We start from the raw sequence: 115,343 nt of genomic DNA on the forward strand, positions 1-115,343 counted from the left end.
GCACGGCAAGCAGACGCACGGTGCGCAACCGTGGCGCGGCGTGGATCCGGTGGTCGTGTCGGCGCAGATCGTGACGGCGTTGCAGACCATCACGGCGCGTCAAACGGACGTGACGGCAGCGCCTGCCGTCGTCACGGTGGCCACGATTCATGGCGGCGTGCGCGGCAACATCATCCCCGACAGCGTCGTGATGACGGGCACGATTCGCACCTTTGATGCGCCGATGCGCAAAGACATTCACATGCGCATCACGCGCATTGCCGAGATGGTGGCGCAGGGCTCAGGGGCCACGGCCACGGTGAAGATCGACATGGGCACCGACGTGGTGTTCAACGATCCCGCGCTCACCCAGCGTATGGCCCCCACGATTCGGCGCGCCACCAGCGGTACGGTGCGTGATGGATCCGTGTGGATGCCCTCGGAAGATTTTGCGCTCTTCCAAAAGAAAGTGCCGGGGGTGTTCTACTTCCTTGGGGTGAACAAAGCGGGCGTCAAAATCGAAGATGCGGCCGCGAATCACTCGACGCGATTCTTTGTCAACGAGGACGCGCTCCCGACGGGCGTCAAAGCGTATGCCTCGCTCGCGCTGGATTACTTGAAGGGCGGCAAATGAACTGGATGGAAGCGACGGCCGTCGCTTTCGGCATTGTGAGCGTGTACCTGAGCGTGCGCCAGAACATTTGGAGCTGGCCGACGGCCATCGTGAATGTGTTGTTGTATGTGCTCGTCTTTCGCGATGCCAAACTCTACGCCGACATGGGGCTGCAGGTGGTGTACTTCCTGCTCTCCGTGTACGGCTGGTACGAGTGGCTGCACGGCGGCGAGAACCGCACGCAGCTCAAAGTGTCACGCGCCACCTCGCGGATGGCAGTGACGCTTACCGCCGTTGGCCTCGTGAGTCTCGCCGTGCTCGGCACCTTCCTCGCGCGCTCCACCGATGCGGCCCTGCCCTATGTGGATTCGGCCACGACGAGCACCAGCCTCGTGGCCCAATGGATGATGACGCGCAAGGTGATGGAAAACTGGGCGGTGTGGATGGCGGTGGATGTGGTGTACGTGGCGATGTTCATCTACAAGTCGCTGTATCTCACCGCAGGGCTCTACGCGGTGTTCTTTGTGCTCGCGGCGATGGGGCACCGCGAGTGGAAGGCGTCGTGGTCGGCCGACCGCGCGGCGGAGACGGCGGCGGCGTGACGCGACGCCTCGTGGTGACGGGCCCTGAGAGCACCGGCAAGACGACGCTCGCCGCGCAGTTGGCGCACCGACTCGGCGCGCCCTGGCTGCCGGAGACCTCGCGGGCGTATGCCGAAGCGCGCGCGCGCGAAGGCCGTGCGCTCCGGGCTGCGGACGCCGAGCCAATTGCGCGGGCCACGATGGCCGCGGAGGATGCGCTGTTCGCGTCTGCGCCTCCGGTCGCGGTGCTCGACACCGACTTGATCAGCACGGTGCTGTACGCGAGGCACTACTATGGCAGCGCGCCAGACTGGATGGAGCGAGAGGCACTCGCGCGGCGCGGCGACCTGTATTTGCTCTGCGACGTGGACCTGCCCTGGACGTCCGACGGCATTCGCGACCGGCCTACTGGGCGCGACGCGATGCACGCGCAGTTTGTGCAGACGCTTGCGGCGTTTGGGTGCACCGTGGAGTTGGTGGCCGGCATGGGAGACGCACGATTGGCCGCCGCCCTCGCTGCGGCGGCGGCACGGGCGTCGGTGTTCGCGGGGAAAGCGTCGTGATACAAACCGCACCCGCGTCGCTGGCGAGCGAATTTTCCGCTGCGCTCCTGCAGGCTACCATCACGGCGGCGCTGTCGCTGCAGTGCTTTGTGCTCTGGCGCCGCTACCAGCAGAAGTATTTTGCGTGGTGGGCGCTGGCCTTCGCGTTGTTCCTGGCGCGCATCTTGGTGATCGTGGTGTTTCTCGAGACCAACAATCGCGCGTGGCTCTTTTGGCACCAAGTGATCACCGGCGAAACGGCACTCGCACTGTTGTGGGCCGCGGTGGTGTTCGCGCATGCCACCACGTGGAAGCGACGGTACTACGCGGTGGTCGCCTTTCCGCTCGCGTGGAGCTACGTGGCCGTCATTCGGCTGGAGAGCTTCAACCTCGCTGCGATTCCGGCTGTGCTCTTTCTCTCGGCGGCAACGCTCTGGACCGGCGCGGTGCTGCTGCGCCACCGGCGCGCGGAAACGCGGGGCGCCAGCACACTGCTCGGCTGGACGTTTTTGCTGTGGGGGCTCCATCACCTGGATTATCCGGTGCTGCGCGCGCGCGGTGCGTGGAATCCGTGGGGCTATTACATCGACATTCTGTTTTTGCTCGGCGTCGGCGCGGGGATTCTCTTGCTCGTGAACGCAGATCTCGCCACGCGCCTGCACGGACGCACGGTGGAGTTAGCGCGGCTCTCGCGCCGCATGGTGCAGCAACACGAGGAGGAACGTCGCCGCCTGTCGCTGGAGTTGCACGACGAAACGGCGCAGATCTTTACCGCCGTGAAGATGCAGCTTGGTGTGGTGCGCGAACGCGTAGAGCCGGCGCTTGCCGCGCAGGTGGCGCGTGCCCTGGAGTTGGTGGATGAGGGAATGCGCGGCATTCGCGCGGTGACGAACGATCTGCGGCCATCGTTGCTCGACGACCTTGGGCTTGTGCCGGCGCTACGTTCGATGGTGGCAGACTTCAGCGAACGCCGCGGCGTCCGTGCCACGCTCGACACGCCCGAGCACATGCCACCGCTGAGCGAAGAAGCCGAGCTGGCGCTGTACCGCGCGCTGCAGGAAGCGCTGTCCAATGTGGCGCGCCACGCACCGGACGCCCCCGTCCATGCGGCACTCACCGTGCGCGACGGCCGTGTACAGTTGCAGATTGCAGATAGTGGCCCCGGCTTTGCAGGCGAGCGTGCGCTCGCCAAGGCCGAAGCAGACGGCCATCTCGGTTTGGCTGGAATGCGCGAACGCATCACCGCTTTGGGCGGCGATGTGCTGGTGGATTCCGCACCGGGCCGTGGCGTGACAATCACTATTCGTATTCCCGTGACCGAAGGAGTGGACGCGTGACCGCACAGGCTCCGATTCGCGTGTTGGTGGTGGATGACCACGCGATGTTGCGCGAGGGGATTCGCCATGTGCTGGCCGGCGCCGCCTTTGATGTGATCGGCGAGGCCGCGAGCGGCGTTGAGGCCGTGCAGCAGGCCGCACTGTTGAAGCCCGATGTAGTAGTGCTCGACATTTCGATGCCCGGCGGCTCCGGCCTGCATGCGGTGCCGGAGATTCTGGAACGGACGCCTGGCGTCCACATTCTGATGCTGTCGGTGCATGAAGACTTGGAATACGTCTTGGAGAGCGTCCGCGCTGGTGCGCACGGCTATTTGCGCAAAGACAGCAGCCCCGAGGAACTGCGCACGGCGGTGACGACGGTGCACGGCGGCGAGGCGTATTTCTCGCCGCAGGTGGCGACCCAGCTGGCTGACGCGGTTCGGACGGGCGCGTCCACGGAGACGGTGGCACGCGCACCGCGGGCGACCGATGTGCTGACGGGGCGCGAGCATGAGATTCTCGTGCACATCGCGCAGGGAAAGACCAATCGCGAGATTGGCGGCGAACTGGGCATCAGCACCCGCACCGTGGAGGCGCACCGCGACTCGCTCATGCGGAAGCTCGGCATTCGAACGGTGGCCGGGCTGACGCGACTCGCGCTCGAGCAGGGGCTGCTCTAGGGCGATTACCAGCGAGCGGCGGCTCGGCCGACGCTCGTCCGCCGAGTGGCGGGGTCAGGCAGCCGCGCAGGGCGACGACGGCGAGACCCCGACGAGCGGACACGTAGAAGTTCGTAGGGGTTTTGCTTGCGTAACTCTCCGAATTGTTAGGGTGGGAACCGAGCCGTAACCTGCTCGCACCACCTTTAGCCCCTAAACGGCAATGATTCGGAACTCCTTCACACGCGCCGCGACTGCGGCCGTGACGCTCGCCCTCCCGCTCGCACTGTTCGCGCAGCAGGGACCGGCGAATAAAGCCAACACCGATTCGACCACGTCGCGGGCGCGTGCCCTGCAGGCCGTGACCGTGACCGCCACGCGACAGAAAACAAATGTCCACGACGTGCCCACGCCGGTCAGCGTGATTGACAGCGCGAGCCTCCGTGAAAAACAGCCCAATACCGCGGCCGACTTGCTGCGCGAAATGCCGGGCACCGACGTGATCGGTGTCGGCACGAATCAGCAGCGACCGAGCATTCGCGGCCAGCGCGGTCAGCGCATTCTGCTTCTCGAAGATGGCCTTCGCCTGAACAACGCGCGTCGCCAGCAGGATTTCGGCGAACTGCCGGCGTTGGTCGACGTATCGACGGTGGATCGTGTGGAAGTCGTCCGCGGCCCGGCCTCGGTGTTGTACGGTTCCGACGCCATCGGCGGCGTGATCAACCTCATTACCCGCACCCCGTCGTTTGCCGGAGCCTCTGGGCTCTCGGGGCGCGCGGGCTACCGTTTCGGCAGCGCGGGCGATCAGAGCCGCACCGAAGCGATGTTGCTCGGCCACAACGATCACTGGGCCTTTGAACTCAACGGCGCGGCGCGCGTCGCCGGAAACTACGACGCGCCGGCCGGTTCCTTTGGCAAAGTGACGCTCAAGTCCAACACGACGATGCTCGACGGTGGCGTGCGCGACCACAACGTGCGTGGGCAACTGGGCTGGCGCGGCGAGAAGGGCGCTGGTGCGTTTCTGCGTGCTGAGCAGTACGCCGCTGATGACGCCGGTTTTGGCTACGTGCCGCCGAGCATTCTTGGCGGCGATCCAACGCAGATTCGCATTCGCTACCCCCATCAGAACTTCCAAAAGCTCACCACCGGTTGGCAGTCGGGCTCGGTGCAGAGCGCGCTGTTTGACCGCGTCGATGTGCTCGCGTACGGATCGCGCAACAAGCGTGACCTCGCTCAAGACATTCTGGTCCCGGCCGGTCCGAATGCCACCATCGGCATCTCAACCGCCAACTTCACCGACCTCGCCACAGTGGGCGGTCGCGTGGAGGCCACAAAAGTGCTGTCGCGTGCGGTGCTCACGTACGGCGTGGATTTCTTCAACGATCGGAGCGAAGGCACCGATTCGAGCCTGACGACCATCATTGGGTTCGGCCCGACGATGAAAATTGCGAGCAACAAGCCGCAGGTGCCGAACGCCTCGCTGACGAGCTACGGCGTGTTCGTTCAGGCGAATACGCAGCTGACCGACCGCCTCGCGATCATCGCTGGCGGGCGCTTTCAGGACGTGACGAGCAACCCGCGTGAAACGCCGGGGCGCACCGTGAGCGTCACCAATCACAACAACAGCACGACCGTGTACGCCGTGAATAGCATCTATCGCGCCACCGACGATGTGTCGCTGGTGGCGAGCGTGGGACGCGGCTTCCGTTGGCCGAACCTCGTGGAACGTTACTTCGATGGTCCGACGCCGGAAGGGTCGGCGTACCAGGTCGCCGCGCCGGATCTGCAGCCGGAAACGAGCGTCAACTTTGACCTCGGTGCCAAAGTGCGCATGGCGGGCATGAACCTCGAAGCGTTCATTTTCCAGAGCAAGATCACCGACGGCATTCAGACCGTACCAACCGGCGCCAAGCAGAGTGGGCTGCCCGTCTACCAGAACACGAACGTAGCCGCGCTCCGGACCGACGGCGCCGAGATCGCCGCGGACGTACCGTTGGGCAATGGTATGACGGCGGGCGTGAACTGGTCGACCGTCAAGACCAAGAACGTGCTCAACCCGACCGTGCCGGTGGGCGACACCTATTCGCAGAAGCTGAATCTGTCACTGGGCTGGCGCAGTGTGAGCGGCCGCTTCTGGGGAGAGTACGCCGTGCGTCACAACGGCGAACAGAAAGACATTCAGGTTGGTGCCAGTGCGATCGGGCCGGTGTTGCCGGCCTTCACGACGCAGCTCCTGCGCGCGGGCGTTCGCGGCTGGGCGGTGGGCAATGTCCGTCAGGACCTGTCGCTCACCGTGAACAACGTGACCAACGTGCTATACGCCGAGGCGGCGAACTCGACGTTCTTCCGTCCGGAGCCGGGTCGATCGGTGATGTTGTCGGTCGTCACGTCGTTCTAATCGAGCGGCAACGTGGCAGGGCGCTCACGCGCCAGTCAAACGACAAGCGCCGGGGGTCGTCGTTCACGACGCTCCCGGCGCTTGAGCATTTCAATACCGCTGAGACGAGTGGGGCTCGGTGTCTAGACCGCTGAGGATCGCTTAGGGCGCCTTTGCCGCGGCGCGCGCGGTGGCTACGCCATCAAGCCCCGCGTCGAGCCGCCGCACAAAGTCCGCCACGGTGCGCGCCGCCCGCACAAAAAATGCCGGCTCGATTCGGGAGAACTCATCACTCGGCTTGTGATAGTCCGGGTGATCCTCGACGCCAAAGTAAACCCACGGGATTTTCTTGTCGTTGAACGCGCCCTGGTCCGACTGATTCGTCCAGTTGTTCTGCCCAACACCGGAGTCGTGTCCGAGCAGGAGCTTCACCTCAGCGACCTTCGCCGTGGCCTCGACGAGCGGTCGCATCACAGGAAAGGGCGTCGCGCCAGCCGCATAGAGTTCGCCCTTCACGTTGCGCCCGACCATGTCGAGATTCACGTTGGCCATGATCTTCTCGAGCGGAACGGGGGGATGTTCCACAAACGCCCGCGCACCGCGTTCGCCGGATTCCTCGCCGTCAAACCAGGCGAAGATGATGCTGTTCTCGGGCGGGTGCGCCTTGACCCACGCTGCAATGGCGAGGAGCGCGGTGGTGCCGGAGGCGTTGTCGTCCGCGCCGTTGTAGATGGTATCGCCGTTCACGCCGGGCGAGCGCATGCCGACGTGATCATAGTGCGCCGACGCCACGATGTAGCGATCCGGATGAGCGGTGCCGCGCACGATCGCCACCATATTCACGCCGTTGGTCGCGGTGCCACCGCGGCCGGAGAAGGAAAACGGCTGGGCAAAGCTGTCCGCCGCGGGCACCAATCCGATGCGTATGATGGCACGCTGGAGCCAGGCGCGGGCGCGAGCCCCGCCGGGAGTGCCCACGCGACGCCCTTCCATGGAATCGGCAGAGAGCGCGGAGAGGTCGGCCACGAGGCGCGCAGAATCGAGCGCAGGAAGTGCTGGCGCGCGCTGCGCGTGGGCGGCGGCTGGGGAGCCGAGGAGGGCGAGGCTCAGGGCGACAGCACGCATGGCGCCCGGCGTGCGCACGGCTGAGCGCGGAACGATTCGAAGGGAGAGGGTCATGTGAGGGAAGCTATCACGGACCGGTGCGGAGTGCGATGTCGCCGAATCTGCGCTATGCTTCTGTCGCGGTGGACACGCCATGTGATGCCGCGCACCGCCGAGTTCCCACTCACACTGGAGTCTTCCTGTGTCCGTGTTCCGCGTCGCCCGACTCACTGTCATTCTCGCCACTATTGGCGCCGCTGGCGCCCCGGTGCGGCCGCTTGCTGCACAGCAACGCACGCCGGTAGCCGTGGGCTATGACTCGTCGCTCTTTCGCGCGCTCCAGTGGCGCAACGTCGGTCCGTTCCGCGGCGGTCGCGCGAATGCTGTTGCTGGCGTAGCCGCGCAGCCCTACGTGTACTACGCGGGTTACACGGGAGGTGGCGTTTGGAAGACCGATGACGCCGGCCACACGTGGCGCAACATTTCCGACGGATTCTTCCGCACGAGCTCGATTGGCGCGATTGCCGTGGCGGAGTCGGATGTGAACGTGCTGTATGTCGGCACGGGAGAGCACGCGATTCGCGGACAGTCGTCGAGCTTCGGCGACGGGGTATACAAGAGCACCGATGCGGGCAAAACGTGGAAGCACGTGGGCCTCGCGGCAACCAAGCAGATCTCGCAGGTACGCATTCATCCGCAAAACCCAGATGTGGTGTACGTGGCCGCGCAGGGGGACCGCTGGAAGGGGACGGCGGACCGCGGCATTTATCGCTCCACCGATGGCGGCAAGTCGTGGACGCTCGTGCTCAAGGGCGATAACGCCACGAGTGGCGCGAGTGATCTGTCGATGGACGCCACCAACCCGCGCATTCTCTACGCCGCCTTTTGGGATCACCAGCGTCTGCCGTGGCAGGTGCGCTCGGGCGGCCCAGGAAGCGGGCTCTGGAAGAGCACCGACGGCGGCGACACTTGGAAGCGGCTCACCGGCGGCGGGTTGCCCGCATTGATGGGCAAGATTGGCGTGGCGGTCTCGCCGGCGAATCCGGAACGTGTGTACGCGATTATCGAAGCCGAGAAGAGCGGCATGTACCGGTCCGACGATGCGGGCGCCACGTGGAAGTTGCTCTCGGAACAGCGCGATCTCGTCACGCGCAGCTGGTACTACATGAACGTGACGGCCGATCCGCAGAACGAAAACGTGGTCTACGCCATCAACGCGCCGATCATGAAGTCGATTGACGGCGGCGCAACCTTCACAACGCTCAACTCACTCCACGGCGACAACCACCAGTTGTGGGTGAACCCGCGCGACTCGCGCTACATGGTGAACGCCAACGACGGCGGCGCTGCCATCACGCTTGACGGCGCGAAAAGCTGGAGCACACAGGACAACCAACCGACGGCGCAGTTTTATCATGTGATCGTCGACGACGTCTACCCGTACCGGCTTTATAGCGGCCAGCAGGACAATACGTCCGTCATCATCAAGAGCCGCACCGACGGATTTGGCATCACGCCGGCCGATTGGACCGAAGGCCCCGGCTGCGAAAGCGCGAACATTGGCGTCGATCGCAAGACGCCGCGGTATGTATACGGCGGATGCTATCAGGGCATTCTCGACGAGTTGGATTCACAGACGGGGCTCCGCCGGCAGATCATGCCGTGGCCCGAGCTCAACCTCACTGAGCCGAGCGACCAGACGCGGTATCGGTTCAACTGGACGTCGCCGGCGGTGGTGTCGCGACACAGTGCGAACGTGGTGTATCACGGCGGCAACGTGCTGTTCCGTTCGCCGGACCGCGGTCGTACCTGGACACCCATCTCCCCCGACCTCACGCGCAACGACAAGAGCACCCAGGGTGTGGGCGGTGTGCCGTTCACCAACGAAGGCGCGGGCGGCGAAGTGTACGGCGCCATTGTGACCATCGCCGAATCGCCGCACGAGGCGAACACGATCTACGTGGGCACCGACGATGGACTCGTGCAGCTCACGCGCGACGGCGGCAAGACGTGGACCAATGTCACGCCCGCTGGGCTGGCTGTTGGTCTCTCGAACGAACTCGAGGTCTCGCCGCATGACCCAGCGACCGTCTACCTCGCGTACCGCTTAGATCGTCGCGGCGATTACGCGCCCTACGCCATGAAATCCACCGACTACGGCAAGACGTGGACGCGCATCAACACCGGACTGCGTGACGGCGAGCCCGTTCGTGTGATTCGCGAAGACCCCGAACGACGCGGCTTGCTCTACGCAGGCACGGAAACCGGCGCGTACCTCTCGTTTGATGCAGGGGCGCATTGGCAGTCGTTCTCGCAGAACCTGCCGGTGACGCCGGTGACGGGGCTGGAAGTGCGCCACGGCAACTTGTACGCCTCCACCGAAGGGCGCGCCTTCTGGGCGCTCGACGACCTGAGTCCCGTGCGTCAGCTCAGCGAAGAGATTGCCAAGCGCGACGTGCATCTCTTTACGCCGCGCCAGGCGTTGCTGGTGCCGGGCGGCGTGATGCCGATGCCTGGCATCGGCAAGAATCCCGCACCAGGGGCGACCGTCTATTTCTCGCTCGCCAAGGCGCCGGACTCATCCGCGACCACAACGCTTGAGTTCCTCGATGCGCGCGGCGTGGTACTGCGCAAATACGCCAAGGCCGCCGCCGCGCCGCCGGTGAAGGGACGCGGCCGCAGCGACAGCCCTGCGTTCAGTCCCAAGGCGGGACTCAACGCCTTCCAGTGGGATATTCGCAGCGAAGCACCCACGGCACTGCCCGGCAACATCACCGTGTGGGGCGGCGGCACGTCGGGCTATCAGTTGCCGCCGGGCCGTTATCAGGTTCGCCTGACCATCGGCACCTCGGTGCAGACGCAATCGTTCGACGTGCGCGCAGACCCGCGCTCGACCGCGACCGCCGCCGAGGTCGCGGCTCGTGACTCACTCTCCCGCGCCGTGCATGCGCGGTTGACCGACATTCACGACGCCCTTCTCCGAGTGCGGGACATCAAGGAGCAGGTCAATGCCTTCGTGGATCGCGCGAAGGACGCACCGACCGCCAAGGTCATCGCCGAAAAGGGCAATGCAATCGCTGGCACCTCTGACGCTCTCGACCCGCGCCTCTCCACCAAAGCGGCCAACGGGCAAGACGTGATCAACTACCGTAACGGCATGAACGCACAATACGCCTTCCTCCTCGGCAACATCGAAGGCAACGACGCGCTCACCCAGCCGATGCGCGAGCGCTTTGTGGAACTCGAAAAGAAGTGGGCGGCGTTACGGGCGGAAATTGATCGACTGGAAAACACCGACGTGGCCGCGTTCAACAAGCTGCTACAAGAGGCGCAGATCCAAGGCGTGATTGTGCCGAAGCCCAAGGTCGCGATGTAGTCGCCTGTGGTACGCACACAAAACGGGGAGCCCGCGTATCCGACGCGGGCTCCCCGTTTTGCTTGCCATACGATTCGCGCGACTTGAGCGCCGACGCTTTCACGGCGTCCAACAAGCGCCGTATTCCGGCTATGCCGTAAAGAAGTGCGGCACGAACCGCGAGGTGTTGCCCGTCACCCAGCCGTCCGATTCACGAATCCCCATTCCAGCGGCTTCTTGTCCAATTATCCAACTCCCTATCACCGGGCGCACGCCGTCGAACACTTGAATCGGAGCGAGCTGCTGGAACACAAAGCCCTCGGAGCCGTAGTTGCCGTGTCCTTCGAGGTGGTCCTGCATCGTATGCACGGTCACGTTCGCGCCTTCGCGCGAGAACAGTGGCTTCTTCACCCATTCGAACATGTCTCGTGGTTCGTCGAAGTACGCGGGGACGAGATACGGTGAGTCGGGAAAGAGTTCCCAGAGAATGGGAAGAATTCCCTTGTTGGAGAGAATCATTTTCCAGGGCGGCTCAATAAACATCGTGTCGCTCTGCGTCACAAATTCGCCGAACTGTTCCGAGAGCATCCACTCCCACGGGTAGAGTTTGAAGAGCGTCGCGATTTTTTCGTCGTTCCCACCGCGGAACTCGCGGTCCGTGGCGTTCCAACCAATGTCGGCGATGCTGACGAGCCGCGTGCCGAACCCCGCGTGCGAGGCCGTGTCGGCGAGATAGCCAACGGTCATGCCATCTTCGCGATCGTCCATGGCGGCAAAGTGTACGATGTGCCCCTCAGGTCCCGGCGTCGGCAGATAGGGGCCGAACGATCGCCACAGCTCCACGAGTCGTTCGTGAATCGAGTTGAACTGATCTTTGCCGGCGAACACGTCGTGCAGCCAGTCCCATTGAATAACGGCCGCCTCGAGCAGCGACGTCGGCGTATCGGCATTATACTCGAGCATCTTCGGCGGACTCACGCCATCGTAGGCCAGATCAAAGCGGCCGAAGACCGAGGGCGGCTCTTCTTTCCAACTCCGCTCAATCAGCGGCACCGCCGCCTCAGGAATGCGCAGCTCGGCGTAGCGTTTTTCGTCGATCACATGCTGCACCGCTTCGAGGCAGCGGGCGTGCAGGTCGTTGGTCGCGCGCTCGATGCGTTCGATTTCATCGGCATCGAACGTGTAGTACGTGCCCTCAGCCCAATAGGGAATCTCGTCCGGCGTGTGCCACGAGAGTCCGCGGGCCTCAACTTTTTTCTGCCAGTCGAGGCGCGGCGAGCAAGACAGTCGTTTCATTAGGAGCCCGCGCCGCTGGCGTGCGCGGCGCCTGAGCCGCCGAAGCCACCACGCACCGTACCGGCGCTGCCGCCAATCGCCCCGCCACCTCGATACGTGGGGCTATAGTGCTCGGCGCCAATCGCGGTCGGTCGCCCGCCACGCGAGAGATAGGTGCTGTATCCGCTGTTGTAGTAGAGCATCGGATACGGATAGACGTGCGGAAAGAACACGCCATCGTGATAGTAGCCGCGATGTTCGATGGCGTACTGACAGGCCTCCGCCGAATAGAACGACGGTTCGCAGGGATCCGGCGGCGGCGCGTGGCCGCAGGCCACAGCGACGAGTGACGGCACCAGCCCAAGCACCACATTGCGGGAACGCTTCAACGCTTGACCCTCGGGGGACGGGGACGAGTTTGCACGAGCAGGAGCGCATTACCGACTTCGCGCTCGCCGGTCGGATCGGTCGGCGAGTTCACCACGGTGCCCTGCACCCACATGGCGGTTGAGCCGCCGCCGTCAAAATTCAGCGCTTGCCACGCGCCAATATCCAGCAGGAGATCGGCGAGTTCGACGGTCGTCATGCCCACGCTCTTGGTGGAGCGCCCATCCACCGTCACAAGGTACAAGGTTGAGCTATCTCGGGAAAACCCAACCACCGTACGTGGATGACGGGCCATCGCGTTTCGCGCGATGGTGCCCTCTTCGGTGGCGGAGTTGGCGGCAATATTGACGCCGTCACGGAGGATGCGCGGCCAGCCGCCCGCGAGCTGCGCTAGCGGGGTTTGCGGGGGCAGTGGGGCCGCATGAAGCGACACGTAGACCGTCTCCCCTTCACCGACGCCGGCGATGTCCTTGGCGGTGGCACCGTAGCCCACCAATACCGCCCCCTGCACCGGAATCTCCCCGCCGGACACCGCGCGAACTGGGCCCTGACGCACGTAGACCGTGGTATCGCCACGGCGCGCCGCGAAGCGCAACGGCGCCTCGGTCACCGGTCGGATGGTGTCACGCGGCACGTTCGCGCCGGCACGGTAGGTGAAAAGTGCCGTCCCCTCGGGACCGGTCACCACGCCGTTGAGCGAAATGAGCGTGAACTTCGCGCGTGCGGTTCGGGCTGATCCTTCAAAAACAAATCGGTCGATCAAGGGGCGATTCGCGGAGTCGAGGCCGAACTGTGCGTGCACGTTATGAAAAGTGCCGAACGGAGACTCGGTGACCTTCACGCCTTTCCACCACTCACCGTCAATCACTTGATTGTTTTCGTTCTCGCCCGTTTTGAGGTCAAAGAAATCGGCGTTGACGGCAGCGAGCACCACATCACCGGGGTTTTGCGGGCGACGCGCCATGTCGGAGGTGCGCTCACGGGTGCGCAGTTGATCGTGCGCGCGCGCATGCCGCAGGGTGAGATCGGGGCGGCGCAGATCCACCGTCAGCACGTTGACAATCCACGGCCCGCCGAGGCGCACGAACCGGCTGTAGGTCACGCCGGGAGCCACCGTACGCCGAGAAATTGTGTCCGCCTGCTGCGCCTGTACGGGCCGAGCAACTCCCCAAAGGATTACGGAGGTAAGGGCTGCGGAAATTACTCTGCGCTGATAGCTCACGGCGGGCACGGTTAGGGTGGCATCACGGGCTCCTTTATTCTATTATGTATCTAATCCGTTACAAAGCGTCGAGCTTTTGGCGACGCGTGGCGGCCACCCACCCCGCAGTTGCAGCCCCCCACCTCCCTACCCCTATTCGGAGGCACCCGATGAAGTCCAGCTACAAAGCGTTGTTACTCGCGCTGTTGGCGATTGCCGGCAGTTCGAGGGCGCTCCTCGCTCAAAACACCATCACCCTCGAGGGTGTGGTAAAGTCTGAGGCCGGCCCACTCCAGGGCGCCCAGGTGACCGTGGTGAATGTCGCCACGCAGGAAACGGCCCGCGCCCTGTCGCGTGCCAGCGGTGAGTTCCGCGTGCTCGGCCTCTTTGCCGGTAACTACACCGTGACGGTGCGGATGATCGGCTACAAGCCGCTCTCCGAAACCGTCCAGCTCGTGATCGGCCAGCGCGCCCGTTTGGAGTTCCTGATGGAGAAGGGTGTTGCGGAGCTGTCCGCCACCACCGTCATGGGCGAGCGGGTGAAGCAGGTGGAAGTGCAGCGCCTGTCCGTATCAGCGCCGGTTCTCAAGGAAGAAATCGAGAACCTCCCGCTGAACTCGCGCGGCATCATGAACCTCGCCGGCATCGCCCCCGGCATCAAGACGTACGCGCCGCAGTCGGGCCGCACGTTGCCGACGTCGGGCGGCGCGCCGGATCTTCGCTTCTTCAACGTCTACATGGACGGCGTCGAAATGAAGAGCCTGTACAACGGCAACATCGTCGGCCTCGGCCAGACGGGTTCGCCGCTCCCGCAGGAAGCGCTGGAACAGTTCCGCGTGTTTGTGAACCCGTATGACGCCGAGTATTCGCGCGCGGGCTCGTATGTGATTAGCGCCGAAAGCCGCCGCGGCACCAACAAGTGGGAAGGCTCGGCGTTTGGCTTTTTCCAGAACAAGTCGCTCATCACCAAGAATGCGTTCCAGGCGGCACTGCCGAACTTCGGCCGTGAGCAGCTCGGCCTGAACATCCGTGGTCCGCTCATCAAGAACAAGCTCTTCCTTGCGGCCAGCTACGAGCTGGCGTCGACCGATTTCTACCTCGACGTGATTCCGACCAGCGGCGCCTGGACGACCTCGAAGTACAAGGGTTCGTTCCTCGCCCCCAACAAGAACCACACGCTGTTCACGCGCCTGACCTATGTGCAGGACGCGCAGACGACGTATGACGCGATGATCTCCGCCCGTTTCCTCAAGGGTGAAGGCAACTTCGGCGCCCGCGTATCGCAGGACGGCGGCATCTCGCAGGACTACAAGATCTACACGGCGCAGCTGCGCCAGCGGTATCTGGACAAGGGTGGCAACTTCGTGAATGAGGCCAGTCTTCAGCTCGTGAGCTGGGATCACAACGAAGCGCCGCTCAAGCCCGGCCCGCAGTTGACCTACCCGGGCATCGTCTTTGGGACGTCGGGCTTCCCGCTCATCCTGAACGAACTCCATTTGCGTGCGGTAGATCGCGCCACGTGGAACATCGACAATGCCTCCGGTTCGCACGTCATCAAGGCGGGCGTCGAAATCAGTCAGATCTCGGCCAGCCAGACGTTCCCGAACAACAAGGACGGTTCGTTCAACTTTCTGACGGACACGTCGACGCTCCCGAATACGGCGTCAATCGCGGTCGGCTTTACCGACCCGAACGGCATCAGCGATGCCAAGGCGAGCGCTACGGGCATCGTCACGGGGTTGTACATCAACGACGAATGGCGCCTGCAGGACAACCTGACGTTCAGCATTGGCATTCGCCACGATGCTGAGTTCAACACGATGAACAACAAGTACACGGTGCCGTGGGCCACCGATCCTGTGTTGCAGGCTATTCCGCAGTTCGCGGACTACCTGAACCTCGGCAACCGCAAGAACCAGCTCGGCAACTTCTCGCCGCGCTTTGCCTTCTCGTGGGATCCGCTGCGGAACAACAAGACGTTCGTTCGCGGTGGCTTCGGCATCATCTACGATCGCGTCACGAGCTTCATTGGGTTCCAGGAGCGCAAGAACTCGACGTGGCGGACGTACAACTTCACGTTCAACAACACGACCAATCTGCCGACGCTCGATCCGGCGGTGCTCAAGGCTCGCGTGTTGGCTGGCCAGTCGGGCTCGCCGGCGCCGATTTTGATCAAGCATGACATGAAGACGCCGCAGAACCAGCAGATGTCGCTGGGCGTCGGCCATCAGTTCACGAGCGAGTTCGGTGTGAACGTCGACTACGTGCGTCAGCATCTCACGAACCTCTACGTGCAGCGCAACCCGAACTACGTGAACAAGAACGCGTCCGGGCCGGTGCCGGTTGGAACGCGCATGCTGACGGCGAAGTACGGCGACATTATTCTGTGGGACGACATCGGCGTCGCCGACTACTCGGCGTTCCTCGTGTCGGCTACTTGGCAGCGCGGCAAGACCCGCGTGAACCTTGCCTACACCCTCGGCTGGTACGAAGGCAACTTCGACACGGCTGCTCTGCCGAACTTCGCCCTGCCGTTCCTGTTCAACTCGCAGCGCACGACCGGTGACGAGCGGCACCGCCTGGTGCTCTCGGAAGTCAGCCCGATTCCGTTCGGCTTTATGCTCTCCACGATCGCAACGATCGCGAGCCCGCGCCCGTACACGAGCATCGACGGCCGCGACATCAACGGCGACAACATCACCGGCGACGACTACACCGGTGGCACCACGTCGTCGACGGGTATCCGTACGGTTCGCCCGTCGGAGAAGTGGGACAACTGGTATCGCACGGTTGACGTCCGCCTCTCGCGTCCGCTCTGGACGATCGACGGAAAAAAGATCAGCTTCTCGGCTGAAATCTTCAATCTGTTCAACTGGAGCAGCAACCTCTCGTACGGCTCCACGCAGTTCACGGCTACGGGAACTGGCGTGGCATCGTACGGCGTGCCGACCGGTGCGTATGCGGCGCGGCAGGCGCAGGTGGGGATGCGGATCGATTGGTAAGGACTACCGCAGTGGGTTGACCGTTTGAGTAGAACAACAAGAACGGCGGGGCAGCGTTGAGCTGCTCCGCCGTTCTTGTTGTTTGGGTCTTATCGATCGCGACTGCGTTATCAGTCGTAGACGGTTGACCGTTTACCGTTGTCCGTTCATCGCGCGGCGGGCTTCAATTCCAGTACCACGCCTTCCAGCCCTGCCATCGGCACCTCAAGGCTCGTGATCCCAGCACCGAGCGTTCCGATGGTTCGTACACCGCTTGCATCGTGCCGCACGATCTTGGTGCCCACCCCCACGCCATACCGTGCACCATCGATGCGCACGCGCACTGCACCGGAATCATCGGTGATGCGCACCAGCGCTAGCGCGACGCGGCCGTCACGGGCCTTCCAAGCGGAAGAGAGCACCGCCGGAGAGGTCAGGTGCGCCTCCACCGGCCCGCCCCGCCGCGCGGCGTAAATCGAGATGCGCGAGAGGCGCACATCCACAGTCGGCACGTCGATGTCCGGCGCACGCAGAAAGGTCCCGTCGAGAAAGAAATCGCGCAGGCCATACCGGAGACGCGCGAGCTTCTCGAGATAATCCATCTCGGCGCGACGCTCCGTCAACTGTTCGGGCAAAAAGTTCGCGATAGTCGGCTGCATCCCCCACACGAACATCCGCGCCTGCTCCAAAAAGAACTGACCACGATAGGCACGGTCGAGCAGCGTGAGCGCATTCGCTGGACGAAGCTCCGCCGGCCACAGTTCGTCGTACGGAGGATAGGTCAGCGATCCGTATGTTCCGTACGTCACGGCGTACTGGTGATACACCGCCTGAAAGAGCGGCACCACTTCCCAACCGCTCGCGGGGTCGGCGTACCGCTCCTGACTCACTTGCAGCGTCAGAAAGGCATCGAGGTCAGGCAACCAACTTTCGCCACCGCCTTCGCCGGCAAAACCAAAGGGCAGCGTACCGCCGCGACGGCGCAGGTCCTTGGCGAGCAAACGGAAACCGTCCATCCAGTAGTGACCGCCACCCACGGGGTGCCCGTGGTCCGGATTCCAGCAGACCAAGCTGAGGACGGCTTGGTCCATATAGATGCCGTCGAGTCCGTACTGATGCATCACCGTGTCGGCGATGCCGGCGTACTTGTCGCGCCAGAACGAGGTGGAAATGTCCATAGTCGCGCACGGCTGCGGATCAAACACATTGTAGACCTCGGTGCGCACTTTCCCGTCGCGCTCACGCACCGCCCAGCGTTCGGCGTTCTCGCTTTTCCAACTCGGCGTGGGGAGACACCAGAGCCGCTGATTCATATAAACAATCGAATGCAAACCCTTCTGCTTAGCCGCGCGCACGGCCTTCGTGAATGGCTCCGCGCCTTCGCGCGGCGGCAGGTAGTCGGGGAAGCTCGTGTCGTAGGGGCCGTTGTGCCACCAATGCCAGAACACACTCACCGGCAGCTTGGCGTCGTTCTGTAGAAGGGCCGCGGGGGCGAGCACGGCGTCCGAGCGGCCGCGATTCCATTCCCAGATTCCGGTTTCACGCACCCACGCGGGGGTACGGCGTGTGGCGAGACGGCTCTCACGTGCCCAGTACTGTTTGGTGCCCCACGCGCGATATCGTTCTGCGGCGTTGAGCCAGTCGCCGTCGATGGCACCTACCAGCGCGTCATAGCTGGTGGCGTAGCTATCGTCGTGCCCAGGGTTCGACGGTAGATGTGTCATCTCAAAGCCCGCCGAACCACCGGGCTCTCCCCAGAGCGCGAACGACTTGCGGTACGCGAGCGTGTCGTTCGCCGCAAAGTACAGCCCACCGGTTGGCGGCGCGGTGAGCGAAATCTCCTGCAGTGAAAGCGCGCCTGGGTAGACCCACTCGATGCGACGTCCCGCAGGCCCAGAACCGGCCAACAACTTTCGCGGATCGCGCGCCATCTGCCCCATCCACTGCGGCACCACGAGTTGCTCGTGTTCGCCGAGTTTCGCGATGCCCGAGATCCGCGGAAAATGCACGACTTCCACGGGCAGTGCGCGCGTCCCCTCTACGCGAATGCGCCACGCGGATGTGCTGTCGGCGCGGAGTTGCACCGTGGCAATCACACGCAACGTTGCCGAGCGCGCGAACTGGTCCCAGGTCAGCTCAAGTCCGCGACTCCCGCTGAGGCGGCGCCACGAAAACCGTCCTGCCTGCGCGGCAGTGACCGGCGCGGCATCTGCAATGTCGAGCGACCAGAGCCCCGTCACGTCGCGGTCGCCACCGGCGAGCTGCCGCTGGTGCGAATCGGTAAGCGACTGCACATGCCCGTCGGTCGCCGAGAGCGCGAGTCGCAATCCTGGCGAGTCGAGCGCGGGGGCGCCCTGCTGCGCCGCCGCAGTGGACAGCGCGCCGACCATCAGCGCAACGATGGCGCGCGTGAGTACCCCCGCGCGCGCCCTCACTTGTAGATCAGGTATGGTTTGATTTTCTGTGCGAACAGTTTTTCATCAGCCGCCCAGCGTACGAGCAATGCGTCCACCGTGCCTTGATCGACGGCCATGCGGAGCTGGTCGGTGCCGCCGAGGCGATCAATGGACTTCTCGCGCCAGGTAAAATCCGCCTTGTGTCGTGCCTGAATCGCCGCGAGCATGCGGATGCCGAGTTCCACGGGGCGCACGACGTTACGGTCGGTGACGCGCACCTTGATCATCGGAATGGTTTGCCCGCCAAACTTGTAGCCCGCTTCGATGGCACGTGACGTGGAATCGAAGTGGACGCCTGGCAGTTTGCGCGCATTGAGTTCCGCGGCAATCGCACCGGCATCCGTGAGCCAACTCGCGCCGATCAGCGTAAACGGGTCGTCGGTGCCACGCCCTTCAGTGGCACTCGTGCCCTCAAAGAGCACCGTGCCTGGGTAGAGCAACGAGGCGTCGAGCGTGCGCAAGTTCGGCGACGGGTTCACCCACGGGATTCCCGTTTCGTCAAACCACTGCGAGCGCCGATAGTTCTGCATCGGCACCACCATCACCTTGGCGTCGATGAGTTTTTCGCCCACGAGGTACTTGAGCAGTTCGCCCGGCGTGAGGCCGTAACGCAACGCCACGGGGTGCTGCCCAACGAGCGAGGCAAACTTGGGATCGAGAATATTCCCTTCCACGCGGTCCGCGCGAATGGGGTCTGGGCGGTCGAGAATAATGATCGGCTTTTTTGCCGCCGCCGCCATGTTGGCGAGCGTCCACTGGAAGGTGTAGACGCGGGCGCCGACATCCTGAATGTCGTAGAGCAGCACATCGACATCCTTCAGCATCTCTGGGGTCGGCACCGACACATCGCCGAAGAGCGAATAAATGGGAACACCAGTCGCCGAATCCACCGTGGACGCGACCTTCTCCCCCGCCTTGGCCACACCACGCAGCCCGTGCTCCGGACCAAACAGCGCCGTGAGTTTCACGCCGGGAGCGCGGAAGAGCAGGTCGATGGTGCTTGTCCCCTTCCGATCACGTCCAGAATGATTGGTCAGGAGCCCAACCCGCTTGCCGCGGATGAGGTGCAGCGAGTCCTTGAGCAAAACCTCAATCCCCGGCACCACATTGCCCGTGGGCTGGCGGGCCCCCTGTGCGGGAGCGGCGCTGGGGAGGGTGGCAAGGAGCAGAATGAGAGCGGGGATGGTGCGTCGCATGATCGGCGTCCGTTGAGTCCGTGGGTACGGTGAGGGATCTTCAAAAACCGCTCTCGTATTGTATCACCCCCGTCCTCGCTGGGCTATCTTATTATCAATTCCCCCTGAGCCCGAGACCGGCATGCCCATTACGCGAGCCAACCTCCATCTCTCCACCGGCGACAGTGAGCGCCGAGTCGGCGCGCGTCACCAGCCGCCGGGTGACCACGTCGAGAGAAATCCAGGGATGCCGCTCGACCTCGACCTCGTGCTGGCGCAGCACGTCAATAAGAGCGCCGCCGAACGCCGGGCCTCCACCATTCCCACGCGCCGCACCGTAAAAAAACAGTGGCAGGCCGCGTGGCAGCTGCGCGCGATCACCCTCATTGACCTCACGACACTTTCCGGCGACGACACACCCGGCAATGTCCGTCGGCTCTGCGCGAAAGCCATGCATCCGCTGCGCCCCGATCTCCTTAAAGCGCTCGGCGCCGAATCACTGAACGTGACAACCGGCGCCGTGTGCGTCTATCACGCGCTCGTGCCAACGGCGGTAGACGCACTCAAGGGGAGCAACATTCCGGTCGCCGCTGTGAGTACGGGCTTTCCTGCCGGTCTCTCACCGTTCTCCACGCGCCTCGCCGAAGTGCGCGAAAGCGTCGCGGCGGGCGCAAAGGAAATCGACATTGTCATCACCCGCGCGCATGTGCTCACCGGTGACTGGAACGCGCTCTACGACGAAGTGCAACGATTCCGTGAAGCCTGCGGGCCCGCCCATATGAAAGCCATTCTCGCGACCGGCGATTTGGCCACGCTCACAAACGTGGCTCGCGCCTCGATGGTCGCCATGATGGCCGGAGCAGATTTCATTAAGACCAGCACCGGGAAAGAAGGAGTCAACGCGACCCTTCCCGTTTCGCTAGTGATGGTGCGCATGATTCGCGACTACTTCGAGCGCACGGGCTACGCGGTTGGCTACAAACCGGCGGGCGGCATTCGTACAGCGAAAAACGCACTGGAATATTTGTATCTCATCAAAGAAGAACTCGGCGACCGCTGGCTCCGCCCCGACTTGTTTCGCTTTGGTGCGAGTGGGCTCCTCACCGACATCGAGCGCCAGCTCGAGCACTTTACCACCGGGCGCTATGCTGCGGCCCACCGCCAGCCGATGGTATGAACACACCTCCTTCCGTTTCCGACATTTTCGCGTCCATGGACTACGGCCCATCGCCGGAGAGCGACAAGCCGGCACTCGCCTGGATTGCGGCGCACAACGCGACCTTCGGCCACTTCATCAACGGCGCGTGGACCAAACCCAAGGCCACGTTCAACGTGCACAACCCTGCCACGGCAACGGTCATAGCCAAAGTGTCGCAGGGCTCTGCCGCTGACGTAGACGCCGCGGTGGCCGCCGCCCGCAAAGCGCTCCCCGGCTGGCGTGCGCTGAGCGGCCACGCGCGTGCACGGCACCTGTATGCGCTCGCTCGCGCCATGCAGCGCAACGCACGCCTCTTCGCCGTGTTAGAGACGCTCGACAACGGCAAGAGTATTCGCGAAACGCGCGACATTGATATTCCGCTCGTTGCGAGGCATTTCTACCACCACGCAGGTTGGGCACAACTGCTCGAGACCGAATTCCCCGGACACACGGGCGCTGGCGTGGTGGGGCAGATCATTCCGTGGAATTTTCCGTTGCTGATGCTAGCGTGGAAAGTTGCCCCAGCTCTCGCGGCAGGATGCACCATCGTATTGAAGCCGGCAGAGTTCACACCGCTCACGGCGCTCGCATTTGCGGAGATCGCCGCCGAGGCGGGGCTGCCCGCTGGTGTACTCAACATCCTCACCGGCGACGGTGCCACCGGCGCAGCGCTTGTGGACCACAAAGGAGTGGACAAACTCGCCTTCACCGGCAGCACCGACGTCGGTCGCATCATTCGGAAGGCCACCGCGGGGAGCGGCAAAAAACTTTCGCTCGAACTCGGCGGCAAAAGTCCGTTCATTGTTTTTGAGGATGCCGATCTCGACAGCGTGGTCGAAGGCGTGGTGGACGCCATCTGGTTCAATCAAGGCCAGGTCTGCTGCGCGGGTTCGCGCTTGTTGATGCAAGAAGGGATCGCCGAGCGCCTCGTGGAAAAGCTGCGTGCGCGCATGGAGAAACTCCGCGTCGGTTCTCCGCTCGACAAAGCCGTGGATATGGGTGCGATTGTCGCACCGGTGCAGCTCGAACGCATTGCCGCGCTCGTTGAGCAGGGGAAGCAAGAAGGCTCCGAGTGCTGGCAGCCGAGCTGGGCGGTGCCGGAAAAAGGCTCGTTCTTTCCGCCAACGCTGTTCACGAACGTCGCTCCAAGCGCGACGATTGCGCAGGTGGAGATCTTCGGCCCCGTACTCGTGTCAATGACCTTCCGCACGCCCGACGAAGCGGTCGCACTGGCCAACAATACGCCCTTCGGACTCGCGGCGAGTGTGTGGAGCGACAATATCAATCTCGCACTCGATATCGCCCCAAAAATCAAAGCGGGCGTGGTGTGGGTGAACTGCACCAATCTCTTTGATGCGGCCGCTGGCTTTGGTGGCTATCGCGAATCAGGGTACGGACGCGAAGGTGGGCGCGAGGGGATGTGGGAGTATCTCAAGCCGTCAGCACCGCTGCGCGCTCCGGCAAAGGCTGCCGCAGCGAAAACCAAAGGCAAGGCAGTCGTCGCGGCCAAGAGCCGAGTTGTAACAGACGTCTCCGTGGGAGTCGACCGCACTTCCAAGCTGTTCATCGGCGGCAAACAAGCGCGCCCTGATTCCGGCTATTCGCTACCCGTCAAAGGATTCAACGGCGCAGTGATCGGCGAAGTGGGCGAAGGGAGCCGAAAGGATATTCGGAACGCTGTTGAAGCGGCGCGTGGCGCAGCTGGCTCGTGGGCACGCGCCTCAGGGCACAACCGCGCACAGATTCTCTACTACATCGCCGAAAATCTCTCGGCGCGCGCCGCCGAGTTTGGCACGCGTATTCGCGCGATGACGGGTGGCGACGGCGCCGCTGAGGTGGAGGCGAGCATTCGTCGCCTCTTCACCTACGCTGCGTGGGCCGACAAGTGGGACGGCCAGGTGCACCAAACGCCAATCCGCGGCGTCACGCTGGCCATGAACGAACCGCTCGGCGTCGTTGGCATTGCCGCGCCGGCCGTGTCACCGTTGCTCGGTTGGCTCTCGTACGTCGCACCGGCGATTGCCTGCGGCAACACGGTGGTCACCGTGCCGAGCGAGTCGCATCCGTTGGCCGTCACCGATTTCTATCAGGTGCTCGAGACGAGCGATGTCCCGGCTGGCGTGGTGAACATCGTCACCGGGCGCACCGACGAACTCGCCAAGACGCTCGCCGAACACGACGATGTGGACGCCATCTGGTTCAGCGGCAGTCGCGCTGGCGTCACCGCCTGCGAACTCGCCAGCATCGGCAACATGAAGCAGACGTGGTGCGAGTGGACGCCTCGCGACTGGGCCGACGTGGCCCAGGGCGAGGGTCGGGCATTCCTGCGTCACGCGACGCAGGTGAAGAACATATGGATTCCCTACGGGGAGTAGCTACGGTTTCCAAATTCTCGAACGAAGCCCCGACACGGGAATACGGAACGGATACTGCGCGCTTCCGGTCGTGGAAATCGCGCTGAACGGGTGATCTTTATCGATTTTCACTTCGACGGTTTCTGAAAATACCAGGAAGCCGTCAGCAATCACCGGCCCGTAATTCCAAATAATTCGGGCCGCAGCGTCCGGATAGCCCTGCTTGTGGTAGTACTCCTCGTTCCACTTCGCATGCGCCTGCTCCCCCGCCACCCAATCGGCGAGCAGGGCTTTGTCGGCGTCGCTCATTGGCACCTGCCGCACTTCCTGCCCGAAACGCTCAATCTGCATGGCCTTTTTCTGGCGCGCCCACGCGTCGGTAATCAGCGAGTCTTTGTGGTCAGCAATCCACTCGCGCTGCCAGCGCGCTTCGAGCCGCTGGGCCCAGTACGCGTCGATGCTCTTGTACAACGCATCGCCGGTGGACGTGCCGTCCACGATCTCTTTGGTGATGCCGCGTTTCCGTAGCATCTCCTCGAACATGCGCTGGCGCACGGCGAAGGTTGACCCCGCCCCCTGCGTTGCCCGCTGAAACGCCAACCCCGCCTCCCCTTTATCGAAGGCGTTGGTGCCGCGCGTCTTTTTGTAGAGGCGATAGGTATTCTCGTCCATCGCCGGCAGCACCACGTAATCGCGGGTGATTTCGAGCGTACTCTTGTACAGCGACACAGCGCCGAGCGCCGTGCCCGCGACCGTTTTGTCGAGGAGCTTGTCGGCCACCTTTCCGAGCGCCCAATCCACAGCAGCCTGATAGGCTTCGTCATCGCGCGCTTCGGCGGCGAGGGTGTAGAGCTTCACCACCGTGAGTGCATCAGCGGCAGTCTTGAGAGCGGCCGGAGAATCACCCAGCGCGAGTCCCACGGCGTCCTTGGTCATGCCGGTGCCAGTGGCGATCAAGCGCATCACGGAATCGCGCGAAAGTTTTGATGGGTCCTGCGCGTAGAGTGGCGCGGCTAAGAGGTACAGCGCCAGTACGGCGAGCAGCCGGAAACGAGCAGTCATAAACAGCCTCGCGTGAGGAGCGTTCAGGGGGGAGACTCTGGCTCCCTCCATACTGGCCCACCGTCGGCCACCGCGCAGTCAGAGGCTTCCTGACACAGCACCCCTCACGCGGTTACGACGCGCACAGTTCCTCACGCGCGGATGTCGCGTTATACCGCGAGGACGCTCTCCGCCACCGGCGCAAACTTGGCCGTAAAGTGCCGCAGTGCCGACGGCTGCTGCACGATCTTCACGCCGCGAATGTTGTGCTTCACCGAGTGCAGATAGATCAGCACCTCGCACACATAGTCCATATGGCTCTGCGTGTACACACGCCGCGGGAATGCCAATCGCACAAGCTCGAGCTCCGAGAACTTCTCCGTGGCATCCGGCTGCTTGCCGAACATCACCGATCCAATCTCACAGGCGCGGATGCCACCCACCGTGTAGAGCGCCACGCTCAGCGCCCAACCCGGATACTCACTTTGCGGAATGTGACTGAGCCAGCTCTTGGCGTCGAGGTAGAGCGCATGCCCACCAGCGGGTCGCACCGTGGGAATGCCAGCCGCCGTCATCCGCTCCGACAAATACTCAACCGTACGAATGCGATACCGGAGATAGTCTTCGCTCAGCGCCTCACGGAGCCCCACGGCAATCGCCTCGAGGTCGTACCCCGCCAGTCCGCCGTACGTGGGGAATCCTTCTGTGAGAATCAACGAGTTGCGGCACCGCTCGGCGAGCGCATCATCGTTCACGGCCAAAAAACCACCGATGTTCGCCATGCCGTCCTTCTTGGCGCTCATCGTGCAACCATCGGCCAAACGAAACATCTCCTGCGCAATCTGCATGGGCGTTTTGTCTTCGTAGCCGGGCTCACGCATCTTGATGAACATGGCGTTCTCGGCAAAACGGCAGGCGTCAATGATAAACGGCACGCCGAACTGTTTGCACAGCTCGCTCACGCCGCGCACGTTCGCCATGCTCACCGGCTGTCCGCCTTCGGAGTTGTTGGTGACGGTGCACATCACCATCGGAATCTGTCCGCGCTTTTCGCGGAGCGTCCGCTCCAGTGCGGCGAGATCCATGTTTCCCTTGAACGGATGCAACGTGGCCGGCTGGTGCCCCTCAGCAATCGGCAGATTCAGCGCCACGCCGCGGCGGGCTTCGATGTTCGCTCGCGTAGTGTCGAAGTGCGTGTTGTTGGGCACAATCACGCCCTCATCCACCATCGCCTGACTCAAAATGTGTTCAGCGGCGCGTCCTTGGTGCGTGGGGATCACATGCTTGAATCCTGTGATCTCGTGCACCGTCTGCTCAAAGGCAAAGAACGATCGCGCGCCGGCGTACGACTCATCGCCGCGCATCATCCCCGCCCACTGGTAGATGCTCATCGCACCCGTGCCACTGTCGGTGAGCAAGTCGATCAGCACATCCTCTGCGCGGATCTGAAAGGGATTGTAGTGCGCCACGCGAATCGCGTGCTCGCGTTCCGCCCGGCTCGTCTGCCGAATGGGCTCGACCGTCTTTATCCGGAACGGTTCGATGATTGTTTTGAATTCCATATGGCGAATATACCGCCACCCCCCAAACAATACAGTCGGCTAAATCCGCCTTCTGCGTCAGCTTACGCCGGAGGCTGAAATGGCGGATATTCGGGACATAGCTGGCGACCCACGTGGGTGCGCTGCGAAGGCGCCACTACCGGCCTGAGGCGACAAGAACCGATGAATAACCGAACGTACGTTCGTCCCATCCCCGCCGCGCCACCAGGCGTCAGCCGCCGCGACTTCCTTGCGGCCTCCGGTGCGGCCCTTGGCGCCGCGCTCCCGTTTGGGTCGTCGCTGCCGGCGTTCGGACGCGGACCCTCGGGTGCGTGGAGCCCAAACCCGCTGTCACGTGTAGCGCCCGACCGCATGGCCTGGTGGCGCGACGCCCGCTTTGGGATGTTCGTCCATTTCGGTCTCTACTCCATGCTCGGCGGCGAATGGGGTGGACGCACTGACTACGGCGAGTGGATTCGCAACAATGCTAAGATTCCCATTGATGAATACGAAAAACTGAAAGGCCGCTTCAACCCCGTGCAGTTCGACGCCGATCGCATCGCGCGTCTCGCCGCCGAAGCGGGGATGAAATACCTAGTGATGACCACCAAGCACCACGACGGCTTCAGTTTGTTCGACACCAAGCTCACCGACTGGAGCATCACGCACACGCCCTACAAAAAGGACATGATGCGCGTGGTGGCCGACGCCTGTCGCCGGCACGGCGTAAAACCGTGTTGGTATCACTCCATCATGGACTGGCATCACCCCGACTATCTGCCGCGCCGCGAGTGGGAAGCCGCCGGTCGCCCAGCCAGTGGCGCCGAGTTTAACCGTTTCGTGAAATACCTCCACGGCCAGGTGGAAGAGCTGCTCACCCACTACGGCGACATCGGCGTCATGTGGTTCGACGGCGAATGGGAAAGCACCTGGTCGCAGGACCTGGGCGGCGCACTCGCCGAACATGTTCGCAAACTCGCGCCGAACACGCTCATCAATAGTCGGGTGGCGCCGAGTAAGGCGAATGGTCTCGAGGCACAACTCTCCCGCCCCGCGCTCGGTGACTTTGGCACCCCCGAGCAGAAAGTACCGGACCGCGGACTCCCCGGCGTCGACTGGGAAAGCTGCATCACCATGAACCAGAACTGGGGCTACAACCGCGCCGACCACGACTTCAAGAGCGTACCCAAGCTCGTCGGGCTACTTGTGGAAACAGCGTCGAAGGGCGGTAATCTGCTGCTCAACATCGGCCCCACTGGCGAGGGCGCTGTGCCCGCGGAGAGCATCGAACGCCTCGGCGGGATTGGCCGATGGATGCGGGCGCACAGCGAATCCATCTACGGCACGCAGGCCTCGCCCTTTGACGGGGTGCCGTTCAAGGCCACGCGGCGGGATCGTCGGCTCTACGCGTTTCTTCCCGAGTGGCCGACGGAGCGCGAGCTGTTACTCCCCGGCGTTCGGTGGTCCGCGGAGCATGTGTGGATGCTCGGCGATAGCGGCCGGCGGCCGTTGAATGCGAAACTCGAGGACCGCGGTCTTGTGGTCACGCTGCCCGAGAAGCCAAGCGATGCGGTGTGCTCAGTACTCGCCGTGGAGCTGCCGATGGCCGTACCAGCGACTATCGAGAGCTGAGGGGCGCGCGTTACGCTCGTTCGTGCCGGTGCACGGACAACCGTGAAAGCCGTACCGGCCCTATCGACGAGCGGAGCGTCACCGAAAGCCCATGTGCCGTCACGGGTTCCATTCGGTGCAAACGCCGATGCCCAATTGTCGTACCGCTCGCAATCGGCCGCACGGTGTCGTTGATAATCGCCGACACGGTATGCGACTCTACGGTCTGCCCGTGCGCGATCGCCTCTTGCAAGCTCACCACATCGAACGTGACCGGCCGGCCGAACGTGACGATGAACTCAACGGAGTCATTCGGCCCGCGTGCCATGAAGTAGCTGTCGGGGTCACGATCCAGTGCCAGCGCAGGCCGGTAGGCGCGATCAGTCGGCGCACTCGCAGACGCGGTGGCACCAGCGGCGAGATCGTTCTCGAATAGCGCGCGCATTCGCTCGCCAAACTCGGAGAGCGCCCGCACATCGCGATCGTGCAACGTCCCACTGGTGCTCGGCGGCACATTGAGGAGCAGATTGGCGTTACGACCTACTGAGGAGAAATACAATTCCTCGAGGTTGTCCGCGCTACGGACCTTTTCGTTTTCGCTCTCGCGCCAAAACCAGCCCGGCCGAATAGACACATCGGCCTCCCCCGGTCGCCACACGGTACCGCTGGGAATGCCGTGCTGGAGCGCGCTGATAATCTGCGGACCATCGGCGCCTGGGTACGGCACCGCCTCAGGGTCCATAGCGCACCAGTTAGGATCGCCGGCCACGCCGCGCTCGTTGCCCATCCAGCGGATATCCGGCCCAGCGTCGCTGAACATCAGCGCATGTGGTTGCAAGCGGCGCACGGTGGCGTGCACGCGCGGCCAATCATATTGCTGCCGCTTGCCGTTGGGGCCCTCACCGTTGGCGCCATCGAACCAGACTTCGGTGAGCGGGCCGTAGCGGGTGAGGATTTCGGTGAGTTGCTGCTCGTAGAAATCGTTGTAGCGCGGCGAATCGCCGTAGCGTGGCTCGTGACGATCCCACGGAGAGAGATAGAGGCCCGCGCCGAGTCCGTCGGCGCGGCAGGCGTCGGTGAACTCGCGAACGACGTCGCCATCTCCGTTTCTCCATCCACTCGACTTCACCGAATGCGCGGTAGTTTCGGAGGGCCAGAGGCAGAAACCGTCGTGGTGCTTGGCGGTGAGCACCACGGCCTTGAAGCCCGCCGCCTTTGCCGCTCGCGTCCACTGCCGAGCGTCGAGATTCGTTGGCGCAAAGGAGCGGGGGTCTTCCTTGCCGTCTCCCCACTCGCGCCCGCTGAAGGTGTTGACGCCGAAGTGGAGGAAGAGCGCGCGTTCCTGGCGCTGCCAGCGGAGCTGATCTGGGGTAGGGACGGCGTTAACGACGCGACGCGACACGTCCTGGTCCGCACGCAACGCGCGCCCGACAACGACTGCGCCGATCGACGTCGCTGTGCGCAGGAAGGTTCGACGGTTTAGGGGCATGCCGAGCGGAGCCCTATTTCCCCGCTTTCGCGCCCACCGCAACGGGAGTCGGCGGCGCCGACCGCAGGGTATCCAGCATCTCGCGCACCGATTGGATCACAAGCTCCGGCCGGTCGCGCTGGATATAGTGGCCGCTGTGCTCGGCGAGGATCCAGCGTCCGCGCGTCGAGCGCGCGACGATCTCTTGGTGCATCGCGACCCACTCGCCGTGCATCGAGTCGGCGACGGCTTGCGTGATACCCGGGGCGCGCGGCACCACGTCGGCGGTGAGCGCGATGAGCGGGAGCGCACCGAACGGCTTCACGTCCCGCTTCACCTCGGCGTTGAAAGCCGAAAGACTGTTGATCAGTTCCGAGGTGTTCGCCATCGCGGCGTCAGTCGTGGTTCGCGCCGCGATGATCGCCGAGAGCGTGTCGGTGATCCGGGCCTTCGCGACGAGGCGGTCGATCCCGACGAAGTGCAGCGCGGGAAGGCTCCGTAAGACGAGGAACGCCCACGGAGGCACACCCGCTTTCATCCGGTCCATCTGATCTTCGTGCGATCCATCGACGAGGATCAATCCCGCGACTTCCGTTGGATAGTGTACCGCGTAATGGCGGATGATCGGCCCGCCGAGCGAGTGCCCGACGAAGAGGTACGGTCCAGGCTCGCCGGAGCGGGCTAGCAGGGTGTGCAGGTCAGTGATCGCCGCCGTCGGCGTTGGCCGACCGGGAACCGGATCGCTCCACCCCGTGCTGGCGCGGTCGTAAGAACAGGTGCGGCTGAGCGCCGAGAACTGTGGCTGCACAGAGTGCCACGATGAGAGGCCGAAGTCGCCCGCTCCAGCCTCGAGTATCACCGTCGGCGTGCCGCTACCCGTGCAGTAGAGGTGCATCGATCGCCCGGGCGCCACCTCGACCATGCGGCCGGGGGCTTTCCACCGCGCGTCGTCGCGCCGGTGGAGGATGCGGGCGTAGACCGCGGTACCGGTCAGCGCCAGAACGACACAGGCGGCGCCCCACTTGAAGAGCGTGAACATCACACGAACTAGCGATTTCATGCGCGAGCTCCCAAGAGGAACGAGTGTCGTGCTTCGATGTCTGCAGCGTGTTTTCCGTGACGCGCTGAAGCCTTGCAACGTCTATCGAGCTTATCTGCACAAACGTATAACTCGCTCCTACTGCACCGCGTTGATCATATCGAAGATCGGCAGATACATCGCGACCACCATGCCGCCCACCACCACGCCGAGGAACACGATCATCACCGGCTCGAGCAGCGAGAGCAACCCGCTCACCGCCGCGTCCACTTCTTCGTCATAGAAGTCGGCAATCTTCGAGAGCATTTCGTCCAAGCCGCCCGTCTGCTCACCCACGGCGATCATCGAGATCACCATGGGCGGAAAGACGTTGCTCTTGGCGAGCGGCGCCGAGATCGTATCGCCGCCAGCAATCGAACTGCGGCTCGCCATGATGGCGTCAGAAATCACGCGGTTGCCGGCCGTCTTCGAGGTAATCTCGAGCCCGTCGAGGATGCTGACGCCGGAGCTAATGAGTGTACCGAGCGTGCGCGTGAAACGGCTCACGGCGCTCTTGCGGAGCACGTCGCCGAGGACGGGGGCGTGTAGCATCAGGCGATCGATCATCAGCTGGCCATTGCTCGTGGTGTAATATTTTCGCACAGCCCACTGCGCGGCAAAGCCGCCAAGACCGAACGCCCACCAGTAGCCCTGCAGCAAGTTCGAGAGCCCGATCACCACGCGCGTCGGGAGCGGCAACGAGAGGCCCACGCTCGCGAACATGCTCTGGAACACCGGAATCACGAAAATGAGCAACACGACGATGGCAATCGCCGCCACGCTCATGATGACGCCAGGATAAATCATGGCGCCCTTCACTTTGCGCACGAGGGCATCGTTCTTTTCCATGAACGTCGCCAAGCGCATAAGAATCGTATCGAGAATACCGCCCGCCTCGCCGGCGGCCACCATGTTCACGTAGAGGTCGGTAAAGGCGTTCGGGTGCTTCGCGAGTGCGTCGGCCACCGTGTGGCCAGACTCCACGTCAAACACCACCTGCCGCGTGACCGCCGACAGCACCTTGTTCTCGGTTTGTTTACTCAGGATGTCCAACGCCTGCACCAGCGGCAAACCGGAGTTGATCATCGTCGAGAACTGACGCGTGAAAATCACGATGTCGCGCATGGAGATGGCGCCGGTGGTCTTCACCTTCGACTTCGACTGCTCCTCCACCTTCACCACCGTCAAGCGCAGCCGGCGGAGCTGTTGCACGACATCCTCACGATTCGCCGCATCAATCGTGGCGGTCTTGAGGTCACCCTTGGCGTCACGCGCCGTATAGGAATAGGTCGGCATTGCTTTCTCCGCTGTCCTCGGAATCTTCAGGCGCTCGGCTGGTGCCGCTCGCCCACACATTTTCGTTTTTAACTGATCACGGTCAACTGAAAACGGTCAACGGTCAACAAACCGCAGTACATCGTTGACCGTTTTCCGTCTTCGGTCCACTACCCCCCTACCGCCTCGGCGGCCCACCTTGCACCGGCATCTTCGGCCCCGTCGCATCCCGCGGTGACGTATCGCCTTCCATTGGCGCTCGGCCAATCATCCGCAAAAACTCGTTTGGATCGCCCGACACGCGCAGACACTCTTCCTCTGCCACCTCGCGCGCCATGTACAACTGATACAGCGAGTCGTTGAGCGTCTGCATGCCGTGCTTCTTGCCGCTCTGCATCGACGAATAAATCTGGTGAATCTTGTCGTCGCGAATCAACGCGCGAATGGCCTGCGTCACCACCAAAATTTCCGCCGCCATCGCGCGGCCCTTGCCGGCGCGCTTCGGGAGGAGCGTCTGCGTCACGATGCCTTCGAGCACGAACGCTAACTGCGAGCGCACTTGCGACTGCTGATGGCTGGGGAATACGTCAATAATGCGGTTGATCGCCTCGGCCGCCGAGTTCGTATGCAGCGTGGCAAAGGCCAAGTGGCCCGTCTCGGCGATGGTCAGCGCGGCCTGAATGGTCTCGAGGTCGCGCAATTCGCCAATGAGAATCACATCCGGATCTTCGCGCAACGCATACTTGAGCGCGCTCGAGAACGACTTGGTATCGCTCCCCACTTCGCGTTGGTTGATGATGCAGTTCTGATGCTTGTGAATGAACTCGATGGGGTCTTCGACCGTGATGATGTGACCGCGCCGCTCTTTGTTCACTTTGTCGATCAGCGCCGCCAGCGTAGTACTCTTGCCCGAGCCCGTGGGCCCCGTCACCAACACAAGCCCGCGCGGCTTTTCGGCCATCCGCACGATGGCGTTCGGCAACTGCAGGTCTTCGGCCGTCTTAATGTTGATCGGAATCTGGCGCATCACCATCGACACGCAGCCGCGCTGCTTGAAGCAGTTGCCGCGAAAGCGGGCAAGCCCCTGGATGCCGAACGAGAAATCGAGCTCATCCTCCATCTCGAAGCGCTTCTTCTGCTGCTCGGTGAGCACCGAGTACGCCACCTGGAGCGTGTCCTTGGGCGTCAGCACGAACTCGTTCGCCGAGCTGACGATCTCGCCGTCCACGCGCAGCTTGGCGCGTTCACCAGCGGTAATGTGCAGGTCAGACGCATTGCGCTCGATCATTTCTTCGAGCAACACACGCAGATTGACCTGGGACTGGGGGGCTGCCGGTACCGTCATGATTCGAGTCTATGGGGATAGAGGAACTTAGGCACTCGTCTCTCGGATGACTTGTTCGAGCGTCGTCACACCCTTCAGAACTTTCAGCCAGCCGTCCATGCGCAACGTCAGCATGCCGCCGTCCACCGCGCACTCACGAATTTCGGCGGCGCCCACATTCTGCAACACGAGCTTTCGCAGCGCCGGCGTCATGGTCATCACTTCGTACAAACCCTGACGCCCCTTGGTGCCGCTGCCACTGCACTGTTCGCACCCACGACCGCGGTAGAATGGCAGTTCGCCGATCGTCGTATCGAGCGACAAGTTCACCAAGAAGGGCGCCGCGTCCTTGGTGGCGTTCTTCTTGGCGCCATCGAGTGCGACCTCATTGAACCGCAGCTCGCGCAACGTCGTCGTACGCGTCACCTTGGCGGCATCGAGCTCGAGATCGTCCGGAGTGTACTTCTCTTTGCAATTGCCACACACGCGGCGCACAAGACGCTGCGCCAGCACCAGATTGAGCGCGGAGCTGACATTGAACGGCTCGAGCCCCATGTCCATCAAACGCGTTACCGTTTCCGGCGCCGAGTTGGTATGGAGCGTGGAGAGCACCATGTGCCCCGTGAGCGCGGCCTTGATGGCAATGCCGCCGGTCTCAAGATCGCGAATCTCACCCACCATGATGATGTTCGGGTCCTGCCGCAGAAACGCTTTGAGCGCTGCCGCGAACGTCATCCCGATTTCATTGCGCACGAGCACCTGATTGATGCCGTAGATGTTGTACTCCACGGGATCTTCGGCGGTCATGATGTTCGTGTCGATCGAGTTGACCTTCGACAGACACGAATACAGGGTGGTGGTTTTGCCCGAACCCGTGGGGCCAGTGACGAGCACCATCCCGTAGGGGTTCGACACCGCCTCCATGATTTCTTTTTCGGCGTGCGGCTCAATGCCGAACTTCTCGAGATCGAGCGTCAGGTTGCCCTTATCGAGAATTCGGAGCACGACCTTCTCGCCGAAAATCGTCGGCAGGGTGCTCACGCGGTAATCGATAACCTTCTTGCCCATCTTGAGCTTGATGCGCCCGTCCTGCGGCACGCGACGCTCGGCGATATTGAGCGCGCTCATAATCTTGAAGCGTGACACCAGCGCCGCCTGCATCTTCTTGGGCGGCTTCATGATTTCGGTGAGTTCACCATCAATGCGGTAGCGCACGCGAATGTCGTGCTCAAAGCATTCAAAGTGAATGTCGCTCGCGCCCTTCTTCACGGCATCGGTCAACAACGCGTTGATGAGCTTCACAACCGGCGCTTCATCCATCTGCGCGGCCAGCGCGGCGCTGTTGTCCTCTTCCTTGGTCGTCTCTACGACTTCGAGATCTTCCTCCGTCTCCATGTCCGCAATGTCGTCGAGCAACGACGACATCTGCGTGTCGGCTGCCTCGAAGATCTTCTCGAGCGCGTTGCGGAGCGTGAACTCTCCAGCAATCACGGGGAAGATGTCGTAGCGCGTGATGAACTTGAGGTCGTCGATCACCGCGAAGTTCGTGGGATCGGCCATCGCGACGGTCAGCGTGCGCCCGTCGCGCTTGAGCGGCAGCACCAAGTTTTTCAGCGCCAAGTCCGCCGGGATCATCTTCACGATCTTCGGGTCGAACTCGAACTTGGAGAGATCCACCGCCTGCATTTTGTACTGGCGCGCCAGCGTGCGGATGAGGTCGATTTCTTGAATCGCCCCAGCCTTCACGAGGTTGTAGCCCACACGCGACCCACTGGAGCGCTGTTCGAGTAGCGCCGCATCAAGTTGGTCGCGCGAAATCAGCCCCTCTTTGAGGAGGAGGTCGCCAATGCGTTCACCAGAGGTCGCTACGGGAGATGCCATCTGACTCTTAAGGCTCGCTGTCGGGCGTACGGGAGCCGGAGCCAGCACATCTATAGAGATAGTGCGTGCACTGGCCCGGATTTGTGAAGCTGTCCGGCGGCAAGAGTCGTGTCAAGGACGCGCGTCACGGTCGCACTCCACCGTGCCCCGCCCCCCTCCTTCGCGACTCTCCCGCACCCTCCTGACGGGGTGCCAGCGAAAACGTCACGAGCGGCTGAAGTCGCTCCGCCAGTCGAGCTCCGACCCCTCGTACCCGCCGCAGCCCTTCGATCGACCCGAATGGCCCTCGGACTGCCCGGTCCGCCACAATCGCCCGAGCCAGCGCGCTGTTTACATAGGGGAGGCGCTCGATGTCCGACACGCCGGCGATGTCCAGATCGACGCTCGGCCGAGCGGGCGAGAGCGGCACCACACCCCCCGAGGTGAAGGCCCGAATCTCGCTACGGCGGGCCTGATCGCGGGCTCGAATCGCCGACCCCGCACGCGCCTCAGCTTCCGCCGACCACTCTGCCGCCGTCCAGCGGGCGGAATCCTCTCGCGCCATGCGCCGGCGGTAGGCCGCCCGCGGGTCACGGTCGGCGGTGGATTCCGGGGGTTGGACTACAGCCGAGCCCCGTCGCCGGCTGGTTGAGGAGGCACCGGACTCGTCCGCTCCGGCGAACGGATTGGTGCGTCTGCGGCCGGACGCCCGAGCCGCGTCGCGGGACGTACCGACGGTGTCCGCCCCTCTCCGGCCGCGACCACCCGCTCGTGGGCGCCTCCCCCCGCCCGCCGCGACCGCCGAATCGACCGCCTCGATCTGACGAGCCAAGGCCTCGCCGCCTGACGCCAAAACAGGCGCCCGCTCGGCCTTCCATTCGCGCCAGCCTCGCGCGGTGACTCCCAGCGCGGCGAGGCTGGCCAGAAAAATCAGCGCTTTGCGCTCTCCCGGTGTCGGCATGGCACGAGCATACCGCGCAAGCGCCAACCCATTGTCACCAAAACCCCGCACGCGCCATCGCGCTAACGCACCAACGCCACCGCTACATCCCCCACCACCTTCAACGACTTCGCCGAGAGCTTGTCCATCGTGTCGTTGGTCGTGTGATGGTAGTTCGGCCCGCCCGAACGCGACTGCTCGTTGGGATACTCGAGGTCGATCACGTCAATCACGCGCAACCCGGCACGAATCAGCGGAATGTGATCGTCCGTGATCGTGTCGCCGACGCGTGGACTGAAGTACTCCTCGTAGCCCATCTCCTTGGCCTGCGCCCACACACGCTGCACCACTTCTGGCGCGGCCTTTATCGAATTCACCTCCTGAAGCATTCGCAGCTCTTTGTCGCCAATCATATCAAAGAGCACGCCGAACATTGGCGTGTAATCGGGCGACGGCAGATGCGTGGCGAAATACTCTGAGCCAATCAGCACGTCCACATCTGGCGGACCAAACTCGCCCCAGTCCTCGCCGTCTACGAAAAGCAGGTCCACGCCGACATTGGGCGGCAGACGCTTGAGTTCGTCGGCCAGCGCGAGGAACAAGCCAACACCGCTCGCGCCGTCATTCGCGCCGTCAAAAGGCTTCGTGCGATTGGATTCAATCGGGTCAGAGTCCGCCACGGGGCGCGTGTCCCAGTGCGTCACATACAACACGCGATTCTTTTCGTTAGGTCGAAAGCGCGCAAAGATATTGCGCATCGGCAACTTTCGTCCGTCGGCCGTGGTGTGCGTCCACGTTTGCTCCAGCACCGTATCGGCCGTGGCACGCAACCGTGCCACCATCCAATCACCGGCTTTGCGCGCAGCGTCGGTGCCGGGAATGCGTGGGCCAAACGCGACGTTCTGCCGCGCATAGCTCAGCGCAGAATCGGCGTTGAACTTGGTCGATGCGCTCGAGGATGACGCCTTGTCTCCGCCGCCGCACGCCGCCGAGAGGAGCGCGAGGAGTCCGAGGCCACGCGCGAGGGCTGTGTGTTTGGTCACCGCAGTTCTCCGGCATAAAAGGCAATTTGAAGCACCGCCGACAACACAATCTGCGTGATACGGCGGTTGAGGTTCGTGTCAAAGGTCACGATGTGGGCGCTCTGCAATGAGAACGTGAGGTTCTCGTCCACGCTCGTGTCTGCATTCAACGTAATGGCCCGACGGCCGTTGTCGGCGAGCCGACTGCGCGTGCCATTCGCCAAGTCGCTGATCAGCCAAGTGCTCGCCGCCTGCTGCTGCCAGCCGAACCGCGCGCGCAATGGGCTGCGCAGCTCCCACGCGGCGGGGAGCGGGAAAGTGCGCGAGAGGTCTGCTACAAACTCTCGGGTCTTGCTGTCAGCAATCGTGCCGGGGAGCGAGTCCAGTCGGTACGTCGTCCCCACAGTGACCGACCCGCGCAAATGTCCAGGCTCGGCGAACTCCACATTTGCCCCGAGCGGATAACTCAGCGTGCGCGACGTGCGCACATCACTGGGCGACCCCAGCACGGTACCCGGCATCAGCGAACGCTGCTTGGTGAGCGCGAGTCGCGCCGACCAGCCGATGGTCGTAATCCAATCCTCGAGCAGGCGCGGGTGCATGGTCGCGCGCAGGGTGATATCGGGAAGGGTGAGTTGCTCACCATCCACCACCGTCTCGCTCTGATCGGCGCGACGCAGCCAGTTGCGCGACGCCACGCGCCGCGTGGACGCATCGAGCGTCAGTCCCGCCGGCAAGCGCAAGCCGGTGTGCAACGCGATCTGCGCATTGCTCCCGGCCGTCGTCGCCATACGATCGTGATCGCGCAGGTAGCTGTCGAGCCCCGACAATCCAAACTGATAGCCCAATCCCGGCGTGAACGGCGTGCCGTCAAACGCGGAGGTGAGCGACCGATTGTACGTCACGTCGATCGGCAGCAGCGTATTGAACACACGCGCGCGATGCGCCGAGTCGGTGACCCAACTGGCCGCAATGCGCGCGAGGTCCACCTGCGCACCACTGTTGAGTTGTTGCAGCGCGGTAATGCGGCGCGGCAAACGATACACGCCAATGGAGTCTTGCTCGCGCAGAATGTTCGGCGAGTTCGGGTCACGCAGCAACCCATAACTCGTAATCAACTCCGCGCGCGGCCGCAGCCAGCCGCGCAACTGAGGCACAAAGCGATAATTGGAACTCACGTAGCGTTCGCGTTCGAGCCCTTGAATACCGAACAGCGAGGTCCGCTCCGCCGTGGCGGTGGCCGTGCGCAATGAGGTATCGCCAAAGGCACGAAGGTCGCGACTCGACGCCACTTCCCAGCGCGCGTCCAGTGCATCGAACGGACGAAGTTCCAGCGACGCCGAGTTGCGCCAGAGATTCGTGAGGCCGTTGACGGTGCGCGCGGTGTCCGTGAGGGCGTCGGCGGGCTTGGTAAAGCTGGACCGTGAATCGTCACCCTTGGCGTAGTTGGCACTCAACCGGAACGCCGCCGGCGACGCGCGATATTGGGCCCCGCGCAGTTCCTGCACCATTTCCGAATTCGCCATCCAGGCCGGCAACCCGGAGAGCGCCTGCTCCCACCAGCGCGGCATCGCGCGGCGCTCACTTTCACCGGCGCCCACGAGCCAGTCCACGCCCGCCGTGAACATGGCGCTGTGACCGCTCTGGAACTCCGACTGCTGCGTGCCCGTGTTCATCGCCGACGTCACGACAATGTTATTCACAATGGGCGCGAGCCAACCGCTTTCGAGCGGCGTCGCACGCCGAAGTGAGAGCGCGACCGTCGTCACATCGGCCCGCGGCGAACGGAGCCCCGCGATTTGATCGGCTTTGATATCGGAGCGCGTAATGAAGTTCTGCGTGTTGGCCGTCGACGAATGCGTCACGGTCATCGGCATCGACAAGCCAAGCCCCGGCGCCACGCGGTCGAGGCGCACGGTTGAACTCACGTCGAGCGTATTGTCGCTCACATTGGTCGGCACTTCGGCGAGTTGCCGGAAATTCGGATCGCGGTGCGAGAGCGCCATGTGCATGGTGCCCAAGTCTGCGGCCGCCACGTCAAAGCCCACGTGCCCGGCATACCCTGGCGTATTCACGACATTCGCGAGACGAATGTCGTCCACCCACACTTCGAGCGTGTCGCCGGCAAGAATGCGGCTCGCGCCGACGCCGCCGGAATCCACGCGCACAATGCCGACGGCGAGTTCCTGCACTGCCGCCAGATTGGGCGGACTCACCGCTGGGTCCACCGTGTACACGATATAGCCATCCGCACAGGCGGCACGCCGACGCGACGACTGACCGAGCGGTATGCCGCTCGCCACGATGAGCACCGAATCCACGCCCGTGCACGAAATGGAGTCGGGGCGATTTTGCAGATACGAGTTTTGCAGCTTCGCACGCAACGCAATGAGCTTATCGAAATCCACCCGCACTTCGGGGAGCCAAGTGGCTTGTCCGCTCCCCGAGTTCACGGGCGTGCGGTACGCATAGAAGTTGTCGGCGTCGCGTCCGATCTTCACATAGAACTGCAGTTCGCCGTTCTGCCCCCAGCCATTGCCGCGGCCACGCGCCCAGGCGCGCAGCTCCTTGTATTGCTGAAAATTCCGTGCGCCCTCAGGAAACCGATAATACGCTTCGGCGCGTTCGTACTTGCCGAGCTGAGTGGCCGTCAGCCGCAACGAGCGTTCGTTGATCACGAGACGCTGGTTCTGCACACCCGTCACCCGAATGTCTGCCTGATCGACGACGCCTGGCGGCGACTCATAGATCAGACCGCTCACGCTGTCTTTGTCCTGCGTGCCAATGGTGCTCGCGAGCACCGTGCCAAACGATGACCGCTCGCCACCAATGCCAGCCACCGAGCGGTCAGAGCGGCGTAGCCAGGGCGCGCCACGCAGCTTGAGTCCGGCAATCGGCGTCTGACTGAATGCGTTATCCGGCAGCGCCTCGCCCGAGATCATCGTCAGTCGCATCGCCCGCACACGGCGGACGAGCGGACCACCATTGATTGTGTCCATCGGCGCGGCAAACGGCAGACGCACGAACACCCAGCAGACACTGTGCGGCGTGCCCGCGGTATCTACCGGCGAACTGTCGCACCCGCCAACGCGTGAATACGCCTTGGAGTCGGACAGGTCCACGACGTAGCGGAACAACCGCTCTTGCTCGCGCTGCGCCGAATCAAAGTTGAGCACGGCGTCGTTATCAATATCCCATTCGTCGAGTCGCCCGTTGTGCACCGTGCAGTTGTTCTTGGTGTCACCAATTAGGGCGAGCCGCGTGTTGGTGCGAGAGCACACCGGGAAATTCACCAGCGTCCCTGCGCTGTCAGGCGACGCGAACAAGAGCCGCGGCACCACGTCGCCAGGGAGACCGTTGTCGTTCTTCTCCACGTTGAACGCGCGCGAGAACGGATCGCGCTCCGTCTGCAACGTGTCGCGACCATAGATCGCGCGCCCCGAGAAAATGGAATCCGCGTTGAATCCGCTCCCCGTCACGAGCAACTGGGTGGGGCCAATCGCCACCGTGTTCTCGGACACATCGCCCACGTCAAAGACAAACACCGGATTCTGCCGACGGCGCGCAGCGGCCGTGTCCACGCGCACCCAAAATTCAAGATTGTCTACGCGCGAGAGATCCGCCCCCGCCGCACCGAGCGACTGGCGAATCGAACGCCACCGTCGGCCGCTCGGCGCGCCAGAAATGTGCCACTGATATTTGTTCTTCACGTCGCGGTACGCGCCGCCCACCGACAGCGGGTACAGCGTCAGCCAGAGCACATTCTCCGGCGCTTGTAGGACGCCGTTGGTCACATTCACCAGCGGATCAATCTGACTCAGCGTCCAGGTGACCGGCGTGCCAAGCCCCGACGCGCCATTGTTCTGCCAAGCGAGTGTAGAGGCGCGTTGCAGGTCGAGCGTGAACGAACCACCCACGCGCGCCGCGAGCTTGCGACCGAGCGCAGGCTGACTCGAGTACTGCCAGTTGGGGTCGAGTAGCGTGAGGCTTGTCACGCCAGCATCGCCCTCAAATGCTTCGAGATACGCCTGCGACGACGCGCCGAACTGCGGCCGGCTCATCGCCACCTCTGCCTCCACACGCAACCGCGACGGCACCTTGGCATTCACACCCTTGAGCGCGCCGAGCGCCCGCGAGAGCCCCGGCGCGTCAAACGAAAACCCACTATTCAGCCCAGCAATAAACGATGACTGACTCTCATAGCCCAGCGTCGGTCGCGTCAGGTTGGTCCCCTGCCGCTGACCGATCGCCATAAAGTTTACATCGCCATTCCGAAATGGCAGCGACGACGCAAAGCCCACAATCGACGTCGGCGTACTCGGCGCAAACGTCGGATTTTCTTCGAAGCGCGCCGTCACGGTGCGTGGGCGCGCAAAAAGCGAATCGGGATGCAAAAAGGTGACGATGCCGATTTCGTATTCAATCGAATAATCACGATCGCGCTTGAGCGCACTGCCGTCGTCGAGCGTCAGATGCTCGGAGAACGGACGAATCTGACTCACACCCAAGGCGAGGGTGGAGTTGCCCGAACCACCGTCCGACTGATACGACAACCGCAGGCGATACACACTCTGCGGGTGCTGCGCCGAATACAAATACTCACTCGGCGCTGTATAAATCGCGTCGTTGGCTGGGTTCCCCGCTGGCTGCGCGAATCCCGCGCGCGCAAAAGGCTGCAGCGACGGAAACACCACAAAACGATCGGCCGCCACACGCGTACTGGCCGAAAGGCCAATGGCGGCGACGGGATCGCCAGGGCGCGGCCAGAGTCGGTTTTCTCCGTCGAAGGACGACGGATTGGAGAACTGCGCCAGCCCGTACAGTTGCAGAAAACTCGCGGCGTTGCCGGCGAGCGGCTTTTCCTGCGAGTAGGTAGCGCCGGTGAAGATGCCAAGCGAGACAGTTTCGCGCTGCACGTCGTCGCCCCCCACGCGGTACACCGAGCGAATTTCGCGCGCGAACGCGGCGTCACCGGGGCGCACATTCGGATCCCACAGCAGGCTCGCGTACTGCTCGCGCGCGGTGTACGACACATCGGGCGTGCCGCCTGTGGTGGTGAGCGTGGTGTCGCGGCCATTGAGGCGTACGGTGTAGGCCACCACAAGTCGCTCCGACGACGGCGAGAGCGGCTGCCGCAAAAACACCCAGAGCTGCGACGGGTCCACCACGTAATCGACGTTCTCGCGCAGGAGCTCGTACACCTGACCACGGCGCGACGAGGGATCGCCGATCAGACGGAACTGCGGGCCATTGGGGTTTGACGGCTGACCGCCGATCAACAGTCGGTAGAGCGCGACCTTTACCGGCCGCAATGAATCTGGGAGCGCGGCCGCCAACTGCCGGAGGCGACCCCCGTTGAGAATGTCGATGTTCGGGTAGCCGCCGAGTCGGCGCGGATCCACCGTAAAGAAGAATCGGCGCGCTTCCACTTCGTAGTCGCTCACGTCGCGCGTCACCGATTGACGCGACCCCGCAGCGCCAACGGTGTAGCGCCGGTCGCGCACAATATTCCCCGACTGCTGCGCCACAATGCCGCGCATACCGAGACGACCAAACTGCGCCACCGCCTGCACCCCGTAGTTCCCCTGCGGAATGCCACTGCTAATAAAGCGGCTGGCCGGCGCCTCAAACGCCACATTGCCGACGTCCACCCGCTGCAACCACTCGCCCTTTTTCCCCTCGTAATAGAGCGAGAGGTTGTTCGACGCGGTCACCATCTCGCGCTTGGAGTCGTAATCCATGTTCACGTGAATGCGGTCGGCCACCGTGCCGCCCGTTTTCACGTCGAACTGAAAGTTGAAATCCGGGCGGAAGCCGTTATTGCACCCCGTGGTACCGCTCACAAAGAAGCTCGTCACGCACCGTTCGTTGGTGGTGCGGTTGAGCTTGCTCTCCAAGCGCGCATTCAGCCGGAACCCGAGGTCAGAGCCCGGTCCGAACACCGATGCGGCCCCCGGGAGTGCCGGTTTGAGGGCACTGCGCCCCGCGGCGGAATCCGCGCGGAGCTTGAGGCTGTCCCCACGCGCCTTGACCGAATCCGCCCCCGCCTGAGCGCCCAAAAGGCGCGCGGCGACGACGAAAAGGAGGGCGAGGGAAAGGCGGAGGGGTGGCAGTGGGCGCACCAAAGCCCTGGTTCAGGGTATCTACCACCTTGCCTGAAGGTGGTCGCCGAGTGGAATATACGACTAGCTCAAGACGCTACAACCCTTTGTGGTATGCGGAGTTCCTGCCTTTTCGCGGCCTCCGCCCGCCCCCTGCCCTTCCCGCTTGAAAATCGTCACCAAGTACATCCTCAAAGAGCACGTGGGACCGCTGGTGTTCGCCCTCTCGGCGCTCACCTCGCTCCTTCTGTTGAATTACGTCGCCAAACGGTTTGGCGAGCTCGTCGGCAAGGGGCTGCCGGGGAACGTGATCGCGGAGTTTATGCTCCTGTCGATCCCGTTCACCATCGCCATGACCCTGCCGATGGCCGTGCTCGTGGCCACCCTCCACGCCTTTAGCCGGATGGCGGCCGAAAACGAGATTACGGCGTTCAAGGCCAGTGGGGTCTCGATGCGTCGGCTCATGGTGCCGGTGATTGTGGTGGCCAGTTTCCTGACGCTCGGCATGGTCGCGTTCAACGACCAAGTGCTCCCCGCCGCCAACCACCGGCTCAGTACGCTCTCCAACGACATCGCGCGCAAAAAGCCGACATTCGCACTGCGTGAGCAGGTGATCAACGAGGTCGTGGCTGGCCGCCTCTTTTTGCGGGCCGCGCACCTGACGCGCAGCTCCAGCCAGATGCGCGACGTCACCATTTTTGACTTGACCGACCCGCAGCGCCGACGCACTGTCCGCGCCGACAGCGGCACGCTCGCCCTGTCCAACGACGGGCGCGACCTGATGCTCACGCTGTACACGGGGAACGTGATTGAGCTCGCCCCGAACGAAACCCCCACGCGGTTGCAGCGCAATTTCTTCCGCATCAACCACGTGCGCGTCCGCGGCATTGGCAACAGCCTCGAACGCGATACCGTGGGCGGCGAGAAAGGCGACCGCGAAATGACCATATGTGAACTCGACCGCAAAGTGCGGCGCGCGGGATTCGTGCGCGACAGCGCGTTCGCGCAGCTCAAGCGGCTCGACCCCGCCGAATACAAAAAGACCCCGCGCCGCCCAATCTCGCGCGGTATGGGCAATGTGTACTGCGGCTTGGTCTACTGGTGGACCGATCTCCGCTTGGTGAAAACCGCGCACGCCGCCGCGATGGCTCAGAAACCAGCGCCGCCCGCTGACGACTCCAACACCCCACGCCCACTCCCCCCTTCGGCGGGAGTCCTTCAACTCACCCCCGAAGTGATGGGGGACGCCTCCACCCGTTCCGTCCTCGCCGAGCAAGTGAAGATCTCCATCGCGCAGGCGCAAGCGATGATCGACGGCAATCAGGTGGAAATCGAAAAGAAGTTTGCCATTTCGTTCGCGTGCGTGATTTTCGTGCTGCTCGGCGCCCCCGTCGCGCTGCGCTTTCCGCGCGGGGGCGTTGGCATGACCATCGGCGTGAGCCTCGGCGTGTTCGGCCTCTACTACGTCGGCCTGATTGCCGGCGAAGATCTCGCGCGGCGCGGTATGATCTCGGCGTTCTGGGCCATGTGGACGGCGAATATCATTTTCTTTCTCGCTGGAGCCGTGCTCACCGCTCGCCTCGGTCACGAGGGCACCACGAGCCGCGGCAGTGAGACCGGCGAGTGGTGGGGACGGTTGATGGACCGCGTGCGCCGTCGGGAGCGTGCCGCATGAAACGCCGCTTCGTCAAGCCGCTCGACAAATACGTCTTCACCGAGTTCCTGAAGATTCTCGCCGCCACGACGCTCGGCTTTCCGATTCTCGTGACGGTGGTGGACATCACCGAGAAGCTCGACAAGTACCTCGCCCGCAAGCTCACGCTCGCGCACATCATGGAAGCGTACGTGTACAACGTGCCGTACACGATGGGGCTCGTGCTCCCCGCCGCCGTGCTCTTTGCGACCGTGTTTGCGATTGGCGGCTTCACGCGCCATTCGGAGATCACGGCGGCCAAGGCGAGCGGCATCAGCTTTCACCGGTTCATCGCGCCCATCGCCTTTGGATCGGCGATCGCCACGGTACTCGGCCTGCTACTCGCTATTGTGACGCCCGATGCCAACCGGACGCGCGACGAACTCCTCGGCGAAAAACGCGCCGACATGGAAAGCCGCTTCAACTTTACCTTTGCTGCCGAAGCCAAGGAAGCGCGAACGTACACCATTACCAACGCCGACCGGAATCGTGGGCTCCTCGAAGGAGTAACCATCGAACGAAAGGGAACCGGCGAGGCCTATCCCTCGTACGTCATTAGTGGCCGCATCGCGAACTACTCCAAGCGGCGCCAGAACTGGACGCTGCATCAGGGCGCGCTGCACATCTTTGGCGACGATTCCTCGAACTTCACGATGGCCTTCGACTCTCTGCGCGATCAACATTTCAAGGAACTCCCCGCGTACTTGATGTCGAATCCGCGCGCCCCAGACGAAATGGGGTTCGCGGAGCTCAAGAATTACATCAAGGCCATGGAGCGCTCCGGCGGCGACGTGAAGCAACTGCGCGTCGAGCGCATGCTCAAGATCGCGATTCCCGTGACGTGCATGATCATCATGATCTTCGGCGCACCGCTGGCCACCAGCAATCAGCGTGGCGGAGCGGCGTACGGCATCGGCGTGAGCCTCGCCGTCACGGTGGTGTTCCTCATGTCGGTTCAGCTCACACAGGCCATTGGCGCCAAGGGAATCGTGATGCCTGAACTGGCGGCGTGGATTCCGTGCATCATCTTCGGGGTGGCGGGCACCGTGCTTCTCGCCCGCGTGCGCACGTGACCCAACCTCCCGTGACCTACCGCGAGACCGAGACCTTCCCCGTGTTCCAACGCGGGGGCATCCACTTCTTTCGCCGGATGTCGAAGTTCTCGCTGGGCTTTCTCTCCGGCGTTGGCCAGCGCGTGCTGTTCCTGCGCGAGCTGTGGCGCGCGCTGTCAGAGCCAAAAACATATTTGCCGCACGTCATTCCGCAGATGCGCGCGATCGGCGTGGATTCCGTGCCGCTCACGATCATGGTGGCGGCGTTCATTGGCGGCGTGATTTCGCTGCAGATTCGCTATCAGCTCTTCCCTGGCATTCAGCTGTCGATCGTTGGCCTCTCGGTGCGACAGATCGTCATTCTCGAGACCGGCCCACTGCTCACCGGACTCGTGCTCGCGGGGCGCGTCGGCGCCAAGATGACCGCGGAAATCGGCACGATGCGCGTCACGGAGCAGATTGACGCCCTCGAGACGTTGGCCTACGACCCCGTCGCATTCCTGATTGTGCCGCGCATTATCGCCGCCGTGTTGATGCTCCCGATTCTCGCGATTATTGCCGACCTGTTTGGTGTCTTTGCCGGCATGGGCGCCGCCGTATTTCTCACGGACGTCCAGATGTCGCAGTTCCTCGATGGTGTTCGACTAGGGTTCGACCAGTTCCAGGTGACATACAGCCTGATCAAAGCCACACTATTTGGCGCCGCCATCGCGTACCTCTGTACCTATGAGGGTTACGTGACCGAGGCCGGCGCCGAGGGCGTTGGCAAGAGCACGGCCAAGGCGGTCGTGATCTCGTCCGTGTGGATTCTCGTTCTCGATGCCTTTACCGCCGTTCTCCTCGCACCGTACCTGCAGTAATGAAACGACGCGACGAAGTACTCGTAGGCTTGACCGCGACCGTGGCGATTATCGCGCTGATGATCGGCTCCCTCTGGCTCGCCCGTGGCGGACTCCAAAAGGGGTATCCGCTGTTTGCCAAGTTCACCTGGGGCGCCGGCCTCAAAGAAGGACAGCCGGTGCTGCTGGCGGGCGTGAACGTGGGCTACGTGGAGTCGGTGGATCTCCGGTCAGACGGTCTGCTCATTGTGAAGATGCGCGTGCGCTCCAACTACCACGTGCCCGTGGGCTCCACGGCGACCATCGAGCCCAACGGCTTCTTTGGAGACCAGCTCGTGGCGCTGCACCCAACGCGTCCCAATCCGAAAACCTTCCAGCCCAATGACACGCTGCTCTCGGGCCGCCCCACGCCGCTCCTCGGCGACGTCCTGGCTCGCCTCGATACCGTGATGGGCCATGTGTCCGTGCTCACGCAGGGGCTCCGCAAGGAGCTTGTGGACAAGAACGGACTGGCCGACATCCACCAGACGGTCACCAACGCGTCCGCACTCCTCGACCAGCTCTCCGCCGTTGCCAAGCGCCAGAACGAGGAGCTCAGCCGCACGCAGGCCGCGCTTCGTCGCGTGGTCAATGCCGTGGATTCCGTGAAGGTGGATTCCACCATCAAGGCGCTGGCTGGCGCAGCCACGAGCGTCAAATCGCTGGCCTCCGATCTGCGTGAGACCACCGGCAAACTCAACGTCACGCTCGCCAAGCTCAACGACGGCGATGGCTCGGCGTCGAAGCTCCTCAACGACCCCAAGCTCTACAACGATGTGCGCTCGCTGGTCACGCGGCTCGATTCGCTGACGGCGGAGTTCAAGGCGAACCCGCGGAAGTTCATTAAGCTGAGCATCTTCTAGCGCAACCGCAGGACGCAGACGAAGAAACGCCCGGGCAGCTTTCGCTGCCCGGGCGTTTCTTCGTACGGCCTACGCGTGCTTTAGAACGTGTACTTCAGCGAGAACTGCATGCGGTAGCTGGACGCCGCATTCTGATCGCTGGCGAAGAAGAACGTCGGGCTGAAGGTGTACTTGGCCCGGGCACCGAGTCCGCCGGCACCGAGTCCGTCCTTCGTGATCATCGAGCCCGCTTCCTTCGACGAATACGAGAGCAGGTTCGTCGAGCCGAAGCCAGACGAGGGGTAGGAACCCCACGCGCGGTTGAGCAAGTTGGCGAAGTTGAACACGTCCCACTGGATCAGGAGGTTGTTCAGTTCCGTCTTCTCTGCACCCTTCCACAGCCCACCGATCAGTTTGCCAACGCGCTGGCGAACCGAGAGGTTGACCGTGTGGTGGAACGGTTCGGTGCAGCTGTTGCGCTTCATGATCGTGCCCACCTGAGTGGCCAGGCAGTGGTTGTTCTTGATGAACGAGTCGAGCGCATCCTGCTGCTGGGCAATGGTGACCGACCCGTTGGCCACGAAGATGATTTCGCTGGAGTCGCGCACGTTCTTCGGCACATAGATGTTGTCGTTGCCGATGCCGTCGCCGTTCATGTCGCCGCTCGACGAACCACCATACGTGTAGTGGAAGCGCTGGCCGCTCTCGCCGATGTAGATGAGCGAGATGTCCGTGCCCGTCGGCTGGAACGTGTACGACGAGTTGAACACAATACGGTGAGGCGTTTCGAAGATGGAGTGACCAAGATCCATCACGTTCTGCGCCACATTGCCGTACGACTTGCCGAACTGGTACTGCGACACGGTCGTGGACGACGTAAGGCTCTGCACGTCACGGGCGACCGTGTACGTATAGAACAGCGAGGCCTCGAAGTTGTCGGCGTAGCGGCGCGTGAGCCCGCCCGTCAACTGATACGAGTAATCCTTGCTCGAGTTGGTGATTTCATACACCTGCGTCTTGCTGTACCCGCCGCTCGTCGTGGCGGTGGTCGGGTTGTACGTGCCGCCCACGCGCACCTGGTTCAGCGGCGCCGGGCCGTACATCACGCGGCCGTAGCGATCCACACCCTGCGGACCAGACAACGCGATGTTCTGATAGAAGAGCTGATTCAAGCCCATCGAGTACAGCCCTTCGAACGTCGCCACGTAGCCGTTACCAAGGTCACGGTCGTAGCCGAGCGTGAAGCGCGAGCTCTGCGGGAACTTGAGATCCTTGGACGCGAGGTCGACTTCCGAACCCGCGGCGGCCGTGAGGCCGCTGCCGGCGCACGCCGTCGGCGGCGAGGACACGGCACCAGCGCTGAACACCGGCGGCTTGTTCGTGGTGTTGTTGCAGGTCAGCTGAGCGTAGCCCGAGAGACCGGAGTTCTGGTACTCGTTGGACATCCACACAAAGGCCGGCTGGCCAGTGAAGATGCCCCAGCCGCCGCGCAGCTGATTGCGACCGTCGCCCGTCACGTCCCAGTTGAAGCCGATACGCGGCGCGACCTGCCAGTTGCCACTCGGCAGCTGGGTGGTGTTGCGCTTGAGCGTGTCGAGAATGCTCTGATTGAGCGGCGGCGCATCGTCAAAGAACGACGCATCGGCGCGCAGACCGTAGCTCACCGTGAGGCGGTTGGTCGGCGTCCATTCGTCCTGCAGATAGAAGCTGTGCGTCCGCTGATGGAAGCGCACCGCACCGTCGGTGCCAGCCGCAGCCGGCACACCAACCTGATACGACGACGCGACCGGCGAACCGCCGCAGGTGGCGCAGGTGCCCGCGAGCGAGTCGAGCGAGTTGAACTGCCAGAAGCCGTAGCGGTTCTGACCAAACAAGTTGCGGACCTTGAACCACTGGTTCTGCGTGCCGATCGTGACGCGGTGATCGGCGCCCATCGGAATCACGAGATTTTCCGTGATTTCGTACACGTCCTGATCGAGCTGGTTCGCCTGCGACGAGCGCTCAGCGCCCGACACCAGGGAAACCGCCGTGGTCGTGCGGGCCTGCACCTGCGGGGTCGTGTTCGGAATGAACGTCACGCGCGCATCGCGAATGTGCGTCAGGCCGAGGTAGAGTTCGTTGTACGCGCCGTTATTGAACGCGCTCTTGAGCTGTGCCACCCACGCGCTCTTGTCGGACTTGAACGTGTAGCCGTTGTCGCTGAGGGCAAAGAGACCCGTCGAGCCGCGGCTGAACACGTCCTGTTCGGCGTGGCCGTAGTTCTCACGCAACGTAAGCGTGGAGTTGAACGGCAGGCCGTGGATGTCGATACGAGCGAAGAGGTTCTTGAGCGGGTTGATGTTCCCGCGGGCGTCGCCGTTGCCAGCCTTGATGCCGAGCGGCGAGAGCAGCCCCTGGAAGCGCGAGAGATCGGTGCCCGACGGGATCTGCGACACCGTGAAGGGTCCGCCCATGAACGGGCCCGTTGCCGGGTTGCCCTGTTCCTGGAACTCGGGGTTGATAAAGAAGAACACCTTGTTCTTGATGATCGGACCGCCGAGCGTCACACCGTACTGCGACTGACGATACCAGCCGAGGAACGACTGCTTGCGCGTCCACGACGAGTCGCGATAGTAGCCGTACATGCTGCCGGTGAACTGGTTGCCACCGCTCTTCGTCACGGCGTTCACGAGCAGGCCGGAGAAGTTGCCGTAGCGCACATCGTACGGCGAGAGCAACACCTGATACTGCTTGACCGACTCAATGCCGATCGACTTACCGCCAGCCTGACCGCCAGGCTGACCCGTGGACCCAAGACCGAACATATCCTTTTCGGTCGAGCCGTCGATCTGAATGTTGTTGTAGCGGTTGTTGGCGCCGGCGCCCGAAAGACCCGGGCCAGAGCTCGAAACCTGCGGCGTCAACGTCACGAAGTCCGTGAAGTTGCGGTTCAGCGTCGGAAGGCGACGCATCGCCGAATCGGTGATCGTCGTGCCGACGCCGGTCTTTGACTGCGTGATCACGGCGTCCGCCGTCACCACCACGTTGACTTCGGTCAGGAGCGCAGCCTGCGCCTTGAGCGAAATATCCACGCGCGTCGTCTGGCCAACCGTTACCGTCTGATCGCCGCGCGTCACCGGCGAAAAGCCGATGCGACGCACCGTCACCGCGTAGCCGGCGCCGACTTCGAGACCGAGGACGACATAACGTCCGTCGGGACTCGTTGCCGAGCCACGCACGATTCCAGTCTCCTTGTTGGTGACCTGAACCTGGGCGGCATCAACGGGATTCCCTGTAGCATCAGTCACGCGACCAGCGATCGTGCCGGTGGTGACCTGTGCGCTCACGCTAGTCGCAAACGTCGCCACTGCGACGAGCGCGACGAGCAGCGCGTTCCAACGAAACTTGACCATGATTTAATTACCTGCCGAAAGGGGTGGCTTTCCGTCGTTACAATTTACCCCTTTGGGCGCCGCGGTCAAACCTTATAAAGTAAAGGTCCAGTCACGCCCTGTCTGGCAGCGTAACTGGACCCTTTAGCATTACCTATCGGTACGGCGTTACGTCACAACGCCTTTTTCCCAACCGTTAGGTAGTACACGGGCACCCCCAAAGCGACCACGCCAAGCACCCCAAGAGTGCTCCACCGGCTATCGGGCTGGACCACGGCATTCCCCAGCAAATAGAGCACCGAGGCAATGAACAGCAGCGGCACAAACGGGTAGAGCGGCACCCGGAATGTGGGGGAGTAACTGGGTTTCCGCCTAAGACGGAAGATCGACGCCACCGCCAACAGATAAAACGGCAGAAAGGCGGTCACAAAAGCGTTCGCCAGCTGCTCAAAGGTCCAAAACAGGACGAAGGCCATGCCGAGTCCCGCCGTGAGCGCGATGGCCACATACGGCGTCTCGAACTTGGGGTGCACCTTGGCCACTTGCTTGAAAAACAGCCCGTCCTCGGCCATCGCAAAAAAGACCCGCGGACTCGTAAAGAGCACGGTATTGAGCGTGCCGAAGGTCGAGAGCATCACCGTAATGGACACAAACGCCACACCGGCCGGGCCAATCACCACTTGGGCCACATCGGCGGCGACGAGTTTGGAGTGCCGCATCGTTTCAATCGGGAGCACCGCCATGTAGGCGAGGTTCGCCGCCAGATAAATCGCAATCACGGCCAGCGTTCCACCAATCAGCGCCCGCGGCAGATTGCGGCCAGGGTTCATCACTTCGCCGGCGTTATAGCTCAAATCGGCCCAGCCGTCGAACGCCCAGAGCGTAGAGACCAGCGCCAGCCCAAACATCGGCAGCGTAAAACTCCCGCTCGGCACGGCGGGGGTGAAGTTGGACACGCCATTCATGGGCAGTCCAATGGCGAACGCCGCAATGATGATGAATAGCAACCCGCCATACTTGGCCGCGACCGTGACATTGCTCACCGTCGAGGCAAATCGCACCCCGACGTAGTTGAACGCCCCCGTGAGACCAATGGCCACCGCCGCCACCCACCGCACATGCCACATGTGCTCGTCAGCGCTGGGGTTGTAGCCGAGCACGCGGAAGAGATACTCAGAGAACGTGATGGCAATGGCGCCCAACGACGCCGCGCGGATCATCACCACCTGCCCCCAGCCAAACAGAAAGCCGGCGAGCCGCCCCCACCCATCGCGGCAAAACACGTACACACCACCGGTATACGGCAGCGCGCTTGCCACTTCGGCGAGCGTCAGCGCTCCGCAAATGGCGAAAATGCCGCCCGCCACCCAGACCGCGATCAGCGGGAGCGGGCCGGGAAGTTTGTCGGCAATGCCGGCGGGCAAGCGAAAGATGCCCGAGCCGATGGTCGAGCCAATAACGACGGCGAGCGCGCTCCAGATGCCCAGCCGGCGCTGCAGCTGCGCGCGGGGGGCGGTTTCCGAGGGGGACGTGGGCATCGGGGAATCGTACGGCACCGAACGCGCCGACGCGAGAGGGGCGCCGCGATTCTGCCACACCCCCAAATGGCGGATGGACGACCATCACCGTTGAGTTACACCCGACGTAAGGCGACCTTTCCAGCACAATGACACGACACCTCGCAGGCCACCGCAATGGCTGACGCAATGGCTGACGCAATCTTCTGGATCGCGACCGTCGCGATTGGACTTTCGCAACTTCTCATTCTGCGCTCGACCTGGCGCGGCATGCGGCAGGGGGTGGGCAGCACACACCCGGTACGAGAGTGGTCCTTTGCAATCGGGCCCGCGTTTGTACTCCTGTTGCTCCTCGCGGCCACCTACCAACAGATCCATCCCGAGGTCCTGCACCTGAAGGCCGTGACCCCAGCAGGGCCGCGCGCATGACCGGCAAACCGCTCGCACCGCTCCCGCCGCTCCCACCGCTCCCACCGCTCCCGCCGCCGGCCGACCGCTCTTTTAGCGCCGACCTGCTGTCGCTCACCAAGCCGCGCATCATCTCGCTGTTGCTGGTCACGACCGTCGCCCCGATGTACGTCGCGGGCTCTCCGAGTTGGCTGACCGTGCTCATCGTGACCGTGGGTGGCTACTTGATGGCCGGCGGGGCGAACGCCGTGAACATGTATTTTGACAGCGACATTGACGACGTGATGGTGCGCACCCGTCTCCGTCCGATTCCCAGCGGCCGCATGTCGCCGCGTGCGGTGATGGCGTTTGGCGTGGCCATCGCCACGGGCGCCACTTGGTTGCTCGCGCACTTTGTGAACGTGCTCACCGCGGCACTCGCGCTGGCGGGCTTCTATTTCTACGTCTTTATCTACACGCGCTGGCTCAAACGCAGTTCGCCCCAGAACATCGTCATTGGCGGCGCCGCAGGGGCCTTCCCGCCCCTCGTTGGATGGGCCGCCGTCACCGGACGCCTCGACCTCACCGCCGCCTATCTCTTTTTGATTGTGTTCTATTGGACGCCGCCGCATTTCTGGGCACTCGCGCTCAATAAACAGCGCGATTACGGCAATGCAGGCGTGCCGATGGCGCCGCTCGTGTGGGGCGAGCAACAGACCATCGTGCAGATGCTCTGGTACTCCGTGCTTCTGGTGGCGCTCACGGTGCTGCCGGTGTGCTTCGGCGCGTTCGGTATGGTCTACCTCGTGAGCGCACTCATCTTGGGCGCACTCTTTATGAAGGGCGCGCTTCACGTGTACGCGGAGCGGGTCACGGGGAACTGGGTGCGCGCGAGCTGGTGGCTCTACAAATACTCGCTGCTCTACCTCGCGTTGCTGTTCCTCGCGATGGCCGTGGATCGCCACCTGTAAACGAGCACGCCCACCCCGAGCATCGCCGTTCCCACCAGCGACATCGCGAGCGCTGAGACGTACGCGCTCACAATGCCCACCGCCGCGCACGCCACAAAAAACGCGGGCATCCACGGATAGCCGAGCACGCGGTACGGCCGAGCGAGCTCGGGCCGCGTGCGTCGCAACACGAACACGCTCGCCGCGCCGAGACCAAAGAAGATCCAGTCGGCAAAGACCACGCCTGAGAGCAGCGTGCCAATCTGACCGCGCGTCGCAAACAGCAGCACAAGACTCCAACCGCCAAGCAACATCAGCGCCACATGCGGTGAGCCAAAGCGCGGATGCACCTTCGCGGCCGACGCGAGGAACGCGCCATCTCGGCCCAACGCATAGAGCACGCGCGCGTTGGTGAGCAACGCCACATTCACAAAGCCGAAAATCGAGAGCATGGCGGCGATCGTGATGGCCGTGGCCCCGCGCGCGCCCACAAATCGCTGCGCCGCATCGGCGGCCACCGCTTGGCTCGCCGCCACGCCGTCGCGCCCAAGCGCCTTGAGATACACGAGATTCGCGCCGAGGTAGATCGCAATGACGAGCAGAATACCAATCGTGAGCGCGCGCGGCAGCGTACGGGCGGGGTCGCGAATCTCGCCCGCCACCATGTTCGTTTGCTGCCAGCCGCCAATGGTGAACAGCACCGCCACAAATGCCGCAGCAAGCCCACTCGCGAGCGGTGGCGCTGCTGGCGGCTGAGCAATAGGCGTCGGCGCTCCCGTCACCACAACGGCACCCACAATAATCAGCGTGGCGAGCGCGAAGATTTTTGAAATCGTAAAGACGTTCGCCGTGACCGTGCCAGGCTTCACGCCTAGATAGTTCGTGATTGTGAGGAGCGTGATCGTGATCGCCGCCACACCAAGGCGTCCACCAACGGCCTCGAGTGGTACGAAGCGCTCGAGATAGCCGGCAAAGCCCATCGCGACGGCAGCGATGGCACCGCTCGCGATCAGCAACAGTGTCATCCAGCCGAGCAGAAACGCCGGGAGTTTCCCGAACGCCTCGCGCACGTACACGTATGCTCCGCCCGCTTCGGGCATCATTGCGCCGAGTTCGGCGTAGGTGAGCGCACCCGCGAGCGCCACCACACCACCGAGCGTCCAGATGCCCAGCACCCACGCACCTGAGGGGAGTGCCCGCGCGGTTTCAGCAGGGGTGAAGAATATGCCGCTGCCAATGATGCCGCCCACCACGAGCAGCGACGCCGAGAAGAGCCCCAACTCCCTGCGCAACGAGCTCATGTGCGATGCTCCGCTGGAGGAACGACCGGACGGCGGACGACGATTCGCCTCGATGATGCGACACCGCGCATGCCGCGGTGGGACGACGTCAGACGACGATCAAATCGTGCTGCGTCACCTGCGGCGTGATGAGCAGGCCATCCTCACCGATGTAGCCGTTGACCTCGCTGCGCACGCCGATCTCGCCGGGAATGTAGACACCTGGCTCAATGGAAAAGCCGACGCCCGGAATGAGCAGTCGCGTTTCGCGCGTTTCGAGATTGTCGAGGTTTGGCCCCGAGCCATGAATGGCGCGCGCGTCGATGGAGTGTCCGGTGCGATGCGTGAAGTACGGACCAAAGCCCGCGCGTTCAATAACCGCGCGCGCCGCATCGTCGGCATCGGCGCCGCGAATGGGGGCGCCGGCGGCAATGCGATCGCGCACGAGCGTTTCGGCGGCCACGCGCGCGTCGCGAACGGCGGTCCATACGTCGAGTAACCGCGCCGAGGGCTCCCCAATGCAGCCCATCCACGTTTGATCGGCGTACGGGCAGTTGGGCTCCATCGCCCAGAGGTCAATGAGAATGGTGTCGCCCATCACGAGGGCGCGCGGCGCGGCGGCCGAGGGTTCGTAGTGCGGATTGGCCGCATTCGCCCCCGCCGACACATTGGGGCCGTGGTCGGTGGACAAGCCATGCGCTGCGAATTGTTCGCGCAACCAGAACATGAGATCGTGTTCGTGCAGCGGCGCGCCGGCACGCGCGGCCGCACCGGCGCGAGCAAAGGCCTCGTGCGCGAAGCTTGCAATCAACTCGGACGCACGCAGGTGCGCGGCGAGCTGCGGCGGCGTCCACACCGCAAAAAAGCGCGAAACGAGATCCGCCGAGGTGAGCACATCGGCGCCGGCGGCGCGCACCATTTCCAACACGCCAGCCGGCACACGATCCACGACCGGCACGGCATCGCCCGGTGAGTACTCCATCAGCACGCGCTTCCCCGCCACGAGCGACGCAAGATCGCTTTCGAAGGTGCGCCACGAGGCGTACACGCGGCGCTCCCACGCGGCGGGCCAATGCGACCATTGCAACTGCTCAATCGCGTGCGTGATCGCCACCGGCGTGCCATGCACCGGTACCCAGAGAAAGACGCGGCGCGACACCATCCCCGTGAGCCGCATGAACGACTGCGCGATGGGGTTGCACCCGCGAAAATCGTAGAGCAACCAGCCGTCCGCGCCGGCGTCGGCCACCGCGCTCTGAATGTCAGCGAGTGTGTCGGGAGTGAGCACGCGTGTCTCCTTTGACGCTCAGCGAGCGCCGATTGGGCGCCATTCCGCGCGCCATTCACAGGTGCCTTCACCCCGACTCACGCACCGCACCTGGTCCACCGCCCCGACCCCTCCGACCAGCAACTGCATCAGTTCACGCAGCGCCGACTCGTAGTAGGCGCAGCCTGCTTGGCGCGGCGCCGCATCGAGGGTCACCGAACCGCGCACGTCGAGCAGGATGGTCGAGCCCACGCGCCGCACGGTGCCCGCGAGATACCGCACGCAGACGCGTCGCGCGTGACGCAACGCAATGGGGCGCGAGAGGAGCGCCGGCAGTGAGAGCATCAAGCGGCGCGTGATCGGCGAGATCGTACGATACGACTGGCGCGCCAACAGCCGACCGGCCTCCCGAAACACCGCCTCCGCGTCGGGACGGCGTCCAATGAGGGTGGCAAGCGCCACCGCCTCATCAAACGTCGCGCGTTGATTCCGCTTGACCGCATCGCTGTACCGCCGGATTTGCGCCAACACCGTGTCGCTCAGCCCGAGCCGCTTGTTGCGGAGCTCGTGCACGAACTCGGTGTCCAACTCGCCCGTGGGCAGGTCCACCGTGCGGACCGCTTCGAGCAGACTCAGCGGCAGAAGCGGATCGACGGTTACGGGAGGCATCAGGGCGGCAATGGGCGAGGGAAGCTGGCTCCGAGCAAATTACAGTGGGGAGAGCGACGCGACCAGCGGCACACTAACTTTCGCTCGGGTGCTATCGTACATGTGCGCCTCCCTCGGACGCGCACGCTCGAAAGAGTTGGACGACAGACGGGAGTCTCGTATCGACCACGCTATCATGACTCGGCTTCTCGCGGGCGCTTTCGTCGCAGCGCTTTTTGCCGCGCGCGGACGCGTGACGGGCTCGCTCGACGTCACCGGTCAGTGGGCCGCGTTTGCCGTCGGTACGCTTGCCACGGCGGCCGGGTGGGGATTCGCCATGACGCTCGTTGCGTACTTTGTTGCGGCGGACGCCCTCACGCGGTGGAAAGCCGAAGAAAAACGGCTCCGCACTGCGGGTATCACCCCGCACATCGAGACGCGGGACGGCGTGCAAGTGCTCATCAACGGAGGGATGTTCGTGCTGTGCGCGATGCTCGCGGCGCAGCACGCGAACTCCCGCTGGGTGCTGGCCGCGATCGGTGCGCTTGCGGCCGCGTCGGCCGACACGTGGGCCACCGAAATCGGAACATTCTGGGGCGGACGGCCCTCCTCGATTTTGTCAGGACGGCCACTCGCAGTCGGCATGTCGGGAGGCGTCACCTTCGCGGGATCGCTCGGCGGCATCGGAGGCGCGCTGTTGGTCGCGGTAGTCGGCGCGTGGTCGTGTGGGCTCCGTGACTGGGCCACCATTGTCATCTTCACCGCGGCGGGCACGATCGGCATGCTGGCGGACTCACTCGTCGGCGCGGCACTGCAAGCCAAGCGCTACTGCGACCGCTGCCGCGAATGGACGGAGCGGCGCGTGCATCCGTGCGGGTATCGAACCAAACATGCGGCGGGGTTCTACTGGATGACCAACGACCTCGTGAACTTCATTGCCACCCTGAGCGGCGCCGCGTCGAGTGTCCTACTCGCCCGTTGGCTCTTGCCCATGCTGTCCGCATGACGACGCCCATCGATGCCGCCACCTTCCGCCGCACCCTGGGCGCGTTTGCGACGGGCGTGACCATTGTCACCGTGCGCGATGCCGCCGGCGAGGACCACGGTATGACGGTCAGTGCCTTTTCCTCGCTGAGTCTCAGCCCGCCGCTCGTGCTCGTGTGCATCGATCATGCGGCCACGTTTGCCCCGCAGGTCGCGGAGGCGCACCACATTGGCGTGAGCGTCCTCGGCGACACGCAGCAGGCGCTCTCCCAGCAATTCGCACAGTCCGGCGCGGTGCGGTTCGAAGGCGTGGACGTAGTGCGCGGCCTGACCGGAGTGCCGCTAGTGGTGGGCGCCATCGCCCAACTCGAAGGACGGATTACCGCACGACACGACGAAGGCGATCACACCATCATCATCGCGGAAATCGTGGCTGCCGCCTCGACCAACGGCGCACCGTTGCTCTACTATCGTGGGCAGTACCGTCGCCTCGCCGCCGAGTAGCGCGCTTACACCTTTCAGTCCCCCATGCCGATGAGCGAACTCGAACTGGATCGCGAGCGCGTCATTCAAACACTGTGCGCGCACTATGCAAACGATCACCTGTCCACACAGGAGCTCGAGGTGCGCTTTGACAGCGCCTACAAGGCCGAGAGCCGCGCCGAGTTGCAGCGCTTGGTCGTGAGTCTGCCCGCGTTGCCCGACACGGTGCCACCGCCGGAGCCGCTGCACGGCATGCTGTTCACCGGGGATACCCAAGTGCCGGAACGCCGCCATGTGGTGGTGATGTCGGAACTCAATAAGCGCGGCATGTGGGTGCCGCCACGCCGCACGGTGGTACGCACCGTGATGGGTTCGGTCCGGTTCGACCTCCGGGAAGCGCGCCTTGCCCCCGGCATCACCGAGTTCGACGTCACGGTGGTCATGGGCGAGGTGAAGTTTCTCGTGCCGCCGGGCGTGGCCGTCGAATGCGATGGCAACGCGTTTATGGGCGTGTTCGACGATCAGCAGTCGGGGCCGGTGGACCCCCAGGCGCCCGTGGTCCGTATTACAGGCATGGCCGTGATGGGTGTCGTCGAGGTGAAGACGCGGCTCCCGCGCGAGAGCGCGCTCGAAGCATGGCGCCAGCGGATGCTCGGGCGCGGCTCGTCGCGTTCCTAGCCCCCGGTCAGCGCGAGCCGCCCACCACCAGCACGCCCGCGATCAGGCCGCGCCGTACTTGGCGTCGTACCGCGCGATGCTTTCGGTGATGACCTGCATCGCCACGTCGCTCTTTTCCCAGCCGAGGATCTCGACGCGCTTTCCCTCGAGATCTTTGTAGATCTGGAAGAAATGCTCCACTTCTTTGAGGAAGTGCTGTGCGATGTCGGCGATGTCGAAAAACTCCTCGCTGTGCGGGTCGTGGGCCGGCACTGCGAGGATTTTGTCGTCGGGCTCCCCTTTGTCGAGCATCTTGAGCACGCCAATCGGGCGCACGTCGATCAGGCAGCCCGTAAAGGTCGGCTCATTGATGCGGACCAACACATCGAGCGGGTCGCCATCCTCGTGCAGCGTGCGGGGAATGAGCCCGTAGTCGCTCGGGTAGTTGACCGCGGAGTACAGCACGCGGTCGAGCTTGAACAGCCCGCTCTCTTTGTCGAGTTCGTACTTGTTGCGGCTCCCGCCGGGAATCTCGATGACGGCGGTGACGACTTCGGGGGGATTCTCCCCCGGGGAGAGTTCGTGCCAGTAGTGGATCATACGATGAACGGTACACGCACCAGCGGCGGCGCGAAACGGTGACGCTAGTTCTTCCGCAGGTCGCGGATGGCGCGTACCACCTGTGCCATAAAGCCTGGGCGACGCGATTCTTTGGGCGCCGGCTCGCTCGCCGGCACGTACACGCCACCGCTCCAGCGACCGCCGGGCCGCTCGGTGGTCCGGTACGCGGCCTCTTGATGGTCCGTCCAGAAATTTGCCATGCGTCAGTCCTCCATCTCAAAGAGGTATTCGAGCTTGGTCAGCTCCAGCATCTGCTGCACCCCGAGCGAGGCGCGGCGCAGTCGCACGGCCACCATCCGCTCCCTTGCGCGCTTCTGAAGCAACACCAGCACCCCGAGCCCACTGGCGTCGATTTCGACGGTCCCGGTGAGATCGACAACGATGCGCGTGGCATTTGCCACGAGTATGCGCTCTAAGTGCTCAAGCGAGGCGCGACGAAACTCGAGCCGCGTGTCGGCGACGAGTCGTGACGGCGCGTTCAGGGTAACGTGCTGAAGTTCTGTTGATAGCATCGATCAAGCTCCTGGGGTGGCAAAACCGTGCGATGTACACCCAGATGCTGTGCGAGAACCATGCCATCTCAGCCAAGTTTATAACTCGTTGTCTACAAAGAAGTTACACTGCTATCACATTATGATGCTTCCCGCGCATTGCACGCGGCGCTGGTTCCATCGCATCTTGCGCGACGGTGTCTATTTTCTTGCTGTTTCAACGCGAGCACGAATCGTCACATCGCCTGCGTTTGTGTATTCTTGCTGAACAGAAGCGTTCAAAGTGTGGATTGGTGTGATTTCCCGGCCGACTCATATCGGTGCCTCCCCGCGGGAACGTGCGCCGAAGCGCCGAGCGGCGGTTGAAGAACGCCTGCCGGACGGTGCCAACGCCGTATGCCCGTGCTAACGTATTGATGACGTGCCCTTCCGCCTTGGAGCCTGCACCACAATGAGTGACATCGACGTTCTGCTCACCGAAAATCGGTCGTTCCCGCCGTCAGCGGAATTCAGCGCTACGGCTCATATCAACGCACCGGATGTCGTGGCCGAAGCCGAGCGTGACCCTGAGGCGTTCTGGGCACGGATGGCGGACGAACTCGAGTGGATCACACCATACCAGCGCGTCCTCGATTGGAAGCCGCCGCACGCACAGTGGTTTACGGGCGGACAGTTGAACGTCAGTGCCAACTGCCTCGACCGTCACGTGCGGGGGCCGAACCGGAACCGCGCGGCCATCATCTGGGAAGGTGAACCGGGCGACACGCGCACCCTCACCTACTGGGACCTGTACCGCGATGTTCAGAAGTTCGCGAATGTCCTCAAGTCACTCGGGGTGCGCAAAGGTGATCGGGTGGGGATCTACCTGCCGCTCGTGCCAGAAGCGGCCATCGCGATGCTGGCGTGCGCGCGGATTGGCGCCATTCACAGCGTGGTGTTCGGTGGGTTCTCGCCGGAATCGCTGAGCGACCGCATGAACGACGCGAGGGCCAAGGTCATCATCACGGCAGACGGCGGCTATCGCCGTGGCCAGGTGGTGCCGCTCAAACGCAACACGGACAAGGCGCTGGAGAGCACGACGACCGTCGAGCATGTGATCGTCGTGCAACGGCGTCCGGGCGGACTCGGCGACGAATCGTTTGCCGACATGCAGGAGGGGCGCGACCACTGGTACCATCGTCTGATGCAGCACGCCGCGCAGACATGCGAGCCGGAACCGATGGACGCCGAAGATGTGCTCTTCATTCTATATACGTCTGGCACCACCGGTAAACCGAAGGGGATTGTCCACTCGACGGCCGGCTATCTCACCGGTGTCACCGCGACCACGAAGCTCGTCTTTGACCTCAAGCCATCGGATGTGTTTTGGTGCACCGCCGATGTGGGTTGGATTACTGGCCACTCCTATTTGGTGTACGGCCCGCTCTCCAATGGCGCGACGTGCGTGATGTACGAGGGCGCGCCTGACTGGCCCGAGCGCGACCGGTTCTGGGACATCTGCGAGCGACGCGGCGTGACGATTCTCTACACCGCCCCAACGGCGATTCGCGCGTTCATGAAGTGGGGCGACGAGTGGCCGGCCAAACACGATCTCTCGCAGCTCCGCCTGCTCGGCACGGTCGGTGAGCCGATTAACCCAGAAGCGTGGATGTGGTATCACCACAAGATTGGCGGCGCGCGTTGCCCGATTGTGGATACGTGGTGGCAAACGGAGACGGGAGCGATCGTCATTTCGCCGTTGCCGGGGCTCACGGCCACTAAACCGGGAAGCGCGACGATGCCCCTGCCGGGCTACACGGCGGCGCTGCTCGACTCACTCGGCGAAGTCATTGCGAAGGGCGGCGGGCTGCTCGCGCTCACCAAGCCGTGGCCATCGATGCTCCGCACCATCTGGGAAGACGACGCGCGGTATGTGCAGACGTATTTCTCGAAGTGGGAGGGGCGCCCAGATCTGTATTTTCCAGGCGACGGCGCCAAGCGCGACGATGACGGCTTCTACTGGATTCTTGGGCGCGTGGACGACGTGCTCAATGTGGCCGGCCATCGCATTGGCACCATGGAAGTGGAGAGTGCGCTGGTGGAGCATCCCTCGGTGGCTGAGGCGGCGGTCGTCGGCAAAACGCACGAGGTAAAGGGCCAAGCGATTGCCGCGTTCGTGACGCTGCGCGAAGGGTTCCATAAATCGACGGAACTGCGCGACGACCTGCGCGAGTTCGTGGCGCAGAAGATCGGCGCGCTGGCGCGGCCGGACGACATCATCTTTAGCGCCGATCTCCCCAAGACGCGCTCAGGGAAGATCATGCGACGATTGCTGCGCGATATTGCCGAAGGGCGGGCGCTGGGGGACACGACGACGTTGGCGGATCCGTCGGTGGTGGCGTCGTTGAAGGAGCAGTACGAAGACAAGGAGTGACCTCTACAGCCGTTCACGGTTAACGGTAAACGGTTAACCGTTAACCGCTTACCACGCAGGCCTTCCGGCCATCGTATCCGAGTATCCGAGTATCCGAGTATCCGAATACGCCCCTGTATCGTCATTAGAGACCATGTTCGATAAACTGCTCCCCGAGTCCCTGTTCCCCCGCAAGCTTCCGCCGGCGTCTGATCGCCGGTTGCGGCTGGCGCACGCGCGTGCGGAAGAAGCGATCGCGCGGGCGCACGTTGAGAATGCGCTGACATTCGTCGACACGCTCGCCGAGGCCATGACATTTGACCGGGCGATCGACACGTATGTTCGCGTGATGGGCGTGCCGGAGCCGATGGCGAGCACGATTGTCACGCGGGTGCTCGTGGTACTGGGGCAGGAGCTCCTGCCAGCGCGGCGCGCGGTAGAGCCGCAACCCGAAGGGATGCGGCCCAAACTGCGGCTGGCCGACGCGTCGAACCGCGCGGGGTCTACGAAGCAGGCGTAGCCGCTCGGGCGAGCCGCGCGGCTCGCCCGAGCCAAGTGCGTCGGCTACGCGGCGTCTGCGCGGTACTCGCGCCAGTCGAGCAAGGCGAGCGCAAAGAGCGCGCAGGTGATGAGGGCACTCACCACGCAGTAGCGGCAGATGGCGTGCAGCTCAAAGACCTCGAAGTAGGTCAGGAACCCCGAGAACGCCACGCCAAAGCCGGTGAGCGCCAGCAGAAGCGCGCTTGGCGCACGCGACTCTATCCAGCGATCGAGCGTGCCGGCGGTAGCCACCGCGAAGGTGCTCAGGTAGAAGCCGAGCCCCCACACGGCAATCGGGAAACCGAAGAGCGTGGACCATTTACTGGTCTGCACGATTTCGCACTCGCCGGTGCCACACGCGAGATGGCCGATGTAGCCGAGCTTGTAGAGCGTGAGGTAGAGCGCGAGGAAGGCGCCCGCGAGTGCGAGCGCCGACACGGCCATCCGCTTACTCACTTCTTGGCGTCCGTCTTTTTAGCGTCCGCCTTCGGGGCGAGTCCCTTCCGCGCGAGTTCGTCGTCGACGAGCGCTTTGAACTTGTCGTACGGCAGATCGCCACTGTACAGCTTGTCGCCAATAATGAACGTCGGGGTGCCATCCACGCGGCGCGCCTGCGCTTCGGCGGCGTTCCCCTTGATGCGCGGGATCATGCGCTGCGAGTCGTAGCACTCCTCAAACTTCTTGACGTCGAGGCCGAGTTCCTTGGCGTAGCCGACCATCGCACCCTTCGGCTTTGTGGTGGCCGCGGTATTCCATTCGGTCTGGCCGGCAAAGATGCGGTCATGCATGGCCAGAAACTGATTTTGTTCGTTGGCGCACGCGGCGGCGTTCGAGGCTGCCCAAGTGTTCTTGTGCATGGGGAGCGGAAAATCGTAGAAGCGGATAGCCACCGTGCCGGGCTCAATGAGGCGCTGACGAATGTCCGGCTCGCTCACCTGCGCAAAGGAGCCGCAGAGCGGGCATTCGAAGTCGGCAAACTCAATCACCTGCACCGGCGCGTCTTCGCGGCCGACGAGGTAACTCTGCGCCTTGGCGATCGGGATGGTGTCGTCGAACTTGATGACCTGCGACTGCGAGGCGCTGGTGACGAGGTAGCCGATCACGCCGACGCCCACCACGGCGATGCCGACGAGAATCCCCACAAACGACTGGTTCTTGGTCTTCTGCACGGACTTCTTCGCCACGTATTCCTCTCAGTCAGTTGGGCAGATGCTGCTGGCGGCGCCGGATCGGCGCCTTGGTTTGTTCTGGGTGGAAGCTAGCGCCACTGAGAGCCGCGTGACAGGTTGCACCCGTCTCCCGTGACCGACTCCCTTCGCATTCCTGTGGGCCCCGGCGCCCTGCATGTCGCCCGCTTCGGCTTTGGCGATCGGGCCGTCGTCTTTGTACACGGGTTTGGGACGTCGAGTTTCCTCTGGCGCGCGGTCGCGCCGGCGCTGCCGCTGGGCCAAGTCACCGCGTACGCAGTGGATCTCTTCGGCCACGGCGAGTCGGATCGCGCCGCAGAGGCCGACTACGGCATCACCGCGCAGGCGGCGTATCTCGATCAGGCGCTCACGGTGCTGCGCGTCTCGAGCGCGGATGTCGTGGCACTCGACGTGGGATGTGCGGTGGCGCTGGCGCTGGCCGCCCGACGCCCCGCGCGCGTTCGCTCACTCGTGCTGATCAACCCCGTGGACCCCGCGGCACCTCGCGCCGACGACTTGGCGCTCCTGCAGCGGTTGGCGGCCCGCAACCTGTTTGACGCTTCGCGAGGACAAATGGGCGCACGGCTCCTGCTCGCACCGCTGCTCGAGCAGGGGGTGACGGATGCCGCGCACATGCCTGAGGCGCTCGTCCTCCGCTACCTCGCGCCGTTCGTTGGGAGCGAAGGGACGCGGCAACTCCTGGCCATCGCCCGGGCGATCAACGACCGCGCCCTGCGGGGCGTAGAATGGGAGCGGGTGAGCGCCCCGACGTTGGTGATTCGGGGCGAACGGGACCCTTGGGTGCCAGAGGCGGTGTCCTCCCAGCTGGCGGCTCGACTCCCAGACGGCACGCTGCGTCGGATTCCTCAGGCATCGCGTCTGGTGCCTGAAGATGCACCCGAGGAACTCGCGGCCCTACTGGTTGAGTGGGTTACTCAACGCCAAAAGGATACCGAGTAACCCTAGGATTCGGGCCTCGGATTGGTTATTTTTATCAGGATAGCTTTAAACCTTAAGCCCGTATAAATGAGCCATAAGAAGACAATCAGAGCCCCGCGCCGTGCGAGTGTCGAACCGACGCCCATGGACCAGGCTCGGGACGAGTTGTTTCAGCACATCATGCGGTGCGACGTTCAGGGTTCCGACCCCGAGCACCAGAAGGAATGGTTCGACGAGACAATGGCATACATGGCCGAGCGGTATTTTGAACTTGCCGCCACGGACCTCGCCGGTCTCCGCACGCTGGGCGAGCGGTTCGCACAGCCTGCCAAGACGAACCAAGCGATTTCGGCGTAGCAACGGTTTTAGAAACGGGGATGCCAACTGGCTTCCCCGTTTTTCGTTCGCCGCGACGCTTCTGGGTTTCCACCGCCGACGGCGTCCCCCGCCGGGATTCGCCGCGCCGCGCCCGTACCCGAGTGCGTTATCGCGCGCTGTTCCGCGCACGTCGTAGCACCATCCCGACGCGCACGCCGCCACCAAGCCCCAGTTCAACGGCTGGGCGCCACCCGCCGCGCACGGGTCCTTCGATGCCAGCCACCAGCAGCAGATAGCCCTGCGCCCGCTCGCGCTCGGACCACCGGAGCGATACGCCGCCCCCGCCGTAGTAGCCCCACGGAAGTTCGCCAAAAGGGTCGAGCAGAAAACGTGTGGTGGCGTCGACGCGAGCTGAGCTGCTCGCGCGACCGTTGTTCCAATCGCCTCCGGCCGCGGCATCAACGGCGATGCGTGCGTAGTAGCCGGCGCTCAGGATGAACCCCGCACCCAGTTCGAGCGCCGGTGCGCCACGCACCAGAAGGTCGGCTCTGAGCTCCGGTTGGAAGTCGGCGCCAATGGTCGGCGCCTGCTGCGCGAGAGCCGTACCGGCGAAACTGAGGAGAGCCAGCAGCGCCAGCAGCGATACTCCCACACGCGGCGCTCGCCTCGCACCCCCTGTGACGCGCCTACCCACGGGCCCGCGCCCGATGCAACGCCCAGGTGTAGTCGATAACGGAATAGACGGACGCCACGCCGATGAGGGCCAAGGACCAGGGGACCAGCGCGGGGCGCAAGAAGACGAAGGCGAGGGTCGCCAACTGGAGCACCGTGACCACCTTGCCGCTCTGCCGCGCGACGAACGTCACTTTGCGCAAACTCGGCATCACGCGCGCGGTGAGGAACCCTACGGCGGTCATGAAGTCGCGGAGAATGAAGATGGCATACTGCCAGGTCCCGATCACATCGTCGAAGAGCAGCGAGCAGACGGCGGCGAACACGAAGAAGCGGTCGGCGACGGGGTCGATGAGCGCCCCCCACCGGCTCGTGGTGCCGCGGGTGCGCGCGATGTAGCCGTCGAGGAAATCGGTCACACCGGCGGCCGCGATAAGCGCGAGACGCACGTCGGTGTCCTTCCACAAGACGAACGCGGCGGCGAACGCCAGTCGCGAGAGCGAGATGACGTTCGGGAGCGTCGCGAGCGAGTCGCCCTTCTTCATAGTGCGTTGAAGCTAGACGGCGGCGGACGCGCTTGCCAGCGTTGCACGCGCGCTCTAGCTTCGCCCGTAGTCCCTCCTGCCCCGGATCTACGCCCATGGCTGACGTCACCGACCTGCTGCGGCATGTCGCCATTTTCAAGGATCTCGACGACGGCGAACTCGCCCGCGTCGCCGAGGTATGTCGCCCGCAAGAGTATGTAAGCGGCGAGTATGTCTTCCGTGAGGGGGAGCCTGGCAATCGGCTGTACTTGATAGTGCTGGGGGAGGTGCGCATCAGCCGCAACATTCCCGGCAGCGGAGAGGAAGCGCTGGCGGTGCTCAAGGCGGGCGCCCTATTTGGCGAGATGTCGGTGTTCGACCGCAGCGAGCGCTCCACCGATGCGATCTCCAATGGCGGCACCCGCTGCCTCACGATCTCGCGACCGGACTTTGAACTGCTGCTCGACTTCAATCGCGAACTCGCGCACAAAGTGCTCTGGTCGTGCGTGCGCGTCCTCTCGATGCGCCTGCGATCGACGAACGACTCACTGCGTTCGTTCCTCGCGATGAGCATGTTCTAGCCTCTCGCCCTCCGCGAGGCCACCGCATGACCCAACCGCTCGGCGTGCCCCTCCTCGTCCACCGCACCGCAGACTTCCGCGGCGTGGCGGCCGCGTTGTTGCGCGACGCCTCGGCGCTCTCCGGCTTGATGTTGAGTGCGGCCGGAGCGGCGGGGCTTTCCACGGCGGAGCCACCGCTCGTGCGCACGCTACCGCGCGACGGCGTGGCCGCCGTGTTGCTGCTCGACATTGGGCACGTCACCGTACACACGGTACCCGCACGCGAGCTGCTCCTGCTCGACTTGCTGCTGCCGCAGGGACGCGATCCCCAGAAGGCGGTGGACGTCTTTGCCCGTCGTTTGGGAGTGGCAGAGGCTCGGCCTGGTCGACTGGAACGCGGGTGAGTCGTCCGGCGCTGGCGTACGTCGCGCTTCTGGTGATCGGCGCCGCCTGGAATGTGATCGAGGGCAGTCGTGCCGCGCAGTCACTCAAGCTTACGCGGCTGCATCGCACGCTCGCCGCGCTCGTGGCGTTCTTGACCGTGCCGGCATTGCTCGTCTGGGTGGCGGCGCACGCCGCGGAAACCGCGCGTGCTGTGCACATCATCCACCCGCTGCTCGCGGTGGTCGCACTCCTCGCGTTGCTGTTGGCGATTACGGCGGCGGTGACGCGACGCACGCACTGGCTGGTGGCGCTGCCGGTGGCGGCGTGGAACGCCGTGGTGCTCTGTACGGCGTCTGTCACCATTGCTGGAGCGCGCACGGCATTGCCGTGGGAACTGCAGGCTGTGGCCGTGGCGCACGCGAGTGCACTGGCGCATTGGCTTGGACCGATCACGCTTGTCGGTGCGTGGCTCGCCCCGATGCCCCTGGTGATCGGCGCGGCGAGCGATGCCGGCGCGATGCGGCGCGCGGCGCAGTACGTGCTGGCGGTGTGCGCGGCGGCGGTCGTGACGGTGGTGGCACTCGCCTATCCACCCGCACTCGAGGCCACCGCGAGCTATGCGCCGTTTGGTGCTACACGCCCTGAGTCACCGAGCGCGAGTCCGTTCGTCACCGCGCTCTCGATTCTCCCGGAAGTGCGCGCGGTCCCGTCGGCCACGGCGTTGCGCGCCGACCTTGAGCTCGCGGACACGCTCGGCGTTGGCGCGCTATTTGTGCGTGTTGCCAAGGGCGGAGGCACGGCGGCCGCCCTCGACTCGTTGCAACGGGCGTTGGAGCCCGCACGTCGCGACTCCACGCTGTTGATGGTGTCGATTGCTCCTGCGGAGCGCGACGTGGAAGCGGTCATGCGTCGGCTCCGTCCGGACTATCTCGTGCTCCGCGACGTTCGCACCGTTGCCGACGCTCGCGAGGCCGCGACGTTGGCGCATCGCCTACGGCCGGCGACGCACGTGGCGTTACTGGTGCGCGGCGACAACGCGAGCGACGCGGCGATGGTGACGGACGCTGGGGGATTCGGCATTGACGCCGTCTTGCTCTCGCTCACGCCCAGCGTGCGCGGCGCGCGGCGCGATGCGGACGGACTTGCCGCCCTCGACGGTTGGATGGCGCGCGCCACATTGCCGCGCGAGTACTGGGTGCTCGCGGAAGGTGCACCGCTCACCTTTGGGGAGTCGGCGCAGCGGCGACTCCTTCACCACGTGTTGGCGTGGGCGGCGGCGCGCGCTGGGGTGCGGGGGGTCGTCGTGGCGCAGGCGGGCGACTACGACCGCGTCACAGGACTCCGCGCTGCGAATGGACGCTGGCGTCCTGCGGTCGCCGATCTGCAACAGCTCATTCTCTCGTTGTCCGAACCCTTCATCTCCCCCACGCCATGACGCCGGCGATCCAGCTCTTCACCGCCGAAACCCTCACGTTTCTGCGCGCCCTCAAACGCAACAACCGTCGCGAATGGTTTGAGGAAAATCGCCCGCGCTACGAACGTGCCGTCCTCACACCGCTCCGGGCCCTCGCCGAAGAACTCGACGTGCGCTTTGCCACGCTGGCGCCGGAGTTTGTGGGCGACCGCAAGCGTTCGCTCTTCCGCATTCATCGCGATGTGCGCTTTAGCAAAGACAAATCCCCGTACAAAACTCACGCCGCGCTCTGGGTCTTCCACCGATCGCCGGGACGCGGCGTGGGCAAGGAAATCGATGGCGGCGCGGGATTTTACTTTCACATCGAGCCGGGCGCGTCCATGGTGGCAGCGGGACTCTGGATGCCGCCGCGCCACCTCCTCACCAAAGTGCGCGAACATTTCGATGCCGACCTCAAAGGCTGGGAGCGTGCCGTGCTCGCCCCTGCCTTCCGCAAACGCTTCGGCGGTCTGACCGACGACGAGCCGGGCGTGTTGCTCAAACGGTTGCCGCGCGGCTACGAGGAAGGGCACGCCGCCGAACGATGGCTGCGCTTCAACTCGTTTACGGTGGGCCGCAGCTATTCCGACAAGGACGTGCTATCACCGCGCGTGGTGGACACGGCCATGAAGGACTACACCGCGATGCTCCCGATGGTGCGCTGGCTCAACCGAGCGCTCGGATTCCTGCCGGCGTCATCACGATAGCGGTTCGCGCCCACGAGCACCGTGCGCGGGACGCGACCCGGCGTGGTCTCAGCCGCCGCGCCCGCGCACGATTCCTTCAATACGCCGAGCCGGATCAAACCAGCGTCGCGCTGCAGCACGCATATCGCGTGCGGTCACGTGCCGGATGCGCGTTTCGTAGTCCGCGAGCTCCTTGAGCGAATGGCCAAAGAGCCACGCGTCGGCCATATCGCCAGCCACGGCGCCGCCGCTCTCCCGATGAATGGCCCACGATCCAAGCGCATACCGTTTGGCATGCGTGAGCTCGTCGTCGGTGACGTCTGCTTCACAAAAGCGCGCGAACTGCGCAAGCAAACCGTCGCGCGCCGCCATTTCCTTTTCCGGCGACATCGCGATGTACGCGGCGAATGCACCAGCTCGGTAGCGCGGCACGGCGGAGGCCATCACGGTGTAGGCGAGCGACTGCCGTTCGCGGAGCTCCGAAAAGAAACGACCGCCGAGGCCGCTGGCGACGCCGGCGAGCATCGCGGCGTCGAATCGGGATTCATCACCGCGCGAGGCGCCCGGAAAGAGCATCGCCAGCGCGCTCTGCGACTTGTCGCGGGGATCAGCACGTTCCACCGCGGCCGTTGGCCAAGGCGGCGGCGCTGTTGTGTTCCCTGTAGCGGGCGAAAGCGACCCAAAGTACCGAGCGACCATCGAGGCCACATCGTCAGGATCCGCATCGGCCACACACACGAGTACACCGGGCGCTTCGAGCGCCTGCGCCGCGTGCCAGCGATGCAGCGCGTCGGAATCAATAGCACGCACGCTCTCTGCGGTCCCCAACACGGACCGTCCGTAGGAATCCCCTTCCCACGCGGCGCTTGTGGCGAGCGCGATCGGCCAGCGGTACATGTCGTCGCGCAACGACGCGATGTTGGCCAGCGCCACCGCACGTTCAGACTCCAGTGCCGACGCACCATAGGACGGACGCTGTACCACATCCGCCAGCAACTCGGCGGCCTCCTCGAGTCGGCGCGCCGGCACGGAGATGGTCCACTGAAAGCCGTCAGCGTTCGCGGCCGCCGATAACACGCCGCCCAAATATTCACTATCCTCGGCAATCCGCTCGGCGGTCCGTCGTGCGGTTCCCTTCAGTGACGTGCGCGCCATCAGCGTGGTGATGCCGCTATTGGCCGCCGTTTCGTCGGTCGCGCCGCCGCGCACGAACCACCCGAAGTAGCCGATGGAGCCCGGATGCCGCTGCACGAGCAAGGGCACGCCGCTCGCGGTGCGGAAGATGTGGACGCCTGCTTCTTCGCGCTCAAACACCCAGCCGCGTGCGCCGGGCACCGGCGTGGGAGACGGCGGCCGACCAATCGCGCTCAGCGACTCGGGCGTTTGCGCATTCAGTTGGCCAAGCATGTCGGCGGCGCTCGAGGCAAAGGCGGATGCCGCGGACGGGCGGTACGCAACGACGGCCGCGCGCTCGGGCGCGAGCCAGCGTTGGGCCACGTCGGTCACAGCGGCGGCATCCACCGCCAGCATGCGCTCGACGTAGTCGGAGCCCATCTGCCAATCGCCGAGCAGTTCCCACGCGGCGAGGTGATTGGCTTGCCCTTCCATCGTCTCACAGCGCCGGAGCCACGCGGCCTCGAGCACGCGACGCGCACGTAACACTTCGTGCGCCGTCACATCGCCGTCGCGCACGCGCCGCACTTGATCCCACGCGGCGCCGAGTGCGGCAACGCTGCTGTCGGCGCGCGCGGCAGCGTGCACAATGAAGACGCCGAGATCGGTGGGCGTGTAGTTGTTGGCGGAGATGGAGGACGCGAGGCGGCGCTCGCGCACCGCGCGGTACAACCGCGATGCGCGTCCGCCGCCGAGCAACGTGGCAAGGACGTCGAGGGCCGGGGTGTCCGGGTGATCGGTGCCTGGCGTGCGCCAGCCCATCAACAGTTCCGCTTGGGCGACGTCACCGTGAAACTCGTGGTACCGAAATGCCTCGACGGACGCGGTTGGCTCGTCCGCGCCAGGCGTGCGCCGCACGACACCGTCTGGAATCCGGCCATAGTGCTGCTCCACCAGCGCGATGGCCTCGGCGGGATCCACATCGCCGACGACCGCGAGCACGGTGTTGGACGGGCGATAGTAGTTGCGATAAAACCGCACCAAGTCATCGCGGGTAAAAGCGCGGAGCGCGTCCTCACGCCCCATGCGCCACCGGCGAATGCGATGCACGTCGTGCAGTTTTTCGAACAGCGTCTCCGTGGCCAGCGACGCGGGGTTGTCGTGTTTGCGCTTGACCTCTTCGATAATCACTTCGAGTTCGCGCGCGAGTTCGCCGGCATCAATCACCGAGTTCGCGTAGGCGTCGGCTTGCACCGCAATCCCCGCCGCGAGCCCCGAGGACGGCAGCACCGTGTAATAGTGCGTGTGATCGTAGATCGTGCCGGCGTTGAGATAGCCGCCGCTCGCTTTGGTTTCGCGCGCGATTTGTCCCACGCCGCGCGTGGGGGTCCCCTTGAAGTACATATGTTCGAGGACGTGCGCGATGCCGACCTGCGCGTCGGTTTCGTCGAAGTAGCCGGCCTTGACGTAGGTCACGATTGCCACGACCGGCGCGCGCCGATCGCGGCGCACGAGCACGCGCAATCCGTTGGCGAGCGTCGTGCGGTGCACCGAGTCCGGCGCGATGACACTGTCCAGCAGGCGGGGGGCCGGCTTTGTCATCGCTGCAACGATCCTCGTCGCAGCGCGATCCATCCCACCAACCATGCCCCGGCTCCGTATCCTACCACGAGCCAGAACTTCGACAGATCAATCGGTTGGCCACTGTACAGTGCGCCGCGCGTTTGATCGAGCGCCTGAGCCGGCGGCAACACGCGCGCCAACACCGCCACCCAGCTCGGCACCGCGTCATTGGCCGTCGCGGAGAGTTGCTGCGTAATGGTCGCCGCGAGATACGACACCATCAGCACGCCACCGTCAAACCGCGTGAGTGCACCGAGGGCAAGGCCGATGCCGCCGAGCAACACCCACGTGAGTGCCGCCGCCTGCACGGCGCCCCACACCGACACGTGCGTGGTCGCAAGGCCCCACCCCCAGGCCAACACGCCAAACAGTGCCACGAATGCCGCGCCATGCAGCAGCATCGCCTGCAAGTAATAGCGATCCATGGCCACCGGCTTGGAGAACAGAAAACGGAAATGTCCTTTCTGCCGATCTCCAGAGAGCAACCCGACGACGGCGAAATACGCGCCGAGCGGAAGGAAGTTCGTGATGGTGTTCAGAAACATTTGCTTCGCGAAATTCTGCCCGTCGGGCGAGGTCCAGAAGTTTGGCCCCGCGTTGTGGGTCATGCCAAAGCGCGGGATGGCGGCGAGCATCAGCACGAGAAAAAATGGCAGCGCGCCGCGCTGCATCAGGTAGTCGCCCACCTGATAACGCGCATACCGTGCGATCCTGAACGGGCTCATGCGGGGGTCCCCACGGCAGAATGAAAGGCCCGCTCCAGCGCACTCTCACTCGGCACCAGTGCGGTCACGAGCGTTCCCTCGGCGATGGCCGCGGTGAGGGCCGTATTTAACTCGAGCACGCTGATGATCGGCACCACAATCTCGCCGTTGCCCTCCAGCGCGGCGCCGGGGAGCCGCGCCAACAAGGCGTCTGCGCCCGCGGCAACACGAATACGGAAGGCCATGCGGTCGGGGGTCACGCCCCCGCCCTTCACTTCAACGATGCGCTGAATGCGCCCCTTGTCGATAATGGCCACACGATCAGCGAGCCGTTCGAGTTCATCGAGATTGTGCGAGGCGATAATGATCGTGCGGTCGGGCCGCCGCAGCTGGATGACGAGATCACGAAACTTTTGCGTCCACACGGGATCGAGCCCGTGCGTGGGTTCGTCAAAAATGACCACCCGTGCATCGAGCAGCAGCGCTTGCGCGAGTCCGAGGCGCTGAAAGTTTCCCTTGGAGAGCGCCTTGAGCCGCTTGCCGCGATGCTCACCAATGGCGAGCGCCTCGACCACGCGATCCACTTCGGCGTCGAGCCGATCGGCCGACACGCCGGAGAGGACCGCGAGACGGTACAATGCGGAGTTGAGGGTCCAGTACGGCGGCAGCGCCATTAGTTCGGGCAGGTAACTCACGCCGGAGCGCTCGACATAGCGCCGCGGGGCGAGCCCGTCGATGGTGATGGTGCCGCGCGTCGGTTGGAGAAAACCGAGCATCAGCGCGAGCAACGTGCTTTTGCCCGCGCCGTTGGGGCCCGCGATACCGAGGATTTCTCCCGCGCCAATCTCGAGCGTCACGTCCTGCACGGCGTGCACTGGTTTGCCGAACGGCGAGCGATACGTCTTGGCGACGTCCCGGAGGACGATCATGAGGCTCCTCTGGGAGACGAAGGGCGAGCGCGCGTCAGCTGACGATCCGCAGGAGGCCGGCGTCGGCGCAGTCGCGGACAAAACTTTCGGTCGTAGTGGTGGAAATCAAATGTCCGGTCAGCGACAACCCACGTCGCGATTCGTTCTGCATGTACTCCTCGATGGTTTGACCGCTGGACATCGAGTGCTCGCGGAGCTGCTCGACGATCTCGTCCCACGAGCCGTCGTAGCTGCGTCCATCGCGCCCCACCACGTGATGCACGACGGCCTGCTTTTGCTCACCGAGGTCGGCCAGCAGCGCGCCGAACAGCTCGAGCTGCCCGCGCGCCTCCTGTTCGTCGGCGTTTTCGGCGGCCCGTTCGATTTCACTCAGCATCTCGTCAATTGCGTCCTGATCGCCCGTGAGTTCGGCAAGCCGCTCGTCCCAAATTTTGAGCGACGGGTCGTTGTCCGAGAGATGATACGTGCTTTTGCGCAGTTCCACGAGTCGCCAGATCCCTAACTCGTCCCAGTGATCCTCCGGCAACGTGCGCTCAAAGTGGTACAACGCCGTGTCGAAATCACCGCGGTCGAACAGGAGGTTCCCGAGATAAATGCGGGCCTCGCTGAATTCGGGGTCGATCTGTAGCACCCGACGAAGCGCATCGATGGCAACATCATCATTGCCGAGGCGGTGCTCAACATAGCCGATCATCGCTCGGCCTTCGACGTGATCCGGTTCTTGCTGTATCGCCACGTTGAGAAACTGTTTGGCCTCTTCCATCATGCCGTCACGGAAGAGCGCGCGACCGACCTGTAGCATCAGCTCGACATCGTCCTGATAGCCAAGTTCCAGAATGCGCTGGAAGGCTTTGCTGGCGCCGCTGGTCTGACCGAACTTGAGCAGCGTCTCCCCGAGGCCGGCGAGCGCGTCTTCGTGATCGGGATCGAGCACGAGCGATTCCTCGAAACTCCGACGCGCCCACGCGAACTCGTCGCGCGCGAGACGCGCATAGCCGACGCCGACGTGGAGCTCTACCGCATTGGGGTAGAGGGCAAGCCCTTCGCGGAGCGTTGAGAGCGCTTCGTCGTAGTTGCCCTCGTTATACAGCTCATGCGCGCGCTCGTCATACTCTTCGGAACTGAGAAACGGAGAGGGCATTGCCGGACCGACCTCCAGCTCAGAGTAGTAATGAGCAACCTAACAACAGGTGCAGGGGACTTTCAATACACCAACCCTCACGCCGACCGTGCCCCCAGTTCCACCGCGATGGCAGCGGCCAACGACGCATTGGCCTCGAGGAGGGCTAGGTTGGCTTGCAACGACCGGCCCCCAGTGGCCCGTTCGACTGCGGCGAGCAAAAATGGGGTGACCTGCGCGCCACGGATTCCGGCCGCTCGCGCCTCGGCGAGCGCGGCCGTCACGGCAGCATCCACCTCACGACCATCCAGCGCCTCACGCGCCGGTGGTGCCTGCACCACCAGCAAGGCAGACGGTCGCCCGAGCGCAATCTGCGCCTGGAACGTATCGGCAATCCGCGCCACGCTCGTTGTGGAAGCGGACAACGCGAGTCCTGTGTGGCGGGTAAAAAACCCCGGAAACTCATCGGTCTCGTAGCCGATGACGGTCACGCCGAGCGTTTCGAGCCGCTCCACGGTGGCCGGAAGGTCGAGGATGGACTTGGCGCCCGCGCAAACCGTGATGACCGGCGACCGTGACAGCTCGAGCAGGTCGGCCGATTCGTCGAAGGGCGCCTCGCGGTGCACCCCTCCGATGCCGCCCGTCGCGAACACGCGGAGCTGCGCTTCGGTGCAAAGTGCGAGCGTGGCCGCAACGGTTGTTGCACCGTCGGCACCCGTGGCGACGGCCCAAGGGAGGTCGCGGGCGGACACCTTTTGCACACCATCTCGGCAGAGAAAGCGCTCGAGATCAGCGCCGTCGAGGCCGATGGTCGGCACGCCGCGCACGACGGCCGTTATCGCTGGCACCGCGCCGCGTACGGCAACTGCGGTGCGCATACGCTCGTCCGCCTGCCGATTGGCGGGCTCGGGCAACCCCTGCGCGAGCACGGAGCTTTCGAGCGCCACCACGGGCGCGCCGCTCTGACGGGCGGCGGCGACGGCCTCGGAGAGGCGCACGATGGGTGGGATAGGACTCACGCTAGGTCGAGAGGGACGGCGTGGCGTTCCGAACCCGGAACGCGATGCCGTCGGCTGATCAGGCGTTGTCGAACTCTTCGGCCTTTCGCGTGCCCACCAGTTCGCGCTCGCGCGCGTCGGGGTCGAAGACGGCCAGCAACTTCACGGTCTCGCCGGCATAGACGTCGAACGATTTCCCGACGCCGCGCTTGACGACGATTTCGTGGCCGTCTTCAAAGCGCATCACGACGTTGGGATAATCAGTGTTGACGTACTGCTTGCGAAGTTTTTCCGGGGTCGGCGGCATAGGACTCTGGTGAAGGGGAGGCGTAGTCGAATGTTACGCGCGTCGACGAGACGAGGCCAGTCGCGGCCACGTCGGATGCGCCGGCCGCGCCATCAGGTGGACGCGACCTGCTTGCGGCGGAACAGGTAGAGCACCGCGCCGACCGCGAGCGTGCCCCCAACGGCGCGCATTTCCTCGGCCGTCGCGCTCCGCAACAGGAACAGGATGACGAGCACGCTCAGCCACGGCACCACGGCGCCGCCGGGCACGCGGAAGGGGACGCCGACTTCCTGCACGTTGCGCCGGCGCAGCTCAAAGGCGGCCACGCTACACAGGCCGTACAACAGCAGTGCCGAAATGTTCGAGAGCACCGCCAGCGACTGAAAACTTCCCGACAGTGCCAGGAGCGTCACTGCCACGGCATGGGCGTAAATGGCGTTGGCCGGGACATGCGTGCGGGCGTCCACTTTCGCGAAGAAGGCCGGCAGATATCCGTCGCGAGCAAACGCAAAGAGCGCGCGCGGCATGGCGAGCATCATGCCCGTGAGGTAGCCGAACATCGACACCGCGGCGCCGATCATCAGCAGGAACCCACCGACGGGCCCAAGCGCGACGCGCGCGGCGGCGGCGAGCGGCGCATCCGTGTGCGTGGGGAGCGACGCGCCGAGCACGCCCTGCGCCACCACCTGCACCACGACGTAGAGCAGCGTAATCGCAATCATCGCCAATGCGATCGCACGCGGCACCGTACGCGCAGGATCACGCACTTCGCCGCTCGGCACCAGCGCGCTTTCGATGCCTGAGAATGCAAAGACGAGGACGATGGAGGTCCGCCCGATATCCGCAACCGAGGGCATGGCCGGCCACACTAGATTCGCCGACGTCATCACGAAGGCGCCCGACACCACGAACACCAGCAACGGCAGCAACTTGGCGACGGTGGCGATTTCAATGAGGCGCGCGCCCTGCTGTACGCCGCGCGAGTTGATAAAGGCAAAGAGTGCAAAAACGCTCACGATCATCACGACGCGCGCCACGCCAATGCCAATGCCCGGCACGAGCGCGTTGAGCGCCTGCGCAAAAAGGCTGGCGACCGCGGCGTGCGCGATGGTGCCGAGCATCCAGAGCAGCACGTTACTGAGGTAGCCCACGAAGGGGCCGAAGACGCGCCCCACATACATGTAGGGGCCACCCGTGAGGGCGACGCGGCTTCCCGCCTCCGCAAAGCACATCACGATGAGTCCAAAGGCCACGGCGCACACGAGATATGCGAGTGGCGCGGCAGCACCCAGCGTGGCCGCGACGATGGCCGGGACCACAAAAATGCCCCCGCCGACGGTGACGTTTACGATGCTCGCCGCGAGGGGGCGTACCCCCAGCGATCGCTGGAGCGCGCGCTCGCCCGACGGGCCCGACGGAATGGGTGTGGTGTCTTGATCTGGCACGCGGCGCTCTTGTTGGGAGAGGAGCAGCAAAGGTATCCTCTTGAACAGCAGGATGCACCGCGTCCATGCTCTCACGCTTTTCGGAGTCTTTCCCATGCGCCCACTGTCTGCCTGTCTTTTGTTTGCGCTCGTCGCGACCGCGCACCTCGACGCGCAATCCACCACGACTTCGAACACGACAGCCGTCACGCCCAGCGCCGCGACCGCCACCAGTACTCCGACGGAACACGTCGTCGCCACGCCATCCGCCAATGTTGCCGAGCCAATCGCGACGCGCCCAGCGGGTCCGTCGCTCGCCAGCGAACGCATTGGACTCACGGAAGCGGCGCCGGCGCTGACGCCGCCAGCTCCGCGCCGCACCGACACGTCGCGCAATCGCGCGCTGATGATCGTCGGTGGGGCGGCGCTCGTCGTGGGCGCGGTGATCCGCGGGACGCCCGGCACGTTGGTGATGTTGGGCGGAGCCGTGACCGGCTTGTACGGGCTGTACAAATTCCTCGAGTGATTGACCATCGCCCGCTTCCCCGCCTCCCCGAGCGCCTCGCGCTGGTACTCGGCGGCGGCGGGCTTAAGGGCTTCGCCCACATCGGCGTGTTTCAGGCGCTCGAGGAACGCGGCGTGCGCCCGTCACTGGTGTCGGGGACGAGCATCGGTGCGCTGATCGCGGCTGCATACGCGGGCGGCATGCCCGTGGCAGAGATGAAGAAGCACGCGTTGAGCCTCTCGCGCAAAGATTTATTTCGCATTGATCACATGCACATGGTGACGCGTCGCATGCTGTCACCGTCGCTGTATCTCGAGGCGCCGCTGCAGGACGTGATTGACGCCATCGTGCCGGCCACGACGTTTCGGCAACTCGACATCCCGCTCCTCGTGAATACGGTGGATATTGAGCGAGGGTCGCAGGTGGTGTGGGGGCTGCCTGGCCTGCAAGACGTGTCGGTCGCGGACGCCGTGTATGCGTCGTGCGCACTCCCAGGATTCTTTCCGCCGCGCACCATAAAGGGGCATACCTGTGTGGACGGCGGTGTGATGGACAACCTCCCCGTCGGCGTGTCTATGCAGGGAATGGATGCGATGATCGGCGTAGACGTTGGAAGCACGAGTCTGGCAGCGGCGCGGCGGATTAAAGAAAAAGGATTCGCGGCCATCTACATGCGCGCGGCGCAGACCATGATGAAGTCGCTGCAGACCTCGCAGCTCGCCAATTGGGCGGGGCCGCCACTGCTACTCGTGCGCCCCGCCGTGTGGCACTTCAACTGGTTTAACTTCACGCACACCGAGCGCATCATCCAACTCGGATACGAGGCTGCGCACGACGCCCTCGACCGTGCCGGGGAATCGCTGCTGGCAACCGGCGGTGTCTACCCGATCCGCCGCTTGGAGCTGAGCGTAGACCGTGAGCGTTGCATTGGATGCCGCCTGTGCGCCGTCATGGCACCGGACATCATGGAAATGGACGTCTCGGGAAAAGCACGCGTCGTCACCCCCGATGTGGAATGGTCGCGAGCCGACGGCGATTTTGTGCACCAGTGCCCGACCGACGCCATTGGCGTCACCGTCGTCGAAGGCGACCTCCGCCGCACCACCATGGAGTTCCAGACCCTCGACCCCCACCCCGACGCCGACTGACGCGCGGCGCTGGCGGCGGTCGGAACGGCGCCTGTCGAACGGGTCGACGGGCTCCGCCGTATTGACGGAGGACGGACTGGACGCCATGTACTTGTGATCTCAATGAGCCCGCCTTTTTTGGAGGACGTGATGCGATCGATGCTCTCCCGCGTATGGCCCCTACTCCTCGCCGCCCCACTCGCGGCGCAATCGGCCAAACGGCCGATGACCTTCCTAGATGTTCAGGACATGCGACAGGCCAGCGCACCCGCCGTGAGTCCCGATGGCAAATGGGGGCTCTATACGATCTCCACGCCGGACTGGAAGCAGGCGCGTCGGCAGTCGGACGTCTATTTGGTAAGCCTGCAGGACGGGTTGCCCTCCACGCGGCAGCTCACCTTTAGCAAGGACAAAGACGAACTCTCGCCGCGGTGGGCGCCGGACGGAGGCTTTGTGTTCGCCTCCAACCGTGACACGCCAACGGCGGCGGGCGCGGCCGCACCGGCCGCAGGTCGCGGTGGTGGCGCAGGAGCGGGCGGCGCGGGCGGCGGCAATCAGCTGTACTACATGCGCGCCGACGGCGGCGAAGCACGGAAGATCACCGACGCCACGGGCGGCGTAGGACAGTTCCAGTTTACCCGCGACGGCAAATGGTTGCTCTTTACCGGCGGTCGCGCCGAGACGCAGCAACTGTGGGCCGTTCCCGGCGGCGCGCTCGACGCACCAGCCGTGCAACTCACGCGTCACCCGACGCCGGTGGGTCAGTGGCAGCTCTCGAAGGACGGCACCAAGCTGTTCTTCCTCGCGCCCGACACCACGCTCACCGACGAACGCCGCCGCACGGATGCCCACTTCGGCGTGATGATCCGCAACGCCGAAACGCCGCGCGTGCACCTGTGGATGCTCGACCTCGCGTCGCGCGCCACCAAGCGGCTCACGAGCGACTCGTCGTATAGCGTCACCGGCATCACGATGTCTGACGACGCCAAGTGGGTGGGGTTCAACGCCACGCGCGATGACCGCTTCTACCGCGGCACCACCGACGAGCGCGACGCGAGCGAGCTCTACCTGCTCGACGTCGGCACCGGCAAGGTCGAACGGCTCACGAACAACGTGGACATCGGCGAGAGCGCCCTCAGCTTCTCCCCCGACGGGCAGACCATCGCCTTCAGCGCCGAAGACGACTTCAAAATGATGAAGAACCGCAAGCTCTATGTGCGCCCCATTGGCGGCGGCACATGGCGCAAGCTTGGCATGGGCTGGGACGGCAATGTGAACGCCGGCTGGTGGAGTGCGGATTCCAAGACGGTCTATTTCAACGAAGGATGGCGTGCCACCGCCCAGCTCTTCTCGGTGGATGTGGCGAGCGGCAAAGTCACACAGCTCACCGACCTGCGCGCGTCGATCTCCGTCAACCGCGATGAGACGAGCGGCGCCCTGCTCATCAACTACACGGACCCCAGCACTCCGCCGTCATCGTACACGGCACCGCTCGCCCAGATCGGCAACAAGAGCGCGTGGGTGCGACTCACCAAGCCCAATCCGCAGGCCGACGGCTTTGCACTCGGCGAAGAAGAAGAGACCTGCTGGAAAAGCGCCGACGGTGCGCAGGCCTGCGGCGTGCTCCTCAAGCCGGTTGGCTACCAGAAGGGCACGCGCTACCCGCTGATCGTGGCGATTCACGGCGGTCCGGCCGCGGCCGATATGCTCACGTTCAACGGCGGGTACGGCGCCCAGATCTATGCGGGTGCTGGTTATGCCGTGCTCATGCCGAACTATCGGAACTCCACGCAATACGGCGAAAAGTTCAAGACCGAAAGCCAGGGTGACTACTTCACCAAGGGCTACAACGACATTATGACTGGCGTGGATCAGCTCATCAAGGATGGCCTGGTTGACGGCAATCAGCTCGGCGCCCTCGGTTGGAGCGCCGGCGGTCACTGGTCGAACTGGATCCTCACGCACACCACGCGCTTCAAGGCCATCAGCACCGGCGCGGGCACCATGAACTGGCTCTCGATGTACGCCGAGAGCGATGTGCAGCGCGTGCGGCAGTGGTATATGGGCGACAAGCTTCCGTACGACGACTTCGATCATTGGTTTGCGCAGTCGCCCATCAAGTACATCAAGAACGCCAAGACCCCCACGATGATCCACGTCGTGCAGGGCGACCCGCGCGTGCCGCGTCCGCAGAGCGAAGAACTCCACATGGCGCTCAAGAAGCTCGGCGTCCCCACCGAGTTCTATGTGTACCCCGGCAACACGCACGGCATTCCTGAGGCGCGCGACCAGTATACGAAATCCATGGCCGAGTTCACCTGGATGGAGAAGTGGGTCCGCGGCAAGCCGGCCAAGTTTGAATGGAAGGACTTGCTCAAGACGCTCGAGACCAACACTGGCCCAAAGATGTGATGGTCAGAGGAGGCCGGAGGGGTGTTTCCCCTCCGGCCTCCTCTCGCATTACATTTCAGGTAGCCTGATCGGCGCCGATGGCTCCGGTCAGTGGCTCAGGCCATCACCCGCCCGCACCTATTCCTCTTGCGGGCAATGCACATACGGCCAATGACATCCAAGAATTCGTTCGGTTCGCGCGCGTCCCTCGTAGTGGACGGGCAGTCCTACGTCATCTATCGCCTCGACGCCCTCGCGTCGCTGGCCGGCAACACGGTCGCCACGCTGCCATTTTCGCTCAAGATTCTCCTCGAGAATCTGCTGCGGAACGAAGATGGCGGCTTCGTAAAGGCCGCCGACGTGCAGTCGATGGCCTCGTGGAATGTGAAAGCGACCAAGGACAAGGAAATCGCCTTCCGCACGTCGCGCGTCCTGCTGCAGGACTTCACCGGCGTGCCCTGCGTGGTGGACCTCGCCGCGATGCGCGACGCCCTCGCGGCACTCGGCGGCGACCCGGCCAAAATCAATCCGCTGCAGCCGGTGGATTTGGTGATTGACCACTCGGTGCAGGTGGACGAATACGGCACCGATGCGGCATTCATGATCAACGTGAACCTCGAGTACGAGCGCAACTTTGAGCGCTATCAGTTTCTCCGCTGGGGTCAGACGGCGCTCAAGAACTTCCGCGCCGTTCCGCCGGGCACGGGCATTTGCCATCAGGTGAATCTCGAGTACCTCGGGCAGGTGGTGTTTGTCGGTGACGAAGGCGGCGAAAAAGCAGCGTATTGCGACTCGCTCGTCGGCACCGATTCGCACACCACGATGATCAACGGCCTCGGCGTCCTCGGCTGGGGCGTGGGCGGCATCGAAGCCGAGGCGGCGATGCTCGGCCAGCCGGTGTCGATGCTCATTCCTGATGTCATCGGCTTCAAGCTCACCGGAAAGCTCCCGACGGGCGCTACGGCCACGGATCTCGTGCTCACCTGCACGGAACTGCTTCGCAAGAAGAAAGTCGTCGGCAAGTTCGTGGAATACTTTGGCGACGGACTCGGCGGCCTCTCGCTCGCCGACCGCGCCACCATCGCCAACATGGCGCCCGAGTACGGCGCGACGATGGGCTTCTTCCCGGTGGACGCCGAAACGCTCAAGTATCTGCGCCTCTCCGGGCGCACCGAGCATCAGGTGCAGTTGGTGGAGGCGTACTGCAAGGCACAGGGGCTGTTCCGCGCGCCCGGCATGCCCGACCCCGTCTACACCGACACGCTCGAACTCGATCTCTCGACCGTGGTACCGAGTCTCGCCGGCCCCAAGCGGCCGCAGGACCGGATTCCGCTCACGAGCGTGAAAGCCAACTACGGTGCGTCGTTGCAGGCGCACGTGGAGCAGCAGGCGCAGGCCGCGGCGAGTAAAGGACAGCCCGCGCCGGTGTCAAAGGCGCAGCACATGTCGCACCGCGGCAAAGATTTTGATCTCGTCGATGGCGCAGTAGTCATTGCCGCGATCACCTCGTGCACCAACACCTCGAACCCGAGCGTGATGCTCGCGGCGGGCCTGGTCGCACAGAAAGCAGTCGCCAAGGGACTCACGAGCAAGCCGTGGGTGAAAACGTCACTCGCCCCCGGCTCCAAAGTGGCCAAGGATTACTTCGACAAAGCCGGCGTGCAACCCGCGCTCGACGCACTCGGATTCCAGATTGCCGGTTACGGCTGCACCACCTGTATTGGCAACTCTGGCCCGCTCCCCGAAGTGATCAGCAAGGGAATCGACGACGGCAAGTTGACGGTGGCGGCCGTGCTCAGCGGCAACCGCAACTTCGAAGGGCGCGTCAATCCGCAGACGCGCTTCAACTATCTCGCGTCGCCGCCTCTGGTGGTGGCGTACGCGCTCGCTGGACGCATGGACATTGATTTTGCGTCGGAGCCGATCGGCACCGGCACCGATGGCACGCCGGTGTTCCTCAAGGATATTTGGCCCTCGTCCAAGGAAGTCGAGGACGTCGTGCTCTCGAGCGTGAAGCGCGAGTACTTCGTCAAGCAATACGCCGACGTCTTTGCCGGCGACGAACAGTGGCGCGCGATTCCCGTCCCCACAGGCGCGCGCTACACGTGGGACGACAAGTCCACCTACGTCAAGCATCCGCCGTACTTCGAAGGGATGACCATGACACCGCCGGGCGTGCAGCCGATTGCCAATGCGCGCGTGCTCGGCATGTTCGCCGATTCGATCACGACCGACCACATTTCGCCGGCAGGTTCGATTGCCGACAAGTCGCCGGCTGGTGTGTGGCTCAAAGCGCTCGGCGTCGACAAAAAGGATTTCAACTCGTACGGCGCGCGCCGCGGCAACCACGAAGTGATGATGCGCGGCACCTTTGCGAATATCCGCCTCAAGAATGAACTGACGCCGGGCATGGAAGGCTGGTGGACGCGCACCGCGCCCGACGCCGAGCCGACGAGTTTCTTTGAGGCGAGCGAAGCGTACAAGAAGAGCGGCACGCCGCTGGTGATCATTGCCGGCAAGGAATACGGCACTGGCTCGAGCCGCGACTGGGCAGCCAAGGGCACGATGCTCCTCGGCGTCCGCGCGGTGATCGCTGAGACGTTCGAGCGTATTCATCGCTCCAACCTCGTGGGGATGGGCGTGGTGCCGTGCGAATTTGTGAATGGCGAAACACGTCAGTCGCTTGGACTCACCGGATTTGAGACGATCACGCTCGAGGGACTGAGCGACACAATGTCTCCGCGCGCGACGATCACCGTAAAGGCCGTCGGCGCCGACGGCGTCACCAAGACGTTCCAGGTGCGCAGTCGCATCGACACGCCGGAAGAACTGAACTACTACAAGAACGGCGGCATCCTGCCGTACGTGTTGCGCAACCTCGCGCGGTAGCCGGTCACCGCGCGCAACGTCGGAGACATCGTACATGACGCGGACTGTCGTGTTGGTGAATCCGGCTGCAGGACGAGGACGCGGCGCTCGCCTGTTTCCACGGGTGAGCGCCGCGTTCAATTCGGTGGGCGTGTCGGACGTGCGTCGCACGCGCGCCGCGGGAGAAGAGCACCGCGATGTGCAAGACGCGCTCCAACAAGGCGCCGACACACTCGTGATAGTTGGCGGCGACGGCACCTGGAGTAAATGCGCCGCAGCAGTGGCGGAGGCACGCGCATCGGTCGCCATGGCATTCGTGGACGGCGGCACGGGCAATGATTTCGCCAAGAACCTCCCCGCCCCGTCGCGCAATCCAGAGGCGATGGCGCGGCTCGTCACCGGCGCGCACACCGTGTGGAACGCCGACATGGGACGCGTGGAACATGAGGGTGGTGGCGACTGGTTCCTGAATGTGGCCGGCTTTGGCTTTGACGTCGCGGTACTCGAAGACATTGTGCGCGGCGGGCGGCTGACTGGGCCGTCGGTGTATATCGTCGCGGCACTGCGGCAGCTCCTCCGCTATCCGGGGCTGACGTTCTCCGACGCCGCACCGGCGCGACGTGCCATGATGCTTGTGCTCTCCAACGGGATGAACTTTGGCGGCGCATTCCGCATTGCGCCCACCGCGCAAATCACCGACGGCCTGCTCGACGCAGTCGAGATTGGCGACATCCGCGGATTGGCACGCATTCCGCTCTTTGCGCGCGCCCTGCGCGGTGCGCACGTGCGGCATCCGCTCGTCCGCAGCACGCGCGCGTCAGAGTTTGCGTTCACCTTTGACCACGCGCCGAGTTACGAAATCGACGGCGAGTGGCGCCAATCCGCGTCGCGCGAGGTGCAGGTGCGGTGCGTGCCGCAGCTGTTGCGCGTCATCTGCGGTTCCCCCCCGCGCCTTGAGGACAAGCACGATCGTTCGGTGAGGACTTAGGGAACCGCCTCAACGGCAAACTCCGCCGAGCGCCATCCGTCTGCACTTGGTACCGCGCTGAGTCGCACCAGCACCAGCCGCCGTCCGCCGCGCCACTCGAGATCCACCACAAACTCGATTTCGGTGCGTTCTCCAGCGGCGACCGCCGCTGAGGGCAAGCGATCGAATCCCGCCGAAAAATCCGTGGCGGTGCGTGACAACCGAATCACCTCGGCGCGTAACGCGGCGTCGCCACCACTGCTGGGCATTGCATTCAGTTCGCTCCACCGATGCTGGTTGAGCTGCGTCACGAACTCGCGCGCGAGGCGGCGCGCGTCAGTCACCGTTGGGAGCGACCGCGCGGCGGGAGCGATCGGCTCCGATGCGCGCGCCACGGGCGCAGGTGCGGCAGCCGGCGGCGTCAACGCGGGCGCCGCGTTCGGTGGCTGGGGCTGCTCTGAGTTCCGCGTCGAGTTTGGGAGCGTTGTGCTGCCGGCGGCACGTCCGTCCGGCGTCGCAGTCACGACTGCACGAGATGGGGACTGATCCACGGGCACTGCATTGCCGGCGCGCAGCCCGCCGGTATCACGTCGCGTATTCGCAATGGGCGCACCCAACTTCCCGGGTCCGTCCGCCACGCCATCGCGCGACGCCGTCGACGCGCTCGCCGCGCCACCTTCGGCGGCACTCACCGGCGAGTCTGCTGGCGCGCGCCACTGCCAAGCCACGGCGGCCGCGATCACAACGATGCCTGCAATGAGCATCGTCAATCGCGCACGCGACGGCGTCGTGACCGTTGGAGCCTGCGGTGCCGCGATCGCGGCGGGTGCCATGGGCTCCGTTGGGGCAGACCGCGCGAGCAACGAAGCGCGCGGATGCGCCAGCGCTGCCATGAGCGCCGTCGTCGCTTTTTCGTTCGGCGACAACCGGCGGAACGCACGCTCCACCTCGCGCAACGACGGAAATCGCTCCTCCGCCGTTTTGCCCAGCATGCGCTGCACCATCTGGTCGATGTCTTCCGGTACCTCCGGGCGTAACCCGCGCATCGATGGCGCCGGGTCGTTCAAATGCGCGCGCAATAACTCACGCGCCGTTCCCGTGAACGGCAGGCGACCTGTGAGCGCCTCAAACGCGAGCACGCCGAGCGCGTACTGATCGGTCGCGGCGGTCAGCGCGTCGCCGGTGCGTTGTTCCGGACTCATATACGCCCACGTTCCAACCACCATCCCCGTTTCGGTAATGCGCGGCGCCCCATCGCGACGCGCAATGCCAAAGTCGGATACGACGGCGTGCCCATCGGCATCGAGGAGCACGTTCGCCGGCTTCACATCGCGATGAATGACGCCGCGCTCGTGCGCGTGTTGCAGCCCGTCCGCCACCTGCGCCAGCATCAGGCCGGCGACGTCGAGCGACTGCACACCATCCTCGCGCAGCACCACATCGAGGCTCCGCCCATCGACGTACTGCATAACGATGGCCTGCGTCGACTCACCCGACCGCACCGCATACACCGTCACCACGTGCGGGTGCTGCAGCGCCGCCACCGTACGCGCCTCGCGCAGAAAGCGCTCCGCCATTTCAGGGTCGGCGGCGATTTCCGGCAGCAGCGCTTTGATCGCCACGCGACGCTGCAAGGCAGGATCGAACGCCTGATACACCACCGCCATTCCACCGCGGCCAAGCTCGCGATCCAACTCGTACTCGCCGTGAAACAAACGCTCGAGTTTCTCGCGCACGGGATCGCTCTCGCTGGCCAGCGCCGCCGTGGCACCACAGCGCGAACAAAACGACGAGACCGGGCCCAGCACGGCACCGCACAGTCGACAGCGACGTTCCACGCGTTGGGTGGTGTCCGTCATTCGACGCTGGCTCCGCCGCGGCAATCCAACATCACGAAATGCGGCGGAGCGCCTCGCGCGCCCGCTCGCGCTCGCCCCAACTCGGCACCATCATTTTGCCGGCGGCCATGCACTTCGTGTCCGGTGCGGTGGACTGCGGGGAGCCCATGGGGAGCCAGGCCAACACACACCGCATGACGGCCTCGGAATCCGAGGCGCTCCAGCCCAGCGCGGCGCCCGCCACAACTGGAGCGTGAGCCATCGGGCTTGGCGTGGGCACTCCACGCTCGTCGACCGAAGCTGCCCCTGTGCTCGCTACCGGCGAGGTATCAGCCATACCCGTGCACTCCGCCAGCGCCGCTTTGGCCATTGTGAGCGCTTGAGAGGTTTTGGCACGCACCGTATGCTGGCGTACCTCCCCGCGGTACATCGCATGCACGGCCGCCTCTACGTCCTTGACGAGCTGCTCGAGGATGCTGTTTGGGTTTGGGGTCATTGGACTGGAACTCCGCGCGGTAGGCGATGGTTGAACTAAAGTTGCGGTCGGCTCCGCACAGCGCAATCTTCCGCGCACCCCCCGACGCTCCCTGAGAGGAACACCGATGCTCGCACGATTCGCTCGCCACACCGGAATGGCCCTCGTCCTCTCCGCAACCGTCGCGGGAGCACAAGCCGCACCGGCACAACCGGAGCCCGGCCCCAAAGTCGGTGACATGGCGCCTGATTTCACGCTCAGTGGCGCGACCAGTGCCGGCGTGCTCGCCAGCCCCGTGTCGCTCTCGAAGTTTAAGGGGCAGACGGTGATTATCGCCTTCTTCCCCAAGGCGCGCACCACGGGCTGCACCGCGCAAATGACCACCTACCGCGATCAGTGGGCCACGCTGTTCAACGGCGGCAAGAGCGTCACGGTGATCGCCATCAGCATGGACGCCGACACGACGCAGGCCAACTGGGCCAAGGAAGCCAACCTGCCCATGACCTTCGCCAGCGATCCCAAAGGCGATGCCGGCAGATCCTACGGCGCATATCCCTGGCGCGAAGGGATGGAGAACCGGTTGCTGTACGTGGTGGCACCTGACGGGCGCATTGCCTACACGGCCAAACCATTCAAGCCACTGTCTGCCGACGCCTACACCGAACTCGGCGCGGCCGTCAAGAAAAGTGCGGGGATCAAGTGATCACCACCAAGCTCGCCGCGCTAAGCATCGCCGGCCTCGTCGCGATGGCACTGTTCGTGTCGCGCGCCGACGCGCAGGAGGCGCCGAAGGTCGGCGAACTCGCGCCGGACTTCTCGCTGCAAGGCGCCACCAAAGCTGGCGTCACCGCCAAACAACTCCGCCTCTCCGATTTTCGCGGACAGGTCGTCGTCCTGGCCTTCTTTCCCAAGGCGCGGACCAAGGGCTGAACGGTTCAAATGGAGGCGTACCGTGATCAGTACGCCACACTGTTCCACAACGGCAAAGGGGTGGCCGTCATCGGCATTAGCACCGATGCGGACACCGTGCTCGCCAACTGGGCGCGCGAAAAGAACTTTCCGGTGTACTTCGCGAGCGACGACAAAGTCGAGGTCGGCAAGCTCTATGATGCCAAGATTCCCCTCGTCAACTACGAACGCCGCAAACTGTTCGTGATTGGCCCCGACGGGCGAGTCGCGCACATTATGGATCCGTTCCGGGAGATTTCCCCGGCGGCCTACACAGAGCTCGCCGAGGCCGTGAACAAGGCGCTTCCGCCGGGTACCAAGTGACAGCCTAATGGGGCGCGCTATCTTTATAGCATGACTCGCGCCCCATTTACTGTTGCACTCATTCAGGACGCCGTGACTGGCGATCCCACGCAGACGCTCGCCTCCACCATTGTCCGCATCCGCGAAGCCGCGGCCAATGGCGCGCAAATCATCTGCCTGAAAGAGCTGTTCAACGCACCGTACTTCTGCAAAACACTCAAGCAGGAGTACTTCGACCTCGCCGAGCCCATTCCGGGGCAAACCATTGAGTTCCTGCGCGCACTCGCCGCAGAACTCGAAGTGGTGCTCGTGGTGCCGATGTACGAAAAACAGGCGCCGGGGGTGTATCGCAACTCCGCCGCCGTCATCGACGCCGACGGCACGCTCCTCGGCGTCTACCGCAAAATGCACATCCCGCACGACCCGATGTTCGAGGAGAAGTACTACTTCGCACCGGGCGATGCGACCTCCGATGGCCCCGACAGCGCCGCGGGCTTCAAGGTGTGGAAGACGCGATACGCCACCATCGGGGTGCTCATCTGCTGGGACCAGTGGTACCCAGAAGCCGCACGCATCACTGCATTGCTCGGCGCCGACGTGCTTTTGTATCCCACGGCCATCGGCTGGCATCCCGCCGAAAAGGCCGAGTGGGGCGCCGCACAGGTGGACGCCTGGCGCACGGCACAGCGCGCGCACGCGATTGCCAACGGTGTGTTTGTGGCCGCCACCAACCGGGTCGGCTTTGAACCCGAACCCGGCACCGACGGACTCGAGTTCTTTGGCCATTCGTTTGTGTGCGATCCGTACGGTCGCGTCGTCGCGGAGGCCGATACCGCACCGGCCATCGTGATGGCCAAGTGCGATCCCGCGCTCATCGAGTACACGCGCCGCAACTGGCCCTTCCTCCGCGACCGGCGCATCGACGCATACGGTCCCATCCTCAAGCGCTGGCTCGGCGCGTGAGCACCGGAACGGTGCGCTGGCCAGCCGAGTGGGAGCGGCACGACGCGACGTGGATTGCGTGGCCGCACCACGAGCCCGACTGGCCGGGGAAGTTCGCGCCCATCCCGTGGGTCTACGCCGAAATCGTGCGCGCACTCGCAGCGCACGAACGTGTGGAGATTGTGTGTCACGACCCCACCGTACTCAAGGACGCGACGCACTGCCTCGCCGCACACGGCGTAGACACCTCCCGCGTGCGGTTGCACCGCGCCCGCACCGACCGCGTGTGGATGCGCGACTCCGCCCCCACCGTGGTCTTTGACGGTCCCACCCCTACCCTCGTCAACTGGGGCTTCAACGCCTGGGCCAAGTACGACAACTACGCCGACGATGCCCGCATGGGTCAGGTGATGGCCGAAGCCACGGGCCTTGTACGCCACGAGCCCATGCGCCCCGACGGCGGCGGCCGTGTGATGCTCGAAGGCGGTGGCATCGAAACCGATGGACGCGGCACTATCCTCGTCACCGAGGAATGGCTCCTTACCGACGAACAGGTGCGCAACCCGGGACTTGGCCGCGCCGACTACGAGGCCATCTTCGCGCGCGAACTCGGCTGCTCCAAAACCCTCTGGCTCGGCGAAGGCTGTGTTGGTGATGACACGCACGGACACGTGGACGACATCGCACGCTTTGTTGCGCCTGGCGTGGTGGTGCTCGCATACGAGAGCGACCCCACCGACGACAATCACCGCCGCTCCGCCGACAATCTCCACCGCCTCGCCTCCGCCACGGATGCCACCGGCGCCCCGATTCGCACGGTGACGTTGCCATATCCGCGCGCCGTGATGATGGACGGCCAACGCCTACCGGCGAGCTACGCGAATTTTTACATCGCCAACGGCTCCGTCATTGTCCCCACGTTCAACGACCCCAACGATCGTGTGGCACTCCACACGCTCGCCGAGCTTTTTCCGGGACGCGAAATCGTCGGCATTCACGCGGTCGATCTCGTCTGGGGGCTCGGCACCCTGCACTGCCTGTCGCAGCAACAACCCGCCGCACCCCGCTGACGCAGTGCTGATGCCCCGCACCGGGTCAGTTTCGCTCCGCCTTTCCATCCTGCACATTGCAGTGTCGGCAGCCTGCCGCGTTCCTCCCCCTTCGTGTCCGACGTGAACCGAGCGCCCTTCTTGTCCGTGAACCTGTTCTCCCAGCACTCCATTCGCGGCCGCCTGATCACCGCAATGGGCGCGCTGTTGCTCCTGCTCGCCGTGGCCGGTGCATTGGGGCGTCTCTCGCTGGTCGCCCTTTCCGATAAGAGCGCCCGCGCCATGACCGACGTGCAGCAGGAGGCGCAGTCCGCGGCCCTCCTCACGTCGAGCGTCGTGCAGCAGCTGGCGGCGGGCGAGCGCTATCTGCAATCCGCTGACTCCGGTGCCCTTGAGGCGTTTCGCCGTGACGGTGTGGCGGCTCACAGCGCGCAACAGTCACTGCGCGCCAACCGCACGCTCCTAGCCAGCGATGGTGCGCTCCTGACCACCATTGACGGGCGACTCGCACAGCTTGAATCACTCCAAGACAGCGCGTTCCATCTCAAAGCGCTGCATCGTGACGCCGATGCGGTACGCACGATGACGGAGATTCGCCCCGTAGAGGCGGCACTGCTCGACGACGTGCAACAACTCGGCCTCCTCCGCGCCAAACGGCTCGAGAGCACCATCAGCACCCTCCGCAACGACGCCATTCGACGCGCCGCCGCGCTCCTCGCGGTGATCGCCGCGGCGATGCTGCTCGGGCTCGCCATTGTCTCGTGGACGTCGCGCGCCGTGTCCACACCACTGGCCCAGCTCGTGGCACACGCCAGCGCGCTGGCCAGCGGCCGACTCGACGTGCGCACCACCACCGAACTCCCCGACGAGTTCCGCGCCCTCGGCGTCGCCATGAACACGACCGCCGATTCGCTCGAACGCATTGTCGGTGCCGCACAAAGCACGGCGGTGAGCGTCACCACGTCCGCCCACGAACTGGCCAACGCCGCTGAGCAGATTTCGCTCGCTGCGGGGCAGACGGCCACCGCGATGTCGGACGTCACCGAAGGCGCCGAACAGCAGGTGTATGCGCTCCGCGGCGTGGATGACGCCCTCCACGTGATGCGCGGCCGCGCCGACGCCGTGCGCGCGGGCGCCGCCGAAGTGAAAACACTCGCCGACGACATCGAACGCTCCGCGCAAGAAAAACGCGCCGAGCTGCGACGCGCCCTCGGGCTCCTCGACGGCATTCGCACCTCCGTCGAACGCGCCTCCGCCGAAGTGCGCGAACTCACCAGCACCGCCGACAACATCAACCGCTTTGTGGCCACCGTCAGCCGTATCGCGGAGCAAACGAATCTGCTCGCGCTCAATGCCGCCATCGAAGCGGCGCGCGCGGGCGTTGCCGGTCGCGGCTTTGCCGTGGTCGCCGATGAAGTGCGCAAGCTCGCCGAACAAGCACAGACCGCCGCCGATGACGTGGTCGAACTCACCGCCGTCGTGATGGCGCGCGTTGGGAGCACCACGACGGCCATGCGCGATGGCTCGTCGCGCGTTGGGGAGATCGAAACCCTCTCGCGCGAAATCGACGCCGCCCTCTCGGCTATCGCGCTCGCCGCCGAACACACGCTGCGCGCCGCTGCCGACGTCACCATCGCCGCCGACGAAAATGTCTCCGCCGTGCTCGAAGCCAGCGGCGGCATTCAGCAGGCCACCCACACCGCCGAAAACCACGCCGCCGCCGCGCAGCAGGTCAGCGCGAGCACCGAAGAACAGAGCGCGGCCTGCGAAGAAATGAGCTCCGCCTCCGCCTCGCTGCTCGACGGCGCCAGTAAACTGCGCGACCTCGTCGCCGGCCTCCGGCAGCGCTGACCGATGGGCAAACCCGCAGTGCTGCTTCTCAGCGGCGGCCTCGACTCCACCACGCTCCTCGCATTGGCCACGCGCGATGGCTGGTCGGTAAATGCGCTCACCTTTCGCTACGGCCAACGGCACGGCGTCGAAATCGAACGCGCGCGCGCCCTCGCCGAGCACTATCACGTGGCTCGGCACGTGATCGCGGATATTGACCTGCGACAGTTCGGCGGCTCCGCACTGACCGCGGACATTGCCGTCCCCAAGGATCGCGATGCCTCCGCGATGGGCGAGGGCATTCCGGTGACGTACGTGCCGGCCCGCAACACCATCTTCATGTCGTTCGCGCTCGCCTGGGCCGAAACGCTCAACGCGCAAGACATTTTCATTGGCGTGAATGCGCTCGACTACAGCGGCTACCCCGACTGCCGCCCCGAGTACATCCACGCGTTCGAATCAATGGCCAACCTCGCCACGCGCGCCGGCGTCGAAGGCACGGCGCGACTCCACATTCGCACGCCGCTCATTGACCTCACCAAGCGCGAAATCATTGCTCTCGGTCTCTCGCTCGGCGTGGACTACGGCATGACCACCAGTTGTTACGACCCCGCGCCCAACGGAGCGGCGTGCGGCCACTGTGATGCCTGCCAGCTCCGGCGACGAGGCTTCGAGCAGGCCGGCGTGGCGGACCCCACGCCATACGCGCCGTGACCTACACCGTAAAGGAGTGCTTCTACACCCTGCAGGGTGAAGGAGCACACACCGGACGCCCCGCGGTGTTTCTCCGTTTTTCGGGATGCAATCTGTGGACGGGGCGCGAGGAAGATCGCGCGAGCGCCGTCTGCAAATTCTGCGATACCGACTTTGTTGGCGTCGGACCAGACGGCGGTAAGTTCGCGTCCGCTGCGGAACTCGCCGCGTTGGTGGCAAGCCGCTGGCCGGCGAGTGACGGCGGCGCCCACCGCTACGTGGTGTGCACCGGCGGCGAGCCCTTGCTGCAACTCGACGCGCCTCTCTTGGACGCCCTGCACGCGCGCGGCTTTGCGGTGGCGGTCGAAACCAACGGCACCCAACCTGCGCCGAGCGGCATCGACTGGATTTGCGTGAGCCCCAAAATCGGCGCGCCGTTCGTCCTCACGCGCGGTGACGAGCTGAAACTCGTCTTCCCGCAGGAAGGAGGCGACCCGGTACCCTTTGAACAGCTGGCCTTCACCCATTTCTTCCTGCAGCCCATGGACGGGCCGAACGGCGCCGCCAACACGGCGAGCGCCGTCGCCTACTGCCTCGCGCACCCGCGCTGGCGGCTCTCGGCGCAAACTCACAAGCAGATTGGAGTGCGGTAATGACGGCGATCGCCGAGGCCTTCTGCGAGTTCACGGTGGCCGCCTCCCGGCGCCTCACGGGGGTCCCTAGCGACCATCCGTGCGCTCGGATGCACGGGCACACCTTTCTGGTGCGGGTGGTGGCACGGGGCCCGATAGACCCCACCACGGGCTTTGTGGTGGATTTTGCCGACATCCAGCGAGACTGGGCACCGCTGCAGGAGGCGCTGGATCACCGATACCTGAACAACGTGCCAGGGCTCGAAAACCCCACCTCTGAGGTGCTGAGCCGCTGGATCTGGGAGCGGCTCGCCCCCACACTTCCCGCCCTCTGGGCCATTGAGGTCCGGGAAACGGGCAATTCTGGGGTAGTTTTTCGGGGCTGAAAGGGTTCCGCGGGGGGGTAAAAATGGGTAGGTTTGGTGATTCTATGACCAGCCGACGACTCCTCCTTGCCGTTTTCCTGACCGCCGCCGCGTCCGTTGCGGGGGCTCAGGGGTCTTCGGCTAAGCCAAAGGCGTCGGTCAAGGCGGTGTCCAGCAAGACATCGGCAGCGCGCAAAACGGTCATCAAGAAGCGCACTCTGGCAGCGCTGGAAGATCGCGGATCCAACCCGCGTGGCCCGTTCGCCAAGGTGTCGACTGAGCAGCGGGACTCGCTCGGCGAACACGCCCGTCAGCTGCTCGGCACCCGCTATAAGTGGGCCGGTGCCAACCCGGCGCGTGGGCTCGACTGCAGTGGCTTCGTGAAGTACGTCTTTGCCAAGCTCGGCGTCGACCTGCCGCATTCGGCCAAGGAGCTCGCCAAGCTGGGCGGCTCCATCACCAAGGACACCGCGGACATGCAGCCCGGCGACCTTTTGGTGTTCGGCAAGGGCAAGCGGATCTCCCACGTTGGCATCTACATCGGCGACGGCATCATGATCCACGCCTCAAGCTCCAACAAGAGCGTCGTTGAGACCCCGGTCAACAAGTACCGTCCCGCCGGCGGACTGCAGTGGAAGGGCGTGCGGCGCGTGCTGTCGGTTCCCGGCACGGGCGATGACGGCGAAGGCCCCGAGAACGCGCCGGCCAACCGGTAACGTTCCGGAACAGAAGCAACCTGCGGCGCGAGAGATCGCGCCGTTCGTGTTTAACTGAACTTCGCGCCCCCTAGCAGAAGCGCTCGATTTTTCGCAGGATTCAGCAGTTGTCTCCCGAACATTCCTCAGGAGTTGCAATGCGCTTCCGCCACCTCGCCCTCGGGGCCATTTGTGTGGGGCTCGCCGTGTCCGCCACGGCCGCCCGCGCCCAACAACGGCCCGTCAAGACGCTCACGCTCGAGCAGTACCTCGACTGGGAAGACGTCCAGAATCCACAGCTCTCGCCGGACGGCTCGCAGGTCATCTTTACGCGACGCTGGATCGACAAAATGAACGACAAGTGGGAATCGTCGCTCTGGATTATGAACGCCGACGGTTCGCACCCGCGCGCCCTCACGACCGGCTCCGACGTAAAGTGGTCGCCCGACGGCAAGCGCATTGCCTACATCGCCAAGGGCGAACCCAACGGCGCGCAGATCTTCACGCGCTGGATGGACGCCGAAGGCGCCGTGTCGCAGCTCTCGCACCTCACCGAATCGCCCGCCAATCTCGAATGGGCGCCCGACGGCAAGTCGATTGCCTTCACGATGCCCGTGCCCGTCAAGCAGGAATGGCGCATCCCCATGCCCGCAGCGCCCAAAGGCGCCAAGTGGGTCGAAGCACCAAAGGTCGTGAGCAAACTCAACTACCGCTCCGACCGCATCGGCTACACCGATGAATCATTCCGGCACATCTTCGTGCTCCCCGCCGACGGCGGCACGCCGCGTCAGATCACCGACGGCGACTGGAACCACAGCGGCGCCAGCTTCTCCGCCGACGGTAAGACGCTCATTTTCTCGTCGCTGCGCATCGCCGACCCGGAGCACGCCTTCCGCAAGTCCGCGATCTACGCCGCCAACCTCGAGACGGGCGACATCAAGGCCATCACCGGCTCCAAGGGCACCAACGGCAATGCCGCGTACTCGCCCGACGGCAAGCTCATTGCCTACATGTCGGCCGATTCCGTCAACCACTCCGCGTACGCCGAGTCGAAGCTCTGGGTGATGAACGCCGATGGCAGCAGTGCGCACGCCATCTCGGGCAATCTCGATCGCCCGATCAGCGGCCTGCTCTGGGCGCCGGACAACAGCGGCGTCTATTTCAGCGCCGAGAGCGAAGGCTCCAAGAACTTCATGTTCGCGAGCACGGCCGGTGCGGTGCGCACCGTCACGAGCGGCAAGCAGGTCATCACGGTGAGTGATGTCGGCGCCAACGGCATGGCCGTGGGCGTGCGCTCCACGTCGCTCAAGCCGAATGACGTCGTGACGTTCGCGGTGCCAAAGAGCGGCGCGGCCGCCACGACATACACCCAGCTGACCGCGGTCAATGATGACGTGCTCGCCGGCAAGACGCTCGGCGAGACCGAAGAAGTGTGGTACACGTCCAAGGACGGGATGAAGATTCAGGGCTGGATCGTGAAGCCGCCGAACTTCGACAAGACCAAAAAGTATCCGCTGATGCTCGACATTCACGGCGGACCGCAGGCGATGTACAACGTGGCGTTCAATTATTCGCGCCAGGACCACGTGGCCAACGGCTATGTGATGCTGTACACCAACCCGCGCGGCAGCACCGGCTACGGCGTGAAGTTCACGAATGAGATCATGAATGCGTATCCCGACAAGGACTTCGACGACCTGATGGCTGGCGTCGACACCGTGATCGGACGCGGCTACATCGACAGCAAGAATCTCTTTGTGTACGGCTGCTCCGGCGGCGGCGTACTTACCGCGTGGACGGTCGGCCACACCAACCGTTTTGCGGCCGCGAGCTCCAACTGCCCGGTGATCAACTGGATGAGCTTCGTTGGCGAAACCGACGGCGCCGGCTGGTATCAGAACTTTGACAAGCCGTTCTGGGAAGATCCGAGCGAGTACCTCAAGCGTTCGCCGATCATGTACGTGGGCAATGTGAAGACGCCGACGATGCTGATGACCGGCGTCCTCGACCTGCGCACGCCCATTCCGCAGACGGAAGAGTTCTACCGGGCGCTCAAGTTGCGCGGCGTACCGACCGCCATGATTCGCATGAACAACGAGTTCCACGGCACGAGCTCCACGCCGTCGAATTTCCTGCGCACGCAGCTGTATCTACGAAGCTGGTTCGACAAGTACTCGACCAAGCCGGCCAAGACCGCGTCCGAGTGAGCGGCGTTCGTCGTCGCGCCCTCGCGGGCGCATGGATCGTGGGCTGCGCCGCCGTTCCCTTGCTGGGGACGGCGGCGCAGCCGCGTACAGGCCGTTCGGACTGTGTCGTGAAGCTCGTCAATGACGGGGACACCTTCCGCTGCACGGACGGGCGGAGGGTGCGCCTTCTGCAGGTGGACGCGCCGGAAAAGGATCAGGCTCCCTTTGGCGCCGCCGCGCGCGCCGCGCTCGTGCGGCTCGCTCCCCCAGGCGCTCGGGTGGAGCTTGAGTACGACACCCGCCGGCAGGACCAGTACGGGCGCACCCTCGCCTTTGTGTGGCTCGCTGATGGCCGCATGGCCAACGAGGAGCTCGCCCGTCAGGGAGCGGTGGTGGTGCTCGTGTATAAGCCGAATGTGCGGTATGTGGAGCGCATCGAGGCGGCGGTGGCGGCCGCACGGAAAGCTCGGATTGGCGTGTGGGCGGATCGTGGACTGACCTGCGAGCCTCGCCTCCACCGCCAAAAACGCTGCTGACCCCCCAAAGTAACCCCCGTCGGCCTCCCCCTCTGGACCCCCCTAAGACTTGCCTAAAACGGCGCGGGAGCCAAAGTTAGAGCATTCGTTACCTCATGCCGGCTATGCCGTCCTAGAGAAACGGAGCCCGGCCTAGCCACCTCTAGGCCGTACACACTCGCAACACGAGGTACAACCTTATGGTAGGACGTTTCGTCAACCGGCTGTTCGCGCTCGCCGCGTTCTGTGCGGCAGCGACCAGCGCAGCGGCACAGGCGGGTCAGATCGCCGGGCGCGTCTCGGAAGTCGACGGCGGCAAGGGCGCGGTGGGTGTGCGCATTCAGGCCGTGTCCGGACTCAAGATTGCCGCCGTCGTTCAGACGGGCGACAACGGTAACTATCGCATCGCCAACCTCGCGCCCGGCACCTACGCCGTGGTTGCGCAGCGCATTGGCTTCCAGGCCAAGCGCAGTGAAGGCATCGTCGTCAAGGCCGGTGCCACGACAACGGCCAACTTTGCGCTTGAAGCGGCGGTCACGTCCCTCAACGAAGTGGTCACCACGGCAACGCGCGGCGCAGCTGAGGAAAAAGTCCTCGATGCGCCGGCTTCAATTTCGGTGGTCTCCTCGGAGCAGATGAGCAATCGTCCGGCCTCGACGATCGCTGGTCAAATGAAAAGCGTGCCGGGCCTCTCCGTGTCGCAGGGCGGCCTCGTGCAGTCGAACATCGTGTCGCGCGGCTTCAACAACGCGTTCTCGACCGCGATGCTCATGCTGCAGGATTATCGCAACGCCGGCGTCCCGTCGCTCCGCGTGAACATTCCCTTCCTGTTCACCGGCACCAACGAAGACGTCGAGCGCGTCGAAGTGCTCAACGGCCCCGCCTCGGCGCTCTACGGCGCCAACTCGGCGAACGGCGTGCTTCACATCATCACCAAGTCGCCCTTCAACTCGCAGGGCACGACGATGACGGTCGACGGCGGCACGCAGTCGCTGCTCCGCGGCGCGTTGCGTCACGCCGGTGTGTTCGCCGACTCGTGGGGCTACAAGCTCTCCGGCGAATACTTCTCCGGCACCGACTTCAAGTACACCGATCCGAACGAACCGCTCGTCTTCCCGACGATCGCCGGCTCGCCGCGCTCCGGTCAAGCGGCCGCGCGCGACTACAACATCCGTCGCTGGTCGTCGGAAGCGCGCCTCGATTACAAGCCGAGCCAGGATTTTGAAAACATCCTCACCGGCGGCATCACCAACATCGGCAGCGCCGTGGAACTCACGGGCGCGTTCGGTGCGTCGCAGATCAAGAACTGGTCCTACTCGTCGTTGCAGGACCGCGTGCGCTACAAGAAGTTCTTCGCGCAGGTGTTCTTGAACACCAACAACTCCGGTAACCAGAACGCGACCGACGCCAACGGCACGTTCTATATGCGCACCGGCATCCCCGTGGTCGACAAGTCCACGGTGCTGTCCGCGCAGCTGCAGCAGGGCTTTGAGCTCGGCGGCAATAAGTACACGATGGGCGTGGACTACATCTCGACGCACCCGCGCTCCGAAGGCTCGATCTTCGGCCGCAACGAAGGCAGCACCGACATTCTCGAAGAAGGTGCGTACCTCCAGAGCACCACGCCGCTCACCTCGAAGCTCGACTTCGTGTGGGCCGGCCGCGCCGATTACACGGACCGTTTGAGCGGCGTCCAGTTCTCCCCGCGCGTGGCGTTTATGTACAAGCGCACGCCGACCGAGAACTATCGCTTCTCCTTCAGCCGCGCCTTCAACTCGCCGGCCAGCTTCTCGTACTTCCTCGATCAGATTTCCAACCCCAATCAGGCGCCGGGCTTTGCCCTCCGCGCGATTGGTAACCCGGCCAAGGAAGGCTGGCAGTTCAGCCGCGGCTGCGACGCCACGATCAACTCCGGTCTCTGCATGCACTCGCCGTGGGTGGCGCAGGGCCCGACGACGAACGTTTCGTCCACGGCCGCTAACGCCTTCCCGGGCTTCATGGCCGCGCTGCCGACGATCATCGCCGGCTTGCCGACGCTGAGCGCCGCACAGAAGGCCGCATTGCTTGGCTTGCTCGGACCGCAGTCGGCCGGCGGCCTGGGCACGTTGCTCAACTCGCTCCGCCCGACCGACGCCCAGGTGGGCTCGGTGCTCCGCCTTGGCTCCACGCAGGTGCAGGTTGCTGACGTCAAGGATCTGCAGCCGCTGCAGGCCTCGTTCAACAACACGTGGGAGTTCGGCTACAAGACCATCATCGCCGACAAGCTCCGCATCTCGCTCGACCTGTGGTATCAGCTCCGCGGCGACGTGGGCGTGCCGATTACCCAGGCCAACCCGCTCGTGTTCTATGATCCGGCCAAGCTTGGCGCCTACCTCGGCACCTCGATTGCCACTGGTTTGATTCAGGCCGGCGTTCCGGTCGCGGTTGCGTCGGCCACGGCCGCTCAGGCCGCTGCCGCACTCGTGCCGCTGATGGCCGCGCTCCCGCAGGGTGCGCTCTCCTTCACGAACACCAAGCTCGCGCCCGACCAGACGATCATCGCCACCTACCAGAACGGCAGCGGCGAAGTGGATGTCCGCGGTATCGACCTCGCCGTGGATTATCAGTCCGACGAACACTGGCTCTACTCGGCCACCATGTCGCACACCGGCCAGATCGCGTTCCCGACGGTGGGCGGCCCGACCAACCCGCTGATGTCGAACTCGCCGAAGTGGCGTGCGACCGGTTCGGTGCACTACATGGACGAGCCCAATGGCTGGTCGTGGGACGGCACGGTGCGTTACACCGACGCCTTCCCGGTCAACTCCGGCGTGTTCAGCACGCTCGGCTGGCCGCCGGTCTACCAGCCGGTTCCGGCGTCGACGCAGTTCGACCTCGGCGCCACGTGGAAGCTGCCGATTGGCCAGCGCATCGCGTGGTCGCTCAACGTCACGAACCTGCTCAACACCCCGGCGCCGACCTTTGCCGGCACGCCGAACATTGGCCGCATGCTCGTCACGCGCGTCAAGTACGACTTCTAGAACACAGGCAACACCAGCGTTTGACGGCGGGGGGCGGCGAAAGCTGCCCCCCGCCGTGCATTTTATAGCTGTGCCACACCCCTCCATCCTGCCATCGACGCCGAGCGTGATCGCCCATCGCGGCGACTCCGCCAATGTCCCCGAAGACACCATTGAGTCGCTGCGCGCCGGCCTCGCGCTCGGCGCGGACGGCATTGAGTTTGACGTGCGCCTCTCGCAAGACGGCCACGTCATGGTCATTCACGATCCGAGCGTGGATCGCACCACCAATGGCACGGGTGAGGTGCGCGCGATGACGCGCGAGCAGTTGCAGCAGCTCGACGCCGGGTACCGATTCACGCGCAACGACGGGCTCACCTTTCCGTGGCGCGACCGCCGCGTGCGCATGCCGACACTCGACTTTGTACTCGAGTGTTTTCCGCACGAGCGGCTTATTCTCGAGCTCAAAACAGCCGAGGCCTCCGCCGAAACCCTCCGGTTGTTGCAGCACCATGGTGCGCGTGACCGATGCCTCGTGGGGTCGTTCCACGAGGAGGCGCTCGCCCCGTTTCGCGCGGCTGGTTTTGCCACCGGCGCCACGAAGGCCGATGTGATTCGGCTCTATCAGCGGATATGGAGGCGTATCCAGCCGCGTGCGCTTCCCTACGATGCGCTGATGATCACGCCGCGCTATCGCTCGGTCCTTCCCGTTCCTGTGGGACGCTTTGTGCGGATGGCCGCCGCGTGCGGCGTGCCGACCCACGTGTGGACCATTGATGACCCAGCGCAGGCGCAGCGGCTGTGGGCGATGGGCGTGCACGGGATTATGTCCAACAACCCCGCCACCATTTTGCGGGCGGCAGGGCGGGAACCGAACCGGGACCCCAGCCCATTAGATTGAGAGCATGGAAACACGTTCCGGGCGGGCTCGTGACCCGCTGCCCTCGGCCGCTCCCGCCGCACCCCAAACAACCCCTCCGGTGACTCAGCCCGGCGCAGTGCCCAAGAAAAAGAAAGTCAACTACACGAACGCGTGGGCCGAGGCTCGCGAGCTCATGTGGAAGCATCGGGTCACGCTCTCGATTGGACTCGGGCTCATGCTCATCAACCGCTTAGCAGGATTTGTGCTGCCGGCGTCGTCCAAGTGGTTGATCGACAAAGTCATTGGCGAAAAACGCGGCGAGTTGCTCGTGCCGCTCGCTATTGGCGCGGGGCTGGCCACGCTGGTGCAGGCGGCCTCCAGCTTTGGGCTGTCACAAGTGATCAGCGTGGCCGGCCAGCGCGCGATTACCGACCTCCGACGCCGCGTGCAAGAGCGCGTGATGCGCTTGCCGGTGAGTTTCTTTGACTCCACGCAAAGCGGCATTCTCATTAGCCGCGTGATGACCGACGCCGAGGGCGTGCGCAATCTCGTGGGCACGGGGATCATTCAGTTGGTGGGCGGCATCGTGACGGCCAGCATCGCACTCGGCGGCCTGTTCTGGCTCAACTGGAAGCTGACCACTGCGACGCTGTGCATTTTGTCGCTGTTCGGCGGCGTGATGGCGTATGCGTTCAACAAGTTGCGCCCGATCTTCCGCGAGCGCGGAAAAATCGCGGCTGAAATTTCCGGTCGCCTCGGCCAGGCGCTCGGTGGTGCTCGCGTGGTGAAGGTGTACACCGCCGAAAAGCGCGAAGAGATTGTGTTCACCAAAGGCGCGCACCGGCTGTTTCGTAACATTGCCGGTACCATTACTGGCACCTCGGCCGTCACCGCCTTTTCGACGGTGATCATCGGCGGCGTGGGCGTGCTCATGATTACGATTGGCGGACGCGACATTCTCGCCGGTCACATGACGCTCGGCGATTTTGTGGTGTACGTGTTCTTGGTGGGGCTCGTCACCTTCCCCGTGGTACAGATGGCCGCAATTGGCACGCAGATGAGCGAGGCCTTAGCCGGGCTCGACCGCATCCGCGAGATTATGACCACGCCAACCGAAGACGCGGACGATGCCAACCTCGAGCCGCTCGCGAGCGCCGACGGCGACATCGTGTTTGATCATGTGTGGTTTGAGTACCGCGAAGGCATTCCGGTGCTCAAGGACGTGACGTTTGTGGCCAAAGAAGGCACGACCACGGCGCTCGTCGGCTCCAGCGGCTCGGGCAAGAGCACGTTGATCTCGCTCATCATGGCGTTCAATCGCGCCGGCAAGGGGCGTATTCTCGTGGCCGGACGCGATCTCGCGGGCGTACGGTTGCGCGATTACCGGCGCAATCTCGGCGTGGTGCTGCAGGACAACTTTCTCTTTGACGGCACGATCGCCGACAACATCGCATTCGCCAAGCCTGGCGCGACGCTGGAAGACATCCGCGCCGTGGCTGTGGTGGCGCACTGCGACGAGTTTATTGATCAGTTCCCCGACAAGTTCGACACCATCGTCGGCGAACGCGGCGTGAAGTTGTCTGGCGGTCAGCGGCAGCGCATCGGTATTGCGCGCGCCATTCTTGCCGACCCCAAGATTCTCATTCTCGACGAAGCCACGTCGAGCCTCGACTCCGAGAGCGAGCAGCACATTCGCGATGGCTTGCGCACGTTGCGCCGCGGACGCACGACGTTCGTGATTGCGCACCGACTCTCCACCATCCAGAGCGCCGATCAGATTATTGTGCTCGAGCACGGCGAAATCGTGGAGCGTGGCACGCACGACCAACTGCTCGCCAACGACGGGCGATACAAACAACTCTACGACAAGCAATATCAGATTGAGCGCGACCAGTTCATCAATCCGGGCGAAGATTTTACGCCGGAGCCAGCCAAGGGGGCTGGGGGCGCGGCCGGCGGGACCAACGCGCTCTAGGGGCGCGGGGGAGATCAGAACAGCCGACGAGACGTTTCTCAATGCAAGCGGGGCCGGACACACTCACTGTGTCCGGCCCCGCTTGGTATTCCGGTACCGCGAGCGTTGTGGCGCGCTTACTTCGCGCGGCGCTTGCCGGTGAGTTTGGAGCCGTCGCCGGCCATCGACCAGTCGCCGGAAATATTGTTATCGCTATCGATGGTCATCGAGATGATCGCATCGCCGCCGTCGGGCGCCATGACGACCATCCGCACGATGTTCCCTGTGACCGTGACCGACTTCACCGGAAGCGTCGGAATGCCGTCGCCGGTCACCTGACCGCCGTACGTGCCATCCGCCTTCTTCTCGATGCGCGCGTTGAGCACCATCTCGTTGCCCATCGCGATCAGATTCACGTCGTACATGCCGACGGGATCGACGTTGCGGCCGCGCGCTGCCGGTGCGGGCGCCGGCGCGGGGGCCGGCGCAGGGGCCGCAACCGCTGGCGCGGGTGCCGGAGCCGCCTTGGCAGCAGGAGCGGGCGTCGGAGCGGGTGCAGCGCCTGCACCAGTGGACGCAGGCGCACTACACGCCGTGGCGTAGAGCAACGCCGCCAGGCACACATTGAGTCGGTTCGTCATCGGCATTTCCTTGGTCAAGGTCTGCCCAAACTTGGCAGGCGCGGGGCGATTGCGCCATCCGCCCGCCACTGCGCCCGCCCCCGCCACCAGCCCCCTGCCCTCCGCCGGAGCGCTGCGTAACTTCCCGACCATATGTCCGTCACCCTCGCCAGTGAACTCCGCCGCTTTGACGAACCGCGCTACCGAGCGGAGTTTTACCGCGCTTGGCACGCTGGCTGTTCGGCGGGGTTGACCCACCACGCCACGCTCAGCGCGCTCGCTCCCTCCCCGTCGCCCTCCGTGGAGGCGCTCCGTCGGTGCATTGTGGACGGGACAGAGGCTGGGCGGTCCGTCGTTTCTGCCATCGCCACTGCGCCAGGAGCGCTCGCGACGTTTGAGGCGGCGCTGCTCGCCGCCAGCGAAGCGAGTGGTACGCTCGACGCCGCGCTCCGCCTGCTGGCCGATCATTTTGGGTACGAATACAAACGGACCCTGCGCGTGCGAATTCTGATGGGCTACCCAATATTCCTCTGGGTGGTGGCCAGTTTTGCGATTCCGATTGTCGGGCTGCACGTGCAGGGATGGCAGCGGTACCTCACGACCGTCGGGCTCTGGCTCGCCGCGCTCTTTCTCGTGGGCGGCGTGCCAATCCGCGCGATTTCGGGAATCCTGCTGGAATCCCCGCAGCGCGTGGGGGTGCGGGTCGCCCGCGTGCTCGCGATGTTGCTGGCGGCCGGCGCACCGCGCGGGCGTGCGGTGCGGGCGGCGGTGGACGCCTCAGGCGGCGCTGACCTCAAGCGTCATTTTGCCAAACGCTCTGAGCGCGACCTCAACACGATTCCGCTCGCGACGCTCTTTGAGGGAAGTCGCGCAATCCCGGCGGCGTTGCTCAGTCAGATGCGCATTGCCGATGTCACGCACGACTATCAGGACACCCTCGGGCGCTACGCCGAGATGGCGGAGCACGACGCGCGCTGACTTGGCCGCGCGCGTCCGCTCGTTCCTCTCCTGCCACATCCGCGGCGGCGCCAACTGGCGCCGCCGCTCGTCCATCAGGGCTTGCCGCCGGCCTTCCACTCCGGCTTGGGACCGTCGGAGAGCAAGCGAGCCGCCTTTGCACCGGCGTTGATCACGCCCGTCATGTGATCGTAGTCGGCATGCGACGCGTCGTCCGTCACCTGGTGGTAGTCGGTGTGGAGATTGAACGTCGAGAGCGTGTGTGCCACAATCCCACGCCGCGCGAACGCGATGTTGTCGCTCCGCTGAAAGAAATTCTGCGCCGGTCGCTTGTCCGGGCCAATCGGAATGCCATTGGCGGCGAGCATTTCGCCCATGTTCGAGCGCTCGTAGCCGGTCAGCCATGCACGCCCGCTTCCACCCGCGAGTGAGTCGGGGCGCATGATCATCTCAATCTCGAGGTTCGCCACCATCTGCTCGAGGGGGAGTGCCGGATGCGCGATATACCAGTTGGTGCCCACGAGCCCCACTTCCTCGCCGGTGGTCGCCGCAAACACCACGGTGCGCTTGGGGCGCGGCCCCTTGGCGAACTGCCGCGCAATCTCCAGCACCGCCGTCACACCGGAGGCGTCGTCGTCGGCGCCGTTGTAAATGGAGTCGCCATTCACGCCGGGGCCGCGCATGCCCAGGTGGTCGTAGTGCGCGTCAATCAGAATGTGTTCGGCCTTCAGGGCGGGATCGCTCCCGCGGAGTACGCCCACCACATTCACCGACGGACGACGGCGCGCCACCGGCGCAGAATCGTACGCGGCCATTGAAGTGAACGTCTTGAGCGGTACCCGCCACGTAAACGAACTGCTGTCCACCTTCATGGTGGACTTCGCCGGATCGGTCGGATCGGGCACCCGCGTCCGACGAAATTGTTTGACCGAATCGCCCACAGTAACCGGTACGCGCTGGAAGAATCCGGAGTCTCCCATTGGCTCCAGCCCAATCCGCTTCATCTCGGCGGCAATCATCGTCGCCGCACGCAGCGCGCCGGGCGTTCCGGTGGCGCGCCCCTGCATGGAGTCGTCGGCAAGGCCGGTGAGGAGCCGCTTCACCATAGCGGGCGTGGTCTGCTGCGCGCCGAGTGGGAGCGCTGCGGCGAGAATGAGAAAGGCGAGCGTGCGAGCGTAACGCATCGGCGTACCGGGGCAGAAGGAAGCGGGGCGACGGCGCCGCCCCACCCCGCAGATTAGCGCGACACCCTTGCCCTCCGCCAGCCACCTCGCCACACTCCCCGCCACGATGCTGAACGTCCCGACCCTCGGCCCCAACGTCCCGCGCCGCGGCAACGCCATCTCGCGCGGCCTGTCGCACCTCGCACTCCGCCTCTCAGGATGGCGCATCGAGGGCGAAATGCCCAACGAGTCGAAGTTCGTGATCATCGTGGCCCCGCACACGTCCAACTGGGATTTTTTCATTGGCGTCATGGTGATGTTCGCCCTTGACCTGCGCGGTACTTTCCTCGGCAAGCACACCATCTTTCGCGAGCCGCTCGGCTCGCTGATGCGGTGGCTGGGTGGGGTGCCGGTCAATCGGGCGGCATCGCATGACATGGTCGCACAGACCGTGGGCTATTTCGAGAGCCGCCCACATATGGTGCTGGCGCTCTCCCCCGAGGGAACGCGCAAGAAGCTTCCCGCCTGGCGCACCGGCTTTTATCACGTCGCGCGCGGCGCGCGCGTGCCCATCGTGCCGGTGTCGTTCGATTTTCCAAAGCGCCTCGTGCGGATCTATCCCGCCTTCACCGTCACTGGTGATCAATCCGCCGACCTTGCGGTGCTCCGTTCCCATTTTGACGCCAGCATGGCCAGGCATCCGGCCAAGTACTAAGCCGGTCCTACTGGATACCGCGCGCATAAAAGGTCATAGTTGGATATGCCGCGCCCCGACATCCGCGCCCCCGCGACGCTTTTCGCCAAGCATCGTCCAGACCACGTGCCGCCCGAGTCGCTCGATCACGCGGAACTCGCTGCGTCTATTGCGTCGCTTGAGCTCAAACTGTTGTCGTCCAAGCGCGCGCTTGTGGCGGCGCAAACAGCTGGCGCGTTGCTCGTCACCTTTGTGGTCGTGCTCGGCGGCGCCCTACTGTATTTCGGCCCGAGCCCGTTTCTGCAGCACGTCTTTCACAACAGCGAATCACTCGTCGCCACGACGTACGACGTTGTGCTCTGGTGGCTGGCGCTGGTGGTGCTCGCGGTGATCGGCGGCCTCATTGGCGACCAACTCTTACGTGGACGCTTGCGACTGGCCCGCGGGTGGAAGCACCGCGTCGCCGACCTCAGCCGACGCCTCGAAGACGCGCAGCGCGTACGCCAGCGGCGCGAAGACAGCCGCTAGCGCACGGTCATCGGTTGGCCGCAAAGAAATCGAGCAACGCTCGGTTCACCATTTCCGGTTGCTCGATGGTTGATGAATGTCCGGCGCCGGGAATACGGATCAAGCCTGAGCGCGGGATCAGCGCGTGAATGCGCTCGGCCTTCTCGGGGGTCGTTGCCACATCTTCCTCTCCCACCATGATGAGTGTGGGCGTGGTAATGCCAGGCAGTTCATCGGTGATCCCGGCGCGCTCAATCACCCCATGCACGGACCGCACCACCGCACGGCGATTGCGCCGTAACTCCGCCCGCCAGCGTTCGCGTTTAGCGGTGCGGGTGGGATCGTTCAGGAAGGTCTGACTGAACAGAATCGGCATCACCGGGCCGATGACCGCCCACGGGCCGAGCCAACCAGCCACGAGCGCGAGCCGCCGGTACTTTGGCACATTGGACGCTGGCTCCGGCTCCGCGGACGACTCCAACACGGTGAGCGTGCGGAGCAGGTCGCGGCGGCGCGCGGCAATGCGCATCCCCACAAAGCCGCCCATCGAAAGGCCCACAAAATGGCAGGGCCCGAGCCCCATTTGCTCAATGAGCGCCACGCTGTCGGTGTACGCCTGCTCAATGCTGTACGCGTGCCCCGTGGCGTCACCGCTCTGACCGTGACCCGGGAGGTCGTAGGCCACACAGCGGTACGACGGCGAAAGCTCGCGCACCTGCGCCTCGAACATGCGCGACGAAAAGAGGAGTCCGTGACAGAACACCACCGGCTCACCTGAACCGCCGCTGTCCTCCACATAAATCTTCCGACCGTCAATTTGCAGTGTTGGCATACCCCGATAATGGCGCGACAGTGGAGCAAACGCCATCTTTAGAACATCCACATGACTGATCTCCCCCCCGTTTTGCCCGTACGCCCCCGTCGCAGTCTGCGCCCGCTTTGGATCGGACTGATGTACGGGAGCGTCGTTCTCACCGCGACTGGCGTCATTGGCGGCACAATCCGCTTCAGCATGCGGAAGGTGCTCTTTGACGATGTGCACGAGTATCTGCGCTCCACCGCTGAGACCGCGGCGTCGCTCGTCGACGGGGAGTTGCACGCGGGGTTGCGTGCGCGGGAACAAGAATCCAGTGCGGCATACATCGAAGCCGTGCGCCCCTTACAGCATTTGCTTGACGGCAACCCGTCCATCAAACGCGTCGTCACGGGCGTGGTGGTGGGCGACTCCATTCGATTCATTCTGGACGCCACGCCGCGCGGCAAGCTCTCCGCCGACGGCGTAGAGGAGCACGTCGAACTCGGTCGCATGGATGTCGCGCCACCGCAGCTGCTCCAGATGTGGAAGGATCGTACGGTTGTCGTAGAGCCAATGCCCCGCCCCGCGGATTGGGCCAGGGGGGTGCGCGCCAATGCGCCGATTCTCACCAAGGACGGCCGCATTACGGGATTTGTTGGGATCACGCTTAGTGTCGATCGTTACGACGATCGGATTGGGCGCCTCGACCGCATCGTGACCATCGGCATCACCGTCGGTGTGTTGCTCGCGCTCATCAGTGGCTTTGCCGCGTACCGTGTGGAGCGCTCGCGCGTGGACGCCGAAACGGAACTCACCGCCGCCAAGATGGCGGCCGAGGCGAGCGCCCGCGCCAAAGGTGAGTTCCTGGCCAATATGAGCCACGAAATTCGCACGCCACTCCACGGCGTGCTCGGAATGAGCGAAGCGCTGCTCGCGTCGGCGCATACGGAAGCGGATCGCCGGTCGCTTGAAGTCATCAACAAGTCCGCGTCGTCGTTGCTCGGCATTCTCAACGACATTCTGGACTACTCCAAACTCGAAGCGGGCCGCGTGGACTTGGTGAACGCGCCGTTCGATCCGCGCGCGTTGCTCGACGATGTGTCGGACCTCTTTGCCGTGAAGGCCGAAGAACAAGGGCTCGACATTGCCGTGCGCGAAACCATCCGCGCCGAGCGCTGGCCGGTGGGCGACGCCGCGCGACTCAAACAGGTGCTACTCAATCTGGTCGGCAACGCGGTGAAGTTCACCGAACACGGCGCGGTGCGCGTGGACCTCGAGACGGTGATGATTGGTCGGCAGACCATCGCACTGCGCGTCGGGGTGAAGGACACCGGCATCGGCATTTCGCCCGAAGTGCAGCAGCGACTCTTTGAACAGTTTCAGCAAGGCGAAGCGTCCACCGCCCGGCGCTTTGGCGGCACCGGGCTTGGACTGGCCATTTCACGGCAACTCGTGATTCTCATGGGCGGGACGCTCTCGGTAAAGAGCACGCCTGGCACGGGCACGGAGTTCACCGTCGATCTGCAGTTGCCCGCCGCCGCGACCGCGCGCGAGGTGCCACTCCACGGGCGTCTCCCCAATACGGCGCGCGCCCTTATTTGCTGCGCGTCGGCGCTCACGCGCGACGCTCTGTCAGAAATGTTGGGCCGTGCCGGCATCGCCGCCGAGATGGCACCCGACCTCGACGCCATGCGCGCGACGCTCGCCAGTGGACGACGGTTTACGGTGCTCATTGCCGATGCACCCGCACAGCCCGACAGCTCGCCGCCCCTGATTGATCCGTCGCTCGAGCATCCGCCGCTGGTACTGCTCAGTGGCTTGCATCAGCCGCTCAATAACTCGCAGCTCTCGGCGCTTGGCTCGGAGGCGCAGTTGCGGCGCCCCGTGCGCGAAGACCATTTGCAATCGCTCCTCGACGAGCTGGCCGACGGTCGAGTGCGCGCTGTCGTGGTGCCGCGAGTCGAGCCCTCCGAACCTGCCTCCGAACCTGCCTCCGGACGTGCCGCCGAGCCCGCCACGGAGCCGATAAAGGCACCAGCGCCACCGGTCACCGCAAAGTCCGGCAAAGTACCAGCGGCCGTCGCCGCACCGTCCGCGGACCGCCCGCGCATTCTCGTGGTGGACGATGTTGAGCTCAACCTGATGGTCGCCCGTGCGATGCTCGGCTCTATCGGTGCCGAAGTTATTTCGGCCAACGGAGGCGGCGTGGCGCTCGACCTGCTCGCCAAGCAGAAATTTTCGCTCGTGTTCATGGACTGCCACATGCCGGAGATCGACGGCTACGAAGTCACGCGCCGAGTACGCGGCGCGGCCGGTATCAACCAGACCACGCCGATCGTCGCGCTCTCTGCGAGTGCGTTTGCAGAAGACCGTCAGCGCGCGCTGGATTCTGGAATGAACGACTTTGCGCCGAAGCCGATTGAACTCAACGGCCTCCGATTCGTCCTCGAGCGTTGGATTCCCGGCTACGCCACGTCGGCGACCCCAGCGGCCCCGGCGACCGCCAAACCAAAGAGCTGACCGCGCGCCACGGCCGCGCGCGTGTGCGTGTGCGTGTGCGGTCACCCGCTACATCAGTATTCTACGGTGCGCCAGGAAAGTCGCGCAGCAACCGCGCGATGCCGCGCCGAATCACTGCCTCGCTCGACGAACGATCCGTCACCTCGGCGGCGATGTGCCCGCGCCAGGCCAACTTGAGCGCCGGCTGCGTGAGAAAGTCGAGCATCAACGATCCCTCGGCGTAGGGCACCTCACGGAGTGAGGCTTCGGGCGCACCCCAAAAGCCCCACGACATCACCCCATCGATGCACGGTTTGCCATCGCACGCCGGCACGCTGCGCAGGGTGTCCACGCGCTGCTGTACGCCGATGTGGTAGTGCACCACCAACTGCGCCCGGTCAAAGGCAACACGCTGAAAACCACGGAGCGCCAACTCCGCGTCGATGGCACGCACGATGCGCGCGCGCACGCTGTCGTTCACCTCACGCGCGTCGCGCTCAGCCGCGGTGCGCGGACCATCGACGGCGCCCCACGCATACGTGGTGCGCGGATAGATCGGGAGCGACGCGTCGCGCGTGATCGTCACGGCGGGGCCGCACGCGGCGACCGCGGCGACGGCGGCGACCGCAACCAAGGTGAGCACCAATCGAGAGGTCGTCATAGTCCGCTCCCCACATGACAAAGGATACACCCTACCCTCCACCCGCCAGTCACTCCCATCAGATGAAGTGCCACGGCGCCGAAGCACACCCCCAAGTTGCCCCAGCGGGCAGGCACGCGGGAGCGGCATTCCCCTCGTATTGTGTCGGGTTTTTTCGTCCGATCGCCGGATTTCACTCCAGCCGAGCGTGCGCAAGGACGATACTAAACCAAATGGAGCTTTTCTTCGCACGGCAGCCAATTTTCAACGTAGCCGAAGAGGTCGTCGGCTACGAAGTCGCCCACCGACCGGCCGGCGGAACCGACTTTCCCGAGGTCGCCCCCAAGGACGTGGACGCGCGAGTGCTCGTGGAGGCTGTGATGGGAGCCGGCCTCAAACGCCTCGGCGAAGGGCGCCGCGTGTTTATGAAAGTCACTCCCGAGGTACTGACCAGCGAAACCATCGGCTTGATCTCACCCGGCACGATCGTATTTGAGATTGACGCCGCCGACCCAGTTGATGCCACGCTCTTTGAAGCCTGTACCTCACTCCGCGCCGCTGGGCATAAGCTCTCGCTGGGCAACTATGCGTGCGATGCTCCTGGGGACGCCCTGCTTTCTCTGATGCATGCCGTCAAGCTGCGCGTCGGCCAGCGTTCCGACCTCGAGCTCGCGCCGGCCGCCACGCGCGCCACGCAGCAAGGGCGCATTCTCATTGCCGAACAGGTGCACGAGCGTGGCACGCGCGACCGGTGCGTGGCCCTTGGCGTTCGTTTTTTTCAGGGCTACGGGTTCACGCAACCGGAGACCGTGGTGCGCCGCGATCTCGACATGAACCATCTCGCCATCTTCCATGCGATGCGCGATCTGCTCGATCCCACCATCAGCGATCGTGAGATTGAGCACGTCTTCGCGCGCGACGTGCACCTGTCGTACCGCCTGTTGCGCATTGTGAACTCCGCCGCCGTTGGCGGAACGGAAATCTGGTCCATCGCGCACGCCATTCGGTTGCTCGGCCGCGTCGCGTTGTATCGGTGGCTCTCGATGTGCCTGCTCGCCTCGCACAGCGGACGGGGCGTCACGGAGGAACTCCACCGCGCCACGCTCGTGCGGGCGCACTGGTGCGAGTCGCTGGCGGCCGCGTGTGGCGTGCCGCGTGCGGCGCCCTCCCTGTTTCTCGTGGGGCTGTTCTCCCTGCTCGACGTCATCACCGGTGTGACGATGCCGGATCTCCTGCGGCAAATCCAACCCGCCTCCGACGTGCGCGCTGCGCTCCTCGAGCGCCGTGACTGGTTTGGCGCCGCCCTAGCGCTTGTGGAGGCTTGGGAGGATGGCGACTGGCCAGAGGTGCTCAATCGGTCAGCGGAACTCGGTGTCGCCCCCACGGCGCTCCCCACGCTCTACCGCGAGGCGCTCGATTGGGCGGATGCCCAGAGCGCCATGGCCGCGGCCGCCGCAGCGGCCGCGGCGGCCTGACCCCTCACGCGCCGTTGGTCTTGCAGGTCGAAAAACCAAACAGCGTGTAGGCGGGGCAGGTGCCCAGGAGCCCCGTAGCGAGCGGGATAAAACCGAGATAGCCCCAGGGCGTCTGCGGTCCGACAAACGCGAGCGCGAGAAGCACAACGCCCACCGTCACGCGCACGGCGCGATCGGCGGTGCCTTCGTTCATGGGAAAGAGCTTGCTGGCCATTGGGATGTACTCCTCAAAAAGGTGAAAACCAGTGGGCGCGATGCCCGCGGGATGGTGCACATCGGCGTGTGGCAACGCCGAGCGCCGGACCTGTCGAGATTACCTCCCCTCGCCGAGTCGCGCCATCCGAAATACCCTTATATAACTGTAAGGAAAAATAGGCATATAGTTGTATATGGATAGGAACCCATCGCCAACCCTGCGATTTCTCCTCCCGATCTGTCACAAAAACCGGTTTGCCGGGTATTGCTAACGTGAGTGAAGGACCGCCCCCCCAGGCCCACCCCACTCTGGAAGGTTTATGCGTCGTTCCCGCCCCCCGCGCCTCACCGCGCTCGCCCTGCTCCTCGCCGCCGCCTGCGGCGGCGGTGGTGGCAACTCGGCGCCTGCCGCCACCCCCACCACCCCGACCCCCGTCATACCGCCCGCACCGACCGTCGCGGCCGTGAAACTTGGACTCGCGCCAGCCGACGATGTCGTCGTCGTGGGTGGGAGCGCCTCGCTCTCCGCACAACCCGTGACCGCGAGCGGTGATGCCGTCAGCGGACAAACCATCGCGTGGAGCTCGAGCGATCCGCTCACACTCGATGTCACGCCCGCGAGCGGTGGCGCGTCCGCGACGCTCGCCCCAAAAAAGGGCGGCATCGTCACGCTGACCGCCTCCACGGCCGGCATCTCTTCCTCCGTGCGACTCGCCGTGCACGAACCGATTGCGGTGCCGGCTGCTGGCGCCGCCAGTAGCCAACTCTCTTTGATGGGCGGCGCGGTCGCAATCACCGTTCCCTCTGCGGCGGCCTCCGCGAGCACGCAGCTGCACGTGGGCCCGAGTCTCAAGGTGTCTCCCACGCCGAGTGCCGTGGTTGGTTCGGTGTATGAGTTCTCCCCCGACGCACTCCGTCTCGATAAACCGCTGACGGTCACGCTCCAGCATCCCGCCACCAGCGTGCCCGCCGGCAGCATTCTCTTGCTCTCGTCGCGCGGCGCCACATCGTGGACCGCACTCGCCGGCGGCACCTGGGACGCCACGGCTCGTACCGTCACCGCCAGCGTGGCTCAACTCGGCGCGTTTGCCGCCGTGGTGCAACCACAAATCGCGACGGCCATCACCGCCACGCCCGCTTCCGCGAGCGTGAGTGTTGGAGGCAGCACACAACTCTCCGTCACCGCGCGTGACCAGATTGGCGGCGCGATGACTCCCGCCGTCACTTGGAGCAGCGCGGCAACCAGCGTGGCCACGGTCTCGTCCAGCGGCCTCGTGCAGGGCGTCTCCGCTGGCACCACTACTATTACCGCCAGTGCAGGCGCGGGCATCACGAGCACCGTGGCGATCACCGTCACCGCGCCCGTTGGCGTGACGAGTGTCTCCGTGAGCCCGTCGAGCGCGACCGTGCAAATCGGCGACACGCGGCAACTCAGTGCCACCGTCGTGGCCAGCGCTGGAATCGCCACCACCGTGACGTGGAGTTCGTCGGATAACAGCAAGGTGACCGTCAGCGCCGCCGGACTCGCCACTGCGGTCGCAGCATCTGGTGCACAAGTGTGCGCCACATCCACCGCCGATGCGTCGAAGCAAGCCTGCGCCGCCATCACGGTGCCAGCGCCGGCCGCGCCGATTGCCGTGTCGATCTCGCCGTCGAGCGCGAGCCTGACCGTTGGTCAGGCCTTGCAGTTCAGCGCGACGGTGACTGGTGGACCGGCCGGTACGGCCACGAGCGTCACGTGGGTCGCCGCCGACGCGACCAAGGTTTCGATTACGACATCGGGCTTGGCAACAGCGGTCGCCGCACCTGGCGCGCAAATCTGCGCCAAGTCCACGGCGGACGTGACGAAGCAGGCGTGCGCCACCG

Annotated in this window: 94 protein-coding genes (2 of these 94 only partly in view); 53 read left to right on the plus strand and 41 right to left on the minus strand. The window is 64.3% G+C overall.

The features are described 5' to 3' along the window. From NTZ43_03530 to NTZ43_03555, 6 genes are all read left to right on the plus strand, one after another. Positions 1 to 613, plus strand: the final stretch of a protein-coding gene (locus NTZ43_03530) for an amidohydrolase (GenBank protein ID MCX5766282.1). 704 nt of this gene lie to the left of the window's left edge; the window shows 613 of its 1,317 coding nt (coding positions 705–1,317); the start codon falls outside the window, past its left edge; the stop codon is at positions 611 to 613. Beyond that, entirely contained in the window at positions 610 to 1,194 is a 585-nt protein-coding gene (pnuC, locus tag NTZ43_03535) for a nicotinamide riboside transporter PnuC (GenBank protein MCX5766283.1), read from the plus strand. Before NTZ43_03530 ends, pnuC begins: the two co-directional genes overlap by 4 nt. Beyond that, complete coding sequence (locus tag NTZ43_03540) at positions 1,191 to 1,736, plus strand: ATP-binding protein (protein ID MCX5766284.1); 546 nt, start codon at positions 1,191 to 1,193, stop codon at positions 1,734 to 1,736. Before pnuC ends, NTZ43_03540 begins: the two co-directional genes overlap by 4 nt. Next, on the plus strand, positions 1,733 to 3,052 hold the full coding sequence (locus tag NTZ43_03545) for a sensor histidine kinase (protein MCX5766285.1): 1,320 nt from the start codon (positions 1,733 to 1,735) through the stop codon (positions 3,050 to 3,052). Before NTZ43_03540 ends, NTZ43_03545 begins: the two co-directional genes overlap by 4 nt. Beyond that, complete coding sequence (locus NTZ43_03550) at positions 3,049 to 3,711, plus strand: response regulator transcription factor (protein MCX5766286.1); 663 nt, start codon at positions 3,049 to 3,051, stop codon at positions 3,709 to 3,711. The genes NTZ43_03545 and NTZ43_03550 overlap by 4 nt, the downstream gene beginning before the upstream one ends. A gap of 202 nt (positions 3,712 to 3,913) precedes the next feature. After that, positions 3,914 to 6,088: a TonB-dependent receptor gene (locus NTZ43_03555; protein MCX5766287.1), complete on the plus strand. Its 2,175-nt coding sequence runs from the start codon at positions 3,914 to 3,916 to the stop codon at positions 6,086 to 6,088. A gap of 141 nt (positions 6,089 to 6,229) precedes the next feature. On the opposite strand, the gene NTZ43_03560 is transcribed toward NTZ43_03555, so the two are convergent. After that, a complete protein-coding gene (locus NTZ43_03560) occupies positions 6,230 to 7,246 on the minus strand; it encodes a M28 family peptidase (protein MCX5766288.1) in 1,017 nt (338 codons plus the stop codon). Between the two features lie 127 nt (positions 7,247 to 7,373). Between NTZ43_03560 and NTZ43_03565 the strand changes: the two genes are divergently transcribed. Then, on the plus strand, positions 7,374 to 10,547 hold the full coding sequence (locus tag NTZ43_03565; GenBank protein ID MCX5766289.1) for a glycosyl hydrolase: 3,174 nt from the start codon (positions 7,374 to 7,376) through the stop codon (positions 10,545 to 10,547). A gap of 129 nt (positions 10,548 to 10,676) precedes the next feature. Here NTZ43_03565 and NTZ43_03570 read toward each other — a convergent pair whose 3' ends face one another. Genes NTZ43_03570 through NTZ43_03580 form a run of 3 tightly spaced genes read right to left on the minus strand, consistent with a single transcriptional unit; the run spans position 10,677 to position 13,290 of the window. Next, complete coding sequence (locus tag NTZ43_03570) at positions 10,677 to 11,822, minus strand: glutathionylspermidine synthase family protein (protein MCX5766290.1); 1,146 nt, start codon at positions 11,820 to 11,822, stop codon at positions 10,677 to 10,679. After that, entirely contained in the window at positions 11,822 to 12,190 is a 369-nt protein-coding gene (locus tag NTZ43_03575) for a hypothetical protein (GenBank protein MCX5766291.1), read from the minus strand. The genes NTZ43_03570 and NTZ43_03575 overlap by 1 nt, the downstream gene beginning before the upstream one ends. Continuing rightward, positions 12,187 to 13,290: a phosphodiester glycosidase family protein gene (locus tag NTZ43_03580; protein MCX5766292.1), complete on the minus strand. Its 1,104-nt coding sequence runs from the start codon at positions 13,288 to 13,290 to the stop codon at positions 12,187 to 12,189. The genes NTZ43_03575 and NTZ43_03580 overlap by 4 nt, the downstream gene beginning before the upstream one ends. Positions 13,291 to 13,559: 269 nt before the next feature. Between NTZ43_03580 and NTZ43_03585 the strand changes: the two genes are divergently transcribed. Continuing rightward, on the plus strand, positions 13,560 to 16,391 hold the full coding sequence (locus NTZ43_03585; protein ID MCX5766293.1) for a carboxypeptidase regulatory-like domain-containing protein: 2,832 nt from the start codon (positions 13,560 to 13,562) through the stop codon (positions 16,389 to 16,391). 146 nt (positions 16,392 to 16,537) lie between these two features. On the opposite strand, the gene NTZ43_03590 is transcribed toward NTZ43_03585, so the two are convergent. After that, the gene (locus tag NTZ43_03590; protein MCX5766294.1) at positions 16,538 to 18,805 is read right to left on the minus strand and encodes a DUF6259 domain-containing protein; all 2,268 of its coding nucleotides are present in this window, start codon (positions 18,803 to 18,805) and stop codon (positions 16,538 to 16,540) included. After that, a complete protein-coding gene (locus NTZ43_03595) occupies positions 18,802 to 20,022 on the minus strand; it encodes a DUF1343 domain-containing protein (GenBank protein ID MCX5766295.1) in 1,221 nt (406 codons plus the stop codon). Before NTZ43_03595 ends, NTZ43_03590 begins: the two co-directional genes overlap by 4 nt. Before the next feature lie 226 nt (positions 20,023 to 20,248). On the opposite strand from NTZ43_03595, the gene deoC reads away from it, so the two are divergent. Together deoC and NTZ43_03605 are read left to right on the plus strand one after the other, a co-directional pair. Beyond that, positions 20,249 to 21,178, plus strand: coding sequence for a deoxyribose-phosphate aldolase (gene deoC / locus NTZ43_03600; protein ID MCX5766296.1), 930 nt, complete (start codon positions 20,249 to 20,251; stop codon positions 21,176 to 21,178). Further along, positions 21,175 to 23,574 carry an aldehyde dehydrogenase family protein gene (locus NTZ43_03605; GenBank protein MCX5766297.1) on the plus strand — a complete coding sequence of 800 codons (2,400 nt, stop codon included), beginning with the start codon at positions 21,175 to 21,177 and terminating at the stop codon, positions 23,572 to 23,574. The genes deoC and NTZ43_03605 overlap by 4 nt, the downstream gene beginning before the upstream one ends. On the opposite strand, the gene NTZ43_03610 is transcribed toward NTZ43_03605, so the two are convergent. Together NTZ43_03610 and NTZ43_03615 are read right to left on the minus strand one after the other, a co-directional pair. Next, positions 23,575 to 24,615: a hypothetical protein gene (locus tag NTZ43_03610; GenBank protein MCX5766298.1), complete on the minus strand. Its 1,041-nt coding sequence runs from the start codon at positions 24,613 to 24,615 to the stop codon at positions 23,575 to 23,577. A 149-nt stretch (positions 24,616 to 24,764) separates the two neighbouring features. Next, positions 24,765 to 26,156, minus strand: coding sequence for a tryptophanase (locus NTZ43_03615; protein MCX5766299.1), 1,392 nt, complete (start codon positions 26,154 to 26,156; stop codon positions 24,765 to 24,767). Positions 26,157 to 26,318: 162 nt separating this feature from the next. On the opposite strand from NTZ43_03615, the gene NTZ43_03620 reads away from it, so the two are divergent. Continuing rightward, entirely contained in the window at positions 26,319 to 27,767 is a 1,449-nt protein-coding gene (locus NTZ43_03620) for an alpha-L-fucosidase (GenBank protein MCX5766300.1), read from the plus strand. 10 nt (positions 27,768 to 27,777) lie between these two features. Here NTZ43_03620 and NTZ43_03625 read toward each other — a convergent pair whose 3' ends face one another. The 7 genes from NTZ43_03625 to sprA form a co-directional block, all read right to left on the minus strand. Then, complete coding sequence (locus NTZ43_03625; protein ID MCX5766301.1) at positions 27,778 to 29,148, minus strand: alpha-L-fucosidase; 1,371 nt, start codon at positions 29,146 to 29,148, stop codon at positions 27,778 to 27,780. A gap of 100 nt (positions 29,149 to 29,248) precedes the next feature. After that, positions 29,249 to 30,274 carry an alpha/beta hydrolase gene (locus tag NTZ43_03630; protein ID MCX5766302.1) on the minus strand — a complete coding sequence of 342 codons (1,026 nt, stop codon included), beginning with the start codon at positions 30,272 to 30,274 and terminating at the stop codon, positions 29,249 to 29,251. Between the two features lie 117 nt (positions 30,275 to 30,391). Further along, positions 30,392 to 31,588, minus strand: a complete 1,197-nt coding sequence (locus NTZ43_03635) for a type II secretion system F family protein (GenBank protein MCX5766303.1) — start codon at positions 31,586 to 31,588, stop codon at positions 30,392 to 30,394. Between the two features lie 157 nt (positions 31,589 to 31,745). Next, a complete protein-coding gene (locus NTZ43_03640; protein ID MCX5766304.1) occupies positions 31,746 to 32,912 on the minus strand; it encodes a type IV pilus twitching motility protein PilT in 1,167 nt (388 codons plus the stop codon). A 27-nt stretch (positions 32,913 to 32,939) separates the two neighbouring features. Further along, a complete protein-coding gene (locus NTZ43_03645; GenBank protein ID MCX5766305.1) occupies positions 32,940 to 34,772 on the minus strand; it encodes an ATPase, T2SS/T4P/T4SS family in 1,833 nt (610 codons plus the stop codon). A 1,002-nt stretch (positions 34,773 to 35,774) separates the two neighbouring features. Next, positions 35,775 to 36,734 (minus strand): M28 family peptidase, encoded by a 960-nt coding sequence (locus tag NTZ43_03650; protein ID MCX5766306.1) that lies wholly within the window; start codon positions 36,732 to 36,734, stop codon positions 35,775 to 35,777. Next, positions 36,731 to 42,835: a cell surface protein SprA gene (sprA, locus tag NTZ43_03655; GenBank protein ID MCX5766307.1), complete on the minus strand. Its 6,105-nt coding sequence runs from the start codon at positions 42,833 to 42,835 to the stop codon at positions 36,731 to 36,733. Before sprA ends, NTZ43_03650 begins: the two co-directional genes overlap by 4 nt. Positions 42,836 to 42,980: 145 nt before the next feature. On the opposite strand from sprA, the gene NTZ43_03660 reads away from it, so the two are divergent. Genes NTZ43_03660 through NTZ43_03675 form a run of 4 tightly spaced genes read left to right on the plus strand, consistent with a single transcriptional unit; the run spans position 42,981 to position 47,300 of the window. Beyond that, positions 42,981 to 44,489 (plus strand): LptF/LptG family permease, encoded by a 1,509-nt coding sequence (locus NTZ43_03660; GenBank protein MCX5766308.1) that lies wholly within the window; start codon positions 42,981 to 42,983, stop codon positions 44,487 to 44,489. Beyond that, positions 44,486 to 45,580 (plus strand): LptF/LptG family permease, encoded by a 1,095-nt coding sequence (locus tag NTZ43_03665; GenBank protein MCX5766309.1) that lies wholly within the window; start codon positions 44,486 to 44,488, stop codon positions 45,578 to 45,580. Before NTZ43_03660 ends, NTZ43_03665 begins: the two co-directional genes overlap by 4 nt. A gap of 11 nt (positions 45,581 to 45,591) precedes the next feature. Continuing rightward, a complete protein-coding gene (locus NTZ43_03670; GenBank protein ID MCX5766310.1) occupies positions 45,592 to 46,419 on the plus strand; it encodes an ABC transporter permease in 828 nt (275 codons plus the stop codon). Further along, positions 46,419 to 47,300: an MlaD family protein gene (locus NTZ43_03675; GenBank protein MCX5766311.1), complete on the plus strand. Its 882-nt coding sequence runs from the start codon at positions 46,419 to 46,421 to the stop codon at positions 47,298 to 47,300. Before NTZ43_03670 ends, NTZ43_03675 begins: the two co-directional genes overlap by 1 nt. Positions 47,301 to 47,380: 80 nt before the next feature. Here NTZ43_03675 and NTZ43_03680 read toward each other — a convergent pair whose 3' ends face one another. Together NTZ43_03680 and NTZ43_03685 are read right to left on the minus strand one after the other, a co-directional pair. Beyond that, positions 47,381 to 50,671, minus strand: a complete 3,291-nt coding sequence (locus NTZ43_03680; GenBank protein MCX5766312.1) for a TonB-dependent receptor — start codon at positions 50,669 to 50,671, stop codon at positions 47,381 to 47,383. Positions 50,672 to 50,823: 152 nt separating this feature from the next. Next, positions 50,824 to 52,188, minus strand: coding sequence for an amino acid permease (locus NTZ43_03685; protein ID MCX5766313.1), 1,365 nt, complete (start codon positions 52,186 to 52,188; stop codon positions 50,824 to 50,826). A gap of 156 nt (positions 52,189 to 52,344) precedes the next feature. Between NTZ43_03685 and NTZ43_03690 the strand changes: the two genes are divergently transcribed. After that, positions 52,345 to 52,596, plus strand: coding sequence for a hypothetical protein (locus tag NTZ43_03690; GenBank protein MCX5766314.1), 252 nt, complete (start codon positions 52,345 to 52,347; stop codon positions 52,594 to 52,596). Beyond that, complete coding sequence (locus NTZ43_03695) at positions 52,593 to 53,525, plus strand: heme o synthase (GenBank protein ID MCX5766315.1); 933 nt, start codon at positions 52,593 to 52,595, stop codon at positions 53,523 to 53,525. The genes NTZ43_03690 and NTZ43_03695 overlap by 4 nt, the downstream gene beginning before the upstream one ends. Here NTZ43_03695 and NTZ43_03700 read toward each other — a convergent pair. The 3 genes from NTZ43_03700 to NTZ43_03710 form a co-directional block, all read right to left on the minus strand. Further along, the gene (locus NTZ43_03700) at positions 53,477 to 54,805 is read right to left on the minus strand and encodes an amino acid permease (GenBank protein MCX5766316.1); all 1,329 of its coding nucleotides are present in this window, start codon (positions 54,803 to 54,805) and stop codon (positions 53,477 to 53,479) included. The two genes, NTZ43_03695 and NTZ43_03700, sit on opposite strands and share 49 nt — an antisense overlap. 88 nt (positions 54,806 to 54,893) lie before the next feature. Further along, positions 54,894 to 56,072 (minus strand): M24 family metallopeptidase, encoded by a 1,179-nt coding sequence (locus tag NTZ43_03705; protein MCX5766317.1) that lies wholly within the window; start codon positions 56,070 to 56,072, stop codon positions 54,894 to 54,896. An 18-nt stretch (positions 56,073 to 56,090) separates the two neighbouring features. After that, the gene (locus NTZ43_03710; protein MCX5766318.1) at positions 56,091 to 56,720 is read right to left on the minus strand and encodes a hypothetical protein; all 630 of its coding nucleotides are present in this window, start codon (positions 56,718 to 56,720) and stop codon (positions 56,091 to 56,093) included. A gap of 175 nt (positions 56,721 to 56,895) precedes the next feature. Between NTZ43_03710 and NTZ43_03715 the strand changes: the two genes are divergently transcribed. From NTZ43_03715 to NTZ43_03725, 3 genes are read left to right on the plus strand one after another with little or no spacing between them, the layout of a single operon-like run. Further along, positions 56,896 to 57,705, plus strand: a complete 810-nt coding sequence (locus NTZ43_03715; GenBank protein MCX5766319.1) for a DUF92 domain-containing protein — start codon at positions 56,896 to 56,898, stop codon at positions 57,703 to 57,705. Next, complete coding sequence (locus tag NTZ43_03720; protein MCX5766320.1) at positions 57,702 to 58,187, plus strand: flavin reductase family protein; 486 nt, start codon at positions 57,702 to 57,704, stop codon at positions 58,185 to 58,187. The genes NTZ43_03715 and NTZ43_03720 overlap by 4 nt, the downstream gene beginning before the upstream one ends. 30 nt (positions 58,188 to 58,217) lie before the next feature. Then, complete coding sequence (locus NTZ43_03725) at positions 58,218 to 58,844, plus strand: DUF1707 domain-containing protein (GenBank protein ID MCX5766321.1); 627 nt, start codon at positions 58,218 to 58,220, stop codon at positions 58,842 to 58,844. A gap of 42 nt (positions 58,845 to 58,886) precedes the next feature. Here the strand turns inward: NTZ43_03725 and NTZ43_03730 are convergent, their stop codons facing one another. From NTZ43_03730 to NTZ43_03740, 3 genes are read right to left on the minus strand one after another with little or no spacing between them, the layout of a single operon-like run. After that, the gene (locus NTZ43_03730; protein ID MCX5766322.1) at positions 58,887 to 59,423 is read right to left on the minus strand and encodes an inorganic diphosphatase; all 537 of its coding nucleotides are present in this window, start codon (positions 59,421 to 59,423) and stop codon (positions 58,887 to 58,889) included. A 44-nt stretch (positions 59,424 to 59,467) separates the two neighbouring features. Further along, positions 59,468 to 59,644: a hypothetical protein gene (locus NTZ43_03735; protein MCX5766323.1), complete on the minus strand. Its 177-nt coding sequence runs from the start codon at positions 59,642 to 59,644 to the stop codon at positions 59,468 to 59,470. Between the two features lie 3 nt (positions 59,645 to 59,647). Beyond that, positions 59,648 to 59,956 (minus strand): STAS domain-containing protein, encoded by a 309-nt coding sequence (locus tag NTZ43_03740; GenBank protein ID MCX5766324.1) that lies wholly within the window; start codon positions 59,954 to 59,956, stop codon positions 59,648 to 59,650. Between the two features lie 430 nt (positions 59,957 to 60,386). On the opposite strand from NTZ43_03740, the gene acs reads away from it, so the two are divergent. Both acs and NTZ43_03750 read left to right on the plus strand, forming a co-directional pair. Continuing rightward, entirely contained in the window at positions 60,387 to 62,348 is a 1,962-nt protein-coding gene (gene acs, locus NTZ43_03745) for an acetate--CoA ligase (GenBank protein ID MCX5766325.1), read from the plus strand. Positions 62,349 to 62,481: 133 nt separating this feature from the next. Next, positions 62,482 to 62,847 (plus strand): hypothetical protein, encoded by a 366-nt coding sequence (locus NTZ43_03750; protein ID MCX5766326.1) that lies wholly within the window; start codon positions 62,482 to 62,484, stop codon positions 62,845 to 62,847. 44 nt (positions 62,848 to 62,891) lie between these two features. Here NTZ43_03750 and NTZ43_03755 read toward each other — a convergent pair whose 3' ends face one another. Both NTZ43_03755 and NTZ43_03760 read right to left on the minus strand, forming a co-directional pair. Next, positions 62,892 to 63,323 (minus strand): vitamin K epoxide reductase family protein, encoded by a 432-nt coding sequence (locus NTZ43_03755; protein MCX5766327.1) that lies wholly within the window; start codon positions 63,321 to 63,323, stop codon positions 62,892 to 62,894. Continuing rightward, entirely contained in the window at positions 63,320 to 64,051 is a 732-nt protein-coding gene (locus NTZ43_03760; protein MCX5766328.1) for a thioredoxin domain-containing protein, read from the minus strand. The genes NTZ43_03755 and NTZ43_03760 overlap by 4 nt, the downstream gene beginning before the upstream one ends. A gap of 117 nt (positions 64,052 to 64,168) precedes the next feature. Here NTZ43_03760 and NTZ43_03765 point away from each other — a divergent pair, with 117 nt between their 5' ends. Beyond that, positions 64,169 to 65,014 carry an alpha/beta hydrolase gene (locus tag NTZ43_03765; protein ID MCX5766329.1) on the plus strand — a complete coding sequence of 282 codons (846 nt, stop codon included), beginning with the start codon at positions 64,169 to 64,171 and terminating at the stop codon, positions 65,012 to 65,014. A gap of 123 nt (positions 65,015 to 65,137) precedes the next feature. Then, on the plus strand, positions 65,138 to 65,350 hold the full coding sequence (locus NTZ43_03770; GenBank protein ID MCX5766330.1) for a hypothetical protein: 213 nt from the start codon (positions 65,138 to 65,140) through the stop codon (positions 65,348 to 65,350). 127 nt (positions 65,351 to 65,477) lie between these two features. Here the strand turns inward: NTZ43_03770 and NTZ43_03775 are convergent, their stop codons facing one another. Both NTZ43_03775 and NTZ43_03780 read right to left on the minus strand, forming a co-directional pair. Beyond that, entirely contained in the window at positions 65,478 to 65,963 is a 486-nt protein-coding gene (locus NTZ43_03775) for a hypothetical protein (GenBank protein ID MCX5766331.1), read from the minus strand. 34 nt (positions 65,964 to 65,997) lie between these two features. After that, entirely contained in the window at positions 65,998 to 66,528 is a 531-nt protein-coding gene (locus tag NTZ43_03780) for a CDP-alcohol phosphatidyltransferase family protein (GenBank protein MCX5766332.1), read from the minus strand. Between the two features lie 95 nt (positions 66,529 to 66,623). On the opposite strand from NTZ43_03780, the gene NTZ43_03785 reads away from it, so the two are divergent. From NTZ43_03785 to NTZ43_03800, 4 genes are read left to right on the plus strand one after another with little or no spacing between them, the layout of a single operon-like run. After that, positions 66,624 to 67,088 (plus strand): cyclic nucleotide-binding domain-containing protein, encoded by a 465-nt coding sequence (locus NTZ43_03785; GenBank protein ID MCX5766333.1) that lies wholly within the window; start codon positions 66,624 to 66,626, stop codon positions 67,086 to 67,088. 26 nt (positions 67,089 to 67,114) lie between these two features. Beyond that, positions 67,115 to 67,471, plus strand: coding sequence for an S-adenosylmethionine decarboxylase (locus NTZ43_03790; protein ID MCX5766334.1), 357 nt, complete (start codon positions 67,115 to 67,117; stop codon positions 67,469 to 67,471). After that, the gene (locus NTZ43_03795) at positions 67,468 to 68,886 is read left to right on the plus strand and encodes a hypothetical protein (GenBank protein ID MCX5766335.1); all 1,419 of its coding nucleotides are present in this window, start codon (positions 67,468 to 67,470) and stop codon (positions 68,884 to 68,886) included. Before NTZ43_03790 ends, NTZ43_03795 begins: the two co-directional genes overlap by 4 nt. Next, positions 68,883 to 69,611: a DUF2461 domain-containing protein gene (locus tag NTZ43_03800; GenBank protein MCX5766336.1), complete on the plus strand. Its 729-nt coding sequence runs from the start codon at positions 68,883 to 68,885 to the stop codon at positions 69,609 to 69,611. Before NTZ43_03795 ends, NTZ43_03800 begins: the two co-directional genes overlap by 4 nt. Positions 69,612 to 69,659: 48 nt before the next feature. Here NTZ43_03800 and NTZ43_03805 read toward each other — a convergent pair whose 3' ends face one another. From NTZ43_03805 to NTZ43_03835, 7 genes are all read right to left on the minus strand, one after another. Further along, positions 69,660 to 72,305, minus strand: coding sequence for a pitrilysin family protein (locus tag NTZ43_03805; GenBank protein MCX5766337.1), 2,646 nt, complete (start codon positions 72,303 to 72,305; stop codon positions 69,660 to 69,662). Beyond that, positions 72,302 to 73,051, minus strand: coding sequence for a hypothetical protein (locus NTZ43_03810; protein MCX5766338.1), 750 nt, complete (start codon positions 73,049 to 73,051; stop codon positions 72,302 to 72,304). The genes NTZ43_03805 and NTZ43_03810 overlap by 4 nt, the downstream gene beginning before the upstream one ends. Beyond that, positions 73,048 to 73,959, minus strand: a complete 912-nt coding sequence (locus NTZ43_03815) for an ABC transporter ATP-binding protein (GenBank protein ID MCX5766339.1) — start codon at positions 73,957 to 73,959, stop codon at positions 73,048 to 73,050. Before NTZ43_03815 ends, NTZ43_03810 begins: the two co-directional genes overlap by 4 nt. A gap of 34 nt (positions 73,960 to 73,993) precedes the next feature. Further along, positions 73,994 to 75,100 carry a tetratricopeptide repeat protein gene (locus NTZ43_03820; GenBank protein MCX5766340.1) on the minus strand — a complete coding sequence of 369 codons (1,107 nt, stop codon included), beginning with the start codon at positions 75,098 to 75,100 and terminating at the stop codon, positions 73,994 to 73,996. A gap of 77 nt (positions 75,101 to 75,177) precedes the next feature. Continuing rightward, on the minus strand, positions 75,178 to 76,080 hold the full coding sequence (locus tag NTZ43_03825) for a pseudouridine-5'-phosphate glycosidase (GenBank protein MCX5766341.1): 903 nt from the start codon (positions 76,078 to 76,080) through the stop codon (positions 75,178 to 75,180). 76 nt (positions 76,081 to 76,156) lie between these two features. After that, positions 76,157 to 76,384 (minus strand): hypothetical protein, encoded by a 228-nt coding sequence (locus tag NTZ43_03830; protein MCX5766342.1) that lies wholly within the window; start codon positions 76,382 to 76,384, stop codon positions 76,157 to 76,159. Positions 76,385 to 76,476: 92 nt separating this feature from the next. Continuing rightward, positions 76,477 to 77,808 (minus strand): APC family permease, encoded by a 1,332-nt coding sequence (locus NTZ43_03835; protein ID MCX5766343.1) that lies wholly within the window; start codon positions 77,806 to 77,808, stop codon positions 76,477 to 76,479. A gap of 94 nt (positions 77,809 to 77,902) precedes the next feature. Here NTZ43_03835 and NTZ43_03840 point away from each other — a divergent pair, with 94 nt between their 5' ends. From NTZ43_03840 to NTZ43_03860, 5 genes are all read left to right on the plus strand, one after another. After that, the gene (locus NTZ43_03840) at positions 77,903 to 78,313 is read left to right on the plus strand and encodes a hypothetical protein (GenBank protein MCX5766344.1); all 411 of its coding nucleotides are present in this window, start codon (positions 77,903 to 77,905) and stop codon (positions 78,311 to 78,313) included. After that, positions 78,310 to 79,440 (plus strand): patatin-like phospholipase family protein, encoded by a 1,131-nt coding sequence (locus NTZ43_03845; protein MCX5766345.1) that lies wholly within the window; start codon positions 78,310 to 78,312, stop codon positions 79,438 to 79,440. The genes NTZ43_03840 and NTZ43_03845 overlap by 4 nt, the downstream gene beginning before the upstream one ends. 102 nt (positions 79,441 to 79,542) lie before the next feature. Beyond that, the gene (locus NTZ43_03850) at positions 79,543 to 81,831 is read left to right on the plus strand and encodes a S9 family peptidase (GenBank protein MCX5766346.1); all 2,289 of its coding nucleotides are present in this window, start codon (positions 79,543 to 79,545) and stop codon (positions 81,829 to 81,831) included. Between the two features lie 150 nt (positions 81,832 to 81,981). Next, positions 81,982 to 84,699: an aconitate hydratase AcnA gene (gene acnA, locus NTZ43_03855; GenBank protein MCX5766347.1), complete on the plus strand. Its 2,718-nt coding sequence runs from the start codon at positions 81,982 to 81,984 to the stop codon at positions 84,697 to 84,699. A gap of 34 nt (positions 84,700 to 84,733) precedes the next feature. After that, entirely contained in the window at positions 84,734 to 85,666 is a 933-nt protein-coding gene (locus NTZ43_03860; protein ID MCX5766348.1) for a diacylglycerol kinase family protein, read from the plus strand. On the opposite strand, the gene NTZ43_03865 is transcribed toward NTZ43_03860, so the two are convergent. Together NTZ43_03865 and NTZ43_03870 are read right to left on the minus strand one after the other, a co-directional pair. Further along, entirely contained in the window at positions 85,663 to 87,504 is a 1,842-nt protein-coding gene (locus tag NTZ43_03865; protein ID MCX5766349.1) for a serine/threonine-protein kinase, read from the minus strand. The genes NTZ43_03860 and NTZ43_03865 overlap by 4 nt on opposite strands. A 31-nt stretch (positions 87,505 to 87,535) precedes the next feature. Beyond that, positions 87,536 to 87,979, minus strand: a complete 444-nt coding sequence (locus tag NTZ43_03870; GenBank protein ID MCX5766350.1) for a hypothetical protein — start codon at positions 87,977 to 87,979, stop codon at positions 87,536 to 87,538. Between the two features lie 106 nt (positions 87,980 to 88,085). Here NTZ43_03870 and NTZ43_03875 point away from each other — a divergent pair, with 106 nt between their 5' ends. The 14 genes from NTZ43_03875 to NTZ43_03940 all read left to right on the plus strand — a co-directional run bounded on the left by NTZ43_03875 (position 88,086) and on the right by NTZ43_03940 (position 103,952). After that, positions 88,086 to 88,661 (plus strand): redoxin domain-containing protein, encoded by a 576-nt coding sequence (locus NTZ43_03875; protein ID MCX5766351.1) that lies wholly within the window; start codon positions 88,086 to 88,088, stop codon positions 88,659 to 88,661. Positions 88,662 to 88,705: 44 nt separating this feature from the next. Further along, positions 88,706 to 89,230: a redoxin domain-containing protein gene (locus NTZ43_03880; protein MCX5766352.1), complete on the plus strand. Its 525-nt coding sequence runs from the start codon at positions 88,706 to 88,708 to the stop codon at positions 89,228 to 89,230. A 30-nt stretch (positions 89,231 to 89,260) separates the two neighbouring features. Then, entirely contained in the window at positions 89,261 to 90,172 is a 912-nt protein-coding gene (locus NTZ43_03885; GenBank protein MCX5766353.1) for a carbon-nitrogen hydrolase, read from the plus strand. Next, positions 90,169 to 91,221 carry an agmatine deiminase family protein gene (locus tag NTZ43_03890; protein MCX5766354.1) on the plus strand — a complete coding sequence of 351 codons (1,053 nt, stop codon included), beginning with the start codon at positions 90,169 to 90,171 and terminating at the stop codon, positions 91,219 to 91,221. Before NTZ43_03885 ends, NTZ43_03890 begins: the two co-directional genes overlap by 4 nt. 126 nt (positions 91,222 to 91,347) lie before the next feature. Continuing rightward, the gene (locus tag NTZ43_03895; protein ID MCX5766355.1) at positions 91,348 to 93,051 is read left to right on the plus strand and encodes a methyl-accepting chemotaxis protein; all 1,704 of its coding nucleotides are present in this window, start codon (positions 91,348 to 91,350) and stop codon (positions 93,049 to 93,051) included. A 3-nt stretch (positions 93,052 to 93,054) separates the two neighbouring features. After that, the gene (gene queC / locus NTZ43_03900; protein MCX5766356.1) at positions 93,055 to 93,744 is read left to right on the plus strand and encodes a 7-cyano-7-deazaguanine synthase QueC; all 690 of its coding nucleotides are present in this window, start codon (positions 93,055 to 93,057) and stop codon (positions 93,742 to 93,744) included. Continuing rightward, positions 93,741 to 94,376 carry a 7-carboxy-7-deazaguanine synthase gene (gene queE, locus NTZ43_03905; GenBank protein MCX5766357.1) on the plus strand — a complete coding sequence of 212 codons (636 nt, stop codon included), beginning with the start codon at positions 93,741 to 93,743 and terminating at the stop codon, positions 94,374 to 94,376. Before queC ends, queE begins: the two co-directional genes overlap by 4 nt. Beyond that, on the plus strand, positions 94,376 to 94,741 hold the full coding sequence (locus tag NTZ43_03910) for a 6-carboxytetrahydropterin synthase (GenBank protein ID MCX5766358.1): 366 nt from the start codon (positions 94,376 to 94,378) through the stop codon (positions 94,739 to 94,741). The genes queE and NTZ43_03910 overlap by 1 nt, the downstream gene beginning before the upstream one ends. Before the next feature lie 44 nt (positions 94,742 to 94,785). Continuing rightward, positions 94,786 to 95,436, plus strand: coding sequence for a C40 family peptidase (locus tag NTZ43_03915; protein ID MCX5766359.1), 651 nt, complete (start codon positions 94,786 to 94,788; stop codon positions 95,434 to 95,436). Positions 95,437 to 95,573: 137 nt separating this feature from the next. Next, on the plus strand, positions 95,574 to 97,622 hold the full coding sequence (locus NTZ43_03920; protein MCX5766360.1) for a S9 family peptidase: 2,049 nt from the start codon (positions 95,574 to 95,576) through the stop codon (positions 97,620 to 97,622). Between the two features lie 107 nt (positions 97,623 to 97,729). Further along, positions 97,730 to 98,137 carry a thermonuclease family protein gene (locus tag NTZ43_03925; GenBank protein MCX5766361.1) on the plus strand — a complete coding sequence of 136 codons (408 nt, stop codon included), beginning with the start codon at positions 97,730 to 97,732 and terminating at the stop codon, positions 98,135 to 98,137. 179 nt (positions 98,138 to 98,316) lie between these two features. Continuing rightward, positions 98,317 to 101,136, plus strand: a complete 2,820-nt coding sequence (locus NTZ43_03930; protein ID MCX5766362.1) for a TonB-dependent receptor — start codon at positions 98,317 to 98,319, stop codon at positions 101,134 to 101,136. A gap of 106 nt (positions 101,137 to 101,242) precedes the next feature. Further along, on the plus strand, positions 101,243 to 102,016 hold the full coding sequence (locus NTZ43_03935; GenBank protein MCX5766363.1) for a glycerophosphodiester phosphodiesterase family protein: 774 nt from the start codon (positions 101,243 to 101,245) through the stop codon (positions 102,014 to 102,016). A 79-nt stretch (positions 102,017 to 102,095) separates the two neighbouring features. Further along, positions 102,096 to 103,952 carry an ABC transporter ATP-binding protein gene (locus tag NTZ43_03940; GenBank protein MCX5766364.1) on the plus strand — a complete coding sequence of 619 codons (1,857 nt, stop codon included), beginning with the start codon at positions 102,096 to 102,098 and terminating at the stop codon, positions 103,950 to 103,952. A 116-nt stretch (positions 103,953 to 104,068) separates the two neighbouring features. Here NTZ43_03940 and NTZ43_03945 read toward each other — a convergent pair whose 3' ends face one another. Continuing rightward, positions 104,069 to 104,572, minus strand: coding sequence for a hypothetical protein (locus NTZ43_03945; GenBank protein ID MCX5766365.1), 504 nt, complete (start codon positions 104,570 to 104,572; stop codon positions 104,069 to 104,071). A gap of 132 nt (positions 104,573 to 104,704) precedes the next feature. On the opposite strand from NTZ43_03945, the gene NTZ43_03950 reads away from it, so the two are divergent. Beyond that, a complete protein-coding gene (locus NTZ43_03950) occupies positions 104,705 to 105,529 on the plus strand; it encodes a type II secretion system F family protein (protein ID MCX5766366.1) in 825 nt (274 codons plus the stop codon). Between the two features lie 74 nt (positions 105,530 to 105,603). Here the strand turns inward: NTZ43_03950 and NTZ43_03955 are convergent, their stop codons facing one another. Then, positions 105,604 to 106,692, minus strand: a complete 1,089-nt coding sequence (locus NTZ43_03955; protein ID MCX5766367.1) for a M20/M25/M40 family metallo-hydrolase — start codon at positions 106,690 to 106,692, stop codon at positions 105,604 to 105,606. Positions 106,693 to 106,798: 106 nt separating this feature from the next. Here NTZ43_03955 and NTZ43_03960 point away from each other — a divergent pair, with 106 nt between their 5' ends. Further along, positions 106,799 to 107,386, plus strand: coding sequence for a lysophospholipid acyltransferase family protein (locus NTZ43_03960; GenBank protein ID MCX5766368.1), 588 nt, complete (start codon positions 106,799 to 106,801; stop codon positions 107,384 to 107,386). Between the two features lie 45 nt (positions 107,387 to 107,431). Beyond that, positions 107,432 to 107,893, plus strand: coding sequence for a hypothetical protein (locus NTZ43_03965; protein ID MCX5766369.1), 462 nt, complete (start codon positions 107,432 to 107,434; stop codon positions 107,891 to 107,893). A gap of 7 nt (positions 107,894 to 107,900) precedes the next feature. Here the strand turns inward: NTZ43_03965 and NTZ43_03970 are convergent, their stop codons facing one another. Continuing rightward, positions 107,901 to 108,704, minus strand: a complete 804-nt coding sequence (locus NTZ43_03970) for an alpha/beta fold hydrolase (protein ID MCX5766370.1) — start codon at positions 108,702 to 108,704, stop codon at positions 107,901 to 107,903. Between the two features lie 51 nt (positions 108,705 to 108,755). Between NTZ43_03970 and NTZ43_03975 the strand changes: the two genes are divergently transcribed. Continuing rightward, positions 108,756 to 111,188 (plus strand): ATP-binding protein, encoded by a 2,433-nt coding sequence (locus tag NTZ43_03975; protein MCX5766371.1) that lies wholly within the window; start codon positions 108,756 to 108,758, stop codon positions 111,186 to 111,188. A gap of 61 nt (positions 111,189 to 111,249) precedes the next feature. Here the strand turns inward: NTZ43_03975 and NTZ43_03980 are convergent, their stop codons facing one another. Then, a complete protein-coding gene (locus tag NTZ43_03980) occupies positions 111,250 to 111,828 on the minus strand; it encodes a DUF4136 domain-containing protein (protein MCX5766372.1) in 579 nt (192 codons plus the stop codon). Positions 111,829 to 112,040: 212 nt separating this feature from the next. On the opposite strand from NTZ43_03980, the gene NTZ43_03985 reads away from it, so the two are divergent. Next, positions 112,041 to 113,282 carry an HDOD domain-containing protein gene (locus NTZ43_03985; GenBank protein MCX5766373.1) on the plus strand — a complete coding sequence of 414 codons (1,242 nt, stop codon included), beginning with the start codon at positions 112,041 to 112,043 and terminating at the stop codon, positions 113,280 to 113,282. A gap of 4 nt (positions 113,283 to 113,286) precedes the next feature. On the opposite strand, the gene NTZ43_03990 is transcribed toward NTZ43_03985, so the two are convergent. After that, on the minus strand, positions 113,287 to 113,496 hold the full coding sequence (locus NTZ43_03990; protein MCX5766374.1) for a DUF2892 domain-containing protein: 210 nt from the start codon (positions 113,494 to 113,496) through the stop codon (positions 113,287 to 113,289). 301 nt (positions 113,497 to 113,797) lie between these two features. Here NTZ43_03990 and NTZ43_03995 point away from each other — a divergent pair, with 301 nt between their 5' ends. After that, positions 113,798 to 115,343, plus strand: partial view of an Ig-like domain-containing protein gene (locus NTZ43_03995; protein ID MCX5766375.1) — the 5' portion only. 275 nt of this gene lie beyond the right edge of the window; 1,546 of the gene's 1,821 nt are visible here — the first part of the coding sequence; it begins with the start codon at positions 113,798 to 113,800; the stop codon falls past the right edge of the window.

The organism is Gemmatimonadota bacterium (assembly GCA_026387915.1).
In the GTDB taxonomy this organism is placed as follows: Bacteria; Gemmatimonadota; Gemmatimonadetes; order Gemmatimonadales; family Gemmatimonadaceae; genus Fen-1231.

Bases quoted from the DNA above. Each gene is read 5' to 3' on its own strand.
- pnuC (MCX5766283.1), top strand. From the start codon at position 610: ATGAACTGGATGGAAGCGACGGCCGTCGCTTTCGGCATTGTGAGCGTG.
- NTZ43_03555 (MCX5766287.1), top strand. From the start codon at position 3,914: ATGATTCGGAACTCCTTCACACGCGCCGCGACTGCGGCCGTGACGCTC.
- NTZ43_03560 (MCX5766288.1), bottom strand. From the start codon at position 7,246: ATGACCCTCTCCCTTCGAATCGTTCCGCGCTCAGCCGTGCGCACGCCG.
- NTZ43_03570 (MCX5766290.1), bottom strand. From the start codon at position 11,822: ATGAAACGACTGTCTTGCTCGCCGCGCCTCGACTGGCAGAAAAAAGTT.
- NTZ43_03585 (MCX5766293.1), top strand. From the start codon at position 13,560: ATGAAGTCCAGCTACAAAGCGTTGTTACTCGCGCTGTTGGCGATTGCC.
- NTZ43_03595 (MCX5766295.1), bottom strand. From the start codon at position 20,022: ATGCGACGCACCATCCCCGCTCTCATTCTGCTCCTTGCCACCCTCCCC.
- deoC (MCX5766296.1), top strand. From the start codon at position 20,249: ATGCCGCTCGACCTCGACCTCGTGCTGGCGCAGCACGTCAATAAGAGC.
- NTZ43_03605 (MCX5766297.1), top strand. From the start codon at position 21,175: ATGAACACACCTCCTTCCGTTTCCGACATTTTCGCGTCCATGGACTAC.
- NTZ43_03610 (MCX5766298.1), bottom strand. From the start codon at position 24,615: ATGACTGCTCGTTTCCGGCTGCTCGCCGTACTGGCGCTGTACCTCTTA.
- NTZ43_03615 (MCX5766299.1), bottom strand. From the start codon at position 26,156: ATGGAATTCAAAACAATCATCGAACCGTTCCGGATAAAGACGGTCGAG.
- NTZ43_03620 (MCX5766300.1), top strand. From the start codon at position 26,319: ATGAATAACCGAACGTACGTTCGTCCCATCCCCGCCGCGCCACCAGGC.
- NTZ43_03630 (MCX5766302.1), bottom strand. From the start codon at position 30,274: ATGAAATCGCTAGTTCGTGTGATGTTCACGCTCTTCAAGTGGGGCGCC.
- NTZ43_03635 (MCX5766303.1), bottom strand. From the start codon at position 31,588: ATGCCGACCTATTCCTATACGGCGCGTGACGCCAAGGGTGACCTCAAG.
- NTZ43_03640 (MCX5766304.1), bottom strand. From the start codon at position 32,912: ATGACGGTACCGGCAGCCCCCCAGTCCCAGGTCAATCTGCGTGTGTTG.
- NTZ43_03645 (MCX5766305.1), bottom strand. From the start codon at position 34,772: ATGGCATCTCCCGTAGCGACCTCTGGTGAACGCATTGGCGACCTCCTC.
- NTZ43_03665 (MCX5766309.1), top strand. From the start codon at position 44,486: ATGAAACGCCGCTTCGTCAAGCCGCTCGACAAATACGTCTTCACCGAG.
- NTZ43_03675 (MCX5766311.1), top strand. From the start codon at position 46,419: ATGAAACGACGCGACGAAGTACTCGTAGGCTTGACCGCGACCGTGGCG.
- NTZ43_03680 (MCX5766312.1), bottom strand. From the start codon at position 50,671: ATGGTCAAGTTTCGTTGGAACGCGCTGCTCGTCGCGCTCGTCGCAGTG.
- NTZ43_03685 (MCX5766313.1), bottom strand. From the start codon at position 52,188: ATGCCCACGTCCCCCTCGGAAACCGCCCCCCGCGCGCAGCTGCAGCGC.
- NTZ43_03690 (MCX5766314.1), top strand. From the start codon at position 52,345: ATGGCTGACGCAATGGCTGACGCAATCTTCTGGATCGCGACCGTCGCG.
- NTZ43_03695 (MCX5766315.1), top strand. From the start codon at position 52,593: ATGACCGGCAAACCGCTCGCACCGCTCCCGCCGCTCCCACCGCTCCCA.
- NTZ43_03700 (MCX5766316.1), bottom strand. From the start codon at position 54,805: ATGAGCTCGTTGCGCAGGGAGTTGGGGCTCTTCTCGGCGTCGCTGCTC.
- NTZ43_03710 (MCX5766318.1), bottom strand. From the start codon at position 56,720: ATGCCTCCCGTAACCGTCGATCCGCTTCTGCCGCTGAGTCTGCTCGAA.
- NTZ43_03715 (MCX5766319.1), top strand. From the start codon at position 56,896: ATGACTCGGCTTCTCGCGGGCGCTTTCGTCGCAGCGCTTTTTGCCGCG.
- NTZ43_03720 (MCX5766320.1), top strand. From the start codon at position 57,702: ATGACGACGCCCATCGATGCCGCCACCTTCCGCCGCACCCTGGGCGCG.
- NTZ43_03725 (MCX5766321.1), top strand. From the start codon at position 58,218: ATGAGCGAACTCGAACTGGATCGCGAGCGCGTCATTCAAACACTGTGC.
- NTZ43_03730 (MCX5766322.1), bottom strand. From the start codon at position 59,423: ATGATCCACTACTGGCACGAACTCTCCCCGGGGGAGAATCCCCCCGAA.
- NTZ43_03735 (MCX5766323.1), bottom strand. From the start codon at position 59,644: ATGGCAAATTTCTGGACGGACCATCAAGAGGCCGCGTACCGGACCACC.
- NTZ43_03740 (MCX5766324.1), bottom strand. From the start codon at position 59,956: ATGCTATCAACAGAACTTCAGCACGTTACCCTGAACGCGCCGTCACGA.
- acs (MCX5766325.1), top strand. From the start codon at position 60,387: ATGAGTGACATCGACGTTCTGCTCACCGAAAATCGGTCGTTCCCGCCG.
- NTZ43_03750 (MCX5766326.1), top strand. From the start codon at position 62,482: ATGTTCGATAAACTGCTCCCCGAGTCCCTGTTCCCCCGCAAGCTTCCG.
- NTZ43_03770 (MCX5766330.1), top strand. From the start codon at position 65,138: ATGGACCAGGCTCGGGACGAGTTGTTTCAGCACATCATGCGGTGCGAC.
- NTZ43_03780 (MCX5766332.1), bottom strand. From the start codon at position 66,528: ATGAAGAAGGGCGACTCGCTCGCGACGCTCCCGAACGTCATCTCGCTC.
- NTZ43_03785 (MCX5766333.1), top strand. From the start codon at position 66,624: ATGGCTGACGTCACCGACCTGCTGCGGCATGTCGCCATTTTCAAGGAT.
- NTZ43_03790 (MCX5766334.1), top strand. From the start codon at position 67,115: ATGACCCAACCGCTCGGCGTGCCCCTCCTCGTCCACCGCACCGCAGAC.
- NTZ43_03800 (MCX5766336.1), top strand. From the start codon at position 68,883: ATGACGCCGGCGATCCAGCTCTTCACCGCCGAAACCCTCACGTTTCTG.
- NTZ43_03805 (MCX5766337.1), bottom strand. From the start codon at position 72,305: ATGACAAAGCCGGCCCCCCGCCTGCTGGACAGTGTCATCGCGCCGGAC.
- NTZ43_03810 (MCX5766338.1), bottom strand. From the start codon at position 73,051: ATGAGCCCGTTCAGGATCGCACGGTATGCGCGTTATCAGGTGGGCGAC.
- NTZ43_03815 (MCX5766339.1), bottom strand. From the start codon at position 73,959: ATGATCGTCCTCCGGGACGTCGCCAAGACGTATCGCTCGCCGTTCGGC.
- NTZ43_03820 (MCX5766340.1), bottom strand. From the start codon at position 75,100: ATGCCCTCTCCGTTTCTCAGTTCCGAAGAGTATGACGAGCGCGCGCAT.
- NTZ43_03830 (MCX5766342.1), bottom strand. From the start codon at position 76,384: ATGCCGCCGACCCCGGAAAAACTTCGCAAGCAGTACGTCAACACTGAT.
- NTZ43_03840 (MCX5766344.1), top strand. From the start codon at position 77,903: ATGCGCCCACTGTCTGCCTGTCTTTTGTTTGCGCTCGTCGCGACCGCG.
- NTZ43_03850 (MCX5766346.1), top strand. From the start codon at position 79,543: ATGAGCCCGCCTTTTTTGGAGGACGTGATGCGATCGATGCTCTCCCGC.
- acnA (MCX5766347.1), top strand. From the start codon at position 81,982: ATGACATCCAAGAATTCGTTCGGTTCGCGCGCGTCCCTCGTAGTGGAC.
- NTZ43_03860 (MCX5766348.1), top strand. From the start codon at position 84,734: ATGACGCGGACTGTCGTGTTGGTGAATCCGGCTGCAGGACGAGGACGC.
- NTZ43_03865 (MCX5766349.1), bottom strand. From the start codon at position 87,504: ATGACGGACACCACCCAACGCGTGGAACGTCGCTGTCGACTGTGCGGT.
- NTZ43_03870 (MCX5766350.1), bottom strand. From the start codon at position 87,979: ATGACCCCAAACCCAAACAGCATCCTCGAGCAGCTCGTCAAGGACGTA.
- NTZ43_03875 (MCX5766351.1), top strand. From the start codon at position 88,086: ATGCTCGCACGATTCGCTCGCCACACCGGAATGGCCCTCGTCCTCTCC.
- NTZ43_03885 (MCX5766353.1), top strand. From the start codon at position 89,261: ATGACTCGCGCCCCATTTACTGTTGCACTCATTCAGGACGCCGTGACT.
- queC (MCX5766356.1), top strand. From the start codon at position 93,055: ATGGGCAAACCCGCAGTGCTGCTTCTCAGCGGCGGCCTCGACTCCACC.
- NTZ43_03910 (MCX5766358.1), top strand. From the start codon at position 94,376: ATGACGGCGATCGCCGAGGCCTTCTGCGAGTTCACGGTGGCCGCCTCC.
- NTZ43_03915 (MCX5766359.1), top strand. From the start codon at position 94,786: ATGACCAGCCGACGACTCCTCCTTGCCGTTTTCCTGACCGCCGCCGCG.
- NTZ43_03920 (MCX5766360.1), top strand. From the start codon at position 95,574: ATGCGCTTCCGCCACCTCGCCCTCGGGGCCATTTGTGTGGGGCTCGCC.
- NTZ43_03930 (MCX5766362.1), top strand. From the start codon at position 98,317: ATGGTAGGACGTTTCGTCAACCGGCTGTTCGCGCTCGCCGCGTTCTGT.
- NTZ43_03945 (MCX5766365.1), bottom strand. From the start codon at position 104,572: ATGACGAACCGACTCAATGTGTGCCTGGCGGCGTTGCTCTACGCCACG.
- NTZ43_03950 (MCX5766366.1), top strand. From the start codon at position 104,705: ATGTCCGTCACCCTCGCCAGTGAACTCCGCCGCTTTGACGAACCGCGC.
- NTZ43_03955 (MCX5766367.1), bottom strand. From the start codon at position 106,692: ATGCGTTACGCTCGCACGCTCGCCTTTCTCATTCTCGCCGCAGCGCTC.
- NTZ43_03960 (MCX5766368.1), top strand. From the start codon at position 106,799: ATGCTGAACGTCCCGACCCTCGGCCCCAACGTCCCGCGCCGCGGCAAC.
- NTZ43_03965 (MCX5766369.1), top strand. From the start codon at position 107,432: ATGCCGCGCCCCGACATCCGCGCCCCCGCGACGCTTTTCGCCAAGCAT.
- NTZ43_03970 (MCX5766370.1), bottom strand. From the start codon at position 108,704: ATGCCAACACTGCAAATTGACGGTCGGAAGATTTATGTGGAGGACAGC.
- NTZ43_03975 (MCX5766371.1), top strand. From the start codon at position 108,756: ATGACTGATCTCCCCCCCGTTTTGCCCGTACGCCCCCGTCGCAGTCTG.
- NTZ43_03980 (MCX5766372.1), bottom strand. From the start codon at position 111,828: ATGACGACCTCTCGATTGGTGCTCACCTTGGTTGCGGTCGCCGCCGTC.
- NTZ43_03985 (MCX5766373.1), top strand. From the start codon at position 112,041: ATGGAGCTTTTCTTCGCACGGCAGCCAATTTTCAACGTAGCCGAAGAG.
- NTZ43_03990 (MCX5766374.1), bottom strand. From the start codon at position 113,496: ATGGCCAGCAAGCTCTTTCCCATGAACGAAGGCACCGCCGATCGCGCC.